General features: G+C 61.8%; 114 protein-coding genes, 1 tRNA gene and 6 pseudogenes (2 of these 121 cut by a window edge). 70 read left to right on the top strand and 51 right to left on the bottom strand.

Going from position 1 to position 110,679, the window contains the following annotated elements; genetic code table 11:
* Positions 1-323, top strand: the 3' portion of a protein-coding gene (locus NKJ58_RS04775; RefSeq protein WP_352852842.1) for a hypothetical protein. 235 nt of this gene lie to the left of the window's left edge; 323 of the gene's 558 nt are visible here — the last part of the coding sequence; its start codon lies beyond the left edge, outside the window; it ends in the stop codon at positions 321-323.
* Between the two features lie 43 nt (positions 324-366).
* Here NKJ58_RS04775 and NKJ58_RS04770 read toward each other — a convergent pair whose 3' ends face one another.
* The gene (locus NKJ58_RS04770) at positions 367-1,281 is read right to left on the bottom strand and encodes a LysR substrate-binding domain-containing protein (RefSeq protein WP_023682380.1); all 915 of its coding nucleotides are present in this window, start codon (positions 1,279-1,281) and stop codon (positions 367-369) included.
* A 209-nt stretch (positions 1,282-1,490) separates the two neighbouring features.
* Here NKJ58_RS04770 and NKJ58_RS04765 point away from each other — a divergent pair, with 209 nt between their 5' ends.
* The gene (locus NKJ58_RS04765) at positions 1,491-2,531 is read left to right on the top strand and encodes a helix-turn-helix domain-containing protein (protein ID WP_352852841.1); all 1,041 of its coding nucleotides are present in this window, start codon (positions 1,491-1,493) and stop codon (positions 2,529-2,531) included.
* Positions 2,532-2,631: 100 nt separating this feature from the next.
* On the opposite strand, the gene NKJ58_RS04760 is transcribed toward NKJ58_RS04765, so the two are convergent.
* Positions 2,632-3,144: an outer membrane protein assembly factor BamE gene (locus NKJ58_RS04760; protein WP_023669368.1), complete on the bottom strand. Its 513-nt coding sequence runs from the start codon at positions 3,142-3,144 to the stop codon at positions 2,632-2,634.
* 115 nt (positions 3,145-3,259) lie between these two features.
* Between NKJ58_RS04760 and NKJ58_RS04755 the strand changes: the two genes are divergently transcribed.
* The 7 genes from NKJ58_RS04755 to NKJ58_RS04725 all read left to right on the top strand — a co-directional run bounded on the left by NKJ58_RS04755 (position 3,260) and on the right by NKJ58_RS04725 (position 8,058).
* Complete coding sequence (locus NKJ58_RS04755) at positions 3,260-3,802, top strand: ubiquinol-cytochrome C chaperone family protein (protein ID WP_023669369.1); 543 nt, start codon at positions 3,260-3,262, stop codon at positions 3,800-3,802.
* 15 nt (positions 3,803-3,817) lie between these two features.
* On the top strand, positions 3,818-4,366 hold the full coding sequence (locus NKJ58_RS04750; RefSeq protein WP_023682378.1) for a YceD family protein: 549 nt from the start codon (positions 3,818-3,820) through the stop codon (positions 4,364-4,366).
* 147 nt (positions 4,367-4,513) lie between these two features.
* Positions 4,514-5,584, top strand: a complete 1,071-nt coding sequence (gene plsX, locus NKJ58_RS04745; RefSeq protein ID WP_023669372.1) for a phosphate acyltransferase PlsX — start codon at positions 4,514-4,516, stop codon at positions 5,582-5,584.
* A 9-nt stretch (positions 5,585-5,593) separates the two neighbouring features.
* The gene (locus tag NKJ58_RS04740) at positions 5,594-6,565 is read left to right on the top strand and encodes a beta-ketoacyl-ACP synthase III (RefSeq protein ID WP_023669373.1); all 972 of its coding nucleotides are present in this window, start codon (positions 5,594-5,596) and stop codon (positions 6,563-6,565) included.
* A gap of 104 nt (positions 6,566-6,669) precedes the next feature.
* On the top strand, positions 6,670-6,993 hold the full coding sequence (locus NKJ58_RS04735) for an integration host factor subunit alpha (RefSeq protein ID WP_006201891.1): 324 nt from the start codon (positions 6,670-6,672) through the stop codon (positions 6,991-6,993).
* Positions 6,994-7,127: 134 nt separating this feature from the next.
* The gene (locus NKJ58_RS04730; RefSeq protein ID WP_023669374.1) at positions 7,128-7,670 is read left to right on the top strand and encodes a MerR family transcriptional regulator; all 543 of its coding nucleotides are present in this window, start codon (positions 7,128-7,130) and stop codon (positions 7,668-7,670) included.
* Between the two features lie 85 nt (positions 7,671-7,755).
* A complete protein-coding gene (locus NKJ58_RS04725; RefSeq protein WP_352519973.1) occupies positions 7,756-8,058 on the top strand; it encodes a hypothetical protein in 303 nt (100 codons plus the stop codon).
* Between the two features lie 74 nt (positions 8,059-8,132).
* Here NKJ58_RS04725 and NKJ58_RS04720 read toward each other — a convergent pair whose 3' ends face one another.
* Positions 8,133-8,402: a hypothetical protein gene (locus tag NKJ58_RS04720; RefSeq protein ID WP_023669376.1), complete on the bottom strand. Its 270-nt coding sequence runs from the start codon at positions 8,400-8,402 to the stop codon at positions 8,133-8,135.
* 412 nt (positions 8,403-8,814) lie between these two features.
* On the opposite strand from NKJ58_RS04720, the gene NKJ58_RS04715 reads away from it, so the two are divergent.
* Positions 8,815-9,018 carry a hypothetical protein gene (locus tag NKJ58_RS04715; RefSeq protein ID WP_023682376.1) on the top strand — a complete coding sequence of 68 codons (204 nt, stop codon included), beginning with the start codon at positions 8,815-8,817 and terminating at the stop codon, positions 9,016-9,018.
* Between the two features lie 190 nt (positions 9,019-9,208).
* Here NKJ58_RS04715 and NKJ58_RS04710 read toward each other — a convergent pair whose 3' ends face one another.
* Together NKJ58_RS04710 and NKJ58_RS04705 are read right to left on the bottom strand one after the other, a co-directional pair.
* Positions 9,209-9,406 carry a hypothetical protein gene (locus NKJ58_RS04710; protein ID WP_352852840.1) on the bottom strand — a complete coding sequence of 66 codons (198 nt, stop codon included), beginning with the start codon at positions 9,404-9,406 and terminating at the stop codon, positions 9,209-9,211.
* A gap of 161 nt (positions 9,407-9,567) precedes the next feature.
* The gene (locus tag NKJ58_RS04705) at positions 9,568-10,182 is read right to left on the bottom strand and encodes a hypothetical protein (protein ID WP_023682374.1); all 615 of its coding nucleotides are present in this window, start codon (positions 10,180-10,182) and stop codon (positions 9,568-9,570) included.
* A gap of 296 nt (positions 10,183-10,478) precedes the next feature.
* Here NKJ58_RS04705 and NKJ58_RS04700 point away from each other — a divergent pair, with 296 nt between their 5' ends.
* Complete coding sequence (locus tag NKJ58_RS04700) at positions 10,479-10,772, top strand: helix-turn-helix domain-containing protein (RefSeq protein ID WP_023682373.1); 294 nt, start codon at positions 10,479-10,481, stop codon at positions 10,770-10,772.
* 77 nt (positions 10,773-10,849) lie between these two features.
* Here the strand turns inward: NKJ58_RS04700 and NKJ58_RS04695 are convergent, their stop codons facing one another.
* Entirely contained in the window at positions 10,850-11,170 is a 321-nt protein-coding gene (locus NKJ58_RS04695) for a cupin domain-containing protein (protein WP_245263058.1), read from the bottom strand.
* 375 nt (positions 11,171-11,545) lie between these two features.
* On the opposite strand from NKJ58_RS04695, the gene NKJ58_RS04690 reads away from it, so the two are divergent.
* The 3 genes from NKJ58_RS04690 (at position 11,546) to NKJ58_RS31475 (ending at position 13,460) form a co-directional block, all read left to right on the top strand.
* A complete protein-coding gene (locus NKJ58_RS04690; protein WP_023682371.1) occupies positions 11,546-12,004 on the top strand; it encodes a YbaK/EbsC family protein in 459 nt (152 codons plus the stop codon).
* A 95-nt stretch (positions 12,005-12,099) separates the two neighbouring features.
* A complete protein-coding gene (locus NKJ58_RS04685) occupies positions 12,100-12,888 on the top strand; it encodes a hypothetical protein (RefSeq protein WP_023682370.1) in 789 nt (262 codons plus the stop codon).
* A 50-nt stretch (positions 12,889-12,938) separates the two neighbouring features.
* Positions 12,939-13,460 (top strand): CatB-related O-acetyltransferase, encoded by a 522-nt coding sequence (locus NKJ58_RS31475; protein WP_245263061.1) that lies wholly within the window; start codon positions 12,939-12,941, stop codon positions 13,458-13,460.
* A 69-nt stretch (positions 13,461-13,529) separates the two neighbouring features.
* Here the strand turns inward: NKJ58_RS31475 and NKJ58_RS04675 are convergent.
* Positions 13,530-13,606: transfer RNA gene (locus NKJ58_RS04675), tRNA-Pro, on the bottom strand.
* Positions 13,607-13,812: 206 nt separating this feature from the next.
* Complete coding sequence (locus NKJ58_RS04670; RefSeq protein WP_352852839.1) at positions 13,813-14,274, bottom strand: hypothetical protein; 462 nt, start codon at positions 14,272-14,274, stop codon at positions 13,813-13,815.
* Positions 14,275-14,442: 168 nt separating this feature from the next.
* Here NKJ58_RS04670 and NKJ58_RS04665 point away from each other — a divergent pair, with 168 nt between their 5' ends.
* The 3 genes from NKJ58_RS04665 to NKJ58_RS04655 all read left to right on the top strand — a co-directional run bounded on the left by NKJ58_RS04665 (position 14,443) and on the right by NKJ58_RS04655 (position 16,704).
* Positions 14,443-15,069, top strand: a complete 627-nt coding sequence (locus NKJ58_RS04665) for a hypothetical protein (protein ID WP_352852838.1) — start codon at positions 14,443-14,445, stop codon at positions 15,067-15,069.
* 482 nt (positions 15,070-15,551) lie between these two features.
* The gene (locus NKJ58_RS04660; protein ID WP_352852837.1) at positions 15,552-16,247 is read left to right on the top strand and encodes an SOS response-associated peptidase; all 696 of its coding nucleotides are present in this window, start codon (positions 15,552-15,554) and stop codon (positions 16,245-16,247) included.
* 193 nt (positions 16,248-16,440) lie between these two features.
* Positions 16,441-16,704 (top strand): hypothetical protein, encoded by a 264-nt coding sequence (locus tag NKJ58_RS04655; protein ID WP_352522114.1) that lies wholly within the window; start codon positions 16,441-16,443, stop codon positions 16,702-16,704.
* An 874-nt stretch (positions 16,705-17,578) separates the two neighbouring features.
* Here NKJ58_RS04655 and NKJ58_RS04650 read toward each other — a convergent pair.
* On the bottom strand, positions 17,579-18,454 hold the full coding sequence (locus NKJ58_RS04650; RefSeq protein ID WP_352852836.1) for an ATP-dependent DNA ligase: 876 nt from the start codon (positions 18,452-18,454) through the stop codon (positions 17,579-17,581).
* A 125-nt stretch (positions 18,455-18,579) separates the two neighbouring features.
* On the opposite strand from NKJ58_RS04650, the gene NKJ58_RS04645 reads away from it, so the two are divergent.
* The 3 genes from NKJ58_RS04645 (at position 18,580) to NKJ58_RS04635 (ending at position 19,417) form a co-directional block, all read left to right on the top strand.
* Complete coding sequence (locus tag NKJ58_RS04645) at positions 18,580-18,765, top strand: DUF3606 domain-containing protein (protein WP_352522112.1); 186 nt, start codon at positions 18,580-18,582, stop codon at positions 18,763-18,765.
* Positions 18,766-18,990: 225 nt separating this feature from the next.
* Positions 18,991-19,146, top strand: coding sequence for a hypothetical protein (locus tag NKJ58_RS04640; RefSeq protein WP_352852835.1), 156 nt, complete (start codon positions 18,991-18,993; stop codon positions 19,144-19,146).
* 43 nt (positions 19,147-19,189) lie between these two features.
* A complete protein-coding gene (locus NKJ58_RS04635) occupies positions 19,190-19,417 on the top strand; it encodes a KTSC domain-containing protein (RefSeq protein ID WP_352522110.1) in 228 nt (75 codons plus the stop codon).
* A 120-nt stretch (positions 19,418-19,537) separates the two neighbouring features.
* Here NKJ58_RS04635 and NKJ58_RS04630 read toward each other — a convergent pair whose 3' ends face one another.
* Positions 19,538-20,296 carry a hypothetical protein gene (locus tag NKJ58_RS04630; RefSeq protein WP_352852834.1) on the bottom strand — a complete coding sequence of 253 codons (759 nt, stop codon included), beginning with the start codon at positions 20,294-20,296 and terminating at the stop codon, positions 19,538-19,540.
* A gap of 925 nt (positions 20,297-21,221) precedes the next feature.
* Here NKJ58_RS04630 and NKJ58_RS04625 point away from each other — a divergent pair.
* A complete protein-coding gene (locus NKJ58_RS04625) occupies positions 21,222-21,440 on the top strand; it encodes a hypothetical protein (protein ID WP_352852833.1) in 219 nt (72 codons plus the stop codon).
* Positions 21,441-21,765: 325 nt separating this feature from the next.
* Here the strand turns inward: NKJ58_RS04625 and NKJ58_RS04620 are convergent, their stop codons facing one another.
* The 4 genes from NKJ58_RS04620 to NKJ58_RS04605 all read right to left on the bottom strand — a co-directional run bounded on the left by NKJ58_RS04620 (position 21,766) and on the right by NKJ58_RS04605 (position 27,385).
* On the bottom strand, positions 21,766-22,722 hold the full coding sequence (locus NKJ58_RS04620) for an ATP-grasp domain-containing protein (RefSeq protein ID WP_352852832.1): 957 nt from the start codon (positions 22,720-22,722) through the stop codon (positions 21,766-21,768).
* 351 nt (positions 22,723-23,073) lie between these two features.
* Complete coding sequence (locus NKJ58_RS04615; protein ID WP_352852831.1) at positions 23,074-24,270, bottom strand: acetate/propionate family kinase; 1,197 nt, start codon at positions 24,268-24,270, stop codon at positions 23,074-23,076.
* A gap of 49 nt (positions 24,271-24,319) precedes the next feature.
* Positions 24,320-26,743 (bottom strand): phosphoketolase family protein, encoded by a 2,424-nt coding sequence (locus NKJ58_RS04610; RefSeq protein WP_352852830.1) that lies wholly within the window; start codon positions 26,741-26,743, stop codon positions 24,320-24,322.
* A 111-nt stretch (positions 26,744-26,854) separates the two neighbouring features.
* Complete coding sequence (locus NKJ58_RS04605) at positions 26,855-27,385, bottom strand: SRPBCC family protein (protein ID WP_352852829.1); 531 nt, start codon at positions 27,383-27,385, stop codon at positions 26,855-26,857.
* Positions 27,386-28,122: 737 nt separating this feature from the next.
* On the opposite strand from NKJ58_RS04605, the gene NKJ58_RS04600 reads away from it, so the two are divergent.
* Positions 28,123-28,572, top strand: coding sequence for a hypothetical protein (locus NKJ58_RS04600; RefSeq protein WP_352852828.1), 450 nt, complete (start codon positions 28,123-28,125; stop codon positions 28,570-28,572).
* 354 nt (positions 28,573-28,926) lie between these two features.
* Here NKJ58_RS04600 and NKJ58_RS04595 read toward each other — a convergent pair whose 3' ends face one another.
* Positions 28,927-29,520 (bottom strand): TetR/AcrR family transcriptional regulator, encoded by a 594-nt coding sequence (locus NKJ58_RS04595; RefSeq protein WP_352852827.1) that lies wholly within the window; start codon positions 29,518-29,520, stop codon positions 28,927-28,929.
* Positions 29,521-29,653: 133 nt separating this feature from the next.
* On the opposite strand from NKJ58_RS04595, the gene NKJ58_RS04590 reads away from it, so the two are divergent.
* On the top strand, positions 29,654-30,634 hold the full coding sequence (locus tag NKJ58_RS04590) for a class I SAM-dependent methyltransferase (protein WP_352852826.1): 981 nt from the start codon (positions 29,654-29,656) through the stop codon (positions 30,632-30,634).
* Between the two features lie 166 nt (positions 30,635-30,800).
* Here NKJ58_RS04590 and NKJ58_RS04585 read toward each other — a convergent pair whose 3' ends face one another.
* The 7 genes and pseudogenes from NKJ58_RS04585 to NKJ58_RS04555 all read right to left on the bottom strand — a co-directional run bounded on the left by NKJ58_RS04585 (position 30,801) and on the right by NKJ58_RS04555 (position 34,621).
* Positions 30,801-31,514: a HoxN/HupN/NixA family nickel/cobalt transporter gene (locus NKJ58_RS04585; RefSeq protein ID WP_352522098.1), complete on the bottom strand. Its 714-nt coding sequence runs from the start codon at positions 31,512-31,514 to the stop codon at positions 30,801-30,803.
* Between the two features lie 84 nt (positions 31,515-31,598).
* A pseudogene (locus NKJ58_RS04580) lies at positions 31,599-32,597 on the bottom strand (cation diffusion facilitator family transporter); the annotation flags it as partial.
* The gene (locus NKJ58_RS04575) at positions 32,594-32,857 is read right to left on the bottom strand and encodes a metal-sensing transcriptional repressor (protein ID WP_352852824.1); all 264 of its coding nucleotides are present in this window, start codon (positions 32,855-32,857) and stop codon (positions 32,594-32,596) included. The gene NKJ58_RS04575 and the pseudogene NKJ58_RS04580, both read right to left, overlap by 4 nt.
* 40 nt (positions 32,858-32,897) lie before the next feature.
* On the bottom strand, positions 32,898-33,374 hold the full coding sequence (locus NKJ58_RS04570) for a hypothetical protein (protein WP_352852823.1): 477 nt from the start codon (positions 33,372-33,374) through the stop codon (positions 32,898-32,900).
* A gap of 16 nt (positions 33,375-33,390) precedes the next feature.
* Positions 33,391-34,086: a Crp/Fnr family transcriptional regulator gene (locus tag NKJ58_RS04565; RefSeq protein ID WP_352852822.1), complete on the bottom strand. Its 696-nt coding sequence runs from the start codon at positions 34,084-34,086 to the stop codon at positions 33,391-33,393.
* Positions 34,087-34,096: 10 nt separating this feature from the next.
* Positions 34,097-34,291: a hypothetical protein gene (locus tag NKJ58_RS04560; RefSeq protein WP_352852821.1), complete on the bottom strand. Its 195-nt coding sequence runs from the start codon at positions 34,289-34,291 to the stop codon at positions 34,097-34,099.
* 75 nt (positions 34,292-34,366) lie between these two features.
* Complete coding sequence (locus NKJ58_RS04555) at positions 34,367-34,621, bottom strand: hypothetical protein (protein ID WP_352852820.1); 255 nt, start codon at positions 34,619-34,621, stop codon at positions 34,367-34,369.
* A gap of 150 nt (positions 34,622-34,771) precedes the next feature.
* On the opposite strand from NKJ58_RS04555, the gene NKJ58_RS04550 reads away from it, so the two are divergent.
* The 11 genes from NKJ58_RS04550 to NKJ58_RS04500 all read left to right on the top strand — a co-directional run bounded on the left by NKJ58_RS04550 (position 34,772) and on the right by NKJ58_RS04500 (position 45,345).
* Complete coding sequence (locus NKJ58_RS04550) at positions 34,772-35,164, top strand: hypothetical protein (protein ID WP_352852819.1); 393 nt, start codon at positions 34,772-34,774, stop codon at positions 35,162-35,164.
* A gap of 167 nt (positions 35,165-35,331) precedes the next feature.
* On the top strand, positions 35,332-35,964 hold the full coding sequence (gene copM, locus NKJ58_RS04545; protein ID WP_352852818.1) for a CopM family metallochaperone: 633 nt from the start codon (positions 35,332-35,334) through the stop codon (positions 35,962-35,964).
* A 12-nt stretch (positions 35,965-35,976) separates the two neighbouring features.
* On the top strand, positions 35,977-36,255 hold the full coding sequence (locus NKJ58_RS04540) for a DUF5676 family membrane protein (RefSeq protein ID WP_352852817.1): 279 nt from the start codon (positions 35,977-35,979) through the stop codon (positions 36,253-36,255).
* A 20-nt stretch (positions 36,256-36,275) separates the two neighbouring features.
* A complete protein-coding gene (locus NKJ58_RS04535; protein ID WP_352852816.1) occupies positions 36,276-36,725 on the top strand; it encodes a hypothetical protein in 450 nt (149 codons plus the stop codon).
* A gap of 20 nt (positions 36,726-36,745) precedes the next feature.
* Complete coding sequence (locus NKJ58_RS04530) at positions 36,746-37,069, top strand: DUF2933 domain-containing protein (protein WP_352852815.1); 324 nt, start codon at positions 36,746-36,748, stop codon at positions 37,067-37,069.
* A 2-nt stretch (positions 37,070-37,071) separates the two neighbouring features.
* On the top strand, positions 37,072-37,740 hold the full coding sequence (locus NKJ58_RS04525) for a methyltransferase family protein (protein ID WP_352852814.1): 669 nt from the start codon (positions 37,072-37,074) through the stop codon (positions 37,738-37,740).
* An 83-nt stretch (positions 37,741-37,823) separates the two neighbouring features.
* Positions 37,824-39,254, top strand: a complete 1,431-nt coding sequence (locus NKJ58_RS04520; protein WP_352852849.1) for a multicopper oxidase family protein — start codon at positions 37,824-37,826, stop codon at positions 39,252-39,254.
* A gap of 52 nt (positions 39,255-39,306) precedes the next feature.
* Entirely contained in the window at positions 39,307-41,742 is a 2,436-nt protein-coding gene (locus NKJ58_RS04515) for a heavy metal translocating P-type ATPase (RefSeq protein ID WP_352852813.1), read from the top strand.
* On the top strand, positions 41,739-42,974 hold the full coding sequence (locus NKJ58_RS04510; RefSeq protein ID WP_352852812.1) for an MFS transporter: 1,236 nt from the start codon (positions 41,739-41,741) through the stop codon (positions 42,972-42,974). The genes NKJ58_RS04515 and NKJ58_RS04510 overlap by 4 nt, the downstream gene beginning before the upstream one ends.
* Positions 42,971-44,482 (top strand): thymidine phosphorylase family protein, encoded by a 1,512-nt coding sequence (locus NKJ58_RS04505; RefSeq protein ID WP_352852811.1) that lies wholly within the window; start codon positions 42,971-42,973, stop codon positions 44,480-44,482. The genes NKJ58_RS04510 and NKJ58_RS04505 overlap by 4 nt, the downstream gene beginning before the upstream one ends.
* Complete coding sequence (locus tag NKJ58_RS04500) at positions 44,479-45,345, top strand: ribose-phosphate diphosphokinase (RefSeq protein ID WP_352852810.1); 867 nt, start codon at positions 44,479-44,481, stop codon at positions 45,343-45,345. The genes NKJ58_RS04505 and NKJ58_RS04500 overlap by 4 nt, the downstream gene beginning before the upstream one ends.
* A gap of 95 nt (positions 45,346-45,440) precedes the next feature.
* On the opposite strand, the pseudogene NKJ58_RS04495 reads toward NKJ58_RS04500, so the two are convergent.
* Together NKJ58_RS04495 and NKJ58_RS04490 are read right to left on the bottom strand one after the other, a co-directional pair.
* Positions 45,441-46,743, bottom strand: a pseudogene (locus tag NKJ58_RS04495) (glucoamylase family protein).
* A 56-nt stretch (positions 46,744-46,799) separates the two neighbouring features.
* Positions 46,800-47,444, bottom strand: a complete 645-nt coding sequence (locus tag NKJ58_RS04490; protein ID WP_352852809.1) for a CBS domain-containing protein — start codon at positions 47,442-47,444, stop codon at positions 46,800-46,802.
* Between the two features lie 279 nt (positions 47,445-47,723).
* On the opposite strand from NKJ58_RS04490, the gene NKJ58_RS04485 reads away from it, so the two are divergent.
* The 7 genes from NKJ58_RS04485 (at position 47,724) to NKJ58_RS04455 (ending at position 55,811) form a co-directional block, all read left to right on the top strand.
* A complete protein-coding gene (locus NKJ58_RS04485) occupies positions 47,724-48,431 on the top strand; it encodes an ABC transporter ATP-binding protein (RefSeq protein WP_352852808.1) in 708 nt (235 codons plus the stop codon).
* A 5-nt stretch (positions 48,432-48,436) separates the two neighbouring features.
* Positions 48,437-50,800, top strand: a complete 2,364-nt coding sequence (locus tag NKJ58_RS04480; protein ID WP_352852807.1) for an ABC transporter permease — start codon at positions 48,437-48,439, stop codon at positions 50,798-50,800.
* Between the two features lie 3 nt (positions 50,801-50,803).
* Positions 50,804-52,021 carry an efflux RND transporter periplasmic adaptor subunit gene (locus NKJ58_RS04475; protein WP_352852806.1) on the top strand — a complete coding sequence of 406 codons (1,218 nt, stop codon included), beginning with the start codon at positions 50,804-50,806 and terminating at the stop codon, positions 52,019-52,021.
* A 298-nt stretch (positions 52,022-52,319) separates the two neighbouring features.
* Positions 52,320-52,622 carry a helix-turn-helix domain-containing protein gene (locus NKJ58_RS04470; RefSeq protein WP_352852805.1) on the top strand — a complete coding sequence of 101 codons (303 nt, stop codon included), beginning with the start codon at positions 52,320-52,322 and terminating at the stop codon, positions 52,620-52,622.
* On the top strand, positions 52,505-53,617 hold the full coding sequence (locus tag NKJ58_RS04465) for a tyrosine-type recombinase/integrase (protein WP_352852804.1): 1,113 nt from the start codon (positions 52,505-52,507) through the stop codon (positions 53,615-53,617). The genes NKJ58_RS04470 and NKJ58_RS04465 overlap by 118 nt, the downstream gene beginning before the upstream one ends.
* Before the next feature lie 193 nt (positions 53,618-53,810).
* Entirely contained in the window at positions 53,811-54,779 is a 969-nt protein-coding gene (locus tag NKJ58_RS04460; protein ID WP_352852803.1) for a glycosyltransferase family 8 protein, read from the top strand.
* 48 nt (positions 54,780-54,827) lie between these two features.
* On the top strand, positions 54,828-55,811 hold the full coding sequence (locus NKJ58_RS04455) for a glycosyltransferase family 8 protein (RefSeq protein WP_023715406.1): 984 nt from the start codon (positions 54,828-54,830) through the stop codon (positions 55,809-55,811).
* A 67-nt stretch (positions 55,812-55,878) separates the two neighbouring features.
* Here NKJ58_RS04455 and NKJ58_RS04450 read toward each other — a convergent pair whose 3' ends face one another.
* From NKJ58_RS04450 to NKJ58_RS04435, 4 genes are all read right to left on the bottom strand, one after another.
* On the bottom strand, positions 55,879-57,120 hold the full coding sequence (locus tag NKJ58_RS04450; RefSeq protein WP_352852802.1) for an O-antigen ligase family protein: 1,242 nt from the start codon (positions 57,118-57,120) through the stop codon (positions 55,879-55,881).
* The gene (locus tag NKJ58_RS04445) at positions 57,117-58,652 is read right to left on the bottom strand and encodes an undecaprenyl-phosphate glucose phosphotransferase (protein WP_023689486.1); all 1,536 of its coding nucleotides are present in this window, start codon (positions 58,650-58,652) and stop codon (positions 57,117-57,119) included. The genes NKJ58_RS04450 and NKJ58_RS04445 overlap by 4 nt, the downstream gene beginning before the upstream one ends.
* A gap of 84 nt (positions 58,653-58,736) precedes the next feature.
* Complete coding sequence (locus NKJ58_RS04440) at positions 58,737-59,867, bottom strand: glycosyltransferase (protein WP_352852801.1); 1,131 nt, start codon at positions 59,865-59,867, stop codon at positions 58,737-58,739.
* 7 nt (positions 59,868-59,874) lie between these two features.
* A complete protein-coding gene (locus NKJ58_RS04435) occupies positions 59,875-60,438 on the bottom strand; it encodes a polysaccharide biosynthesis/export family protein (RefSeq protein WP_352852800.1) in 564 nt (187 codons plus the stop codon).
* A 264-nt stretch (positions 60,439-60,702) separates the two neighbouring features.
* Between NKJ58_RS04435 and NKJ58_RS04430 the strand changes: the two genes are divergently transcribed.
* Complete coding sequence (locus NKJ58_RS04430) at positions 60,703-62,913, top strand: GumC family protein (protein ID WP_023821110.1); 2,211 nt, start codon at positions 60,703-60,705, stop codon at positions 62,911-62,913.
* Positions 62,914-63,011: 98 nt separating this feature from the next.
* Here the strand turns inward: NKJ58_RS04430 and NKJ58_RS04425 are convergent, their stop codons facing one another.
* From NKJ58_RS04425 to NKJ58_RS04400, 6 genes are all read right to left on the bottom strand, one after another.
* On the bottom strand, positions 63,012-63,848 hold the full coding sequence (locus NKJ58_RS04425; protein ID WP_023689483.1) for a GNAT family N-acetyltransferase: 837 nt from the start codon (positions 63,846-63,848) through the stop codon (positions 63,012-63,014).
* A gap of 5 nt (positions 63,849-63,853) precedes the next feature.
* Positions 63,854-64,600 (bottom strand): aspartate/glutamate racemase family protein, encoded by a 747-nt coding sequence (locus NKJ58_RS04420; protein WP_352852799.1) that lies wholly within the window; start codon positions 64,598-64,600, stop codon positions 63,854-63,856.
* 2 nt (positions 64,601-64,602) lie between these two features.
* Entirely contained in the window at positions 64,603-65,421 is an 819-nt protein-coding gene (locus tag NKJ58_RS04415; protein ID WP_352462912.1) for an ABC transporter permease, read from the bottom strand.
* Position 65,422: 1 nt separating this feature from the next.
* The gene (locus NKJ58_RS04410) at positions 65,423-66,334 is read right to left on the bottom strand and encodes an ABC transporter permease (protein ID WP_352852798.1); all 912 of its coding nucleotides are present in this window, start codon (positions 66,332-66,334) and stop codon (positions 65,423-65,425) included.
* Positions 66,335-66,571: 237 nt separating this feature from the next.
* Positions 66,572-67,861, bottom strand: a complete 1,290-nt coding sequence (locus tag NKJ58_RS04405; protein WP_023682324.1) for an ABC transporter substrate-binding protein — start codon at positions 67,859-67,861, stop codon at positions 66,572-66,574.
* A 28-nt stretch (positions 67,862-67,889) separates the two neighbouring features.
* A complete protein-coding gene (locus NKJ58_RS04400; protein WP_352852797.1) occupies positions 67,890-68,990 on the bottom strand; it encodes an ABC transporter ATP-binding protein in 1,101 nt (366 codons plus the stop codon).
* A gap of 263 nt (positions 68,991-69,253) precedes the next feature.
* On the opposite strand from NKJ58_RS04400, the gene NKJ58_RS04395 reads away from it, so the two are divergent.
* Complete coding sequence (locus tag NKJ58_RS04395; RefSeq protein WP_023669398.1) at positions 69,254-69,964, top strand: GntR family transcriptional regulator; 711 nt, start codon at positions 69,254-69,256, stop codon at positions 69,962-69,964.
* Positions 69,965-69,967: 3 nt separating this feature from the next.
* On the opposite strand, the gene NKJ58_RS04390 is transcribed toward NKJ58_RS04395, so the two are convergent.
* Positions 69,968-71,197, bottom strand: coding sequence for a GNAT family N-acetyltransferase (locus NKJ58_RS04390; protein WP_023682322.1), 1,230 nt, complete (start codon positions 71,195-71,197; stop codon positions 69,968-69,970).
* 91 nt (positions 71,198-71,288) lie between these two features.
* Here NKJ58_RS04390 and NKJ58_RS04385 point away from each other — a divergent pair, with 91 nt between their 5' ends.
* Complete coding sequence (locus tag NKJ58_RS04385; protein WP_352852796.1) at positions 71,289-72,347, top strand: polysaccharide deacetylase family protein; 1,059 nt, start codon at positions 71,289-71,291, stop codon at positions 72,345-72,347.
* A gap of 15 nt (positions 72,348-72,362) precedes the next feature.
* Here NKJ58_RS04385 and NKJ58_RS04380 read toward each other — a convergent pair whose 3' ends face one another.
* On the bottom strand, positions 72,363-72,578 hold the full coding sequence (locus NKJ58_RS04380) for a DUF2842 domain-containing protein (protein ID WP_023669401.1): 216 nt from the start codon (positions 72,576-72,578) through the stop codon (positions 72,363-72,365).
* 152 nt (positions 72,579-72,730) lie between these two features.
* Between NKJ58_RS04380 and NKJ58_RS04375 the strand changes: the two genes are divergently transcribed.
* Positions 72,731-73,855 (top strand): COX15/CtaA family protein, encoded by a 1,125-nt coding sequence (locus tag NKJ58_RS04375; RefSeq protein ID WP_023715415.1) that lies wholly within the window; start codon positions 72,731-72,733, stop codon positions 73,853-73,855.
* Between the two features lie 72 nt (positions 73,856-73,927).
* Here NKJ58_RS04375 and NKJ58_RS04370 read toward each other — a convergent pair.
* From NKJ58_RS04370 to speB, 3 genes and pseudogenes are all read right to left on the bottom strand, one after another.
* Positions 73,928-74,755 (bottom strand): annotated as a pseudogene (locus NKJ58_RS04370) (aminoglycoside phosphotransferase family protein); the annotation flags it as partial.
* Positions 74,756-74,819: 64 nt separating this feature from the next.
* Entirely contained in the window at positions 74,820-75,746 is a 927-nt protein-coding gene (gene argC / locus NKJ58_RS04365; RefSeq protein WP_023682318.1) for an N-acetyl-gamma-glutamyl-phosphate reductase, read from the bottom strand.
* A gap of 29 nt (positions 75,747-75,775) precedes the next feature.
* Positions 75,776-76,777, bottom strand: a complete 1,002-nt coding sequence (gene speB, locus NKJ58_RS04360) for an agmatinase (protein WP_023669405.1) — start codon at positions 76,775-76,777, stop codon at positions 75,776-75,778.
* 141 nt (positions 76,778-76,918) lie between these two features.
* Between speB and NKJ58_RS04355 the strand changes: the two are divergent.
* Positions 76,919-77,121: pseudogene (locus NKJ58_RS04355) on the top strand (glycerophosphodiester phosphodiesterase family protein); the annotation flags it as partial.
* 199 nt (positions 77,122-77,320) lie between these two features.
* Here the strand turns inward: NKJ58_RS04355 and NKJ58_RS04350 are convergent.
* Positions 77,321-78,192 (bottom strand): annotated as a pseudogene (locus NKJ58_RS04350) (aldo/keto reductase family oxidoreductase).
* Positions 78,193-78,283: 91 nt separating this feature from the next.
* Here NKJ58_RS04350 and NKJ58_RS04345 point away from each other — a divergent pair.
* Positions 78,284-79,183, top strand: a complete 900-nt coding sequence (locus NKJ58_RS04345) for a LysR family transcriptional regulator (protein WP_023682316.1) — start codon at positions 78,284-78,286, stop codon at positions 79,181-79,183.
* Between the two features lie 265 nt (positions 79,184-79,448).
* Here the strand turns inward: NKJ58_RS04345 and rpsI are convergent, their stop codons facing one another.
* From rpsI to NKJ58_RS04330, 3 genes are all read right to left on the bottom strand, one after another.
* Complete coding sequence (rpsI, locus tag NKJ58_RS04340) at positions 79,449-79,931, bottom strand: 30S ribosomal protein S9 (RefSeq protein WP_023669408.1); 483 nt, start codon at positions 79,929-79,931, stop codon at positions 79,449-79,451.
* A gap of 1 nt (position 79,932) precedes the next feature.
* The gene (gene rplM / locus NKJ58_RS04335; RefSeq protein ID WP_023669409.1) at positions 79,933-80,397 is read right to left on the bottom strand and encodes a 50S ribosomal protein L13; all 465 of its coding nucleotides are present in this window, start codon (positions 80,395-80,397) and stop codon (positions 79,933-79,935) included.
* Positions 80,398-80,612: 215 nt separating this feature from the next.
* Positions 80,613-81,077 carry a PaaI family thioesterase gene (locus NKJ58_RS04330; protein ID WP_023689474.1) on the bottom strand — a complete coding sequence of 155 codons (465 nt, stop codon included), beginning with the start codon at positions 81,075-81,077 and terminating at the stop codon, positions 80,613-80,615.
* Positions 81,078-81,222: 145 nt separating this feature from the next.
* On the opposite strand from NKJ58_RS04330, the gene NKJ58_RS04325 reads away from it, so the two are divergent.
* The 6 genes from NKJ58_RS04325 (at position 81,223) to NKJ58_RS04300 (ending at position 85,750) form a co-directional block, all read left to right on the top strand.
* Positions 81,223-82,044: an enoyl-CoA hydratase gene (locus tag NKJ58_RS04325; RefSeq protein ID WP_023689473.1), complete on the top strand. Its 822-nt coding sequence runs from the start codon at positions 81,223-81,225 to the stop codon at positions 82,042-82,044.
* A gap of 11 nt (positions 82,045-82,055) precedes the next feature.
* On the top strand, positions 82,056-82,478 hold the full coding sequence (locus tag NKJ58_RS04320; protein ID WP_023689472.1) for a VOC family protein: 423 nt from the start codon (positions 82,056-82,058) through the stop codon (positions 82,476-82,478).
* 8 nt (positions 82,479-82,486) lie between these two features.
* Positions 82,487-83,269 carry an AAA family ATPase gene (locus NKJ58_RS04315; protein WP_023689471.1) on the top strand — a complete coding sequence of 261 codons (783 nt, stop codon included), beginning with the start codon at positions 82,487-82,489 and terminating at the stop codon, positions 83,267-83,269.
* On the top strand, positions 83,266-83,787 hold the full coding sequence (locus NKJ58_RS04310; protein WP_023711525.1) for a CoA-binding protein: 522 nt from the start codon (positions 83,266-83,268) through the stop codon (positions 83,785-83,787). Before NKJ58_RS04315 ends, NKJ58_RS04310 begins: the two co-directional genes overlap by 4 nt.
* Before the next feature lie 167 nt (positions 83,788-83,954).
* The gene (locus NKJ58_RS04305) at positions 83,955-85,235 is read left to right on the top strand and encodes an O-acetylhomoserine aminocarboxypropyltransferase (RefSeq protein ID WP_023711524.1); all 1,281 of its coding nucleotides are present in this window, start codon (positions 83,955-83,957) and stop codon (positions 85,233-85,235) included.
* Between the two features lie 188 nt (positions 85,236-85,423).
* Positions 85,424-85,750, top strand: a complete 327-nt coding sequence (locus NKJ58_RS04300) for a cupin domain-containing protein (RefSeq protein ID WP_502902270.1) — start codon at positions 85,424-85,426, stop codon at positions 85,748-85,750.
* Between the two features lie 21 nt (positions 85,751-85,771).
* Here NKJ58_RS04300 and NKJ58_RS04295 read toward each other — a convergent pair whose 3' ends face one another.
* The 3 genes from NKJ58_RS04295 to NKJ58_RS04285 all read right to left on the bottom strand — a co-directional run bounded on the left by NKJ58_RS04295 (position 85,772) and on the right by NKJ58_RS04285 (position 88,452).
* Positions 85,772-86,488, bottom strand: a complete 717-nt coding sequence (locus NKJ58_RS04295) for a transporter substrate-binding domain-containing protein (RefSeq protein WP_352852795.1) — start codon at positions 86,486-86,488, stop codon at positions 85,772-85,774.
* A gap of 18 nt (positions 86,489-86,506) precedes the next feature.
* Positions 86,507-87,754: a cytochrome P450 gene (locus NKJ58_RS04290; RefSeq protein WP_352852794.1), complete on the bottom strand. Its 1,248-nt coding sequence runs from the start codon at positions 87,752-87,754 to the stop codon at positions 86,507-86,509.
* 107 nt (positions 87,755-87,861) lie between these two features.
* Positions 87,862-88,452, bottom strand: a complete 591-nt coding sequence (locus NKJ58_RS04285; RefSeq protein WP_023831022.1) for a hypothetical protein — start codon at positions 88,450-88,452, stop codon at positions 87,862-87,864.
* Positions 88,453-88,761: 309 nt separating this feature from the next.
* Between NKJ58_RS04285 and clpP the strand changes: the two genes are divergently transcribed.
* The 4 genes from clpP (at position 88,762) to NKJ58_RS04265 (ending at position 94,115) form a co-directional block, all read left to right on the top strand.
* Positions 88,762-89,391: an ATP-dependent Clp endopeptidase proteolytic subunit ClpP gene (clpP, locus tag NKJ58_RS04280; RefSeq protein WP_023682306.1), complete on the top strand. Its 630-nt coding sequence runs from the start codon at positions 88,762-88,764 to the stop codon at positions 89,389-89,391.
* Positions 89,392-89,686: 295 nt separating this feature from the next.
* Entirely contained in the window at positions 89,687-90,961 is a 1,275-nt protein-coding gene (clpX, locus tag NKJ58_RS04275; RefSeq protein WP_023682305.1) for an ATP-dependent Clp protease ATP-binding subunit ClpX, read from the top strand.
* A 273-nt stretch (positions 90,962-91,234) separates the two neighbouring features.
* On the top strand, positions 91,235-93,646 hold the full coding sequence (lon, locus tag NKJ58_RS04270; RefSeq protein WP_352518877.1) for an endopeptidase La: 2,412 nt from the start codon (positions 91,235-91,237) through the stop codon (positions 93,644-93,646).
* Between the two features lie 196 nt (positions 93,647-93,842).
* Positions 93,843-94,115 carry an HU family DNA-binding protein gene (locus NKJ58_RS04265; protein WP_023669423.1) on the top strand — a complete coding sequence of 91 codons (273 nt, stop codon included), beginning with the start codon at positions 93,843-93,845 and terminating at the stop codon, positions 94,113-94,115.
* Between the two features lie 90 nt (positions 94,116-94,205).
* On the opposite strand, the gene NKJ58_RS04260 is transcribed toward NKJ58_RS04265, so the two are convergent.
* On the bottom strand, positions 94,206-95,228 hold the full coding sequence (locus NKJ58_RS04260) for an aldo/keto reductase (RefSeq protein ID WP_352518876.1): 1,023 nt from the start codon (positions 95,226-95,228) through the stop codon (positions 94,206-94,208).
* 184 nt (positions 95,229-95,412) lie between these two features.
* On the opposite strand from NKJ58_RS04260, the gene NKJ58_RS04255 reads away from it, so the two are divergent.
* Together NKJ58_RS04255 and NKJ58_RS04250 are read left to right on the top strand one after the other, a co-directional pair.
* The gene (locus NKJ58_RS04255) at positions 95,413-95,979 is read left to right on the top strand and encodes an SIS domain-containing protein (RefSeq protein ID WP_023693299.1); all 567 of its coding nucleotides are present in this window, start codon (positions 95,413-95,415) and stop codon (positions 95,977-95,979) included.
* Between the two features lie 3 nt (positions 95,980-95,982).
* Positions 95,983-96,726, top strand: coding sequence for a creatininase family protein (locus tag NKJ58_RS04250; RefSeq protein ID WP_023689463.1), 744 nt, complete (start codon positions 95,983-95,985; stop codon positions 96,724-96,726).
* A 233-nt stretch (positions 96,727-96,959) separates the two neighbouring features.
* Here NKJ58_RS04250 and NKJ58_RS04245 read toward each other — a convergent pair whose 3' ends face one another.
* The 3 genes from NKJ58_RS04245 to NKJ58_RS04235 all read right to left on the bottom strand — a co-directional run bounded on the left by NKJ58_RS04245 (position 96,960) and on the right by NKJ58_RS04235 (position 100,765).
* Positions 96,960-97,877 carry a carbohydrate ABC transporter permease gene (locus NKJ58_RS04245; RefSeq protein ID WP_023669427.1) on the bottom strand — a complete coding sequence of 306 codons (918 nt, stop codon included), beginning with the start codon at positions 97,875-97,877 and terminating at the stop codon, positions 96,960-96,962.
* Positions 97,878-97,886: 9 nt separating this feature from the next.
* Positions 97,887-99,002, bottom strand: coding sequence for a carbohydrate ABC transporter permease (locus NKJ58_RS04240; RefSeq protein ID WP_023689462.1), 1,116 nt, complete (start codon positions 99,000-99,002; stop codon positions 97,887-97,889).
* A gap of 98 nt (positions 99,003-99,100) precedes the next feature.
* Positions 99,101-100,765: an ABC transporter substrate-binding protein gene (locus NKJ58_RS04235; protein WP_023669429.1), complete on the bottom strand. Its 1,665-nt coding sequence runs from the start codon at positions 100,763-100,765 to the stop codon at positions 99,101-99,103.
* A gap of 272 nt (positions 100,766-101,037) precedes the next feature.
* On the opposite strand from NKJ58_RS04235, the gene NKJ58_RS04230 reads away from it, so the two are divergent.
* The 5 genes from NKJ58_RS04230 (at position 101,038) to NKJ58_RS04210 (ending at position 105,362) form a co-directional block, all read left to right on the top strand.
* A complete protein-coding gene (locus tag NKJ58_RS04230) occupies positions 101,038-102,090 on the top strand; it encodes an ABC transporter ATP-binding protein (protein WP_023730890.1) in 1,053 nt (350 codons plus the stop codon).
* Between the two features lie 42 nt (positions 102,091-102,132).
* Positions 102,133-102,585 carry an RbsD/FucU family protein gene (locus tag NKJ58_RS04225; protein ID WP_023730891.1) on the top strand — a complete coding sequence of 151 codons (453 nt, stop codon included), beginning with the start codon at positions 102,133-102,135 and terminating at the stop codon, positions 102,583-102,585.
* 4 nt (positions 102,586-102,589) lie between these two features.
* Positions 102,590-103,519 carry a ribokinase gene (gene rbsK / locus NKJ58_RS04220; RefSeq protein ID WP_023730892.1) on the top strand — a complete coding sequence of 310 codons (930 nt, stop codon included), beginning with the start codon at positions 102,590-102,592 and terminating at the stop codon, positions 103,517-103,519.
* A 273-nt stretch (positions 103,520-103,792) separates the two neighbouring features.
* Positions 103,793-104,596, top strand: a complete 804-nt coding sequence (locus NKJ58_RS04215; protein WP_050591950.1) for an alpha/beta fold hydrolase — start codon at positions 103,793-103,795, stop codon at positions 104,594-104,596.
* A complete protein-coding gene (locus NKJ58_RS04210) occupies positions 104,565-105,362 on the top strand; it encodes an SGNH/GDSL hydrolase family protein (protein WP_352812479.1) in 798 nt (265 codons plus the stop codon). Before NKJ58_RS04215 ends, NKJ58_RS04210 begins: the two co-directional genes overlap by 32 nt.
* A gap of 61 nt (positions 105,363-105,423) precedes the next feature.
* Here NKJ58_RS04210 and NKJ58_RS04205 read toward each other — a convergent pair.
* Positions 105,424-106,436, bottom strand: a pseudogene (locus NKJ58_RS04205) (NADP-dependent oxidoreductase).
* A 92-nt stretch (positions 106,437-106,528) separates the two neighbouring features.
* Here NKJ58_RS04205 and NKJ58_RS04200 point away from each other — a divergent pair.
* From NKJ58_RS04200 to NKJ58_RS04175, 6 genes are all read left to right on the top strand, one after another.
* Positions 106,529-107,461 (top strand): LysR family transcriptional regulator, encoded by a 933-nt coding sequence (locus NKJ58_RS04200; RefSeq protein ID WP_023819368.1) that lies wholly within the window; start codon positions 106,529-106,531, stop codon positions 107,459-107,461.
* A 194-nt stretch (positions 107,462-107,655) separates the two neighbouring features.
* The gene (locus tag NKJ58_RS04195) at positions 107,656-108,060 is read left to right on the top strand and encodes an MAPEG family protein (RefSeq protein WP_023682292.1); all 405 of its coding nucleotides are present in this window, start codon (positions 107,656-107,658) and stop codon (positions 108,058-108,060) included.
* Positions 108,061-108,202: 142 nt separating this feature from the next.
* Complete coding sequence (locus NKJ58_RS04190; protein WP_023819371.1) at positions 108,203-109,108, top strand: SMP-30/gluconolactonase/LRE family protein; 906 nt, start codon at positions 108,203-108,205, stop codon at positions 109,106-109,108.
* 68 nt (positions 109,109-109,176) lie between these two features.
* Positions 109,177-110,031, top strand: coding sequence for an alpha-hydroxy acid oxidase (locus tag NKJ58_RS04185; protein WP_352852793.1), 855 nt, complete (start codon positions 109,177-109,179; stop codon positions 110,029-110,031).
* Positions 109,931-110,350 (top strand): alpha-hydroxy acid oxidase, encoded by a 420-nt coding sequence (locus NKJ58_RS04180; RefSeq protein ID WP_352852792.1) that lies wholly within the window; start codon positions 109,931-109,933, stop codon positions 110,348-110,350. The genes NKJ58_RS04185 and NKJ58_RS04180 overlap by 101 nt, the downstream gene beginning before the upstream one ends.
* Positions 110,343-110,679, top strand: partial view of an RraA family protein gene (locus NKJ58_RS04175; protein ID WP_023715423.1) — the 5' portion only. It continues 353 nt past the right edge of the window; the window shows 337 of its 690 coding nt (coding positions 1-337); the start codon lies at positions 110,343-110,345; its stop codon lies beyond the right edge, outside the window. Before NKJ58_RS04180 ends, NKJ58_RS04175 begins: the two co-directional genes overlap by 8 nt.

The following is a 110,679-nucleotide window of genomic DNA, read 5'->3' as shown; positions in this document are numbered from 1 at the left end:
CCGGCTCGCATGTGCTGCTCAGCACGCCCAATTCGACCGAAACCATACAGGGCATTGCCGCCCGCATGGGCTGGCATAGCGAGCTGATCGATGCCCGCCTGTTCAAGGTGCTCAAGGTCTGGGTCGAGGACGAAACCCTGGTCGAATTCCTGACGCCCGAGATCGCACCGCTATACCGCGCGACATTCGCCTGGGGCGGCATGGCGACACTCGACGCCAAGCTGCGCGAGCTGGAGAGCCAGATGGCGGCAGCGCTTGCCGCCAAGGCGGCGAACCAGTCGGGCCGCAAGGATGAGCAACTGGCCGATACGATGAGTCCGTGAGCCCCGACGCCTTCCGATGAGAGCTCCTGGACGGCCGCCGAGGTCAACCGGCGCCGGTGTTGTCGCCGGCTTCCGCCTTCAGCCAGTTGATGAACGATCTGGCAGGCTCCCAGGCGGAGATGGACGGGTGGACGACGACGTAGTGGTTCCAGTTCGTCGGTATGTCCGTCGTCAGGAGGCGGACGAGCCTGCCGGTCCGCAAATCGCTCTCGACCAGCGACTTCCTCGCGATAGCGACGCCCAGACCGCTCGCCGCCGCTTCGACCGCCAACAAGGTGCCATTCAGATTCATGCCGTCGCCAACCGTATCCAGCGGCAGATTGTTTCTCTCGAACCAGTGGCGCCAATTGGCGCCGCTCTCGTCATTTTCGGCCGTCGTGTCGAGGATGCGGAACAGTCGCAGCACATCGTGCTGGTCTCTGACCGGGCCGTTGGCGGCGAGATAGTCGGGACTGACGACAGGAAAGATCGCATCTGCCATCAGCCATTCGGTCTCGACGGCCGGATAGTGTCCGCCGCCGAAACGCAATGCGATGTCGACTGTTCGCTGCGAAAGGTCGACGACTGCAAGATCCGCATTGATGTCGATCTCTGTTTCGGGATGCTTTTTGCGAAACCTGTGCAGACGCGGGGCCAGCCAGCGCACGGCATGCGAAGGAATGGCGGTGACCCTCAGCCTCGTGCGCTCGTTGCGCGCGACACTCGCGATCGTGCTCTGGATTTCCAGCAGTGCGCGTCGCACGCCCGCGGACAATCTTTCGCCTTCAAGCGTTAGTTCGACGCGGCGGACATGGCGGGTGAACAGAAGCACGCCGAGATCGGCTTCGAGATCGGCGATGCGGTGGCTGAGCGCGCTTGGGGTAACATTCAGCTCATCGCCGGCGCGCTTGAAGCTGCCCAGCCGGGCAATGACCTCGAAAGCACGAATGGATTCCAGTTGTGGAAGCCGTCTTGTCATTTGCCGTTACCCGATCCCGCCCATGGGTTCCTTAGCATGAATGAACAAAGCTCATCCATAGCTTCGTAAATAGTCTTTTGTCCAAGTGCGCAAATCATTGTAGCCATCCACTGCCCCCCGATTGCCGCCGTCGGATGAGAGGCCGTTCATGGAACGAGCCTCGACTTACGAACGACAGTGAAATGAAGACAATCGCTTGGGAGTACCCCATGACTATTCGACCCCCCGAGTTTGCGCATGCGCGCTTTTCGACCGCCATGTGGCCGCGAGCGGAATGGCGAAACGTCTATTGCGACCTGTTGCGCCGGATGGTGACCGACATGGATTTTAACGTCGCGGAGGAAAAGCTCTCCGTCGACGCGACCATCCTGCGGCTGCCGGGCGTCGGCATTGCCGATTCGAGGACCACCGCCTTCCGCACCATCCGTTCCCGCGCCGTGGCCAAGGGGACCGATGATTACATTTTCTTCATGTGTCTGGAGGGCGCTGCCACCTTCTCGCATCTCGGCCGCGAGGCCAGCATCGAGGCCGGCCAGGCAATCCTTCTGTCCTCCTCTGATCCGCATGTGATCGAGCGGGCGATGTCGCATCATCTCTTCATCACCATCCCCAAGGCAGCGTTCGGGCCCATGGCTGCGAATGCGGATGCCGCCCTGATGACGCCGATGTCATGCGTGGGCGAAAAGTTCTTGCTGCTGACCAGCTATGTCCGTCTGCTGATGCAGGAGCCGAACCTGGCCGCGTCCGAATTGCGCTGGCTTGCCGCCAAGCACATACAGGACCTTGTCGCGGTCGTGGTCGGGGCAACGCAGGACGCCACCGAGATCGCCGCAGGCCGCGGCATACGCGCCGCGCGGCTGCGCGCCATCAAAGCCGATATCGAAAGCAATCTGGCTTCCGGCGATGTCGGGTCCGACGCGCTGGCCGGGCGCCACCGCGTCAGCGCGCGCTATATCAGAAAGCTGTTCGAGGGTGAGGGTACCTCGCTGTCGCAGTTCGTGCTTGGCCGGCGGCTGGCGCTGGTTTGCAGCAAGCTATCCGACCTGCGCCTGGCACACCGCACCATCGGCGCCATCGCCTTCGACGCCGGCTTCGGCGATCTCTCGACCTTCAACCACGCCTTCCGCCGGCATTTCGGCATGACGCCTTCGGAAGCGCGGCAGAGTGCGGCTGTGCACCGCGCCTCGCTGGAGCCCGGCGGCCGAACAGGCCACGCGCGGCAAAGCGCGACGGGTGTTGCGGCCGCATGACCTCAAAACAAAAGCCCGCAGGATCGCTCCCGCGGGCTTTTGGTCGCCTGAGAAGGTGTCGCTTCGGGGGAAGCAAAAATCTGAGGAAGGCGGTCGCTTCTTAGGCGCCGCCGCCAGGAATGGGGGGCGCCAGTTTGCTGGCGCCTTTGATGATCTGGCTGAGGAAGTTCTGGTCCTTGCCGCCGGTCGGCGTGGTGCGCGAGATGAAGTCGAAAATCTTGCCGTCCTTCAGACCGTAATTGGCAATCTGGGTGACGCGCCCGTCCTCGCCAAAATAGACCGCGAGCACTTTCTGGTCGACCAGGCGCGGCTTGTCGAAAGCGACATAGCGCTTGCGCGTCTGCGAAATGTAATAGAACGCCTCATTGTCGAAGGTGGCTTTCGTCGATGGCGTGCCGAGCGCCAGAAGCACCTGTTCGCGGCTGGAGCCCACCGGCACCGAATCGACCGCCTGCTGGTCGATAACATAGCCCTGCGTCAGCGTCTCGCTAGGGTTAAGGTCGCCGAACATCTTGGACGAATTGCAGCCCGACAGCGCGGAAGCCACCAGCACCAGCGAAACCGCGGCGGTGGCCCCAGGCAGAAAAGTCGACTTGAATTTCAGCGCGCGCAACAACAACTCCATTAGCTGGCCGCAACTTGCGCTGGGCGGCAAAACCGGTAAACCAGCTTGCTTGCCGATGCAACAAGGCCCATTCAAACAATCGGTCCCCAGGAGACCACCCTCAATGTTCCAGCGCCTTTTTGGCCGCGAACGCAACGCCAACCGCGCTATCACCGAGGCGCTTTACGCACAAATCGTGGCGGCGGCGCGGCAGACCGTGTTTTATTCCCACTGGAATGTGCCGGATACGCCGCTCGGCCGTTTCGAGATGCTGTCGCTGCATATGTTCCTGTTTCAGCACCGGCTCCGCGGCGAAGAGGGCGTCGCGCATGAGGTCGCGCAGGTGCTGATCGACGAGTTCTTTCTCGATGTCGAGCATTCGCTGCGGGAACTGGGCGTTGGCGATGTCGGCGTGCCCAAGCGCATGAAGAGGCTGGCCAAAATGTTCTACGGCCGTACCGCCGCCTATGACGACGCGCTGGAACGCAGCGACCGCGACGCGCTTGCTGCCGCCCTGGCGCGCAATGTCAGACCCGATGCCGGCGCCTGGCCGCAAGCCTTGCCGCTGGCGTCCTATGTAATCGATGCCGCAAGGCAGCTTGAAGCACAGCCGTCCGAATCGATCGTTTCCGGTGCCGTGGCGTTTCCCGTCGCGAAAGCGGAGTGAGGAGGGGAGACCAAGATGAAACATGTGGACACGCCTAGCCCGGTCTCATTTGCGGCCAATGTCGGCCGCCTGCCGCACAAAGGTTTGCAGGTGGTGATCGACGCCGACGCCGCGCAGCGCGCAATGCTTGCGCGCGAGCACGAGCTGCTTTCGGTCGAAAACTACCGTGCTGAGCTTTTGGTGGCGCCGTGGAAGCGCAATGGCGTCAAGGTCAGCGGCCGCGTCGAGGCTGATATCACCCAGGCCTGCATCGTCACCCTTGAGCCGGTCGCGGCCCATATCGACGAGGAGGTCGAGGCGCTGTTCTTGCCCGAACAATCCAAACTCGGACGGCAAGATTTCGAAGGCGGCGGCGAGATCCTGCTCGACGCCGACGGGCCAGACGGCCCGGAAACATTCTCCGGCGACACGATCGACGTCGGCGCGCTCGCCGAACAGTTCTTCGGGCTGGCGATCGATCCCTATCCGCGCAAGGCAGGCGCCTCTCTCGATGCCGCCGGCCCGGACGAGCCCGTCGAGAATGAATTCCAGCAAAAGCTGCGATCCTTGCTTGGAAAATCCTAAAACACGAAGAGATCGGAGAAAAGCCGGTTGTGCGGCTGCCCAAAACCGCTATTTTCGCCGAACCTTCGCGAGCCCCCGAATTTCGCGAGTTTCGTATTTCTTTCGCGGGCCATGTGCCCTGGCCCAAGCTAGTGAGATAAAGACCGCGTGATCAGGATTTCCATCGATGCCATGGGTGGCGATCACGGGCCAAACGTGGTCATCCCGGCACTCATGACGGTCGCCGTCAGGCGTCCCGACATCCGCTTCGTCATATATGGGCGCGAGGAATTGGTGCGCCCCGAACTCGCCAAATTTCCCAAACTGGCCGAGGTCAGCGAGTTCCACCATTGCGAAGTCGCGGTCAGGATGGACGACAAGCCGAGCCAGGCGCTGCGCCACGGCCGCTGGAAGTCGTCGATGTGGAAGGCTGTCGAAGCAGTCAAGAGTGGCAGCGCGCAGGCCTGCATTTCGGCCGGCAATACCGGCGCGCTGATGGCGATGTCGAAATTCTGCCTGCGCACGATGGCGACCATCGATCGTCCGGCGATCGCGGCGATCTGGCCCACGATGCGCGGCGAGAGCGTGGTGCTGGATGTCGGCGCCACCATCGGCGCCGATGCGCACCAGCTGATCGACTTTGCCATTCTCGGCACCGGCATGGCGCGCTCGGTGTTCGGCATCGACCGGCCGAAAGTCGGCCTGCTCAATGTGGGCGTCGAGGAGATCAAGGGTCAGGAAGAGGTCAAGGAAGCCGGGCGCATGCTGCGCGAGGCCAACATGGCCTCGATGAATTATCATGGCTTCGTCGAGGGTGACGACATCGGCAAGGGCACGGTCGACGTGGTCGTCACCGAAGGATTTGCCGGCAACATCGCGCTCAAGACGGCAGAAGGCACTGTGCGCCAGATCTCAGGCTATCTGCGCGCCGCGATGAACCGCACGCTGATGGCTAGGATCGGCTATGTCTTCGCCAAGGGCGCTTTTGACCGCCTGCGCGAAAAGCTCGATCCGGGCCGCTCCAATGGCGGCGTTTTCCTGGGTCTGAACGGCATCGTGGTAAAGAGCCATGGCGGCGCCGATTCGGACGGTTTCGCGGCGGCCATCGAGCTTGGCTACGACATGGTGCGCAACAATCTGATCGACCGCATCGAGGCCGATCTCGACCTGTTCCATGCGCGCAACCCGCATGCCCAGGCAAACAGGAAATCCGACGCCACCGTCGACGAAAAGGAATAGGAAAGAGCTTTGATCAGATCAGTCGTGCGCGGCACCGGTGCTGCGCTGCCCCGCCGCATCATGAAGAATGCCGATTTCGAAGGCATGGTCGAGACCTCGGACGAGTGGATCGCCCAGCGCACCGGCATCCGCCAGCGTCATATCTCCGCTGATGACGAGACGACGGCGTCGCTGGGCGAGGCGGCGGCGCGCGCAGCGCTCGACAATGCTGGTCTTACGCCTGCCGACATCGACCTGATCGTGCTGGCGACCTCGACGCCCAACAACACCTTTCCGGCGACCGCCGTCGAGATCCAGAACCGGCTCGGCATGCATCACGGCTTTGCCTTCGACCTGCAGGCGGTGTGCTCGGGCTTCGTCTATGCGGTGACCACCGCCGACCTCTACATCAGAGGCGGCCTCGCCAAGCGCGTGCTGGTGATCGGCGCGGAGACCTTTTCCCGCATCCTCGACTGGAGCGACCGCTCGACCTGCGTCTTGTTCGGCGACGGCGCCGGCGCGCTGGTGCTGGAAGCGGATGAGGGCACCGGCGGCATTGCCGACCGTGGCGTGCTGGCGATGAGCCTGCGCTCCGACGGCGCCCACAAGGACAAGCTTTTCGTCGATGGCGGTCCCTCGACCACCGGCACGGTCGGCCATCTCAGGATGGAAGGTCGCGAAGTGTTCAAGCACGCCGTCGGCATGATCACCGACGTCATCGAGGCGACGTTTTCGCAGGCCGGCATAACCGCCGACGACCTCGACTGGTTCGTGCCGCATCAGGCCAATAAACGCATTATTGACGCTTCGGCCAAGAAGCTCGGGATTGCTGAGCAAAAGGTGGTGGTCACCGTCGATTTGCACGGTAACACCTCGGCTGCTTCCGTGCCGCTGGCGCTTTCGGTGGCCGTCGCCGACGGTCGCATCAAGAAGGGTGATCTCGTGCTCCTGGAAGCGATGGGCGGCGGCTTCACCTGGGGCGCGGTTCTCGTTCGCTGGTAAGTGCCGAACGGTCCGGTTTCGGTCCTTGACCTTGCCGGATCAATTACTTAGGCTCTGCCTTTACCTGTATCGATTTATGTTTTTTGAACTGATGGGACGGTCGCATGGGGGGAAAGACACTTACGCGCGCCGACCTTGCCGAAGCTGTTTACCGTAAGGTCGGCTTGTCACGCACTGAATCGGCAGAACTCGTCGAGGCGGTGCTGGACGAAATCTGCGAAGCCATCGTACGCGGCGAGACGGTGAAGCTGTCGTCCTTCGCCACCTTCCACGTCCGTTCCAAGAACGAACGCATCGGCCGCAATCCCAAGACCGGCGAGGAAGTGCCGATCCTGCCGCGCCGGGTGATGACCTTCAAGTCGTCGAACGTGCTGAAAAGCCGTATCCTGCGCTCGCACCAGAACAGCAAGGCCAAGGGCGGCAAATAGGTTCTGCCGCAGGCTTCGGTTGAAAACGCCAGGCCGTTTTGACGCCGGGCTTGAATATTGTTTCATAAACCGCTGAAATGATACCCGATTCGGCAGACTGGGCCGGATCGCCGTCCAGCGTGAGGATTTCGCCCATGGACAAGAGCCCCGACGCTTTCCGCACCATCAGCGAGGTCGCGGAGGATCTCGATCTGCCGCAGCACGTGCTGCGCTTCTGGGAAACCCGTTTCAACCAGATCAAGCCGATGAAGCGCGGCGGCGGCCGCCGCTACTACCGGCCGCAGGATGTCGAACTGATCAAGGGCATCCGCCACATGCTCTACGACCAGGGTTACACGATCAAGGGCGTGCAGAAACTGCTGCGCGAGAACGGCAACCATTTCCTGGTCGCCATCGGCAATGGCGACATGGCTGCCGTCGAAGCGATCTCGCAGCGCAGGCAGGCCGATCAGGTGCCGCTGACGCCAGCCGCCCAGCCGCGCGGCATGGATGACGAGATGCTGGTCGGCCAGCCCAAGGTAAAACCCAGCCGCCGCTTTTTCGGCCTGGGCAAGACCGAGGAGGAAGGTCCGGTCCAGCCCGGCGCATCGAAACTGTCGCGCGACAACCGGGCCTTGCTGCAGGAGGCGCTGTTTGACCTCCTGGAGTGCAAGCGCCTGCTCGACCAGGTGCGCTAACCTTTCCGCTGCCCTCGGGCAAGCAGACCGGAACCGGTTCTGCGGCCATGCGTTTGGCCTTCTCTCAAAAGAAGGAAAAACAATCATGGTATCGCTTTCGACCCTCTCCGATCTCGATCTCGAAAAGCAGGTCGCGACCCTTTCCAAAGAGCTCGCCGCGTTGCGCAAAGTCGTGGCCAAACGCGGCGGTGCTTACTACGAGGACGGGCGCGATGCCGCTTCGGACTATTATGGGCAGCTTGCCGACCTTGTCAGCGATGCGCTGCCGGCGATCAGGAAGCAGGGCAGGGCGATCGAAATGACGGCGCGCGATCGTCCGGCAACAGCCGCTGCTGTTGGGTTGGTCGTGGTCGGCCTTCTCGCCAGCCTGTTGCTCAGCCGGCGCTAAAACAATTCACGAAAACAAAAAGGAAAATGGCGGCCGTCCCGCGGACGACCGCCATTTCCCTGATCTGCGGCCGATTACTTGGCGAGCTTGATCTTGGCCTGCGGCGAAACCTGCGCGGTCTGGCTGCACTTGCCATAGACAGTGCCATTCTTGTCCGTGGCGTCGGTATAGGTGCCTTTGCACTCGATCGAGAGCACCAGGCAATGACCGGAGCCCTTGCAAACCGCGCCGCCGTCGCCCGTGGGATGCGTGCCGTTGGCGAAAGCCGAGGTCGGAACGGAAGCCGAACCGAAGGCCGAGACGATGAGGGCCGCGGCGAGCGTGATGCGCTTGAAGTTGGTCATTTGAGCATTTCCTTCTCTGGATCGAGGATCGCCACCATGGCGTCCTTCTGTGTTGGGATCGCCTTCTCGGCGTCCATGCCGGTTAGTGCGGCCTCCAAAGCAAAGGTTCATGCGTGGTTCGAATTTTCTTCGCGTTTTTTCGCGACGTCGATTTTTAGCCTTCGCCAACGGACGGCGCCTGGCGGGGCGGGCATCGATCATGCATTTCGCGTGAAGGGCGCTGACGTAGCAGCGCGGCATCCCATGCGAAGGTCACACGGTGGCGTGCCCAAATGGCCAGCCAAGACCTAGTCCGCCCCCGGCTCTTGTCAGGTGGCGGCAGCAGTCATTGCCGCCACTTGGCACCGCGCTTTCTGCCACTCCCGGCTGCGACTATAACGCCAGTCCAAAGGTACCGGCGGAGGAGACGGGCGTGGTCGCAAACTACATCGACGAGTTCATCATGTTCTGCGCTGGGCTGTGGATGACTGGCGTTGGTTTTGGGCTGCTCCAAAGTCCTTTTCAGGCCCAGCAAGGTCAGCAGCCATGGTGGCTGCAGGTCGCGAAGCATTTCAAATGGATGGTACCGCTTTTGATTTTGATCGCAATAGTGCTCGCGTTCGCGGCGCCGTCCTAGCGGGTTCCGGCAGCATTGAGAGACCCGTGGTGTCCTGCAGCTGTCAACCTGTGGTTGCTCGCATTCTGACGCATGGGGGCCATCGAATCCTGCCTTCAGCTTTTCCACGTGTCGCCTGGCAAAAACCAACGGGAAGGCGGCCCTGGCGAGGACTCCAGGGCCAGCCTTCCCGTTGGGCAAGTCGGCCGTGTCAGGCCTTCTTGGCCTCCACCTTGTTGTGGTGGTGGTGGTGGTGGTGATGGTGACGGCGGTGATGCTTGTTGTGATGATGATGATGGTGATGCTTCTTGTGCAGCGATGCTGCGTCGGCGCTGCTGGCGCCGATGAGGGGCAGAGAGACAGCCAGGGCAAAAGCCAGCCCGAGAGCCGACAGGAGGGACTTCTTCATGACTTCGTTTCCTTTTCTGCGCGGGCTGAATTTGACCGTCACCGAGCAAGATCGGTCCCGGTGAACCCCGCAGTCATGACTATCGCCTCCGAACTTTTCGACAGTTTTTCCGGACTGTAGAATTTTGTTTCTGGATTGTGTCTGGCGGCTTCGTCGGCAACTTACATCGGCGGAATGACGCCGTTGGTGCCGACAACGACCCGGCCCGCGGTCAGCTTGCCGTCGCTGCCGCGCTCGGCGTTGACGAAGACCACAGCGCCAGGCTTGAGGTCGGCGGGCGTCGCCGGCGCGAAGGTCACCACCGGCGTCGTCTGCGGGATCGCGATCTGCTTTTTCTGGCCATTGTCGTAGGTCAGCGTCACCGTGCGACCTGCAATCTCGGTGACATCGACGACCGTGCCGTTGGTCATCCGGCTGTTGGGCTCGAGATCCCACGGGCGGTCGCCTTCGCCGGCGCCCTTCAGCGCGGCCGGGAAGATCACCACCTCAAGCGCGCCGCTGCCGCCATCGGCCTTCGAAACAGAGGCAATGCCGAGGAAATCGCCTTGCTTGATATCCCCGGCATCCGCCTTGGCGACGCCGGAAATCTTCCACCCTTCAGCCAGCGCGATGGCGTCGGTAGCGCCTTCGCGGGTCTTCACCGTCAGCGTCGCTCCGGCAAAGGCGGTCACCGTGCCGCGAATGCGCACGGCCTCGGCGGCTTGCGCCGCGACCATGCTCGCGCCGGCGAGGCCTGAAATCGTGGCGAGCACGATGGCTGATGTCTTGAATGTCATGGATCTGATCCTCTTGGGAAAAGCTGGCCCGATGCGGCTGCCAGCAACATCAGGCTAACGCGCGAGCGGCGCAAAACCGCTGAACACTTCGGCGTGCGGCCCTTCAAAAGAACTTGATTGGGAGATCGGGGCGGAGATCCTATATGTGCCCTGGCGCCTGCGGTTTTGACGCCGGTTCACGATGCTGTGACGGTCGGTTTGGGCCTTGGCAAATCGCCGTCAAGCGGGCATTGTCCCGGCTCTCAGGCAACACCCTATCATTTGATCCAAAACTCTTTAGCCCCATGGAGTTGCCAATGCCCCAAACTGCAAAACACGAACCCTTCTCCAGGCTGGCGGCCGATGTTGCGGCCGATGTAGCGCTTGAGCACCCCGGCCTCAAAGCCATCCGGGAGACAAAGGGATACAGTATTGAAGAGCTTTCCCTGACCTGCGGTCTGTCGACCAGCGAGATTGCCGACATAGAGAGCGGCAAGGACACCGATCCGACGAAACTTCGCCGGATCGCCGCAGCATTGCAATTGCCGGAAACGGCCCTGATCGATGCCCCGGCGCCCACGGCGCCTGTGGAAAACCGGTCCGTTTCATAAACAACGGCCAAGCGTCGTTCAACAAGCCCGCCATGGTTTGCCCTGGCGGGCTTGTTGCATTCGCCCAACGGCGAATGTCACTTCTTGCTCGGATCGTCCGCCGGGTTGACGTAGGTGATCGCGAACGGCCCCTCGCCATGAACCTGGACGATCGTAGCGCTTGTCGTCCAGGCGTAATGGTTCATTCCCTGCGGGGCTACGCCGAAGCCGCCGGCGGTCAGTTCGATGCCCTTGGTCTCGTCGAGCTTGTCGCCCAGGCCGATATGAAAATTGCCGGAAATCACCGTCACATATTCCGAGGTGGGATGGTTGTGCGCGGCAATCCTGTAGCCGGCCGGCAGCTTCAACCGCAGCACGTAGATGCCATCCTTCGAGGGGTCCCCGGCGATGACAGCCATGTCCGCGCCGGCGGGCAAGACAGCAGGAGCAGGGCCCCATTTGATGGCGTCCGCGTTATCGGCATGTCGTCGGCAAGCAGCGGCGCCGTCCCGATAAGCAGCAGCGCCAGAGCCGAGGCGAGCTTGAGCATGATGATCTCTCCGGTTGGTCGTGGGAGCACAGCATCAGCGCCGGCCCTGATCCATTGCGACCTACCAAGGCAGCAGCCCGAACACATCTCCCGCACGGGGGATGCGCCTTGCGTTGCTGACATGCGGCGCGACCCGCCTGGCCTGGTATCGCTGCAGCCGTCGACGGGCGGGGAGGTTGCCGCCGACCGAGCGGGAAGCTATCCAGTGTGAACGCTAACCGTTTTCGAATGGGACAATGCCGAGATGAGCCTTGAGACCGTGCGCGCCTTCCTGGCTGCCCATGCGCCCGATGTCGAAGTGCTCGTCACCGAAGCGAGTTCCGCGACGGTGGCGCTGGCGGCTGAGGCGCATGGCGTGGAGCCGGCGCAGATCGCCAAGACCATCTGCCTGCGCGTCGGCGGTGAGACCATGCTGATCGTGGGCGGCGGCATGTCGAGGCTCGACAACCGCAAATTCAAGGACCGTTTCGGCGGCAAGCCGCGCATGCTTGACGCCGACGAGGTTGTCGCGATTACCAGCCATCCCGTCGGCGGCGTCTGCCCATTCGGCCTGCCGGCGCCGCTGCCGGTCTATTGCGACGTCTCGCTGCGCGCCTTCGATGAAGTCGTGCCCGCGGCCGGCGCCACCAACGCCGCTGTAAGGCTCAGCCCGCAGCGCATGGCACAGATTGTCGATGCCGAATGGGTCGATGTGTGCCAGTAGTGAATCGTCGGCTGATTTCAGCAGGAGATTTCTGGGAGCAAAACGACTGCGAGCGCAGCTAGTAGAAGATTGAACGACCCTTTATACGTGGCGGAATGAACGACGTTTTTGGTTACATCGCCTATGGTGAGAACGAGCTTTACCATCGCGGCGCGCTACTCAGCGCCCTCAAGCTTTTGCACCATTGCCCGACCTCCAGAATAGTCGTCGCAACGGACAGGACTGACCTCTTTCGCGCTTATCCTGTTGAGACAATGCTCATAACGGCCGAACAGAAAGACCAGTGGTCTTTCGGCGGAAGCTACCATTTCGGTATCAAGGCCGGGGCTATGCGTGAGCTTTTGCAGCGAGCAGATCGGCTCCTTTTCATGGACACCGACATGTACCCGGTGGGTGACCCGTCGAAGGGCTTCCGCTCGATCTCTGCGACCCATTCCTCTATGCGCCTCTGCGAAGGGCCGCATCGCATCTATCAGAACGCGCTGCCGGGCAAGAACATCAGCGTCGGCGGCCAGGTCCTGACCGGCCAGGAACCGATGTGGAACAGCGGCATCGTCGGGATCCACCGGGACAACCTCACAGCCATGGTGGACGCCTTCGCCGCTATCAAGGCCGTTCATGAGGTGACCGACACTTGGGCGCCCGAGCAGTTCTGCCTCGGGGTAGCCCTTTCTCAAAACGGCCGAACCATAAGCCCTCATAGCCTGCCGATCCGACACTACAATACCCGAGGCAAAAAGCAGTTCGCTGAGCCGCGTGTTCATGCGTTCTTTAACGCGTACGGCATGGCGCCAGTCGGCCAGCAGGTTGAAAAGGCCAGTCGATATCGTCTATGGCGGACTCCCGCGGATCTCTTGCTCCAGAAGCTTAAGAGGTCACTGTGACGGGGTGGCTGCGCACGAGGAATCTGTTTCGATCCAAGCTGCCCCCAAGCGTGACCGTTGGACGTCACACCTATGGGGTGAGCCGGAAGAAGGTGCTTGGAGCGTCTGCCGCCACTCCGTTGGCCCTTGGGGCGTTCTGTTCGGTCGCCGGCAACGTGAGCTTTGAATGTTCCGGGGGAAGCCACGTGCCTTGGGCTGCAACCACTTTTCCGATCCACAGCCGCATGATGGACACGACTGATCTCAATGCGCACGGCGGCAAACCCGTCGGCATTACCATCGCCAATGATGTCTGGATCGGCCGCCAAGCGCTGATCATGCCAGGCGTCCACATCGCGGATGGCGCTATTGTTGCGGCCGGCGCCATTGTCACCAGGGATGTGCCGCCATACGCGATCGTCGGCGGGGTCCCGGCCAAGCTTATCCGGTATCGCTTTTCACAGGATGTTATTGCGAAATTGCTGGCGATCCGGTGGTGGGAATGGAGCGACGAGAAGATCAAGCAGGAGGCTGCTTTTCTCACAGGTCCCATCGAACTCTTTGTCGAGCGGCACGCCAGCATGACGGCTTAAGAATGCATCTTGTTTGCGGGAAATCGAAAAGACGGTAGCCACCTTGGGGGAAGCGGCCAACTATTTGTTTGGTCGGAGTGGCCGGATTCGAACCGACGACCCCTTGACCCCCAGTCAAGTGCGCTACCGGGCTGCGCTACACTCCGGACCGCGCAAAGCCCTATAATCTCAAGGGGTGTAGCGCAAGAGCCTTGTCGGAACAAAATCGGGAAAATTAGAACAAATGGTGTCCTGGTGTGGATTTCGAGACCAAAAGTCACACCGAAAATCACACCGGAAGTTCTGGATATGTTCCAGTCTCTCAGTGGCCTTGATAGCTAAAGAGGGTCCTGACGGCTCGGCCTCATGGCCTTCAGTTCCTCGGCAACTTGTGAATCTCGAGCCTAACCGGTCCGCCACGGTCGCAGCTGGTGCAGAAAAGTGCTTTCTCGACCGAACTGAAAAGCGCGCCTTTACCGTATCGCCGGATAAGGCCGGCGGGCTTCACTTCAGCATAGTGAGAGCAGTTCTTGCACCAGGCTCGCAGCGTGTGCCATTCGCGGAGATCACCGAGCGCGATGTCGAGGCCGGCGTGCACGCTGCCGTCTACGATGGTCTGAGGGTCAATCCTGACGTCGCCAGGTGTCACCATCTTCTCCATCACATGCCGGGCATTGTAGTGGATCAGCAGCATTCCCGGCCGGCGCCGGATCGCGACGTGCCAGGCGGTTTGGCTGACAAAGAAATCTGGTGACCGGCATAGCGTCTCGACGAGCTGGGTTTCTTCTCGATCCCAGACTTCTATCCGAAAATTGTCCTCTGCCGTTTTTCCCATAGCTTCACAGGCCAGCGCGGTGACGCCTCGCCATGGTCCCTTTTCGCCTAGATCGAGGATGGAAAATAAGGAACATATTCCTCGCCAGTCAAGATCATCTTGACTCTTGTGTTCTCTTTTTGTTCACTCTCGTCAGGTTAGCCACAGGAGGAAGTCGTGGAGCTTCGCTTGAAAATCGAGGGCGCTACGTCCGAAGAAATCGCGCGCGGGATCGATGCGGCCCACGTTGTTTATGATCGGGAGGGTATTGCCGCCGAAGTCGCGGCAAGCGGCATGTTTGCGCTACAGGTCTGGGGTATCAAAGGATCTTCGCAAGGCGAAGAGCCGAGCAAGAGCCAAAAGGTTGCGGTCGATGTCTGGCTGAAAGCCAAGCGCGCCGCTTACGAGGCCTGTTGCGCCGGATGGCGCGAGCAACCGGCTATCAGTCGCTGGGCGTTATGTCTGGGGCCAACCGAGCCAAAGGTGAAGACCGCGAATCCGGCAACCTGGCCCGAAAGACAGCAGCTTTACCCCAAGCTCATCGAGCGTCTCGAAGCAGCCACCGGTCCAGATCGGCAACTCGACATCGACATTTGCTATGTAATGGGCTGGGTGAATGAGCGGGGACGCCGGAAGGGGCCGCTGAATTGGGATTGCCATATCTCACGGGCAATTTGGCCGAGGTTGCCTCCGTCACCCAGAAGTCTCTCCAGGACTGGACGATCGAGGTTGACCAGGCCCCTTGCGACGCTCGCATCATCGCGCTGGAGCGCGACGAACACGATAACAGGAGCGTGCAGCCTGGCGCTCTTTTGACGGTAGGCTCTACATGGAGAAGCCACCGGCTAACACCGCGATCGCGCTGACGCTGGCGGCGATGCGCCTTCAGGCTACCAGTTTTTTCGAGCCAGCATGGTAAGGCGCAACCGAAGCATTCCGGCGCGATCGACAATCGACGGAAAATGGCCTCACCAAGTCGCGCTGCCGGACGACCTCTGCACTGGCCGGAACCGGACGGCCATTCACGACTTCTGTCAGGAACGCGGAATGACTTTCCAAATTAAGCGTGTGCAAGCGGTTTGGCCAAATGGCAATGAGGAATGCCGGTTGCACTGCTTCGCAGATCCATCCGAAGCAAGGGAGTTCCTAGATGATCTTCAAGGTGAGCCTTCGACGCGAAGCGGGATCGCGAGAAGGGAAAGATACACGGCGTCTGGCGCCGCAGCGACGAGTATAGGAGAATTCTCGACCTTGGCCCGCTCAGCGTGCCTGAACTCCTGCGCAACTGAGACAGAGCCATGTGCGGACGTTACACCAAATATCTGTCGTGGTCGGAAATCCACCGGCTCTACAGACTGACGGCGCCTGCGGAGACAGGCCGCAACGACGAGCCGCGCTACAACATTGCGCCTACACAGGAGGTGCCGTTCGTGACTGCGGGTGAGGATGGCAACCACCGGCTCCGTGAAGGGCGCTGGTGGCTGGTTCCTTTCTGGGCGAAGGAGATGCCCAAGGCGGCGATGTTCAATGCGAGGATTGAGGGCATCGATACAGCGCCAGCCTTCCGCGACGCCTTCAAGTCAAAACGATGCCTGATACCAGCCGATGGTTTCTACGAGTGGACGATCTCGCCGGCTGACGGCAAGAAAGACCCATGGCACATTTACCAGCCAGGCCACACGCCGTTCTCGTTTGCCGGCCTGTGGGCCTACAATTCCAACCTCGGCATAACCAGTTGCACGATCATCACGGAGCCCGCTGGCGACCCTATGAAGCAGTTGCACGATCGGCAGCCGCTCATCCTCGATCCAGCCTACTACGACGCGTGGCTGGACCCGGCGACGCCCAAGGACAGCCTCAAGGACATTCTCAGCCACGACATCGAAGGTCAGCTGCAGTTCAACCGCGTTGGGCGTGAGGTGAACACGAGCGCCGCCGTCAACAAGTTGCCCAATGACCATCCTGGCCTAGTTGGGCCGATCAACCCGCTATGAGCGAAGAACCTGGCCAGCTTGCCGGAGGCATCAAAGCGGAGCCGCGCGCTCGACGGCACGTCGACAATCGTGGGTGTGAGCAGCCCGGCTGCTGTAAGGATGGAGGCTTCGGCTTTGCCTGGCCGCAGCAGCCATCGCACTGGTTCTGCTGGAAACTCGCGGCGATGGCGAGTGGTTCCTTTAGGAGGTTTGAATGTCGGACAACGTCCTGCCCACCCAAGCCAAACCGAAGTTGATTGTGGTCGTGGCATTTGATCGAGGCGACGACGGCGAGCTTTTCACAACCTACGGCCCGACCGATCAGCAAAGTGAAGAGCGTGCAATCCGCACAGCGAAGGCGCTGGCTTCGAACCATGTTGGCGTCATTGCCTGGAGCCGTGACGCAGACCCCGCGCTAGGGGAATATGGCCCGCCAACGACGTTGTTCGTCAGTGGCGACGTTCCCGACATGGAGTAAGCTGTAACGGATATCGATTGCCTCTGGGGGCACCATCGAAAGAATTATTTCTCGCTTAGTCTGCCTTCAAGCTCTTTCAGGAAATGGGCTTCACTGAGGAGCGAGTCCCAATCCATGCCGATGGCGCTTGATCAGCTGGCCTTCTGGAGGCCGGCCTTTCCGCCAGCATATCCAAAACGGCTTGGTCGCTCTCGGGCAGGTTGCCTTCCCGATGATGCATCGCCTCGAGAAGCTTGGCATAACCAAGCTTTCTCTTCGCCCTTGAGAAACCGCATGCAGCGGACGAGACCGGGCTTCAGCCGTTCGCCCCTGTCGCTCCCTTTCGGCGCCGGCCGCCAACCTTAGCCTGCACGCACGCAATGGCCCGCAAACCTCTCCCGGTTTCTCGTGGTCGGGCGTCTATATCGGGGCGGAAGCCGGTTGTGGCTGCCGTGGTTGAAACCAGCCCAAAATATTAGATTCCGCCTATGAACAAAAGGCCCGCTGGCCGAGCCAGTGGGCTTCAGTGGTCGAAGATGGAATTAGGTCTCAGAGGCAGGACCCGACACAATGACGACGACTTGCGACGTGAGATAGGAGAGATTTCCGCGCTTGGTCAGGACAGGCTTTTCATAGATCTTTTTCATAAGGTAGCTCCTCGCTTTCCCATCCCACCGATCGTGCTTGGGAGTGATCAAGTTGTCAAGCTGATGCTAAAATGCCCGCCGCGCATGGCGCGGCCTTCCAAGGGGGAAACGCACTGAAGTTGCAGTCCAACGCCCGAAGTGTTTCGACGCGACAATTTTCCAGAGCGTTCGCGAACCGCGGGTGGCGAGTGAAAAGGCGTGCTCATACAGGCAACATCTACGCACATGTGACGCGCTCCTGGCGTTTTTTAGCCACGGCCATCTGTGCCATCTTCCCAGAAATCCAGCAGCCTTGCGTGCCGCAGCTTGTCTTCGCCTTTGAGGGTCTTGACCCTCCCGACCAGTCCAGGCTTCAGCCACTCGGCCTTGTCCTTCTTATGCCCCTTCGGGACCGGGCCGCCAACCTTGCCCTGGACGCGATCCCATAACACCCGCCGCTTGTCGGCAGTGAACGAGACGAATGCACCACCTTTGTAGTGGCCCTTTTCAGCCATGATCACCTGGGCAGCTTTGCCGCGCTCGCGCTGAGCGCCGATGATCTCCATTTCCTTTTCCTCAAAGCACTTGATCTTCCGCCAGGCGCTCGTTTTGCCGCTGCGATATGGACTGCCCTTGAGCTTCGAAACAATCCCTTCCAGCCCGGCCTTGTCGGCCAGGTGATAAACGGCGTCACCGGTGCCGGGCATCGCCTCGCTGAATTGGATGTGCCCGCCGGCCGGAATCAGTTCGTGCAGCATCTCGCGACGATCTTGGGTCGGCATCCCGCGCAGGTCATGCCCATTCAGGAACAGCAGATCGAATGCAACCAGGTAGATATCTGGTGATGGCCGCAGGCCAATCACTGCCTGCATGGCATGAAAGTCGGACAGGCCGGCACCGTTGATCATGATAGCTTCGCCTTCGAGGATGAAGCTCTCCGCCTCGATCGCCGCCGCCTCTTCGGCGAGATAGCGATATCGAGCCGTCCAGTCGAAGCCGTTCTTTGTGAAGAAGCGGATGCCGTCTTCGTCTTTGATGGCCTGCGTGCGGTAGCCATCGAATTTGATTTCATGGCTCCAATCGTCGCCGGCCGGCGGCACATCGAAGAGCTCGGGCTCCATTGGCCGGATGAATTTTAAACGCATAAACAGACCCACACCCGGCGATTCAATAAGCTTAAGCTAAAATGGTTCCGAAACCGGAAATCGGCTTTTGGTGCAACAAACACGCTAACTATACGTTGCTCAATATTCGCAGGAGGAATCGAGATATGGCCGACGACAAGAGCAAACGGGATTTTCGCGATCGGGACCGTGTTTCAGCCGATGAGGATTATGAGGTCGAGTATTTCGCCAGCAAAACCGGCATCACCCCGCAACAGGTCAAGGAATTGATCGCGAAGCACGGCAACCAACGCGAGACGCTGGAGCGAGAAGCGAAGGCTCTGCGGAAATAATGACCAGGCTATCTGATCTCGGCAGACCACTAATCGGGCACCGACATGAAGGACCGCCCGCGAGCGAACTCGCGCATTTCCTCCCTTGCCCTGTTTGCGGGCAACAGATTGATATGCGCGATTTTCGCCAGGTCGCTTATCATGCCGATCCGGAGCACGAGCCGCTCGAACTGGACGCTTAGGACCAAAAGTGCCGAAATACCACGTTGAGGAAATGGCGATACCGTGACGACTACCCACATCGTCCACGCGACAACGCCGATCAGGGCGGCGCGGGAAGCGACAGAGCGCGACATCACTCTGCGCACCAGCGAGCCCATCTGGATCAGGGTTGCCGACGAAAAGCGCGGCCATATATTCGAATACAGTTTCAGCCTGTAGCTGAGGATCCAACTCGGCTAGCTGAGTTTTTGGATGGCATACAATGCCGTCGACCTCGATACGCAAGTTCGACTATGACCCCAACACCAGGGTTCTCTCGGTTTGGTTTGTAGCGAGCGGGAAGCATTACGAGTTTTTGGACGTGCCTGCTGAGGCCGTTGCTGCGTTCAAAGCTGCCTTTGCCAAGGGCGTCTATTTCAACACTCAAATCCGGAACCGTTATGCATTCCGGCTCGCGCCAGCGAGGGCAGCAGGCTCGTCGGGCGGTTGACACAATTTCTAATCCAAAGCGGCCCGCGCCACCTAAAAAGGAAAGCGCGGACCCAACCAGATGCAGCCGCCGGGCGGACCCGACGGCTTTATCGTCGACTGCTGCCGCCGCATGAGGGCCTCAAGGCGTGGCCGGCGCCAGCTTGGCGGCTACTTGGTCGATCTTCTCGGCAAGCACGCCATTGGCCCAATCTGTCACCTCAGGGTCAACCGGCTTGTTGGCCATTTGGGCAAGAGCTGCATCGAGCGATGGGACGTTGGCAGCGGCGTCAGCGGCGGCGGCCTGAGCATCGGCCGCGGCCTGAGTGGCGTCATCGAATGCTGTCTGTGCTGCATCGAGGTCGGCCTGCGTCGGGACATCTTCGGGCGGGGTATTCGGGTCAGCCGCTTTCGCATTCAGCGCGTCGAGCGCCGCTTTGGCGTCGGCAACCGCCTGATTAGCGGCATCGAGCGCCGATTGAGCGTTCTTGGCTATTGCCGACTGTGTCACAAAAGCCTGCACGCCAGCGAAGTTCTTGCTCTTGGAGTGCATAAAGGCGTTGGCGTTGCGCTGCAGTGAGTTCAACCGGCCGAGCTTGGCATGGATATTCTTTTCCTTGGACACTGAAGCGGTAGCGGCCTTGGCGACCTGGCCCTTGGCGGCCTGGCCCTTGGCTGATGCCGACTTGCCGTGCGAACCGCCGCCTCCGCCATTGCTGCTAGTATTACCCTTTCCTCCGCTATTGCCATTGCCATTGCCATTGCCATTACCATTGCCATGGCCGTTACCATTCCCATGGCCGTTGCCACCAGCACCAGCCAGGGCCGGCGACACCAAGAGCGCGAGCACCGCGAATGCAGCAAAAAGGGTCTTGCGGGATGTCATAATTTCCTCCGACATTGCCACCGCCACTAAACGTATAGCCGGCAACATGAGGAATCGCTAATACAAAGGGTAAACTTAGATATAGCTGTGCTTTCATTACGAGAACGAAGGGGCCGGCCACCCAACGCAAACCGCATAAATCTTTGAAATGCGAAAGCGAGATCAGCGTCCTTTGGGCCGATTCGCTTCGAATCTCGAAGGTCTTAGGCCGAAGTTTTGGGGTCACTCAAAGGGCTTGATGGCACCTAAGGTAGTCGGCACGTTCTCGGGAGAAAAACAAAAAGCCGGCCGACCGAGGCCAGCGGGCTTGCGACGGGATGGCCCGCGCTGCTTCCGAGGCTGCGCGGGCCGACCATGATGAGTGGAGAGGACATCTTGGTCACCGGAACGGACCGCTGAAGAACGAGCCGGGTGTGACCGAACAGCCTCAGAGCGAGGATGTTCCCGACTCAAGCAAAAAAGGCCGCCAGCATGAGCCGGCGGGCAATCGGCCTGGAGTAGCTGGCACGAGCCAGCATTGGTCAACGAGCGGCGGAGGGGTTGGTTGCCCGAGCACACTCCAGGCGCTCGTGCGACGAAGCCCAATCCCAAGGGAGGGAAAGGCCAAAGGGAGGAAAAACGATGTCCGTGCAAAAAGAAGATTATCGAACGAACAGAGCCGACTATGCGATCGCCGCACATGGCCGAAAGACCGCTGATGACGACGACCGCGAAGAACTGGTGGCAAAAAAGAGGTCGCAGTGGCTAAGAGATCGGCGAACCGCCAGATTGACCGCAAATCCGTCCGAAAGCTTGCCAGGACCGAAAGCCAGGCCGCGGGCTAGTTAGCGCATCCCGAACCCTGCGGAGCCGGCCCGCTGGACTCCAAACCAAAACAGTCGCATCCTCTCATCGGGGGGAGGGGTTTGGAAAAATACCGATACGACAATCGGTGTTGGCAATGGCGCAAGCGGACCGGCGCCAAGCTGCGGGCGCACGCCAATTGGCTCGCATTCCGAAGCGCCTGATCTTCGTGGCCGTAGCTGCAATGGCCGCCTTCGTCATGCAGCACAGCGACCGTGCACCCAAGATCCATCTGTCGAGCCAGATCAGCCCTAGCCCAGGGCTGATCGCCGGCGTTGCGTCGGTCATCGACGGCGACACGATCGAAATTCATTGACGACGCATCCGTTTCAATGGGATCGACGCGCGGTCCCAAGCTACAAACGTGCAATTGATCGGCCTCGATGCGGCCAGGAATCTGTCCAGCGCTTCGGCCGATCGCCGGACGCACGGATATTCGGACCCCTTGGCGTCCTCGCAATTTTGCTTGCTCTCGGGCGAGTGACGGTCGTCTGAACGCAGCCTTTCAGGGCTTAAAAATGAGAGTATTGTGTCCTGCCACTCGGTCGTGCACCGTTTGTTCACCCGTGGCCGGGTTCGGCGAGTGGCCGGAACTCTGCTTTCTCGTTAGTGCGATGTCTACCACCGATGATCCCGCATCTTTAGATCACAAGCACCGGGGCAAAACCGCCGCCGGGTGTCCGGAAATTTGTAGTCTGGCCCTGGTAGAGGCGGGCGGCCGCGAGCAACACCTGGCCATCATAAGTGTAAAGCCGCACGTCCATCTTGCGCGGCGTGGGCGCGCCATCAATCTCGATAATGCGCTGTCCGGGTGAGGCAAACGCCTGGGCCACATAGCCGCCACGGGAGATCTCGGCCCAAACCCCCTTCGTGACCTTGTCGCCGCGGTAGACCGCCTTGCTGCCGTGGCCTGAGTGCGGCTTGAAGAACATCTCCTTACGGGATTGCCAGGCGGCATCCGAATTGTCGGGCGTGACCAGCGTGGTCCGCGGCACACCCGCAAGCCGCGAGCGCATCTCCAGAGAAAGGCCGAATGATTCGAGTGCCGCCGGATCGGACAACAGTGTGAGATTGCGCTTGCTTGCAAAGAGCGAATGGTTGTGCGGATTGGGTGTGACCACCACAGCGCCGTCCTGATAAGCAGTTCTGAGCGAAGCATGCTCCGGGCGATCAAGTGTGAAATCGACCAGGCGGTTGTAAACAAGGTCAATCTCCTGTCCGTCGAGCCGAAGCTTGCCGCCATCATATTTCAGCTCGCTCGCGTCGCCGATCACCGCGTCTATGCCGTGCTTCAGCAATAGCTGCCGCGCAAGCACGAATTCAGGATAGAGATACTGCTCCTCAGGCCGATCATCGACGATCGCGATCCTTCGCGGCGAACCGGCTCCGCGCTGACGGCGCCATTCGCTCTCGAACATCGCAACGACGCTGGTTTCGAAGCGATCGTCCCTGGCGCCGATCAACGCACGGTCAACGTCGGAACAGCACGCCTTCTGCGCCTTGGCCAGCAAGGCATTAAGGAAAGCACCGCCCGCGTTGGTGTTGACCTCGATCAGCTTGGGACCGTCATCGTTGAGGTGAAAATCGTAGCCCATCATAGCGCCGACCGGTCCAAAATCCCGTTGCGCGATTTCGGGAGCCCAGGAGAGCACGGCGTCGCGGTAACCTTGCAGCCTGGCTGTCGCCTCGACGGCAACGACAATACCCTGCATCTCATCGAGGGCAGACGCGGCGAGGAAGACCGGAACATTGGAAAACAGATGCGGCCGCGACGCCATGAAGGTTTCGGAGAATCCGAGGTCGCCGGCCTCATGGTTCAGCGCCGCCCAAAGTGCTGTCCGGTCGAGCGTAATGCAGAAGCATTTGTGGTTAAGTCGCGCCGACAGAGATGTGTTGGCTTCCGCTGCGCCGGGGATTTTGAGCATGTCAGCATCTCCTCACCGATGGCATCATAATGCGGTGTCTCGCCCTCGTCGCGACGACAACGCGAGCAATTGGCTGCCGACCGATCTTTCCTCATCCGTGGGAATGACAAGCACGTCGACGCCGGAACCGGCGAGGCTGATCATTTCCTCGCCTTTTACGTTCCGGTCATGGTCGATCTTGACGCCGAGCCAGCCGGCCGCGGCACCGATCCCTTCCCGGATCAAAGGGGCGTTTTCGCCGATACCGGCAGTGAACACCAGCGTATCCAGCCCTCCGAGGGCAGCGGCCAGCGACCCTATCTCGCGCCCAACGCGATAGATGAAAAGACCGACAGCCTCGGCGGCAGCTGAATCCCCAGAGCCGATAAGCGTCTGCATGTCCCCGGATATTCCTGACACCCCTAGCAGGCCTGATTGCTCGTAGAGAAGGACAACCAGTTCGTCGGCCGACAACCTCTTGTCCTCTAGGAGGTGGAGGATGATCCCCGGATCGAGCGCACCGCAACGCGTGCTCATGACAAGGCCGTCGAGCGTTGAAAACCCCATCGTCGTGGCGACGCTTGTTCCAGCGTTCATGGCACACAGGCTCGCACCGCTGCCGAGATGGGCGACGATCGCCCGGCCGCCGGCGCCCGCGCCGTAGCGATCACGCAGCTTCGAAGCGATGTGGCTATACGAAAGTCCGTGAAAGCCATAGGAGACCAGGCCTGCCTCGGTCATCGCGCGAGGAAGGCCGTAAATCTTTGCGATCTCAGGCCTTGCAGAATGAAACGCTGTGTCGAAGCAACCAACCTGAATCGCCTGTGGCAGGAGGTCGGCTGCCAGTGCGACAATTTCGAGATTTATCCTCTGATGGATCGGAGCCAGCGGTTCGAGCAGCCGGAGCGACTCCAGTGTGGGCTGATCGAGCAGCGTCGCTTCAGTCAAGCCGCGCCCACCATGGACGATCCTATGCCCTACCCTGACGATGACGGGGAGAAGATCGCGATCCTTGAGCACCGAGGCAACCGTCGCGAATGCCTCCCCGATATCGATCGGTCCGCCGCTCAAGCTCCGGTCTATTTCAGGCCATCCCGCTGCAGCGTCCACACGCAGCCGCGGATGCTGGCTGAGCGAGGCGACATTGCCTCGCAGCAGTAGCGGCAGTTCGTCGCGTCCCTCAAAGACCGCGAACTTTAGGCTTGAGGAACCGCCGTTCAGGACGAGGATTGCGTCGGTCATGGGGCTGTCCGATCTGGTCGCGGCGATATCCGAAATGGCGGGCGGCGGCTCAACCCGAACGAGCCGCCGCCGCATCTGGATCCTGCCCCCACTTCCAGTCGAGTATTTCCGGCATATCCTGGCCATGGGCGCGAATATAGGCTCGATGTTCAAGCAGCTTGCTGTCCATCATCTGCTTCAGACCAACCCGCACGCCCTTCAATTCCGGAACCCGGTCAAGCACACTTTGGACGAGGTGGAAACGATCGAGGCCGTTCAAAACGGTCATGTCGAAGGGCGTGGTTGTCGTGCCCTCCTCGTTAAAGCCACGCACATGGATGTTGTCGTGATTGGTGCGCCGATAGGTCAGGCGATGAACGGTCCAAGGATAGCCATGATAGGCGAAGATGACGGGTTTGCCGGTGGTGAATAGCGCGTCGAAATCGCGATCCGACAGGCCGTGCGGGTGATGCTCCTTCGGCTGCAGGGTCATCAGGTCAACGATGTTGACCACCCTGATCCTGAGCTCTGGAACATGGCGCCTGAGGATCTGCACAGCCGCCAGCGTTTCGAGCGTCGGAACATCGCCGGCGCAAGCCATGACGACGTCAGGCTCCGCTCCATCGTCCGTCGACGCCCAGTCCCATATGCCGATGCCTGCCCTGCAGTGGACAATTGCCTTGTCCATCGACAGCCACTGCCATGACGGCGGCTTGCCGGCGACGATGATGTTGATGCGGTTCCAGGTTTGCAGCACGTGGTCGGTCACGCACAGCAAGGTGTTGGCATCCGGCGGGAGATAGACGCGAACGATGTCGGCCTTCTTGTTGAGGGCGACGTCGATGAAGCCAGGATCCTGATGGCTGAAGCCGTTGTGTTCCTGATGCCAGACATGGCTCGACAACAGATAATTCAGCGATGCGATCGGCCGCCGCCAAGGGATATCGCGGCAGGCATCAAGCCATTTCGCATGCTGGTTGAACATGGAATCGACGATGTGTATGAAGGCCTCGTAGCAGGAGAACAGGCCGTGCCGCCCGGTAAGCAGGTAGCCTTCAAGCCAGCCCTGGCATGTGTGTTCGGATAGGATTTCCATGACCCGGCCGTCACGGCCGAGATGAACGTCTTCGGGAAGGATCTTTTCCATCCAGGCTCGCTCGGTCACTTCGAACACGTCTTGAAGCCGGTTCGAGGCGGTTTCGTCGGGTCCGACGATGCGAAAGTTCTTCGTGGCCTGGTTCAACTGCATGACGTCTCGCAGGAAGGTCCCCATCACACGGGTAGACTCGGCCTTGACGGCGCCGGGCCGGGTAATGGCTACCGCATGGTCATGCAAGCCGGGCAGTTCGAGAGACCGGCGCAGCAGGCCGCCATTGGCATACGGGTTGGCGCTCATGCGCCGCGTGGCTTGGGGCGCGGTGTCGCGGATCGAAGGGACTAGAGCACCAGCGGCGTCGAACAGCTCCTCGGGCCTATAGCTTTTCAGCCATTCCTCCAGCAGCTTGAGATGCTCCGGGTTTTCCGCCAAGCCCGACAAGGGAACCTGGTGCGAGCGCCAGAAGCCCTCGGTCTTCAGCCCGTCGACCTCCTTCGGTCCCGTCCAGCCCTTGGGGCTTCGAAGCACGATCATCGGCCATTTTGGTCGCAAGGTCGCCGCCGCTGAACCATCGCGCGCAGCATGCTGGATCTCCCGGATGCGGTCGAGCGCATCGTCGAGCACGGCCGCCATTCGTTGATGCATCAGCGCCGGCTCGTGTCCCTCGACGAACAGCGGTTCATAACCGTAGCCGATAAACAGCGCGCGCAATTCATCTTCGGGAATGCGGCCCAGAATCGTCGGATTGGCGATCTTGTAGCCGTTCAAATGCAGGATCGGCAGAACCGCGCCGTCGCTCGCCGGATTGAGGAATTTGTTGGAATGCCATGCCGCAGCCAGTGGTCCGGTTTCGGCCTCGCCATCGCCGACGATGCAGGCGACGACGAGGTCCGGATTGTCGAACGCCGCGCCGTAGGCATGAGAAAGCGCGTAGCCCAGTTCGCCGCCTTCATTGATCGAACCCGGCACGACTGGCGCGGCGTGGCTCGGAATTCCGCCTGGAAACGAGAACTGTCGGAACAGCTTCCGCATACCCTCCTCATCCATCGTTATATCCGGATTTAACTCGGTGTAGGTGCCCTCTAGGAAGGTGTTCGCCACCATTGCCGGGCCGCCGTGGCCGGGACCGCAGACATAGATCACATTTGCGTCCTTGAGCCGGATCGCCCGGTTGAGGTGCGCATAGATGAAACTCAGGCCTGGCGATGTTCCCCAGTGCCCGAGCAGACGCGGCTTGACGTGTTCCAGTCGCAACGGCTCTCGAAGCAGCGGATTGTCGAGCAGGTAGATCTGGCCGATGGTCAGGTAGTTGGCGGCACGCCAGTAGGCATCGATGTCGCGCAACTGGCTTTCAGATAGCCGCCCACTGGGGACTGCTACTCTCGCATGCTCGGTCATGTCAGCTCCGTTGCGTTGTTTGCAAATGCCGCTGGATCGCGACGCGCCTCTGCTTGTCGACTCGTTGTGAATGGACACCAACGCGTTCGCGCGCCATTGGGTCCGTCATTGCTAGGCTGACTTTCTAGATGCTTGAGCGCCCGGGACGGCGCGCGCCCCGACCTTCCCGAAATAAAGGGCTGCGTCTTTCGCCATCCGACCCGTGCACCAACGTGCATACGCATCCGCAAAGATCAGGCCAAGCAACCGGGCCGGCGCCGTGTCCGGCAGGTCGTAGTCGATGAAGACCCGAAGCAGGCAGGATCGCGCCTCGGGGACGATCTCGAAGCCCATGCGATAGCGGCCGATCACCCAGAGGTTTGGGGCCCCGATAGTTTCCCAGACCTTCAATCTGGGCGGCATTCGGCTCGCCACCACTTGCTTCGCCGACAGCGCAATTCCGAGTATTTTTCCACGGAATCTGAACTTGGAGCCAACCGACCGAGCTTCGCCTGCATCGAACTCGTAGTCCATCTTCGAACCGAGCATCATCCATGATGAGGCGCTCATATGCGCCCCGAGATGTCTGTGGTCGTCGAGATAGGCAAACACAGGCTCGGCCGCGGATTCTATGCTGACGGTGGCCTGAGTGGAACGCGACATTGCTGGCATCATCTCGCCTCCGATTCATCCGCAGGTTTCAAGGGAGAAACTGGGAAATCATTCGATCGGTGTCGAATGAGACCCGGTGAACTAAGCGCTCCCCCGGAGCTGCGGCATTGATTTGCGTCAAAGTGGCGACTCGCAGTTGGGCTATATTGAACACACATGAAAATTGCGTCGGCTCAGCTTCGATTGCTGTTCTCCGTGGTCCTCCTTATCGCGGGCGGTGCCCTTGCGGGTCTTGCCGGGCAGGCTTTCGGAGCCAGCGCCACTGCCGACGTTGCGACACCCTCGATCACGTCGGGCAACGCGATACGTGGCGTCGCGTCCCCAGGCCGGGACAATCATCGCGCGCCATGTGATGACTGCCTAAATTGCGTGGACGCGACCGGATCCTGCTGTTGTGCTGCAGGCATTTCCGCCGGCGAATCTGCCGTTCTTCATTGTGTGCCGATTGCCGCCCGGTTCATGGCAGGCAAGGCATTCCTGCCAACGGGCATAGACCCCGAGGCGCTCCTGCGTCCACCCCAGATCATGGCCTGATATCGCGCCGTCGCAGCCCTAGGCACTGTTGAATCCGACAGTGCTTGCCAAGGCCCCATATCGCGACCGATTCCCGAAGTCATAAGCCAGAGCGGCGATTGGGGCCTTGGGCTCCCGTCAGAGTCAGCCGCGGTTCACACCAACGACAAGGAACCAGCCATGAAAACCCAGCTTCGATTGGCGAGGTTTCACTAATGAAACCTGCAGCCAATCCTTGGTCCATGTCGTCCGCAACTCTTGCTCTCACGGGAATCATTATCGCCGGGATCGGACTGTATTTTATCGCACCCAGGCCACCACTGCTTCCCGAGGATGTCCGCTATATGAATCTCTCGGCCGCTGAGCTCGAAGCGATCGGTCCACGTCTCGCGATGTGGCTGATGCAGGTTTTCAGGGTGCTCGGCGGCTACGCACTCGCCACCGGCGTTCTCCTGATTGCGCTGGCATTCACCGCGTTTCGCGCGCGGCATCCGGTCGCGCTGGCTGGCGCCCTGGTCGGAGGAGCGTCGTCCATCGGCTTGATGTCGGTGGTCAACTTCACGATCGGCTCCGACTTCAGGTGGCCACTGTTCGCCTGCGCGCTGGTCTGGGCCGTAAGCCTCATCGCCTACGGGCTCGAAAGCTCCCGCAATGACAATCGATGACAAATAAGGAACTCATCCCATGAACACCAACAACGTGCACCGTATGTCCGCTCCCGCGACTCGCGTTCCCGCCTTTTTTCCCGCACCTGGCCAGGCTATTCGGTTCCGCCGGCGAGCGCCGTGCGCCCTGAAGGTAGATCGTTGGGGCCCGATCCTTGTGTGCTGAACGAAACGACGAAATCCGAGATCTGAACTCGAAAGCCGTCGCCCATGAGCACCCAACCGGCGCACAGGCATACACGGTTTTACCGGCAAGCAAATCGTGGATGTCTGGGACCTTTTGGACGGCTGCGGCGGGGGGGGATCTAGAGCCGGCTCCGGAGTGTCGTTTTTCCATCGTGCTGGGACCCGCTGCTACCGCTGTTCTGCGTCGAAAGCGGCGACGATCGCGGGGATCGTCAAGCGCCGGAATATCGTGTCGACTTCCGCCGGCGACATTCTTGATTTGCGATCCATCCACCAAGCCAGAACCGACATCAGGGCGCCAACCACGAACTGGATCAGCACGCTTCGGGGGATTTGTTCGTCACTGCTGGGGGGTGCGATCACAGCAAGGTCCTTGCTCACCAGATCAGAGAGCAGCGCTCGCATCCGGTTCATGACGATGGCGGACCCTCGCTCTCCGACAAGCACACGATAGATGTCACGGAAACTTTGCGCATGTTCGAAGAGCGTCAGGCTGAAGCCGAGACAGCGCTGGCCAACGTCTCCTTCTTCGGCAAGTGCTGCTTGCTGGCGCGCTGTCAACAGCGCGCGCAGTTCCGCTAGACCGTTTGTGAGCAGATCCTCCTTGCTGTTGTAGTGCGCATAAAAGGTCGAACGACCGACATTCGCACGCTCGACGATGTCCTTGATCGTCACCGCCTCGTAGCCCTTTTCAAGCACCAGCGCGACCAACGCGTGATGCAGCGAATCGCGCGAGCGCTGGATTCGGCGATCTTCCTTCATGCGTGCGCCCCCTCCCTGCCATAGGCCCTGTTTCGTCCGTTGCCGGACATTTCGCGCCTTAAGTTCATGTTCAAATTTTCAGTCATGCTGTCCGATAACTGCTGTCCTGTCCAGAAATAAGCGGAGGCCAGTCATGGCAACAAGAGAAACACCAGGTCCCCATAGCCACAGCCATCTTTGGCTCGTCGGCCTCATCGGCGTGGCAGCAGGGCTGCTGTTGCTGATCTATGTCCCGTCGCTGCCAGCCGTCTCGGGGACAGTCCTGCTCTTTGGCGCCTTTCATCTCGTCGGAGCCCTGGTGTTGCTGGCTTCGCTCTATGTCATGGCCGGAAAAAGGCTCGCCGTGCACTTGCCAGGCCGGATAGGCCGACAGGACACCGAGGGTTTCGATTTCGGCTGGGCGCCGGCCTGGGCGCTCGGGCCGTGGATCGCCGCGCTGATCCTCATCGCACTCACGGTCACTGTTCAGGTCGCGACACCAGCCTATTGGCCGCTCGCCATGGTGCTGACGCTGCTCGCGGCGAACTTCTTCGCCGGCGGTCTCATTGCCCGCACCGTCGGACGTTACGAGCATGCCGCCTTGCCGATGGTCGACCTTCTGTCGGGCGACAGAGATGTGGTTCTCGATGCAGGATGCGGCGCCGGCCGAACCACGATCGCACTCGGCCGTGCACTCCGCAATGGAAGGATCGTCGCGCTCGACCGCTTCGATTCGGGCTATATCGAAGGCGGCGGCCGGCGGTTGCTCGAACAGAATCTGCGCCTTGCCGGGCTGACCGGCCGCGTGGACATTGAACCTGGCGACCTGACTGCATTGCCCTTCCCGGAACGCCATTTCGACGCCGCCGTCAGCGCCCACGCGATCGATCACCTCGGCCCGCAAAAGGAACAGGGGCTGCGAGAGATGTTGCGTGTCCTGAAACCGGGCGGGCGTTTCCTTCTCGTCGTCTGGGTGCCCGGATGGACGATGTTCGCGATCGTCAGCGTGCTCGCACTGCTCTTCTCGGGCAAAGGCGCCTGGCGGCGGATGGCAACGAGCGCGGGCTTCGAGGTATGTGACGAAGGCATGCTCAACGGCAACTGGTTTGTCGTGCTCAAAAAGCCGGTGGCATAAATCGAGCGGGAGCCGGGCCTGTCGCCGAAACCATACGCGACAGGATCCCGTCGGTGCCAGGCCCCCTGAACAACTCCGCGAGGCCTGCTTGACATAGTCGAGAGCGGCGCGGTGGAGACCCGCAACTGCAGTTTGTTCTCGCGGCGGCCCCATAATCACTATGGCCTCAGGCCGAGGTGATCTGCCAGACGGCAACACCGGCAAGCGCAAGGCCAGCGGCGCCTTCGATGATCCGGGAAATGATATCGAACAGGCGTGGTCGATAGTCGAAAAAATGCACCAGACGCTCCCGAAACAGGATCGACAGAACTGCGACACAAGATAGCGTCAGCGCCACCCCGGCCATCATGGTGACGGCGAAAAGAATGCCCGCGATCGGAACGCCTCTGGATATCGCGAAGGTCATGACAAAAAGCGTCAGTGGACACGGGATAAGGCCGGCCATGACGCCAACGGCCTCACCTTCATGCTTGTGATGATGACCATGGCTCAAAGCGCGCCAGAGCATCCAGACGCCGATCAACCCAAGCAGCCCGCGACTGATATCCTCCAGTAGCGGCGCACGGCCGACGCTACCCAACGCAATGGAGACCAACGGCAGCGAAAGAACTGCGATCACAACGGCAATCGCCACATGGGTGAAGGAGAGCGTCAGCGACACCAGAAGGCCGCGCCGGACGCTGTTGGCCGATCCTGCCAGATAGGTGGCCAACACGGCTTTGCTGTGGCCAGGTGTCAAGGCATGCGCCGCACCGAACAGAATGCCCATCGGCAGAAAGGCCATGAAGGCCAGCCAGCCGCCGCCGGCCGAAAGCAGTTTGATCTGATCGCCGAGCGTCAGATAGATCGTGCGCTGAAACTCGACAAGCGTCTGGAACATCAGGCGAGACTAGCAGAAGCCTGCCGCTCGCCGCGACTGTCAGTGCTTGTGACCGTCATGTTCGCCATGAGCATGTTCATGGGGGTGTGGATGCCCGTGCTCTTCATGTTCGGTCGAAAACCGGATGTTGGCAGCCGCGAGCGCCGGCATGTGCTCGAATAACTCGTATTCCAGCGCTGACGTGATCTTGTTGGCCTCAGATAGTAGCAAGGTTTCGACTGCGGCGATGGCAATGTCGACGTGCAGCTTGTGACCGATCCAACGCGCCTTGGCATCGACAATATGCGCCCCCCGCACATGCGCGACGGCGTGCTGGATTTCGTCCATCACGCCGGGTTCGATGCCGTCCAGCATGCGGGTGAGCACTGAGCGCGCCGACTGCCAGACAATGCCGAAGATCGCGATCGTGATGAGCAGCCCGACAATGGGGTCGGCCAAGGGAAATCCGAGCCAGACGCCGAGGGCTCCGGCGACGACGGCAAGGCTGGTGAGCCCATCGGTGCGGGCATGGTAGCCGTCGGCGATAAGTGCCGCGCTGTTGATTTCGCGGCCGACGCGGATGCGGAACACAGCGACCACCTCGTTGCCAAGAAAGCCGACAATGCCTGCCGCCGTCAGCCAGCCAAGATGCGTCACGACTTGCGGGTTTATCAGCCGCTCAATGGCCTGGTAACCGGCAACGATGGCGCTGAACAAGATGATCAGGACGATGATGATCCCGGCCAGATCCTCAACTCGTCCAAGGCCGTAGGTGAACGTTTTGCTGGGCTTGCGTCGTGCCAGCATGAACGCGATCCACAACGGTATGGCGGTCGTGGCATCGCCGACGTTGTGGATCGTATCGGCAAGCAGTGCCACGCTACCCGACAGCACAACCACAGCCATCTGCAATGCCGCTGTGATGGCCAGGATGACGAACGACCATTTGATCGCCCAGATGCCCCGATCGGTCGTCGCAATCGTTGCGTCGATGACGCCGTGGGTATGTCCATGTGGCCCGCTGCCATGGTCGTGACCATGTGCGGCGTGATCATGCGAGCCGAAGCCAAACCAGTCGAGAATGCGCGCTCTGAGACCGATCATAGGTATTTCGCCAGTTGCTTGAGCTCTGCCAGGGAGTTGCCCCCCGTTTCCGCGGTGTCTGTCAGGCAATGTTCAATGTGATCGTGGATCAGTTCGCGCTTTGCGCTGCTGATGGCGCTTTCCACAGCGTGGAGTTGCTGCGCCAGGTCAGCGCAGGGACGATGCGCCTCGAACATGGACAGCACCGCCGTGAGGTGACCTTGCGCGCGCTTCAAGCGCTTGATGATGGCGGGATGTGAATGGTGAATGCCTTTGGACATCCACGCCTCCTATCCTCCCGGGGAGGATAGAGTCAAGCGCTCATGGGTGATGCATGACCGCATCCGCGCCGTGGTCACGGACTTGTGCCTCAGACCAGTCGTGCAGCGCGGCCACGAGAGCCGGATCGCTTGCCTTGAAACGCAGGCGGGCGCCTCCTGGAAGTTGCTCGAAAGCAACGTGCATGCGTCCATCGCCTGCACGCAACTCCGCAAGGCCTGGCATTGCTTGTCCATGGATAGCGGATGGATCGGAGTAGTCGCCTTGTGCGAAGGCGGCGGCCTCCTTGTTCAGATGCGCTCGGATCAGGGTCACTTGCGTCGGATCCCCGTCTCGGGAGACGACATCCTGCGTCCCGCCATCCTTCAGCGGCGTAAATATATGGACGATGCGGGCCAGGTCGAAGGGCATGACTTCGGCACCCAAATGTTGCGCATGTCCCGTCGCATGCCCGGTATCCTGAGCAATGGCGGGCGCGACATTCAGTAATGTCGCAAGGGCTATGAGCTTGGCATCCATCCGGAAGCCTCCCTGATCATGAGTGAAAAGACGGCCGCAACCGAATTCGGCGGCGTTCGCGACTGATCGCGCCGGAGCGCTCCAAGCCGGCAAGTGTGCGGTAGTAAGCTTCATGCGTGAGGCCGAGTTCGGCGGCGATATCGAGCAGTCGCCCCTCGAAAGCGACCTCGCCGTTGGCGCCGGCCCGCAATTGGAGATGTTTGAGCACACGGTCCTCCGCCGAGCGGATGTTGCGCAGTTCGAGCACGTTTCGGGCAGCGTGGAGCTGGGATGTCACGCGCTCGATCCAGGCCATCGCCAGGTATGACGATGCGGCGAAGGCACGCAGGATATCTACCTTGGGACAGCTTGCGACCGTGACCTCCTCCAAGGCCTGTGCGTCGCAGTGGTAGCTGTCGGCAAACAGCGCCGCCTCGGCGAAGAGCTCACCGGCGCGACCGGTATGGATCGCAACGGGGTCCCCCGACGCGAGGTGGCGAACCATGCGCAGCCGTCCGAGCCGGATCAGGAACACGCTTTCGGCGGCCTCTCCTTGCCGGAAAAGGAACTGTCCCGCTGACAGGCTGCGATCCCGTCGAGCGGAAAACAGCGCGGCCATATGGAGGTCCTGCGAGGCGGGCGTCTCGATTTCGCCCGCTGCGGTCACTGGATGTCGGGTTTCTGCTTCTGGTTCTGTCACAAGGCCTCGATACCAGATTTTGGCCCAGATCATATGATCGAGATCATAGACGGCTGCTGATTGCGCCAGAACATCGCGATGATGCTGGTTTCGAAGTGATCGGCAGCGCTCGATCGACTTCGGAGCAGCAGGCCTTCTGTGCTTTGGCCAATAAGGCATTGAGGAAAGCGCCGCCGGCGTTGGTGTTCACTTCGATCAGCTTGGGACCGTCATCGTCGAGATGGAAATCGTAGCCCATCAGCACGCCGACTGGTCTAAAATCCCTCTGTGCGATTTCGGGAGCCCAGGAGAGGACCGCATCCCGGTAAGCTGGCTACATTGCTGTCGCCTCGATGGCGACGACGATTCTCTGCATCTCTTCGAGGGCGGACGTGGCGAGGAAGACCGGGACATTGGAAAACAGATGCGGCCGTGATGCCATGAAGGTTTCGCAGAAACCAGGCTCGCCGGCTTTGTGGTCCAGCGCCGCCCAAAGTTTGGCCCGGTCGAGAGTGATGCAGAAACATTTGCGGTTCAGTCGCCCCGACAGGGACGTGCTCAGATCCACCACGCCGGAAGCCGTAAGCATGAGCGTATCTCCTCATTGGCGACTGCTGTTTGGCCAAAGTCGAACGGCAAAAAAAGGGTATCTAGCCCAGGTCCCATGAGACCTTACCACCGGTTTGTGGACATTGATGTGCGTCAAAGTGTTGGCGGTAAATTGGGTTATGATGAGACAATGAAAGTCGCGTTGGCTCAGCTTCGGGTTTTCCTGTCCGTGATCCTTCTGATCGCGGGCGGTGCCGTCACTGGTGTCGTCGGGCATGCTTCTGCAACGGGTTCTGTTGCCGGCGTCACTGCCGACGTTGCAACGCCCTCGGCGAGCGCCTTGCACAAGGTGATAGGTAACCTCGCGTCCACAGACCAGGACTCCCATCGCGCCTCATGCGATGGCTGCCTGGATTGCATGCACTCGACTGGCTTCGGCTGTTGTGCTGCAGGCATTTCCGCAAGCGAATGCGGCGTCCTTGATGATGCGCCGGTTGCAATCCGCTTCATGGCGGGCAAGGCGCTGCTGGCAACCAGCATCGACCCAGAGGCTCTCCTGCAACCTCCCAAAATCTTCGTCTGATATCGCGCAGTCGCGGCCCTTGGGCCTGTTGAATCCAGCAGTGCCTGTCAAGGCCCCATAACGCGCGACCGATCCGCGAAACCATAACCAGCAGCGGCGATCTGGGCTGCCTTGCGCACCCGTTCAGAGCTCCTCTGTCGGTTATCACCAACCACAAGGAAACAGTCATGAAAACTCACCTTCGATTGATCACGTTTGCAGCATTCACAACTCTTTCGGCCGCGGCTTTTGCCCAGACCGATCCGCACCATCCGGCGGCCGATGCGCCGCAAGCCACGACAGCTGCTCCGGCCACACAGGCGATGCCGGGCGGGTTGCCCGAGCAGTGCACGGCGATGATGTCCACGATGCAGAAGATGATGCCCATGATGGAGAAGATGGCTCCCATGATGCAGCAAATGATGCCGATGATGCAGCAGATGATGCAGGGCGGCATGATGCAGGGTGGGCAAGGCGGCATGCAAGGCGGGATGATGCAGGGTCAGGGCGGCATGGCGCAGGGCGGCGGCATGACGAACATGCCGATGGACACCGCCAACATGTCCGAGGCCTCCAGAAATTATATGGAGGCGATGAAGCGAATGGACGCACCGATGATGCAGGGCCTCCAGGCCGGCGATCCCGATGTCGCTTTCGTCCAGGCAATGATCCCGCACCACCAGGGCGCCATCGATATGGCGCGGGCGGTCCTGCAATTCGGCAAAGATGATCAGGTCAAGGTTTGGGCCAATCAGATCATCACGGCTCAGCAGGCCGAGATCGCCGCCATGCAGGAATGGCTCAAGCAACACGCGAAATGACAGGAGGAAGGCATGGACAAACTCAGCGTCCTGTCCGTCGGCATTGCGCTGAGCGTGACGTCGGCCCTGATGAGCATGCTCTGCGCTTTGGCCGTCGCTATCTGGCCAGAGGCTACACTCGATTTCTTCGGCGCCATCATGCACGGGCTCGACCTCAGCGCGGTCAGGTCTACGGCGCCGATAAGCCCTGTCCGAGTTCTCTACGGCGTTCTCGGGCTTGGCATCGTCGGGCTGCTGGCGGGTGTCGTTTACGCCTCGATCTACAATGTCGTCGCCACGGGGCGGCGGTAAAGCAAGTCGAGGTTCAGCCCATGAAAGCCACAGTCAATCCATGGACGACGTCGTCCGTCACTCTTGCCCTGGCGGGGATGATCATCGCCGGGATCGGACTGTATTTCATCGCCCTCAGGCCACCATTATTGCCCGAGGATGTCCGCTATATGAACCTCTCGGTCGCCGAGCTCGAAGCCATCGGTCCACGGCTTGCGATGTGGCTCACCCAGGTTTTCCGGGTGCTCGGCGGCTATGCACTCGCCACCGGTGTTCTCCTGATTGCGCTGGCGCTCACCGCGTTCCGCGCGCGCCATCCGGTCGCGGTGGCCGGCGCTCTGGTCGGAGGAGCATCGTCCATCGGCTTGATGTCGGTGGTCAACTTCACGATCGGCTCCGACTTCAGGTGGTCCCTGTTCGCCTGCGCGCTGGTCTGGGCCGTAAGCCTCATCGCCTATGGGCTCGAAAGCCCCCGCAATGACAATCGATGACAAACAAAGGAACCCATCCCATGAATACCAACAACGTTCACCGCATGTCCGGTCCACCGACCGGGTCCGAACCAGAACCGGAGGCCGAGGCTGGCGGATTTTGGACTTTGAAGGCCGGCCTGGTCACGATCGCCTTCCTGCTGATCGCGGCGTTTTTCCTGCTCACGGAGCACTGGGCCCATACCCTCGGTGTCCTTCCCTTTCTGCTGCTGCTCGCCTGTCCTCTGCTTCACATGTTCATGCATGGCGGCCACCGCGGGCATGGCGTTCACGGCGGCCATGCCAGACACAAGAAACCTGAGCCGGGCGCGCAAGACGGCACCACCCACCACGAAGGAGCATGACGATGGTCGAGCAATCTCCTGCCTACGGCCTTTGGGGCCTGGTCATAATCAATTCGGCGGTTTTCATCCTGTTCGCATTCAGCTTCTTCAAGCCGCGAACCGGCCGCGACTGGCGCTCCTTCGGTGCCTTCAGCGCCTTCCTGGTGGCACTGTTTGCCGAGATGTATGGCTTTCCCCTGACGATTTACCTGTTCTCGGGGTGGCTGCAGTCACGATACCCTGGCATCGACTGGTTCTCGCACGGTGCCGGTCACCTCTCGGAGATGATGTTCGGCTGGCGTCTCAATCCGCATTTCGGCCCCTTCCACGTTCTCAGCTTCTTCCTGATCGGCGGCGGATTCATGCTGATCTCGACTGCTTGGCGCGTGCTTTACGAAGCGCAGCGTCACAATCGGCTCGCAACGGGTGGGCCATATGCCTCCGTCCGGCACCCGCAATATGTCGGCTTCGTCCTCGTCATGGCGGGCTTCCTCGTGCAATGGCCGACGCTGCTGACGCTGGCGATGTTTCCCATTCTGGTCGCCATGTATGTGCGACTTTCCTTCATTGAGGAGCGAGAAACGAGAAAAGAGTTCGGCGACTCATACGACCGTTATGCCGCTCGTGTGCCCGCCTTTTTCCCGCATTTGGCCAAGCTGTTCGGCTCCGGTCGCGAGCGCCGTGCGCCCTAAGGGCAGAGCCCTTGGGCCTGATCCTGTGTGCTGAACCAAATAACGAAGTTCTGAAATCCGAAGTCGAAAACAAAGGAACGATCATGAAACGCCGGGATATTCTGAAGGGCGCAGTGGCAGGCGCAGCAGCTTTTGCAATCCCATCGGGCTTGCTCGCAGCAGCCTCTGCCGGTCAGTCGGGCGGCCAGTCGCTTGGCATCTCGCGCCGCACGATCGAGGTGAACGGTAAAGCTGCAAGTGTCTTCGGCCTGCAAAGGGCCGACGGCGCGCCTGGCCTGCGCTTGCGGGCGGGCGAAGCCTTCAACGTGCTGCTTCGAAACGAGACTGCCGAGCCGACGATCATACATTGGCACGGACTGACGCCGCCGTGGCCGAGCGACGGCGTCGCCGACGCGCCACTGCCGTTCATCAGCGCCAAGGCCGATCGCAGCTTCCAATTTCCGGTCGGCGGGCCAGGCACTTTCTGGATGCACGCCCATACCTTGCAGGAACAATTGCTGCTCGCGGCTCCGCTCATTGTCGCCGATCCCGCCGATGACGCAAAGGATGAGCAGGAGGTTGTTGTCCTGCTCCACGATTTTTCGTTCTCATCGCCTCAGGAACTGCTGGCTGGGCTGCAGAGTAAGAACACCGGCGGCTCCATGCCGATGGACGGCATGGATATGTCGGGAGCGAAGACCAGCGCCATGGCAGGGATGAAGGATGGCGGCATGGTGATGGATATCAATGACATCGAGTATGACGCCTATCTGGCCAATGACCGGTCCCTGAACGACCCCGAGATCGTGCCGGTCGAACGGGGCGGACGCGTGCGCGTGCGGATCATCAACGGCGCCACCGCGACGGCGTTTACAATCGATTTCGGGGAACTTGACGGCGAACTGATTGCGGTAGACGGTCAGCCTGTCGAACCGGTCAGGGGCCGGCACTTTCCAATGACGATGGGCCAGCGCATCGACGTGCGCGTGCAGTTGCCGGGCGACCTCAGCACCTCCTTTCCGATCCTGGCGCTGCGCGAGGGAAGCAAGGAACGGACCGGAATCGTCCTGCGTCCGGCGGGGGCGGCGGTGGCCAAGCTCGGGCCAGCGGCTGACGTCGACGCTCCGGTTCTGAACCTGACGCTCGAGGCGCAACTTCGAGCAATCGCGCCACTTGCATCACGCCTGGCGAACAAAACGTTCGAAATGGCGCTGACCGGCGACATGGCTGCCTATCGCTGGGGTCTCGAAACCAGCGCGCCCATCCTCGTGGACAAGGGCGATCGGGTCGAGGTCACGCTGCGCAACGACACCATGATGGCTCACCCAATGCACCTTCACGGCCACCATTTCCAGGTGGTCGCGATTGACGGGCAGCGTTTCCGGGGCGCCGTTCGCGACACCGTGCTGGTGCCGCCGATGCGGTCGATCACCATTGCCGTCGATGCCGTCAATCCCGGCAAATGGGCATTTCACTGTCACCATCTCTACCACATGGCGAGCGGCATGATGTCGGCCTTTGCCTACCGAAGCTGAGACACCGCAAGCGGTGCGATTGCTGCCACGAACCGCGGCACGGAGAACGATCATGAAAAAGATCAATCTGGAAGTGCGCGACCTCATCGGCATGATGGATTTCGCCGCGGTCGAAAAACGACTGGCAGCTCTGCCGGGTGTCGCCGGTGTCGCGATGAACGCGGGATCGACAACCGCAACCATCGAATTCGATGAGGGGCGGACGACTCCGGAGACCCTTGCTCGGGAAATCAAGGCCTGCGGTTTCCATTGCCGCGGCGAGGTCGTGCCGCGGCATCTGTGCATGCCTGACAGCATGACGATTCCGCCGGGGCATCCGCGCGCGACCGTCGGGCGCGCCGGGCACGCCGGGCACGATCATGGAGGGCACGCCGCCATGATCGAGCCGGCTCCAGCGGGCGGGACCACGGTTGCAGCCAAGGCGTCGCGCGACGCCATGGCCCATGAGATGGGACACGGCGCCGGCATGGACATGCAGGGCATGGTCAAGGATATGCGCAACCGCTTCCTCGTCAGCCTGATCTTCGCCCTGCCGATTTTCGCCATGGAGCCGATGGGTCTGGGCGAACCTTGGTTGCGCCCGCCCTTAGGACTGAGCGAAGACGTAGCGATGTTCTTCCTAGCCAGCGCCGCGATCCTCTACCCAGTCTGGCCTTTCCTGGTCGCCGCCTGGCGGGCCTTGCGCAACGGCGTCCTCAACATGGCCGTGCTGGTGGTGCTGAGCGTGGGCACCGGCTACCTGTTCAGCGTCGGCGCGAACTTCTTCTTCGAGGGGCAGCAGTTCTACGAGGCGGCGAGCGTGCTGCTCGTGTTCATCCTGCTCGGCCATTGGCTGGAGATGCGCGCACGTGCCGGAGCCTCGGCCGCGATCAGGGCCTTGCTTGACCTCGCCCCGCCCAGGGCCTCAGTCTTCCGCGATGGCAAGGAGGTCGAGGTTGCGACCGCCGACGTAGTGCTCGGCGACATCGTGGTCCTGCGGCCCGGCAACAAGCTTCCCGTCGACGGCGAGGTGGTCGAGGGCACGTCGACGATCGACGAGTCGATGCTGACGGGTGAGTCGATGCCGGTGACGAAGAAGGTCGGCGACAAGGTCATCGGGGCAACCATCAACAAGAGCGGCACGCTGCGCTACCGCTCTACCAAGGTGGGTGCCGACACTGCGCTTGCCCAGATCGTCAAGCTGGTCCAGGAGGCTCAGAACTCGAAGGCCCCGGCGCAGTTGCTCGCCGATCGCGCTTCGCAATGGCTGGTGCTCGCTGCGATCCTCATCGGGCTTGCAACCTTCGCCGTCTGGTTCTGGTGGCTCGGCCAGCCTCTGCTGTTCGCGATGACCTTGACCATAACCGTCTTCGTCATCGCTTGTCCCGATGCGCTCGGCCTCGCCACGCCGATGGCTGTCATGGTCGGCACCGGCCTTGGCGCGTCAAACGGGATCCTGTTCAAGAACGCAGCCGCTCTCGAGGAGGCGACCAAGCTCAACGTGATCGTGTTCGACAAGACCGGCACGCTCACCATGGGTCAGCCCAAGGTCGTCGAAATCGTCCCCGCCGCCGGCGTTTCACCCGACGAGGTTTTGCAAGTTGCAGCTGCCGTGGATCAGGGGTCGGATCACCCGCTGGCCGTCGCAATCGTCGAGCGAGCCGGAGACCTGACTCTTCCCAAGGTTTCGGGATTTCTCAACATCGAGGGCAAGGGCGCCAGCGCCGCCATCGGAGGAAATCCGGTTTTCCTCGGCAACCGACGCCTCATGGACGAGCAGAAAATCGATCTTCTGGCGCTCGGCGAGAAAGCCGAAACGCTCAAGGGCGAAGGCCGCACCGTCATCCATGTGGCACGATCCGGCAAATTGCTCGGGCTGATCGCGATCGCCGATACGCCGCGCCCGACAGCCATCGCAACGATCGCCAAACTGCATGAGCAGGGCGTGCGCGTGGCGATGCTCACGGGCGACAATGCCGGGACCGCCAAACGCATCGCGGACGTGCTCGGCATCGACATCGTCCTGGCCGATGTCTTGCCAGGGCAGAAAGCCGAGAAGATCAAGGAACTGCAGGGACAGGGCCTGAAGGTCGGCATGGTCGGCGATGGCGTCAACGACGCGCCAGCCCTGACGCAAGCCAACGTCGGGTTTGCGATCGGCGCGGGCACCGATGTCGCCATTGAAAGCGCCGACATCGTGCTGATGAAAAGCGATCCCTACGATGTGGTCGGCGCGATGACACTCTCGCGCGCCACGCTACGCAAGATGCACCAGAACCTGTGGTGGGCGGTTGGCTACAATCTCATCGCCTTCCCGATCGCGGCGGGCGTGTTTTACCCATTCCTGCTGAGCCCCGAGCTCGCAGCCCTGGCAATGTCGGGCAGTTCGGCTCTTGTGGCCATCAACGCTCTTCTGCTCAAGCGAACCAGGCTCGAAGGCATTCGACCTTCCGCCGCATCGATGAGCGAAGGTGTCGCTCATCAGCACCCTACGGGCGCCCAGGCATGAGCGTGTCGATGCAGGCTCGCCTGCCGACGTCGCGATGGGCCCTGGGCGCACTTCTCGCCTCGGCCTTTGTCGTTGCGCTGGGCTACGGAATCGTCTTGCCGGTCCTGCCGATGATGGTCGAGCGGCTTGCCGGTTCCACAGACCCGACATTCAATGCGCGGCAGATTGGCTTCTTGACCGCCGCCTATGTCGCCGCGCCGGTGGGCGCCGCTTTCCTCTGGGGTAAGTGGTCGGATTTGATCGGTCGCAGACCTGTCCTTGTCGTTGGTCTGATCGGCTTTGCCGTCACCCTGGCCGCCTCGGCGCTGGCCCCAAGTCTACTCGTTCTTTATGTCGGGCGAATATTGAATGGCGGCTTCGCGGCTGCCGTGGGACCAACGGGACTTGCGTTCATTGCCGACACCGAAGGTGAGGACAATCGCCGCACCAGAGCGTTCGGCTGGATGAGCATGGCATCGATCGCAGGCTTCCTGGTCGGACCCACGCTCGGCGGGCTCGTGGCGGAACTGAAGCTTGACTTGGGCGTGGCGGCTGTCCCGCCACAGACCGTTCCCTTCATTCTTGCGTCCGGCCTCGCTGTAGCGGCAGCGCTTGGCGTGTGCTCTGTGCTGCCTGGAAAGCTGCCCGGCCCCCGTATTGAGGCGAACAAGCCCGGGTCATCAATGTTCGTGTCCGGAGAGATACGGCTGCTCGCTCTTGCCGCCGTGGCAGCGGCAGGGCTTGGTGCATTCGAGGTCGGGCTCACGTTGCGAAACGTTGAACTCGCAATGGGTCCCACTGCGCTCGGCCTCATGTTCGCGACATGCAGCGTTGTGATGTTTGCGGTCCAGGGCCTTGTCTTTTCGCCGCTCGTCAAACCGGCAGCGACGAGGCTGCTTGTGGCTCCTGCCTTCCTGGTGATGGCGATCGGTCTGGCGGTTATGCCGAGACTTGCCGGGCTCACGGAAATGCTGTTTGCGGTTTCCGTTGTTTCGGCTTCGGCCGGTTTGATCAGCCCGTTGCTCGCCTACTGGGTGTCACGCATCAGCGCACGAAGCCAAGGTCTGGAACTCGGCGTCCAGTCGGCAGCGGTCAGCCTCGGGCTGTCAGTGGGCTCCGCGGCCGCCGGCCTGCTATTCGGTTTCCACCGTCTGCAAGGCGCCACCTTCCTTGTTGCTGCCGCGGCGATGGGTCTCGCCGCAGTCGCGAGCCTGAAACTGCCGCAACCACCGCCGCTGGAGCAGCAGGCATGAGTGACGCCCCTAGCCCGTTACGTCTCATCCGAGCGGGTATCGACACCTATCAGCAACCGGTCGTCTACATGCATCGCGATTGTCACGTCTGCCGGTCGGAAGGTTTCACCGCTCTGACCCGGGTTCTGGCTCGCAGCGGCGACCGCGAGGTGGTCGCCACGCTTAATGTGGTTGTCGATGATCACCTCGAACTGGATGTCGCCGCACTGTCGGAGGCCGCTTGGGCGATCCTCCAACCGGGCGCCGATGCAGTCGCCGTATTCAGCCATCCGGAGCCGCCCGTCTCGGCACCGGCATTAAGGGCGAAGGTCTTCGGCCAGCGGCTCGGCGAGTCGGATTTCCTTGCCCTAATGCACGACACCGTCAGCCACCGCCTCTCAGACATGGAACTGACGGCATTCGTCACGGCCTGCGCCGGCGACCGGCTCGACAATGAAGAGACGATTGCACTGACCAAGGCAATGTTGGCGGTCGGAGAGCGCATAGATTGGGGCGGCGACGCGGTGTTGGACAAGCATTGCGTCGGCGGCCTTCCCGGAAACCGCACCACGCCCATTGTCGTTGCGATTGTTGCTGCTGCCGGTCACCGAATCCCAAAGACGTCCTCGCGCGCCATAACCTCTCCTGCCGGCACGGCCGACGCGATGGAGGTTATGGCGCCGGTGACGCTGGATCTCGAAGCCATGCGAAGCGTGGTCGAGCGCGAAGGAGGCTGCATCGTCTGGGGCGGAAATGTCCGTCTCAGCCCAGCCGACGACATTCTGATCCGCATCGAGCGCCCGCTTGACTTCGACAGCGACGGCCAACTGGTCGCTAGTGTGCTTTCCAAGAAGGCCGCGGCCGGCGCTACCCATGTGGTCATCGACATTCCCATCGGACCGACCGCCAAGGTGCGTTCTTTCTCAGCCGCCGCTTTCCTCGAGGCAAGGCTCATTGCCGCGGCGCAGGCTCTTGGACTTAACCTCTCTGTCCTCCGCACCGATGGCCTCCAGCCCGTCGGCTATGGCATCGGTCCGGCTCTTGAGGCGCGGGACGTGCTTAGCGTCTTGCGCAACGACGCGGCAGGGCCCCGCGATCTCCGCAGCCGTGCGCTCGACATTGCTGGCGTCTTGCTCGATTCCGCGCCCGGGGCGGTGCTAGGAAAAGGCCGCGCCGTGGCGTCCACACTGCTCGACAGTGGCGCGGCTCTCCGCAAGTTTATGGCGATCTGCCAGGCACAGGGCGGCTTTACCGAGCCGGGAGTGGCCCCACACATCAGTCCAGTTCTTGCCAGCCGCGATGGCCAGATTCAGGCAGTCGACAATCGTCGGCTTGCAAGGATCGCCAAGCTCGCCGGCGCCCCAGGCAGCCCTCTGGCTGGGACCGATTCCCGAGTTCGGATCGGCGACAGTGTCCAGGCCGGTGAGCCGCTGTTTCACGTCCATGCCCGGTCACCGGGAGAACTGGAATATGCACTTGAATATGCTTCGGCTCATCCGGAGATATTCGAAATCGGGGTCGGAGAATGACCCGCGTGCTGCTTCCTTTCCCGTTGCAACGAACCCTGACAGACGCAATGGCCCCCTTGCTGGGCGCACGAACCGGTCGGCTGGACTGGCGCCACTTTCCGGACGGCGAATCCCTGGTCACGATCGAACAGGATCTGGACGGCGTCGACGTCGCCCTCGTCGCCAGTCTCCGCAACCCTGATGAACTCGCTCTGCCATTGCGGTTCGCGGCCGCGACAGCGCGCGAATTCGGAGCACGCTCCATTGGACTTATTGCGCCTTATCTGGCCTACATGCGCCAGGATAAGCGGTTTAATCCCGGCGAAGCCGTAAGTGCGCCAATGTTCGCACGTTTCCTGGCGGACAGTTTCGATTGGCTGGTGACGGCAGATCCTCACCTGCACAGGATTCCCAGGCTCTCCGAGCTTTTTCGCATCCCAGCCCGTGCGGTGGCCACGGCTCCTCTCATCTCTGAATGGATCAGAGACAACATCCCGAATGCCGTCCTGATAGGACCAGATGGTGAAAGCAGCCAATGGGTATCCGACGTCGCCGACCGCGCCGGCGTGGCCTATCAGATCCTGGCGAAAATCCGACGAGGTGACCGTGGCGTCGACGTGAGTCTCCCTTCGATCGATGCGGCTCGCAGCCGAACCCCGATCATCGTCGATGACATCGCTTCGTCGGGACGGACCATGATCGAAACGCTGAATCGTTTGAGGCAGCTTGGTCTGCCTCCGGCAGTCTGCATCGTCATTCATCCCGTGTTCGCTCAAAACGCCTACGCGCAACTGTTGGGGGCCGGCGCTGAAAGGGTCGTGAGCACGGACTCCATTCCGCATGTCGAACGAGATTTCCCTCGCCGGCTTGCTGGCCGAGGGTAGCGTCGAATTGTTCGGGAACGCTCTTCCAAAGGAGACGCCATAAACGTAACGCTCGCCTATTTCTCAGCCGGATCCACGCGAACCGGTCCAACCGATCAAGCAGTTGGCGACGACTCCTGATCAAACTCTCGCAACCATCCGCCTTCAAAGCCTGCCCGTTGCAAGCCGCTGCGAACATAAGCGCACGAGCGCATCAATCGCCACAAGAGGCCGCTGCTTTCGTTCTCGATCATCAGAACGACGGGGCCCTCGTTGAGGCCGAAATGCCAAGGCGAAATCCACCAGCCGAATGTGTCGTCGGACCTTCCCGGGTGCGTCGGATTGAAGGCCGCCTTGAACCCGTAGGCTTTGGCGGCCTTGAGCTTGGCTTGATGGATGCAAAAGCTGATCGCCGGCCGGACGATTTCCGGAGCAAACGGCAAGGAGGCGGCAATGGCCCATGGGGCCAGCGTGCCGTCGTCGGGACCATAGGGGACACCGCGCGCGGCATAACCCTCGAACTGGCGTTGGATGCCGTTCAACGACAGCGTGGAAGGGCCTGGGCCCTCGCTTGCGGTGATGCCCCAGCAATGTTCGCCATAGCCCAAATCCACGCGGATTGTCGATCGCGAAACGTTGCTGGATGAAAGTGGCGCGTCGGCTGTTCTCGAAGTAGTTGCTGCCTTTGCCGCGCATGAAGGCATCCTGAAACCCTCGGAGATCGATCCATACGTGCGAGAGTTGGTGGATGAATAGCGGTCCCGCAAAGAGGTAGTCGTAGCCGTAACAATGCTCCCATCGAAACGTCGCGGTCCAGGCCGCGTAGCTGCTCTCGGGCAAGGGGTGTGTCGGCGAACCCAGCCCCAGGACATAGAGCAAGAGCGCTCCTTCCCAGCGATACTTCAAGAATCCTTGCTCAGGTGTCCAACCATGGGTGACAGTCTCTCCCCCATCCTGCGCCCAGCGCCAGTCGGCTCGGTGATAGAGCGCCTCTGCCAACGTGCGGATCTCGGCTTCGGCGTCGGTGTCGGCATCGAAATACTGCCCTGCAGCCAGCGCACCCGCCAGCAGGAGCGTGCTGTCGATGGTCGACAGCTCGCATTGCCAGGCTCGCCGGCCAGTTTGCATGTCAAGAAAGTGATAGTAGAAGCCGCGATATTCCGTAGCATCCGGCTCCGGGCCCTGTGGACTGTTCCAGAAGAAGCGCAGCGTTACCAAGGTGCGTTCCGCAGCCGCGGTTCGCGTCATGAATCCGCGTTCGACTCCCACTGGATAGCTCGCCAGCGCAAGGCCGGTGGCGGCGATGCTTGCGGGCCAATTCGCTTCGGTCTTGTCCAGTATGAGACCGTTCGAGGGGTTCGCTTCATGGATGCAGTAGTCGAACGTCTCCCGCTGCAGCGCCACCAGATCGTCTTGCATGGCAGAGGTGCTCACCGGATGATCGGTCTCGGAGGGTGCGACAGCATCGCTGCAATTCACGGATGGGCCAGGTAGAGGTGGTCGAACACACCCTTGACGCCCCTGACGCCCTCGGCAACCACGCGGACGGCATCCCGTTCACTCTGCGATCTGACTGCACCCGAAAAATGCACCAGACCATCGCTCACCGTAAGCGTTAATGCGTCTCCTTTGACCCCTGCGTCGTCCCGCAGTCGGGTAAGAATGCTGCGCCGGATTGCGTCGTCACCTGCCGCCGTCGCGTCGTCGAACTTCGTCGCAACGACAACACGCAAAAGATCGGCGCGGCTAACGACGCCGACCAGACGCTGTCCTCTCATCACCGGAATGCGCTTGATGCCATGCTCCTGCATCAGCGCAACAATTCCCGCTGTCGCGGTTTCCTCGTCCGCCACGATGACATCCGAGGTCATCAGATCCCCCACTTTCCAGCTGTGGCCCTTTACATAGCCGCGCGCCCCACCTGTCGGAAACGCTGCGACACCGAGTTCCGATCTGCGCAGGAAATCACCTTCGCTCACAATTCCAGCCAGACGGCCGTGGTCATCGACGACAGGCATGCCGCTGATGCGCTGATCCAGCATGATCCGCGCTGCGTGTCTTACGCTGTGGTCAGGCGACACGGTAACAACCTTTGCAGTCATTACATCCTTTGCTTTCATCCGCCTCATCCCCTAGCTCAGTTCAAGTGAACAGGCGCCCGAGCACCAATCGGCGGCATCCTAGCGTAGATGCCGCCGACCTCCTTTGAGGCAAATCAATACCGGCTCGGAACCGGCCGATCCGGGCGACTTTGACGCTCACAACCGCAATTTGTTGATGGCAGTGCTGGTATCGGTGACGGCCTCGGATCCCTATTTTGACTTGCATCAATGTCGCGGTCGCCTCGACGGGTGACTGTGGCAAGCGATGCGACAGGTGCCTCAAAATCCCTAACGGCCATGGCTGACACGGTCTTCACTGCAAAAGCGCTGACCAAAACCTACACCTCGGGTGAGACGCAGGTGCTCGCATTGCGTAGCCTTGACCTTGAGATTTCGGCGGGGGAGATGGTCGTTCTGCTTGGCCCATCGGGCAGCGGGAAATCGACCCTGCTCAATATTATGGGCGGGCTCGACCATGCCACGAGCGGCCAATTGTTCTTCAGGGATCAGGAACTGACCAACCTCGACGATCGGGGGCTGACCGCCTATCGACGGCAGCACGTCGGGTTCGTTTTCCAGTTCTACAACCTGATCCCCAGCCTCACGGCCTATGAAAATGTCGCCCTGGTCACGGAGATTTCCGATCATCCGATGCGCCCGGAGGAGGCTTTGGCGCTGGTTGGCCTTGAGCCGAGGATGCATCATTTCCCGGCTCAGCTCTCCGGTGGCGAGCAGCAGCGCGTGGCAATTGCCCGCGCCATCGCCAAGCGTCCCGATGTCTTGCTCTGCGATGAGCCGACCGGCGCGCTGGATTCCAAAACGGGCGTCCGGGTGATCGAGGCATTGCTCAGCATCAATGCGCAGCTCGGCACCACGACACTAATCATTACGCACAACGCCAGCATCCAGAATGTTGCCGACCGCGTGCTGTTTTTTGCCGACGGTCAGATCTCCAAAATTGCCAGGAATGAGGTGCGCCGGACTGCCGCCGAGCTCGTCTGGTGATCCGCATGCGCGCTCTGGATATTAAGCTTTTTCGCGACTTCGCCCGGCTCTGGGCGCAGGCGCTGGCGATTGCACTCGTCATTGCCGGAGGCGTGGCGACGCTCATTCTCGCGGTCGGATCCTACCGTTCCCTCGACGAGACGCGCACCGCATACTACGAACGCCACCGGTTCGCTGACGTCTTTGCCACGGTGAGCCGCGCGCCAAGGACACTTGTCGACCAGATTGCCGAGATTCCCGGCGTTGCTTCGGTCGACGCGCGAATAGCCAAACTCGTGCTGCTCGACATACCGGACTATCTGGAGCCGGCCACGGGCGAGGTCATCTCCCTGCCGCAGAGCGATGACGCTTCGCTCAACCGCCTATACATGCGCGTTGGTCGCATGCCGGAGCCTGGACGCGCCGAAGAGGTCGTGGTGAACGAAGGCTTTGCCTTGTCCCACGGCTTTCAGCCCGGGGCCCGCTTCTCGGCAATATTGAACGGCCGAAAGCGTGAACTGACGATTGTCGGGATCGCGCTGTCTCCCGAGTTTATCTACGCGGTCGGGCCTGGCGACATCATGCCGGACGACCGCCGCTTCGGCCTCATCTGGATGTCGGAAAGAGCGCTCGCCAGCGCCTATGGCCTCGATGACGCGTTTTCGTCCGTTTCATTGAAGCTGCTGCGTGGCGCGTCCGAGAGCGAGGTGATGATGCGCCTCGACGCCATGCTCGAGCGCTATGGCGGACGAGCGGCCTATGGCCGGAAGGACCAGACTTCGCATGCCTGGCTGAACCACGAACTCGACATGCTCAATAACATGAGCCGAACGCTGCCACCGATTTTCCTTCTGGTGTCGGCATTTCTGGTCAATCTGACGCTCAGCCGGCTCGTTGCTCTGGAGCGCGAGCAGATCGGGCTGATGAAGGCGCTGGGATACGGCAACGCCAGCATCGTCGCGCACTACCTCAAGTTTGTCGTCGTCATCGTGATGATCGGCATTGTGATCGGCAGTGCGGCCGGCACGTGGCTGGGCATGCGCATAACCAGTCTGTTCGGCGACTTTTTCCATTTTCCGTTCCTCGTTTTCACCAGGAGTCCGGACCTCTACGTCATCGCAGCCGCGCTCAGCCTCGTCGCTGCAACCATCGGAGCGGTGCGCGCGCTTCGCGAGGTCGTGCGATTGGCGCCTGCCGTCGCAATGCAGGCGCCGGCGCCTCCGCGCTATCGGCGACTGCTGCCGGCGAGCTTCGGCGTCGACAGGTTCATGTCGCAACCGACCACCATGATGTTGCGCAACATCACCCGCCATCCAGTCAGGTCATTATTCACGACGCTTGGAATTGCACTGGCGACAGCCATCCTGATCGTTTCACTTTTCACTGGCGATGCGATGGAGCAGCTCATCGACGTGACGTATTTCCTGGCCGACCGTCAGGACGCCACTGTCAGTTTCGTCGAAAAACGCCCGCGGGACGTCGTTCTGCAGATTGCGCGGCTTCCGGGCGTTCTCGCTGCCGAGCCCTACCGCGAGGTGCCGGTCCGCATCAGGAGCGGAAACGCCGAGCGCCGGATCATGATCAGCGGCAGGCCGCGAGATGCCGATCTCAACCGCATCATAGATGTCGACCTACGTCCAGTCGTTCTGCCGGAAGCGGGCCTGGCGATTTCGAGCATGCTTGCCAGGATCCTCGGAGTGAGGGTCGGCGATTCCGTCGAGGTCGACCTGCTCGAAGGAACACGGCGGACCGTTGTCGTGCCTGTGGCGGCGCTGGTCGAAGATTACTTCGGCATCCGCGGGATGATGGATTCAGAGACGCTCGCGCGCCTGATGCGCGAAGCGCCGTCGCTGAACAGCATCAACGTTAGCCTCGACCAGAACAGCCGGGAGCCGTTCTATGCTGCCATCAAGGGCATGCCTATCGCCAGCGGTCTGGCACTGCAGCGCGTCTCGCTGGCGAATTTCCGCAAGCTGGTCGCCTTACTCATCACGACAATGGCCAGCATTTACACCGCGCTGGCTGCCGTCATCGCGTTTGGTGTCGTCTACAACAGCGCCCGCATCTCGCTTTCCGAACGCGCGCGAGAGCTGGCCAGCTTGCGTGTCCTCGGCTTCACTCGCGGAGAAGTGTTGCGCATCCTCCTCTTAGAACTCACCCTGCTCACCTTGATCGCACAGCCGCCTGGATGGGTCATTGGTTATGGGCTGGCCTGGATCATGCAGAAGAACCTGGCCGGCGAATTGATGCGGGTGCGTCTGATCGTCGAGCAATCCACCTATGTTCTCGCTAGTGCGATCGTAATAGCTGCGGCCGTGCTGTCGGCGTTCGTTGTTCGTCGAAGACTTAACGAGCTGGACCTAGTCACCGTTCTCAAGACGCGGGATTGAACCATGCGCACGATTTGGATGAAGCGAACGTTGGGCATTGCGGCCTTGGTGGCGTTGAGCGCCGGCGCCGTCTGGTTCGCATGGCCGCGGCCGATTGCAGTGGATCTGGCAACACTGACGAGAGGCCCCATGGAAGTCACGATCGACGACGAGGCAAAGACGCGCGTGCGTCACGTCTATACGGTGTCCGGCCCCATCGCTGGCAAGGTCCTGCGCATCTCTCCACCTCTCCACATCGGGGACCAGGTCACAAAGGACGAAACTGTCGTGGCGGTGATGCAACCGACGCTGCCGAGCTTTCATGATGCGCGCACCCATGAGGAGCTGCGGTCGGCGCTGGCTGCGGCCGATGCGGCGGTAAGCCTTGCGGCAGCCGAAATGCGCCGTATCGAAGCCGCGCTTGCATTTTCGCGAACGGAGTTGGGGCGGGCCGAAGCGCTTGCGCGCACCGAGGCGATCTCCCTGAAGGTCCTCGACGGAGCCAGGTTCGACGTCGAGACCGATGAAGCGGCCTTGGCCAGTGCGAAGGCTCAGCTGGAGGTTCGCCGAAATGAGCGCGACAGCGTTGCAGCACGGCTAGGTGAACAGTCGGGGGTCGCCCCGGATCCAGATCCGGCTTGCTGCATACAGTTGCGCGCTCCCGTGACAGGCAGCGTCCTGAAGATCATTCAGGAGAGCGAAGGAGTGGTCCAAGCCGGTGCACCGCTGATCGAAATCGGTGATCCGGTCGATCTCGAAATCGTCGCGGACCTGCTGTCGACCGATGCTGTCCGGATCAAGCAAGGCGCGCCCGTGTGGATCGACAACTGGGGTGGACCGCCGCTCCAGGGCCGCGTCTCCCGCGTCGATCCAGCCGGTTTCACCAAGATTTCCGCACTTGGCATTGAAGAACAACGCGTCCGCACGACCATCGACTTCGCCGACCCTCCCGCGAAATGGTCGCCTCTGGGACATGATTATCGGGTGATCGTGCATGTCACGATCTGGAAAGCCGATGATGTGCTGACCCTGCCGGTGGGCGCCCTGTTCCGACGAGGCGACGACTGGGCGGTGTTCGCGGTCCGGGATGGCCGTGCGCGGGCAACGATCATTAAGGTCGGTCAGCGAAATAGTCGGACGGCACAGGTTCTGGCGGGCCTTGCAGCAGGGGATCGCGTGGTCCTGCACCCGAGTGATAGAATCACGGACGGAGTGACCGTAGCGGAGCGTCTTTCAGAATGAGGTGGAGCCTTGCGACAGGCCTTTCGCCTGGCGCAGCCGAAACCCGCACCTTGGAGGCGATCGTTCAGCCATTTTGTCGTCCGTCACAATGTTACAAAAGTCCTTGTAAGTTATTGATTTAATTGGGCTCGTTCAGAGTTCAATCCTCTCTGGCAACACCGCGGCATCGAACCTGAACTTAAGCAGGAATGCCGCAAAATCGACGAGGCGTTCTCGAGGCCACCAGACCATCGGTGCGCTTTATTGGCCGTAACAATTCGTGAAAGTAGCCGGTCGACTTCTCGCTATAACCTCAAAGATGTTGAGGTTGCTCACCCCCGCCGAAGCTGCTGAATTCCTCGCCATCACTCCGAAGCATCTGCTCGAGCTGACGAACGAAGGCGCTTTGCCCTGGGTGAACATTGGTCTTGAAGGCAAGAGACCCACCCGTCGCTACAAACAAGACGACCTTGCCGAGTTCATTGCAAAGCGGAGCCAAAAAGCATGCCGGTATACCGAAAGCACGGCAAACCAGAATACACGTATGACTTCCAATTTCTCGGTCGTCGATTTTCCGGTCCCACGGGCACGAGCAACAAGCGCCAGGCGGAGCGAATCCTAGAGCACAAGCGGCAGGAAGCGCGGAGCCAGCTCAAGACGGCCGCAAGCTTCACTGCCGAAGGACCAATGACACTCGAGATAGCTGCTTCCCGCTATTGGCTGGAGGTGGGGCAGCACCTGGCCAATGCCGATAACTACTACCGCTTTCTCGGGTGGCTCCTCGATCATTTTGGAAAGCACGTCACGTTGGATCGGATCTCGGACTCCTTGGTGGCTGCGATGGTATCGCAGAGGCGCAGCGACGGCGTCAGCAACGCCACGGTCAATCGCACCGCTACAGTTCCTCTCCGCGGTATCATGACCCGAGCGAAGAAAACCTGGAAGGTCCCGGTCGGTGATATCGACTGGAGCAGGCATATGCTCAAAGAGCCGAAGGAGCGCGTTCGTGAAGCCAGCCTAGACGAAGAGAAGCGCCTGCTGAATGCGATGCGCGGAGACTACGAACCCGCTGTTCGGTTTGCTCTCCTAACCGGTTGCCGTCGCATGGAGATCGTCGACCTCACGTGGTCCCGCATTGATTTCTTCGGCAGGACGATCACCGTCACTGGCAAGGGCGATAAGACCAGGGTCCTCCCGATGACAGACGCGGTGCATGCCCTTTTGTGGGTCCTGAAGGACCACCATCCGGCGTATGTCTTCACCTACATTGCCCGGCGAACAAACAAACGTCTCAAGCTCGTTAAAGGGACCCGCTACCCGATCACGATGGAAGGCTTCAAGACAGCCTGGCGACGCTACAGAGACAAATCAGGCGTAGAGAACTTCCGGTTTCACGACACGCGCCATACTGCGGCGACGAGAACCCTGCGCACCGGAAACATGAAGATCGTGCAAAGGATGCTGGGCCACGAGGACATCACCACCACGGCGAAATACGCCCACGCGATGATCGAGGATATGCGTATTGCCATGGAAGCAGCAAATCACACCGGCAATCACACCGGAACTGAGAAGAAGGCTTCTAAAGCACTGAAAGATAGAAGGAAATCGGCCTGAGCAACCTTGACCCCCAGTCAAGTGCGCTACCGGGCTGCGCTACACTCCGGACCGCGCAAAGCCATATATTTTCAAGGGGTATGGTGCAAGCGCTAAAACGGCGCGCCGGACCTGAAAGTCGCCAGGCATTCGGCCTTGTCGCCGCAACGGCAAGGCGATATGGCTCGCGCAGTATCGATACGAAGGATTGCGCGTGGCAAATTCCTGTTTTTTTCTGGCGGCCGACGCCAATTATTTTCCGTATGCATGCTTGGCGGCGCGCAGAATTCTGGATGTTTCGGGAGAGGCAACACCGGGATTCATCCTGCATGTCGGCGCACGCGATGCCGATATGCGTGTTGCTGAACGCCTGCTGACGAACCGTCTTCGCATAGTGGACGTTTCGGGGCTGTTTGCGGAGGCTGGCCATACTTTCCGGCCAAGCAATGTCGGCACTTTTGTTCGGCTTTTCGCCGACCAACTGCCTCAGTTCGCGGACTATGACCGCATCGCCCATGTCGATTGTGATGTTCTGTTCAATCGGGATATAGGTGACCTGGTGGGCCAGACACTTCATGCCCCATTGTTGGCCGCCCATGACGATTATATGTACTTCCGCCCAGGCTACCGGCACAAATTGTCGATGCAGCCGGGAGCGCCTTACTTCAATGCCGGTATCATCGTCTTCAACATGCCGCTGGTGCGTGAACAGGGACTTTTGCACCGCGCCAGAGATGTCGCCGTTGCCGGGCAGATGAACGATCAGAACGCGCTGAACATCGTCTTCGAGGGCAAGTGGCAGACGATGCATCCGAACTGGAATTTGATGTCCAACGATACGAAGGAATTTCGGTTCGCCCAAGCCTATGCCCGGCATTTCGCCGGCGGCAAGCCGTGGGGGAGCCAGGTCGACGTGGAACTTGAGGCGCTTGCCGTCTGGCGCGGTCTGGCAAGGGATACGCCTTGGCTCCAGCCCTTCCGGCAGCGCATTCCCTTCGAGCGAGGCGTCATGAGGCGATTCGCTCGCAGATTCGACGGCATCATGGGGATGTTGCCTGCCAAGGATCGGTATCGGCGGCGGGCAAGGTATGATGGAAGCAAGGTGCGTAGGATTTATGCCGAGCATGCCCTTGCCGGTGCGATGGCCGTGCAGTTTCCTGAAATACTCGGCGGTTTCGCTTGAGATATTCGCGACTTTGATCCGTAAGGCGCAGGGCAGGAGAATTAGACTGTGTCGCAAAAGCCATGCTTCTTTTTCGCCGCCGATCAAAGGTATTTTCCGTACACCTGCTTGGCGGCGCGCCGTGTGTTGGATTTGTCCGGCGCCGTCGAAGGCTTTATTTTGCACACCGGCGTCATTCCCAGTGACGACCGGTCTGCCGGTGAGCGTTTGCTCGAGGGGAGGATCGGCATCATCGACGTAACGAAGTTCATGGAGGCGACGAACTTCAATCGTGGAACGCATCCCACGCTTGCGACCTACATCAGGCTGTTCGCCGATCAATTGCCTCAATTCGAGCTATACGACCGCATCGCCTATTCCGACGCCGATGTGCTTTTCAACCGATCGATAGCAGATCTCTGCAACACCCCGCTCAACGCTCCGCTGCTGGCCGCACACGACGAGCAGACCTATTTCGACGTAAAGTATCGACAGCATTTGCCGATGCAGCCAGGGGCGCCGAAGTTCAATGCCGGCGTGCTGGTGTTCAACATGCCGCTGGTCAGGCAGGAGGGGCTTCTGGAGCGTACCCGGCAGTTGGCCTCCGAGCAGGTTTACGGGATGGATCAAGGTGCGTTGAACGTGGCTTTCGAGGGCAGGTGGCAGACGATGCACCCGTTCTGGAACGTGATGACCAACTACACCAGCCAGATCCCTTTCAGCCGCTGCTACGCCCGCCACTTCGCCTGGGGCAAGCCCTGGGACCGTCCGCCGATCGGTGTCGAGGTCGACGCCATGGCGATCTATCGCGATCTGGCGAAAGGCACTCCCTGGGCCGGCCGTTTCAGCAGCAGCTGGCCGATCAAGAGAGGCATACTGAAAAACCTCGGCCGCAAGTTCGACGCCATCAGCGGGATTTTGCTCAACGACGAGAAGCGCAAGCGACGGGCGCGGTTCGACGCCGAAAAGGTCAGCGCCATCTTTGCCGATCACGCCGACAAATCGATGCTGGCAGTGCGGTATCCCGAGCGGGTGACCGGTATCGCGAGATAGACAAAATCGTCGGTCGCAATTCGTTCTGAAGGCGAAGTCATCCGAACTCGGCGGCTTTCCCATCGGTTTAGCTTGCCGCCACCGCCCGCAACCCGCGCTGATGCCTGTATTCCAGCGCGATCGCGCCCCAGATTAGGCCGAGCAGCAGGTAGACATGGCGCCAGTGGTCGATGTCGATGAAGGTGCCGAGCCCGATATTGCCGATGAAAGCGACGTAGGCGCAGAGCAGATAGGGCTGCCACGGCCGGTCGCGCAAAAGGATGCGGAAGCCGGCCGCGATCGTCCACAGCGTCAGCGACAGGAACGAGACGAAGCCGAGCCAGCCATAATCCATCAGCGTCTTCAGCCAGATGTCGTGCGTGTCTTCGCCGAAAATGGTGCCGAACACCAGCGGGCCGATGCCGAGCGGATGTTCGAGCGCCATCTCGAAGCCGATCGTGTAGCGGGCAAAGCGGCCAAGGCGCGCCGTGTCGTAGCTCTGTTCGAGCTGGGCGCGGCTGGAAAACATCTCGCCGACGCCGGGCAGCTGCAGGATGACGATCATGGCGACCACCAGCAGGGTGACGGCGGCAATGCTCATGATGATGACGCGCAGCCGGAACTTGCCGCTGTTGCTTTGCAGGAACAGGGCGCCGGTGAGCAGGATGGCCGAGACGGCGAACATGCCCCAGGCGCCGCGCGAGAACGAAAAGAAGATGCCCGCGGTGATGATCAGCAGCGGCACCGCCAGAAGCGGCATGCGCGCGATTGAGCCGGTCAACAGCAGATAGAGCAGATAGATGCCGGGCAGCACCAGGAACGGCCCGAACACGTTCGGATCCTGGAAGGCGCCCTGGGCGCGGTCGTATCTGGTGAAGATTTCAGCGCCCGGGAAAGCGTGGAAATAGCCGGCAATGCCGAGCAGCGAGGTCACCACCGCGGAGACAACATAGGCGATGAAGATCAGCCGGTAGAGGCCGGGCTGCACCGCCGTCACCGACGAGAAGAACACCGCGGTGAACGCGAGAAACAGCGAGACCGCGAGATAGAGCGGTGTGTTGGCGAGATCGGCCATCTGAGTCATTGCAATCATGCCGCCGATGTTCATCGTGATCAGCAGCACCAGCAGCGGCACGGCCGCGCGAGATATGCGCAGGCCAAACAGCCCCCACACCCCGATCAGCCCGACCATGAAAAGATCGTAAGGCGCCGGCTCGTCGATGACGAAGCCTGACAGGAAGACGCCGAAAAACACCGCGCCCGACGATATCAGCGCGATCAGCTTGGCATTGACCGCAGCCTGCGACAAATCATGGGAAATCGCGCTCAATAGGCGTTTTCCGTGTTGAGCAGCCGCAGCGGCGTCATGAGCAGGATGCGCAGATCGAACAGCATCGACCAGTTCTCGATGTAATAGAGGTCATATTCCGTGCGCATGCGGATCTTCTCATTGGTGTCCATCTCGCCGCGCCAGCCATTGATCTGCGCCCAGCCGGTAACGCCGGGCTTGACCTTGTGGCGGGCGAAATAGCCGTCGACCACCTCATTGTAGAGAAGGTTGTGCGACTGCGCGGCAATCGCATGCGGGCGCGGGCCAACCAGTGACAGCGTGCCGAACAGCGAGTTGAAGAACTGCGGCAGCTCGTCGATCGAGCTCTTGCGGATGAAGCGGCCGACGCGGGTGACGCGCGGATCGTTCTTGGTCACCGTCTGCTTGGCGGTCGGGTCGGAGCGGTCGGTATACATGGAGCGGAATTTGTAGACTTCGACGATCTCGTTGTTGAAGCCGTGCCGCTTCTGCTTGAACAGCACCGGCCCCTTGCTGTCGAGCTTGATGGCGATGGCAGTCGCCAGCATCACCGGTGAGAACAGGATGATGCCGATCAGCGAGAAGACGATGTCGAAGGCGCGCTTGGCGACCGAATCCCAGTCGTTGATCGGCCTGTCGAAGATATCGAGCATCGGCACCGAGCCGATGTAGGAATAGGCGCGCGGGCGAAACTGCAAAGCGTTCGAATGCGCCGAGAGCCGGATGTCGACCGGCAGCACCCAGAGCTTCTTCAGCAGCTGCAGCACGCGCGTTTCGGCAGTCAGCGGCAGCGACACGATCAGCATGTCGATGCGCGCGATGCGAGCGAATTCCATCAGCTCCGAAATGGTGCCGAGCTTGGGATAGCCGGCCACGATCGGCGGCGAGCGCTTGTCGCCGCGGTCATCGAAGATGCCGCAGATGCGGATGTCGTTGTCTGGCTGCTTCTCGACCGAGCGGATCAGCATCTCGGCCGCCTTGCCGCCGCCGACGATGACGGCGCGGCGTTCCATGCGGCCGTTGCGCGCCCAGCGCCGGATCAGCTTCGACATCACCAGCCTGAGGCCGAACAGCAGAAGCAGGCCGACGACAAACCAGGTGCCGAACAGCAGACGCGAATAATCCTCCGACATTTTCATGATGAAAGCCGTCAGCGCCATCAGCGCGAAGGTGCCGGCCCAGACCATCAGCACGCGGCCGAGATTGGAGATCGGTCGCATCAAGGCGGAGATCTGGTAGCAATCGCTGACGTCGAGCAGCACCACGGCCACGAATGACGCCGCGGCAATGGTCAGCGGATATTGCCAGGCGAGATAGTTGAAGAAGCCGACAAAGTGGAAGTAGAGCGCGAGCCCCGACAGGAACAGCAAGCCGAATTCGACGATGCGCAATACGCCGCTGACCATGACCGGCGACATCGTATCGCGCCGGTATTGCGAGGCGACCTGGCGGGCAACACTGTTCATGCCGCCGGGCGTGGGGCTCTCGGCAGGACTGTCGAATTTGCGCACCGCATCGGCCGAAAAGCGGCGCGTGGGGTCGGTCTCGTTCATCGGGTTTCCCACAAGCTTCCGCGATGACGATAGCAGAAAGAGAGCTAAAAAAACCTTGAGACAACTTGTGGTTTGGAGGGTCGTCTATCTGTTGAGCGCGGCGAAATAGGCCTTTTCGATTTCGGCGGCCATCACATCGGCGCCGAATCGCGCCCTGAGGCTGGCCGTATCGGGCATGGCGCGCCGGTATGCGTCGAGATCGCGCAGCGCTTCACCCATCTTGTCGCCGAGTTGGCGCGGATCGGGACGGATCAGGGCAGGGGATCCCTCCCCGAAGATTTCGGGAATGCCGCCGACGGCCGTGGCGATCATCGGCCGGCCGGCCGCCAGCGTCTCCAGCACGATATAGGGCATGGCTTCCGCGCGGGAGGGGACGACGACCAGATCGGCCAGCGAAAATGCCTCCCTGGCCGGCATCGGCGGCAAGAAGCGGACCTGTTTTCCGAGGCCCAGCCGTTTCACCTGCGCATGGTAGCGCGGCAGGTCGTCGCCATCGCCGACCATGACCGCGGTCAAGCGGCGCTCAAGCTGGGACCCGGCCAGCACCAGCGCCTCGATGAAAATGTCAGGCCCTTTGAGGTCGCGCATCATGCCGATGTAGAGCAGGTCGGCTGCGTCGGGCTGTGCGACCACCGGTTCGAACTCGGCGGCGCGCAGGCCGTTATAGACCAGCGTGTTCGGGATAGGCGGTTCGCCGACCTTCTTGCGATAGGTGCGCCGCTCATAGTCGGAGACGAACAGCAGGCAGTCGGTGAAGCGCGCCATGAAGCGCTCAAGCGCGAAGAACAGCTTCCCGGTCGTCGTCGTTTCGTCATAGTGGAGGGAGCCGCCATGCGGCGAATAGAGGCGGGCTACGCGAGACCTAGATACCCGCAACAATGAGCCGAACAGACGGGCATAGGCGCCACCTTTGGCGCCGTGCCCGTGCAACACGTCCGGCCGCAATTCCTTGATGATTCGATAGGTACGCCAGGCCGAGGCGAAGTCGCCCGGCCCGACATGGCGCTGCATCGGCGTGCGATGGATGCCGAGCGCCAGGCTGTCCTTCATCTGGTCGAACAGGCGTTCCTCGTATTCGCCGCCGGTGGTCGAATCGCAGACGATGCCGACAACATGTCCGGCGGCGAGCTGGGCCTCCGTCAGGTCGCGCACATGCCGGAAGATCCCGCCGACGGGTGAGCGAAAGCAGTGGACGATCCTGAGCTGGTCCGCCACGTTGATGTCAGAACAGGCGTTCGCGAACGTAGACCGTGTCGCCCGGCAGCAGCGGATCGGAGGTAACCACCCGGCCTGTCATCACCTTGCCGTTGATGTCGCGGGTGATGTCGACGCTTTCCTGGTTGGCGCGCGGCGAGAAACCGCCGGCAATCGCGATGGCCTTCTGCACGGTGAGGCCCGGCACGTAGGAATACTGGCCGGCGGCGCCCACTTCGCCCATGACGAAGATCGGCCGGTAGCGATCGATCTCGACCGACACGTCGGGGTCGCGCAGATAGCCTTGGCGCAGTTTGTCGGCGAGCGCTTTTTCCAGCTGCTGGGCCGTGTGGCCGCGCGCCGGCACCGCGCCGACCAGCGGGAAGGACATGTAGCCGGACTGATCGACACCGTAGGTGTTGGTCAGACCGTCCTGTTCGAACACGGTGACGCGGACACGGTCGCCGGCGCCGAGCCGATAGGGCTGGTCGAGTACCTCGTGGAAGGCCGCCGGCGTCGGCCGGTAGCTGGAGCAGCCGGCGAGCATCGACACGGCCAGCAGAGCGCGAAACAGACCAGCAGCGCTTTTCATGATCGGACACACACCTTCGTCGCTATGGCCGCCAGGACACGGCGGCAAACCTTAAGGATCTGGGTTCGTTATCATCCTGTTAGGGTTAATGGCCGGTAAAGGGACGCGGCCGATTTGGCGGCAATCGACAAAAAGCCGTATAGTTTTGCTGGCTTTGTTTACCGGATGTCAGCAAACCCTAACAGCTGCTTACCGCGATCTTAACGGCTGAGTTACCATAGTTGTTTACGCTACCATCTAGCCTCATGTCCGGAGCAGGAATGCATGTCCGACCAGTCCGCGGCCGCAGATGTCGATGTCGACCTGAGACAGCTCTTCGCCAGCCTGGCGCGGAACTGGCTGCGCATTCTTGTGATCACGCTTCTCGTCACTGGTCTCGCCTTCGCGTTCGCGTGGCTTGCCACGCCGCATTATAAGGCCACGACGCAGCTGAAAATCCAGTTGAGCGAATCGGCCTATACGCGGCCTGCCGGCACCAATGAAGACGACAAACCTGTGCTCGATGCGGAAGGTGTAGCAACCGAGGTTCAGGTCATTTCCTCGTCCGACATTCTCAAGCAGGTGGCTGCCGACCTTAAGCTGGGCGACAAGCCCGAGTTCAACTATGCGCTCGGCATGTCGCCGGTCACCCGGCTCCTGGTCATTGCCGGGCTGAAGAGCGATCCGGAAGAAATTCCGCTCGAAGAGCGCGTGCTGACGAAGATGCGCGACAAGCTCAATGTTTATGGCGTGGAAAAGACCCGCGTCATCGCCGTCGAATTTTCCTCTGAAGATCCCCAGCTTGCCGCTGACATTCCGAACGCCATCGCCAAGGCCTACCTGGCCTATCAGGCGGACGCCAAGACCAAGTCGAACGCCGCCGCGACCGCCTTCCTCGGGCCGGAAATCGACGATCTGCAGAAGCAGGTCAGGGATGCAGAGGCCAAGGTCGCGGCCTTCCGTTCCGCCCAGTCGGACCTGTTGATGGGCGGCAACAATTCGGTGCTGGCGACACAGCAATTGTCCGAGCTATCGACCGAACTGTCGCGTGTGCGCGCCAGCCGCGCTTCGGCCGAGGCGACGGCCGAAAGGGTGCGCCAGGCTTTGCAGAATGGCGGTTCGCTGGACGCTGTACCCGAAGTGCTGTCTTCCGATCTGATCCAGCGGCTGCGTGAGCGTCAGATCGAGCTCAGAACCAACATCGCCGATCTTTCCACCACCTTGCTCGACAACCATCCCCGCCTGCGGGCGATGAGGTCGCAGCTTGCCGATCTCGACGGCCAGATCCGCAACGAAGCGCAAAAAATCATGCGCGGGTTGCTGACGCAGGCGCAGACCGCCCAGGCGCGCGAAAACCAGCTGATATCGGACGTCAACAAGCTGAAAGCGGCGTCGTCGCGGGCCGGCGAGGAGCAAGTCCAGCTGGATGCGCTGCAGCGTGAGGCGAACGTCCGGCGCCAGCAGCTTGAATCCTATATGGCGAGCTTCCGCGAAGTGTCCTCGCGCAAAAACTATCTGCCGGTCGATGCCAGCGTGTTTTCCGAGGCGCGCGTGCCGTCGGAACCCTATTTCCCCAAGCTCGTGCCGATCGTCGGCGCCGCCTTAGTCGGCTCGCTGCTGCTGATGTCGGTCATCACGCTGCTGCAGGAGCTGTTTTCCGGCCGCGCCATGCGTCCGGCCCCAGGGGCGCGCTTCGAGCGTATCGAGCAGGTTGCGATGTCGGCAATGTCGGCGCCGGTCGTCCACCCGGAACCGGCTCCTGAGGTCGTGGAAGTGGACGATCAGCCGACGACCGTGGAGTCTGAACTGGTGCCAGAGCCCGAGCCGGCTCCTTCAGTGCTGGAAGGAGCAGCGGCTGCCGGTTCCGAACCGCAAGCCGAACCTGTCCGCTCCAGCCTTGGCGAGATCGATGTCGAGAAGGCGGCGGAAAAGCTGATCGCCAGCGGTGCTGCGCGCGCCATCTTCGTGTCGCCCGAAGGCGATGAGGCGGCTGCATCGGCAGTGCTGGTAGCGCGCGAAGTCTCCGACGCTGGCCTGCGCGTGCTGCTGCTCGATCTCACGGCGTCAGGTGCCGCCTCGCGGCCGATGCTGGACAGCGGACTTTTCCCCGGCATCACCAATCTGCTGGCTTCGGAAGCGCAGTTCAGCGACGTCATTCACGCTGACCTCTATTCCGACTGCCATGTCGTTCCCGTCGGCACCGCCGATCCGGTTCGCGCCATGCGCGCCGCCGACCGGCTGCCGATCATCATGCAGTCGCTGACCACCGCCTATGATCTGGTCATCGTCGAATGCGGACCGGCCGATGCGCAAGGCATCAGCCGACTGGTCGGCGACAGCACCGAGGTCTTCATGTCCATGCTGCAGGCGGACGATGAGGTGGCGCAGGCCGCCGTCGAGCTGATCGAAAGCGGCTATCCCGACCTCACTCTGGTGACGCCGATCGGCCACGAGACGCCGGGTAACCCCGTGCCGGGACGACGTAGCGCCGCCTGAGACATCAGACAATTCGACTTAGGCGGCGCTACTACGGATCGGCTCGTCCATCGCCCGCCGGCTCCCGAAAAACCAAGCCTGTCAGTCGGCGCCGGGATCTACCCCAACTCCAGGGTCGTCACGCCAAATATTCGGCGCGAGTCGACCTTCGGAGGCGGGCCCTTGTACATGCGCGTGGTGGTGAAGGTCGGCCTGAAACCAGTTGCTGAAAGCGCCGTGGTGAAATCGAAATTTTCGGCAGGAACGTCGATATGCAGGTCGCCACCTTCGCATGCGGCAGCCAGACTGCCCATGAGCTGCATCGCCGTCTCGGTGTCGTCGGCAAACAGCGGGCCGATCTTGTAACCCGAACGGCAGGGACGAGCCACGGCGTAGCCTATGGTGCCGAGTGAACTGATCGCGGCGAACCCGCAATGCGGCGGCTGCGCCCAGCGGTGCAGGAAGGCTCGTCGAGGCGCGGGGAAACAGCGGGCGTCATAGGCGATGATGTCGGGCACGAGTTGCGTGGTTATCATGCGCACCCCTTCGCTTCGGACGGGCGGGGTCGCGATACGGCCGCTGAAGCGGATGGTTTCGTACGCCGAGCTGAATCCCGTGCGGCGATAATTCGCCAGCTGCGCGGCGACCCCGTCGAGGCCGACCGTTCGGCCGGCCAGCCTGGCCATGCCCGCATTCCAGACTGCTTTGCCATGGCCTTTGCCGCGCATGTCTGGTCGGCAGATGTAGAGACCGATGAAACCGAAGTTGCTGCCATAGGCGACAGCCGAGATGGCGGCGGTCATCTCGTTGTCGACAAAAGCGCCGATGAACCCTTCAGGATCGGTTGGCCGGAACGCGGCGGCATCATCAAGGCCAGGGTTCCAGCCTTCAGCCGCCGCCCAGTCGATGAGAACGGTCAGTTCCGGCGGAGACAATGCGCGGACGGTAGGCTTCATAGCGTTCACTCCGCGGCGACCACCCCCGGCGAGAAGGATTTCAGCACGCCGCGATAGGGCTTGGCCAGCGGACTGGCATAGGCGCCGCGCTTCGAGGTCGACAGGCCCAATGCGATCAGCGCCTCGGCCTGTTTGAGGGCGGCGCCGACGCCGTCGATGACGGGCAGGTCGAATTCTTGCTGCAACCGGTGTGCCAGGTCGGCCATGCCGGCGCAGCCGAGCACGATGGCCTCGGCGCGGTCTTCCGCTATGGCGCGGGCGATCTCGGCGCGCAGTTTCTCGACAGCGCCGGAAGCAGCGTCTTCGAGCGAGAGTACGGGAATGTCGGCGGCGCGCACGCGCGCGCGCCCGGCCATGCCGTAGCGGTGCACCAGCCCCTCGACAGGGACACGCGAGCGTTCGGTGGTCGTCACCACTGTGAAGCGCTGGGCAATGTAGGAGGCGACACTGAGTGCGGCCTCGCAGATGCCGATGACCGGAATGGAGGCCATGGCGCGTGCCGCATCCAGGCCGGTATCGTCGAAGCAGGCGATGATGGCGGCCTGAGCCCCGGCACGTTCGCCGGCGGCGATCTCCATCAAAAGGCCGGGCACGGCCAATGCCTCGTCATAATAGCCCTCGATCGAGGCAGGACCCATCGAGGAGGTGACCGCGATCACCTCGGTCCCGGCGCCGGCAACGGCGCGCGCCGCCGCCGCGATCGTCTCGGTCATGCTCGCCGTCGTGTTGGGGTTCACCACCAGTATCTGCACGATCAAACCCTGGCCCGCTTGCGGCCGACATAGAGGATGGCGCCCAGTGTGGCCAGGATCACCAGGAAGGAGAACACGGTGGTCACCGTGCCCAGCGCATAGAGCACCGGCGTCGTGACATTGGTGGTCATGCCGTAGATCTCGAGCGGCAGCGTGTTGAAGGTGCCCGACGTCATCAGCGTGCGGGCGAACTCGTCATAGGACAGCGTGAAGCCGAACAGGCCGACGCCGATCAGGCTCGGCGCGATCATCGGCAGCACGACATGGGCGAAGGTCTGCCAGGAGTTGGCGCCCAGGTCACGCGCGGCTTCCTCATAGGCGGGCGAGAAGCGGTTGAAGACGGCGAACATGATGAGCACGCCGAAGGGCAAGGTCCAGGTCAGGTGCGCGCCGAAGGCCGATGTGTACCAGGCTGGGCGGAAGCCGACCTGCTGGAAGACGACGCCGATGCCGAGCGAAATGATGATCGAGGGTACTACGAGGCTGGCGACCGCCAGGTAGAACAAAGCGGTGGCGCCACGAAATTTTTGCCGGAAAGCGAGCCCTGCCAGCAGCGACACGACGACGGTGACGATCATCACCATAAGGCCGAGCACGAGCGAGCGCTTGAAGCTGCCGCCGAAATCGCCGACCGCCTGGCGCTCGAACAGATTGGCGAACCAGTGCAGCGACACGCCATTGAGCGGGAAGGTGAGGCCGCCGGTCTCGCCTTGGAAAGAAAGGATCAGGATCGCCGACAGCGGGCCGTAGAGGAACAGCACGAACAGAGTGAAGAAGACCGCAAGCACATAGAATTCGAGGGTGCGTTTTTCGTGGCTCACCTCAAAGCTCCTTGCGGATGTCGACGATGCGCAGGATGCCCGCGACCATCAACAGTACCAACACCAGCAACACTACGGCATTGGCGGCGGCTGCGGGATACTGCAGCAGCGACATCTGGTTCTTCATCATCAGTGCGACCGACGCGCTCTGGCCGCCCGACATCACCTGCACAGTGGAGAAATCGGCCATCACCAGCGTGACGACGAAGATGGTGCCGATCGCCATGCCGGGCTTGGCCAGCGGGATGACGACGTTCCACAAGACCTGCCAGCCGGACGCGCCGGCATCGCGCGCGGCCTCGACCAGCGAGCGGTCGATGCGCATCAACGTGTTGAAGATCGGCGTTACCATGAACAGCGTGTAGAGATGCACCATGGCCAGCACCACGGCGAATTCCGAATAGAGCAGCCATTCGATGGGTTTTGGCACCAGCCCCAATTGCACCAGCGTCGAGTTGATCAACCCGTTGCGGCCAAGCACCGGGATCCACGAGATCATGCGGATGATGTTGGAGGTCAGGAACGGCACCGTGCAGACAAGGAACAGCACCATCTGCATGGCGGTGGTGCGGATATGGAAGGCGAGGAAATAGGCGACCCAGAAGCCGATGAACAAGGTCAGAGCCCAGACGATGGCAGCGAATTTGATGGTGTTGAGATAGGTCTTCCAGGTGACCCATGATCCCAGCACGTCGGAATAGTTCGTCGTCAGGAAATCCGGATACATGGCGGCGAAGTCATAATCCCAGAAGGAGACGACGACGATCATGATGATTGGCAAGAGCAGGAACGCACCGAGGATGAGCGCCAGCGGCGCCGATTGGAGGTAAGGCGTGATGGCACTGATGGAGAAGCGCCAGCGTCTGGCGGGCTTGGCTGCTGCGATGGCGGGGCGTTCGAGCGCGACTGTCATTGGGAAAATCCTCCGCGTGATCGCGATGACTTGCGATCCTTCGCGCCCCCCTCTGTCCTGCCGGACATCTCCCCCACGAGGGGGGAGATCGAACTCTCATAACGGCCTTCGCCAAACTCCAACGTTGCTAACGAAGAGCCGGCCATGACGCTGCCAATCTCCCCCCAAGTGGGGGAGATGTCCGGCAGGACAGAGGGGGGCGCGAAGGATCGCAACATCACAGTGAACGCGTCCGCTCTACGCCGCGATGAACTCGTTCCAGCGCTTCACCATGTAGCGGTCCTCGTCCATGACCGAGTTCCAGCAGGCGACCTTGCCCATGCGCTCTTCGAACGAGCCGCCGTCGCGCACAGCGCCGGCCTTTTCCATGACGGTGCCGTCCGGCGCCTTGATCTCGCCCTTGGCCGGCTTGCCTTCGATCCAGTAGCCCCATTCGTCCTCGGACATGAACTTCTTGGCCGAGACCATATTGGCGGAATAGTAGCCCTGGCGGTTGAGATAGCCGCCGACCCAGCCCGACGTATACCAGTTGATGTATTCGTAGGCCGCGTCGAGCTCGGCGCCCTTGAGATGGGCGGCAAGGCCAAGGCCGCCGCCCCATGAGCGATAGCCCTCCTTGAGCGGCTGGAAGCGGCATGCGATGCCTTTGGAGCGCACGGCAGCGACGGCCGGCGACCACATAGACTGGATGACCACTTCGCCCGATGCCATCAGGTTGACGCTCTCGTCAAACGACTTCCAGAAGGCGCGGAACTGGCCGGCCTGCTTGGCCTTGATGAGGAAGTCGATCGTCTTGTCGATCTCTTCCTTGGTCATGTTGCCCTTGTCGGCATATTTGATGCTGCCTGTGGCCTCCATGATCATGGCCGCATCCATGATACCGATGGACGGGATGTTAAGGATCGCGGTCTTGCCCTTGAAGGCCGGATCCATGATGTCGGCCCAGGTGGTGATGTCGCGGCCGACGAGGTCGGGCCGGATGCCTAGCGTATCGGCGTTGTAGATCGTCGGTACCATGGTGAACCACTTGGTCGGCGCCTTGGCGAAGGTCTTTGAGTCCTGCGCTTCGACATAGCCGACCGTGTGCGGCGCGGTGCCCTGGGCAATGATGCTGTCGGGCGTCAGCTTGCCGGTTTTGAACAACGGCACCAGTTCGTCGTAGTATTTCAGCTTGCTGACATCCATCGGCTGCAGCACGCCGCTCGGGAACACCTTCTTGCAGATCCAGTATTCGATGTCGGCGATGTCATAGCTGTCGGGCTGGGTCACGGCGCGCTGGGCGGCCGCGTCCGAATCGGTCGCCGTCATTTCCAGCGTGATGCCGAGGTCGGCCTTGCACTTGTCGGCGATCGCGTTCAGGTTCGACACGCCGGTGCCGAACTGGCGCAGCGTGATGTTGGACTGCGCCCAGATGGTCGGGAAGCCTGTAATGGCGCCCGAGCCTGCGGCGAGGCCGACGGCGGCCGCACCTGTCTTGAGCAACGAACGGCGCGAAATTCCGGTCTTTGTTTCTACTGTTTTTGTCATTCCTATTCCCCTGTTTTGTTTTGCGAACTCATGAATGAAGGCGCCCGAGGACGATGGCGTCCTCGGAATCCCAGGCGAGCGGTACGGCGCCGCCGAGGGCGACGGGTTTGGCGAAGAAGTCGGAATCGTCGATGATGACCGTGAAATCGTCGATGCCGGCACCGGTGACCGACAGCTTCACCGTGGCGCCGCGATACTCGATGTTGGAGACGATGCCGGTGAAGCCGAGGCCGGGCGAGGGCGCTTCGCCGATGCGCACATGGTCGGTGCGGATGGCGATGTCGATCGGCGTGCCAACCTCCTGGCCCGCCTCCCGGCCTTGCCCGCGGGCGGCGAGCGAGGCGCCACCATTGACGTCGAAGACGACCATGCCGTCGCGCTCGCCGGTGACCCGGCCGGAGATCACATTGTGGTCGCCCATGAAGCGCGCGACGAAGGCGGTGGCCGGCCTTTCGAACACATCTCGCGGCGGCGCCGCCTGTTCGATGCGGCCGTCATTCATCACCACGATCAGGTCCGCCAAGGCCATGGCTTCTTCCTGGCTGTGGGTGACGTGGACGAAAGTGATGCCAAGCGAGGTCTGCAATTTCTTCAGCTCGGCGCGCATGCGTATCTTCAGGAACGGGTCGAGTGCCGACAGCGGCTCGTCGAGCAGCAGCGCCTCGGGATCGGTGATCAGAGCGCGGGCGAGTGCAACACGCTGCTGCTGGCCGCCGGAAAGCTGCGCCGGCCGGCGCGTCGCATAGGCCTCCATCTGCATCAGCTTGAGCATGTCGAGCGCCTTGGCACGGCGCTGCTCCTTGTCGACGCCCTTCATCTTCAGGCTGAAGGCGACATTGTCGACAAGGTCGAGATGCGGAAACAGCGCATAGGACTGGAACATCATCGCCGTGCCACGCTTTGCCGGCGGCAGGTCGGTGACGACAATGTTGCCGAGGCGGACATCGCCCGACGAAATGCTTTCGTGGCCGGCGATCATGCGCAGCGTCGAGGTCTTGCCGCAGCCGGAGGGGCCAAGCAGGCAGCAATAGGTGCCTGCCGGTATCTTCAGGCTGATGGCCTCGACAGCAGTCGTCGTTCCGTACACTTTCGAAACGGAGACGATGTCGATCTCGGCGGCTTTGGACATTCAGGCTTCCCCGTTTGGTCGCGTCAACCAATGCATTATGCGTGCCAATCGGCGAGATTCGGCCAAGCGTTTGAATCATCAGCAAAATCGGAATTCGTGCCCACTGCCTAGCCGGTGGGCTATCTTGTGCATTGCACAAATTATGGGCGATTGTGCGCGATCTGCGCAAGAATCGTATGCAATCTTTTTTGGCTTCGTGTCCACTTTGCCTCTCGTGCGCAGGCGACGAGTTGCGCTAGAAGAGGCTGGGAACCATCATCGCCATGAACATTGCCGATCAGATCCATTCCGCCGACAGCGCCAACCAGGATCGCGCCCAGGCGATTCGCGACAATCTGCGGGACGCCATCGTTGACCGTCGGCTGACGCCCGGCACCAAGCTGTCGGAAGGCGAGGTCGGCACGCTGTTCGACGTCTCGCGTACGGTCGCGCGCGCGGCGCTGCAGATGCTGTCCTTCGAGGGGCTGGTGCGTACCGAGCGCAACCGTGGCGCCTTCGTCGCCAACCCTTCGCCCGAGGAAGCGCGCCAGGTGTTCGCATCGCGCCGGCTGATCGAGCCGGGCATAGCCATTGCCGCCTGTGGGCGGGTCACAGCCACCGATATCGCTGCGTTCCGCGCGCAGCTCGACGAGGAAGGCCGCTTCATCGCCGAGCGCGGCCCAACCGCGCGGCGCTCCGAAATCAAGGCGTCGGGCGATTTCCATCTGCTGCTCGCCTCCGTCGCCGGCAATGCCATCCTGCAGCGCTTCATGGAGGAGCTGGTGGCGCGTTCGTCGCTGGTGATCGCCCTTTACGGACGATCCGGCGTGTCGGCCTGCGGGCACAGTGAGCACACGGAAATGGTCGGCGCGCTGGAGAGCGGCGATTGCGGGTTGGTGAGCCGGCTGATGCTGCACCATATCGACCACATCGAGGCGGATCTCGACCTGCGGGTCAGGGCCGGCCCGGCGCTCCGCGAAGCGCTGAATTTCTGAACGCTAGTTTTCGTCGTCCGTGGGAGCGGGCGCTGCCTGTCCGGCGGCCTTGCGGCGCAGCATCTTGGTCAGTTTCCAGACCGTCGGGTTGTTCTTGATGAAGGCTTTCGCCCGTGCGCCCTGCCGCAGCGCCGACGCCAGGGCGCGTCCCTTCAGCGTCAGGGGCGCCAGCACCTCGAAATGCTGGGTCTCGATATCGCACCAGAGCCGCTTGTAGGGCTCGTCGCCGACCGAGAAATCATAGACATCGAAGCCTGTTTGGCAGGCTTCCTCGATGATGTCGAAGAAAAGGAAATCGCCGGGGCTGGTGTGGCCGAGATCGTCCTCGGCGATGGCGCCGAATTCGCAGATCAGGCGTTTGCCCGAGCGGCTCGAGCCGGTGATTGCGCGCAGCTTGCCGGCCACTTCGAGCCCATGCAGCACAAAGGCCGGTTTCTCCTCGGCCAGCGCGCCGGCGAAGAGGGCACGGAAGAAAGCCCGCACCTCCGGCTCGCCGAAGACATTGGCGATGCCCATCTTGGCGAAGCGGAACTCCTTCATCTCGAAGAAAGCGTCGAGCAGCCGGTTCACGTCTTCCGGTGTCTGCGCCTCGATGCGGCGATGAACGCCGACCGCCTCGAACTTGCGTGTCTGCGAACGGTGCTTCTTGCGCTTGCGCTTGCCGCCCACACGCGACAGCAGCACATCGAAACCACCGTCGAGATTGACGGCGAGCGACAGGTTTGGGCTCGGAAAGTTGGAGAACGCCGCCAGCGGATTGGCAACGCCATCGAGGTCGGGGAGCAGCCTTTCCAAGGCAACGAGATCGATGTCGGGGCGCGCCTTGCCGATCGCCGTCACCAGCCTGCGGATCCCCCCGGCATCGGCCTTTGCCAGCCATGCCGGATCGGCGGCGGCGAAATTGCCGTTGGCATGGCGCCCGCCCATGAAGCGGGCGACGCGGAATGGACCAGTTCGCGTGATTTCCAGTGCCAGTGCAAAGACCGGCCTGTCCTCGATTGTCAGCGTGGCGACGACCGCATCGGGATTGGCCTGCGCCGTCCAGGCATGAACCCAGGCCGCGCTTTGCGCCGGCGCAAACAGCGCCGAACGGCAGAATTCGCCGTAAGAGGCGAGCGCGGCAGCATCTGCGATCGACACCGACAGACTGGTCTGGTCGGCAGCCGGCGCACGCGCAGACGCCTTGCTTGCGGCGAGCCGATTGCCGTCAAATGACGCGGTGGCGTCAACCATACCTCAATCCTTAAGGCGTATTCGTCGCGATCAGGAGTTCGCGTCGGCGCGTTCCGTGCTTGGATCGAGCCTAGGCGCAAAAGGTGAATGAATGATCGACGGTGGTGAGGCAGTTCGGAAACTGGCGCTTAATATCGCCCGCTTTACCGGCCTTGCACCGCTGGCCAAGCCGTTCGTCGGCGGCATTGGCGCAATCCTCATGTTGCATCGGGTCACCGCCACGCCGGAGAAGCCGGACGGCGTCAACCGCCACCTCAACATCGCCCCGCGATTCCTCGACGCTCTCGTCGCCGACATGAAGGCGAGGGGCTATGCCTTCGTCACCCTCGACGAGGCGATCGAGCGCATCAAGGCCGGCGGCAAGGACGGCCAGTTCGCCACCATCACCGCCGACGACGCCTATCGCGACAACATGACCGAAGCGCTGCCAGTGCTGGAAAAGCACGACGCGCCGATCACCATCTATGTCGCGCCGGGTCTGATCGACGGCAGCGCCGATTTATGGTGGGACGTGGTCGAGGATATCGTCAACGCGCGGGAGCGTTTGACGCTGGCGACGCCGAAGGGGCCGGTGACCATCGACTGCTCGACCCACGGCAAGAAACTCCACGCCAATGCGCGTCTGCATGCCTATCTGACGCTCGAGGTGCGCGAGGAGGATCAGCGCGCTGTGCTGCGCGATCTGGCGCGCTCGAACGGCATCGACCTCGATGGCTTGCGCCCAAGCACGCTAATGACTTGGGACGATATCCGCGCCGTGGCCGGGCACAGGCTGGTGACGATCGGCGCGCATACGGTCAACCACCGCAATCTGAAGCGGCTCGACGAAGCCGATGCGCGCCATGAAATCGTCGACGTCAGGCGCCAGCTGCAGGCGCAGCTCGGCGAAGACTCCCGTCATCTCGCTTACCCCTATGGTTACGCCAGCGCTGTCGGCTGCCGCGAAGTGGGCTTTGCCCGCGACGCCGGCTACGCCTCGGCGGTGACCACTCGCCACGGCGTGCTGCACGCCGAACATGCCGGCTTCCTGCACGCGCTGCCGCGCATTTCGATCAACGGCCGCTACCAGAGTGTCGCCCATATCCGCACCATGTTGTCGGGCGTGACGACGCCGCTGGCCAATGCCGGCAAAATGGTCGTCACCATCTGACCTGGGTCGGGCGCTTCAGCCTTTCGGCGGCGGCTCCAGGATCAGCCATTTGATGATGCCCATCGCCGGCAGCACCCAGAACAGGCCGCTGAACAGGAAGAACAGGAAGTGCACCAGCGGGCTGGATTGCGACAGCTGCGCGACCGCTATGATCGACGCGACCAGCGCATAGATGATGACCAGCGCCACCAGCAGGAAGGTTCCGATCAGCTTTTTCAGGCGGATGGGCATGAGGCGTTCTCGTTGATCGCCTTCGCTTAGGCCCAACCACGCGCCTGTGCAACCCGGGAGATGCGGCGCGACGGCGTGCCGCGCCGTCCGGTCTTGTCAGCCGGGTTGCGATGGTTCACCAATCCGCCACGTCAACCTGCCGGGACCAACCCATGGCCGCAATATCAGCCGCCGCGCCTTACATTGACCGCGATCGCGACTTGAAGAATCGGGCGCTGGTGCGCGGCTGGCTCTATGTCGTGCTTCTGGTGCTGTTTGCGCTGGTGCTGGTCGGCGGCGCCACCAGGCTCACCAATTCCGGCCTGTCGATCACGCAGTGGAAGCCGATCCACGGTGTGATACCGCCGCTCAATGCCGCGGAGTGGCAGGAGGAATTCCAGCTTTATCAAAAGATTCCGCAATATGCCGAGCTCAACAAGGGCATGAGCCTGGACGCCTTCAAATCGATCTTCTGGTGGGAATGGGCGCACCGCATCCTGGCGCGCAGTGTCGGCCTGGTCTTCGGCCTGCCGTTGCTGGTCTTGTGGGCGACGCGCCGCATCGAGCGCGGCCTTGGGCCAAAGCTGGTCGGTATTCTGCTGCTTGGTGGCCTGCAAGGCGCCATCGGCTGGTGGATGGTGGCCTCCGGCCTGGTCGACCGCGTCTCCGTCAGCCAGTACCGGCTGGCGACGCATTTGACGCTTGCCGCCCTGATCTTCACTGCCACCATGGTGGTCGCGCGCGGGCTGGCGCCGCATTCGGAGCCTGCCGCCGACCGGCCGACACAAAGGCTGGCCGGCTTCATCGTGCTGCTGGTGCTGGTCCAGATCTATCTCGGCGGCCTGGTCGCAGGGCTCGACGCCGGCCTGAGCTACAACACCTGGCCGCTGATGGACGGCAAGGTGATCCCGTCAGATTTGCTTCTGCTCGAGCCGGCCTGGCGCAACTTGTTCGAGAACCCGAAGACGGTGCAGTTCGTCCACCGACTGGGCGCCTACACGGTCTTTGCCGTCGGGCTCTGGCACATGATCGCGACACGCCGGCGTTTACCAGGCACGACACACGCACGCCGCGCGACGCTGCTGTTTCTGCTGGTGCTGGTCCAGGCCTCGATCGGCATCGGCACGCTGCTGATGCAGGTGCCGCTGCACATGGCGCTGACCCATCAGGCCTTCGCGCTTGTCCTGCTGGGATTTGCCGCCGCCCACTGGCGCGGCAACAAGGGCGCCTATCCACTGCCAACGCGGCCGCCCATGAACGCAGGTACATCGTCTACGGTGTCTTGGCCGTCGCAATAATCTATTTCGCGAACGAACTGCCTCGCTACGTCTAACGCGCGAGGCTGCGCCGGTCAGAAGCTGCAGAACGAGCCGCACCTTTCGGATCACTCCCGCAACCGACAGCTCGCGGTTCTCGTCGACCGCATTCTCGTCCTCATGATGCCATGCGGCCGACAGGCAGCCATAGGCGATGGCATGGTCGAGAATGGCAGCCGGCGTCTGGCCGAGTGTCCTGGCGAAGATCTCGGCCATATGCGCGATGCGCTCGGGATCGAGGCAGAGGTCGTCGCGCCCCAGTGGGTTGTAGAACAGATTGGCGGCGTCGAAGCCGGGATCGCCGAGCACGCCCTTCGGGTCGATCGCCAGCCAGCCGCGCGCACCGTGCAAAATGTTGTCGTGATGCAGGTCGCCATGCAGCGGCTTGACCGCATGCGGGGCATCGAGCAGCCGGTCCGCGATTTCGGCGGTCTCGATATAGAGGCTGTGCTCTCCGGCGTCGCGATCGGCTCCGGCCTTTTTGAACAGGCTGGCAAACCGTGTCCGCAGCGGCTGCAGGTCCGGCGGGGCAGGGTGTCTTGTGGGCGAGAACAGTCTCCCCATCAACTCGGCCGCGATTGCGGTCGCGGCGTTGTCGCCTTCTTTGGCCAGAACGTCGGAAAGCAGGGTGTCGCCGGCATATTCGAGCAGCATGCGGTGGCCGTCCCGGCCAAGCAGCCGCACCGCGCCTTCGCCGCGCCGCCATGCGAGATAGTGCTCGCCGCGCAACTCGTCCTCGACATCGTCGAATGGTTTGAGCGCCTTGACGATGGCCGGCGAGCCGTCCTCACGCCGCACCTTCCAGATGCGGCTCGAAAACGTCTCGGCAATGAGCTCGGGCGCGCTGATCTTCCAGCGCTTTGGAAATGCAGGCGCGTCCATTCAGAGCGTGATGCCGAAAAGTGTTAAGCGGTTTTCGGGCGACAGAATGCTCTCTCCAACTGAATTAAAGGCCGAGCATCAGATCCATGTTCTGAACGGCAGCACCCGAGGCGCCCTTTCCGAGATTGTCATAGACCGCAATCAGCAGCGCCTGCGCCCGGTCGTCATTGGCAAAGACATAGACCTTCATGCGGTTGGTGCCGTTATAGACCTCGGGATTGATCTCGGGCAGGCGCTCCACGTGCTCGTAAGGAGCTACCTCGACCACGCCGCCCTTGATGGCGGCAAAATGGTCGGCGATTGCCGCGTGCAGTTCGGCGCCGGCCGGCACATGGTCGAGCCCGCCGAGCTGCAGCGGCACCACTGTGATCATGCCTTGGGCGAAATTGCCGACCGCCGGCTGCATGATCGGATCGTGCGACAGCTTCGCATAGGTGCGCAGCTCCGGCACATGCTTGTGCTGCAGGGTCAGCCCATAGACCTGGAATTCAGAGGCATCCTCGCCCTTGGCGACATAGTCCTCGATCATCGGCCGGCCGCCGCCCGAATAGCCCGAAATGCCATTGACCGTGATCGGGAAATCCGCCGGCAGCAGACCGGCAGCGACCAGCGGCCGCAGCGTCGCGATCGGCCCTTGCGGCCAGCAGCCGGGATTGGCGACGCGTTTCGCATTGGCGATGATCCTGGCCTGATCCTTGTCCAGCTCGGCAAAACCGTATTCCCAGCCCTCGGCGACGCGATGCGCCGTGGAGGCGTCGATCACCTTGGTGGTGTCGTTGGCAATCAGCGACACGCTTTCCTTGGCAGCCGCATCCGGCAGGCACAGGATGGCGACATCGGCGGCATTGAGGAACTCGGCGCGCGCCGCCGTTTCCTTGCGGCGCTCGGCCGGGATCGAGATGATCTCGAGGTCGCCGCGCTCGGCCAGCAGCGCCCGGATCTGCAGGCCGGTGGTGCCGTGTTCGCCATCGATGAAGATTTTCGGTTTCATGTGCCCGTCAATTCCCTGCTAATTCAGGCCTATATGCCCTGGCCATGGTTTGCCGCGCCATGGTTGCCGCTGTTCAGCTCTTCCGCCCGCGCTTTTCGCTCGGCCACCAGGCCGAGATAGTGCATGGCCACCATCGAGCCGGCGATCGCCGTTATATCGGCGTGATCATAGGCCGGCGCAACCTCGACGACGTCGGCGCCGACAATATCGACCTGGCCGAGCTGGCGCAGCGTCGACAGGATTTTCGCCGAGGACGGTCCGCCGGCAACCGGCGTGCCGGTGCCGGGCGCAAAGGCCGGGTCGAGGCAGTCGATGTCGAAGGTGAGATAGGTCTTCCTGCCGCCGGTGCGGTCGACGATCGCATAGGCGATGTCGGAAGCCCGCATCTCCTCGATCTCGTGACCGTAAAGGATTTTGATGCCGAACGTATCGGGGGCATGCGTGCGGATGCCGATCTGGATCGAGCGGTCGGGGTCGATGATGCCTTCATTGACGGCGCGGCCGACGAACGAACCATGGTCGATGCGCTTGCCATCGTCGGGCCAGGTGTCCTGGTGCGCATCGAACTGCACCAGCGCCAGCGGCCCGTGGATGGCGGCATGTGCCTTGAGCAGCGGCCAGGTGACGAAATGATCCCCGCCGAGCGACAACAGGAAGGCACCCGATTTCAGGATCTTCGCCGCCTCGCGCTCGATCGTGCCTGGTGTCTTCTGGTGATTGCCCGAATCGAGCAGGCAATCGCCATAGTCGATGACGGCGAGATGCTCGAACAGGTCGCGCGAGAACGGATATTGCGGGTCGTTGTCGAGGATCGCCGAGGCGCGGCGGATCGCCTGCGGCCCGAAGCGCGCGCCCGGCCGGTTGGTGACGGCGGCATCGAACGGAATGCCCCACACGACGGCGTCCGCGCCCTTTGCATCCTTGGTGTATTTGCGCCGCATGAACGACAGCGCGCCGGCATAGGTCGGCTCGAAGGAAGGCCCCGTCTTGGAGCGGGCGGTGAAGGCGTTGTCGATGGTCTGGTTCGCCATTACGGGTCCTTCTTTGTTCATCGGGCTGCCACAACTACAGAACCGGCACGCAAGATGCCAGTCACAGCTTGGCGAAACGCCATAGCGTTCTAGAGGGGCGACACAGGATTTGTATCGCCAAGGCGCAAGGCCCGGCGACTCCTCTCCGGCGGCCGCGGCGATGAACTGGCGGTGCGGGCCGGCATGCCGGCCGAGACACGGTTTCTGGGCCGAACGCGGCGCCACCATCATCCAGACCGAAGAACCGAAGGCTGCGATTGGCTGGCTGGGGGCCGATGGGTTTCGGGCGCCTTATGTGGATGAGGGAAGCCGGCCGAGCCGCGAATACGGCGAGTATCAATTAGAAATCGTACGTCGGCGCCATCACCCCACCCGGCGCTGCGCGCCGACCTCCCCATCGAGGGGAGGTAGGGCGTTGGCGCTTTAGATCCGACAGTCGTAGCGATTGCGAGGCATGCAAGGCTGCCGCGACCTCCTACCTCCCCTCGATGGGGAGGTCGCGCCGAAGGCGCGGGTGGGGTGACAGCGCCGCCCGCAAAATCTTCACGCCGCTTTCGCCACCCCATTCAATTCCCTCAGCACATCAGCCGACAGCTCCAGTTCCGCCGCCGCCAGGTTCTCTCTCAAATGCCCGACCGACGACGTCCCCGGGATCAGCAGGATGTTCGGCGAGCGGCGCAGCAGCCAGGCGAGCGCAACCTGCAAGGGTGTGGCGCCGAGCCGCGTGGCCACATCCGACAAGGTCGACGACTGCAGCGGGCTGAAGCCGCCGAGCGGGAAGAACGGCGTGTAGGCGATGCCGGCGCGCGCCAGTTCATCGATCAACGCGTCGTCGTCGCGATGCGCCAGATTGTACTGGTTCTGCACGCAGACGATCTCGGCGATCCCACGGCCTTCCTCGACCTGCGCAGGGGTGACGTTGCTCAGGCCGATATGCGCACCAGGCCCTTCCGCTGCAGTTCGGCAAGCGCCGTCAACTGCGTCTCGATCGAGCCCTCGGCGGGACCCATCACCCCGAACATGATGCGCAGATTGACGACATCCAGCACCTCAAGGCCGAGATTCCTGAGATTGTCGTGCACGGCCTGCTCTAGTTCCTTGGCGGAATAGGCAGGCAGCCAGGAGCCGTCGCTGCCGCGCCGCGCCCCGATCTTGGTGACGATGACGAGGTCTTGCTGATAGGGCGCCAGCGCTTCGCGGATCAGCTGGTTGGTGACATGCGGGCCATAATAGTCGCTGGTGTCGATGTGGTTGACCCCGGACGCCACTGCTTCGCGCAGCACAGCAATGGCCGCGTCCCGATCTTTCGGCGGACCGAAAACGTGCGGGCCGGCAAGTTGCATGGCGCCGTAGCCGAGCCGTTCCACGGTGTGGCTGCCGAGGGTGAATGTGCCGGATTTTTGGATGGTGGACATGGTCGGTCTCCTTTGAGGAGGCGAAGATAGACGCTGCTCAACCTCGGGATAATAAGGTACAATCCGTACAGCTTGTGCGGAATGGCGAACAATGATGGACCTTGGCGATCTGAACGCTTTCGTGACGGTGGCGCGTGCCGGCGGTTTTCGCGAAGGGGCTCGCGCCGGCGGCGGCAGCGCGTCGGGCCTGAGCGAAGCGGTGCGCCGCCTGGAGACGCAGCTCGGCGTCAGGCTGTTCAACCGCACGACACGCAGCGTTGTTCCAACCGACGCAGGCCTCAGCCTCTTGGGAAGGCTTGGCCCGGCGCTGTCGGAGGTGGAGGCGGCCCTCGACGTGGTTAATGGCTTTCGGGACAGGCCGGCCGGTTCGCTGCGCCTCAACGTCCCGGTCAGCGCCGCGCGGCTGATATTGCCCGACATCGTTCCGGGCTTCCTCGCCGCCTATCCCGGCATTCGGCTGGAGGTCATCGCCGATGAGAACTTCGTCGACGTGCTGGCGGCCGGCTGCGACGCCGGCATCCGCTATGACGAGCGGCTGGAGCAGGACATGATCGCGGTGCCGATCGGACCGCGCGTCCAGCGCTTCGCCACTGGCGCCAGCCCTGCCTATCTCGATCGCCATGGGCGGCCGCAGCACCCGAGCGATCTGCTTGGCCATGCTTGTCTGCGCGGCCGTTTTGCCAGTGGTTCGATGCTGCCGTGGGAATTCGAGCGCGACGGCGAGGTGGTGCGGGTCGACACGACGGGGCCGTTGATCGTGCGCATCGGCGGGGCGAGCGATCTTGCCGTCCATGCGGCAATTGCCGGCAGCGGCATCGTCGCTCTCTTCGAGGGCTGGCTTCGCCCTCACTTCGAAAGCGGTGACCTGGAGCCCGTGCTCGAACCGTGGTGGCAGAGGTTTTCCGGGCCATTTCTGTACTATCCCGGCCGGCGTCTGGTTCCAGCGCCGCTACGGGCGTTTATCGATTACATCAAGGCCGGCAAGTTCTGAGACTTGAACCGAGGCGGGCGCCATCACCCCACCCGGCGCTTCGCGCCGACCTCCCCATCGAGGGGAGGTAGGGCGTTGCGCTCTTATGCTCGGGTTTTGGTGTCAGCCGAACCCTCGTGATTGTTCAGGGCGGCAAAACTGCCGTGACCCCTACCTCCCCTCGATGGGGAGGTCGCGCCGAAGGCGCGGGCGGGGTAACTGCCGGGACCGCAAAACAAAAAGGCCGCCCGGAAGTGGCCTTTCGATTGCTTGAAGCCCGATACGCTTAGCGCTTCGAGAACTGGAAGCTGCGGCGGGCCTTCGCCTTGCCGTACTTCTTGCGCTCGACGACGCGGCTGTCGCGGGTCAGGAAGCCGCCCTTCTTGAGCACGGCGCGCAGTGCTGGCTCGTAGTAGGTCAGCGCCTTGGAAATGCCGTGACGAACGGCACCGGCTTGGCCGGAGAGGCCGCCGCCGATGACGGTGGCGACGATGTCGTACTGGCCGGCGCGGTTGGAAGCGATGATCGGCTGGTTGAGGATCATCTGCAGGACCGGACGCGCGAAATAGGTCGCGAATTCCTTGTCGTTGACGACGATCTTGCCCGAACCCGGCTTCACCCAGACGCGCGCGATGGCGTTCTTGCGCTTGCCGGTGGCATAGGCGCGGCCCGACTTGTCGAGCTTCTGGACATGCACGGGTGCTGCCGGCTGGGTGTTGGTGTTGCCGGTGGCGGCGCCCAATTCTGCGAGCGAGGAAAGCTCAGCCATCTTATGCAACCTTCTTGTTCTTGGCGTTCAGCGCGCCGACGTCGAGGGTGACGGGCTGCTGGGCGACATGCGGATGTTCCGTGCCTGCATAGACGCGGAGGTTCTTCATCTGGCGACGGCCGAGCGGCCCGCGCGGGATCATGCGTTCGACGGCCTTCTCGACGACACGCTCGGGGAAACGGCCCTCGAGCAGCTGGCGCGCGGTGCGCTCCTTGATGCCGCCGGGGTGACCGGTGTGCCAGTAATAGACCTTGTCGGTGAACTTCTTGCCCGTGAACACCACCTTGTCGGCATTGATGACGATGACGTTATCGCCGTCGTCGACATGCGGGGTGAAGGTGGGCTTGTGCTTGCCGCGAAGATGATTGGCGATGACAGTGGCGAGACGGCCGACGACGAGACCCTCGGCGTCGATCAGCACCCACTTCTTCACCACATCCGCAGGCTTCTGCGAAAAGGTTGCCATGGATTTCTGCTTTCGATTTTGACCTTCCGAAGAAGGCGTTTCTTGTTGCTTGGATTGGCGACAAGGCACTTGCCCTCCGCCAATAACAAAACGGCGGCCTTTGCGGGCCGCTGCTTCGTGACGGCTTATAGGCGAGGGGAGTGGGCACGTCAAGGCGCAGGAAACGCACGTCTGCTCGCAAAGTGTAATAAAAACAAAGGTTTGACCAAAAGGTATTATTTTACCACATCGGCGGCGCGCTTCGGCGGGATCGAATAGGTGCCGGTCGCATGCGCTACTGTGTGTTCCCTCGGTCCGCCGACGATGTCGATATCGAACACCATCAGGCTCTTGCCCAGCTTTAGGATGCGGCAATGGCCGTCGATCGGGCCGGCCTCGGCCTTGCGGACGAAATTGATGTTGAGGTTGACGGTAACCGAAAGCGCATCCGGCCCGGCATGGCTGAGCACGCAGACATAGCCGCCAATGTCGGCCAGCGTGAACAGCGACGGACCCGATACCGTGCCGCCGGGACGCAAATGCCGTTCGTTGGCGTTGAGCCGCACAGTGCAGCCGCCAGGGAAAACGTCGAGCGCCTCATACGACGTGAACTCGTCGTTGAGCTGCGGGTAGACGCTGGCCATCAGCGCATTGACTTCAGCCGCCGTCAGCACCGGCTTGAGATTATCCTGGGCGGGCATGTCGGTCTCTCGTTCTATGCCGGGCCTGTATGAACGCAATGATGCGCTTCTGGCAACACCTTGGCGCAAGCGATGGGTGTTGATGAAACTCGATCCGATATTAGATAGTCTGGCGGCGCCCGGCGGAATCGCGGAGACCCTTGTCATGGCCGAAATCCTTTCGATCAAACCTGTTGCCATTGACGGGCCGGTCATCGCCGGGCTGGACAAGGGCGTGCTGCGCCTGACGCTCGCCAATCCGCCCGCCAATGCCTTGTCGCTTTCCGTCATGGCGGCATTGAGCGCCGAGCTCGACCGTGCCAAGGCCAACAAATCGGTCCGCGTCATCGTCTTGGCGGCCGCCGGGAAAGTCTTCTGCGCCGGTCACGATCTCAAGGAAATGACCGCGCGCCGCGCCGACGCCGACAAGGGCAAGGGGTTTTTCGAGCAGACATTTTCGGCTTGCGCGGCGTTGATGCAGCAGATCGTGCGCCATCCGCTCCCGATCATCGCCGAAGTCGATGGCCTAGCCACCGCTGCGGGGCTGCAACTGGTTTGCAGTTGCGACCTCGCCATTGCCTCGCATGAAGCGACCTTCTGCACGCCGGGCGTCAATATCGGCCTGTTTTGTTCGACGCCGATGGTGGCGCTGTCACGCAACGTGTCTCACAAGCACGCCATGGAAATGCTGCTCACCGGCGAGACCATCGATGCCGCAACCGCCAAGGAATTCGGCCTGGTCAACCGCGTCGTGCCGCGCGAATACCTGAATCAGATCGTCACCAAATACGCGCAAACCATTGCCTCCAAATCATCTCTGGTGGTCAAGACCGGCAAGGAAGCCTTTTACGCGCAGGCCGAGATGGGGTTGGCGGACGCGTATGCCTATACCGGCCGCGTCATGGTCGAGAACATGCTGGCCCGCGACGCCGAGGAAGGCATCGGCGCCTTCATCGGCAAGCGCAAACCGGAATGGACGGACGAATAGGTTTTCGATCCATGGAACCGCGCATCTCCATCATCACCATCGCCACCGACGATCTCGAGCGCGCCGTGCGCTTTTACGAAGGCATGGGCTTGAAGCGCCACGCCGGCATCACCGATGGCGTCGCCTTCTTCCAGATGGGCGGCGCCATTCTCGGCCTGTTCCCGAGGCCAAGCGCCGAGGAGGATTCAGGCATTGCCTTCGCCGCAGCACCGTCGGCGGTCTACCTCGCCTACAACACCCGCTCCGATGCCGAAGTCGACGACGTGCTGGCGGCCGCCGAGAAGGCCGGCGGCAGGATCGTCAAGCCGGCAGGCCGCGCCTTCTGGGGCGGCTGGTATGGATATTTCGCCGATGCCGACGGCCATGTCTGGGAAGTCGCACACAATCCGGCCTTCCCGATCGCGGATGACGGCACCATCTCGCTGCCGGACTGAGCGTCCGCATGGGCTATCGCAAGCAACTGACCCGGCTTAAGGCGCCTTATCTCAAACGCATCCTGATTGACCCCGAGCGCGTGGAAGATTGGGAAAAATATCCATGGAACCTGCCGCTGTTTCGCGGCCGTGAATTCGAGATCGAATTCACCACGCCGATCACCATCATTGTCGGTGAAAACGGCACCGGCAAATCGACACTGCTGGAAGCCATCGGCGCGCTGGCCGGTTACGACGAGGCCGGCGGCGGCAAGGGCTATCGTCCGGTCGATCATTCCATCGCCATCGACAAGAGCGGTGCGGCACTGGCGAATACATTCCGCGGCCACTGGCTGCCAAAAGTCACCGCCGGCTGGTTCTTTCGTGCCGAATCTTTTTACTCGGTCGCGCGCTATCTCGACCAGGCGGCACTCGAAGACCCGTTCGGACCGCCGCCGCCGGACTTTCTATCGTGGTCGCATGGCGAAGGGTTCATTCGCTTTTTCGAGGAGCGCTGCCGCCGGCAAGGCATCTACATCCTCGACGAGCCCGAAAGCGCGCTGTCGCCGTCGCGGCAGATCGAATTGTTGAAGATGCTGCGGCGCATGGACCGGTCAGGCACGGCGCAAGTGATCATGGCGACGCATTCGCCGCTGCTGATGGCTTGTCCCGGCGCGCGGCTCTTCCGAATCAGCCGTTTCGGCCTCGACCCCACAGATTTCACCGATACCGATCATTTTCGCATGATGCGCGACTTCTGCACGGACCCGCAGTCCTTTATGGAGGAAGCACTGAGGGAGACCGACGAGTGAATCACGATAGCTACGACAATGCCTATATCGGCGGCATCCTCAATTCTGTGAAGACCATCGCCATGGTCGGCGCGTCGGCCAACGATGTCAGGCCGAGCTTTTTCGTGCTGAAATATCTGTTGGCCAAGGGCTTTTCGGTGTTTCCGATCAATCCTGGGCAGGCCGGCAAGGAAATCCTCGGCCGCATGACCTATGCCAGCCTTGCCGATCTGCCGGAGCCGGTCGACATGGTCGACATCTTTCGCGCCTCTGCATCGGTGCCCGGCATTGTCGATGAGGTGCTGAAGCTCGACCCCTTGCCGAAGGTGATCTGGATGCAGCTTGGCGTGCGCGACGACGAGGCGGCCGCGCGCGCCGAGGCGGCCGGTATCAAGGTGGTGATGAACCGCTGCCCGAAGATCGAATATGGCAAGCTGTCGGGCGAGATCGGCTGGACCGGCGTCAACTCCGGTGTGCTTTCGTCGAAGAAGCCGCTGATGCGGTCGGGATTCCAGAGTTTCGGTGTGCGCCAGAAGTAAGGCAGTGAATGGTGAATGGTGAATAGAAGGATTTTCCTGGAAGCCGGGTAAAGCCGCATATGAGCGGCTTGCAATCAAGGTGGGACTGGCCGACTTTGCGACCACCATTCATCGCTCACCATTGACCATTTCATCATTCACACGTTTACCGCTCACGGAGGTTTTCGATGACCCGCACGCCCGGTTTCAACACGCTCGCCGTCCATGCCGGCGCCAAGCCCGACCCGGCGACGGGCGCACGCGCCACGCCGATCTACCAGACGACCTCCTTTGTGTTCGACGATGCCGACCATGCCGCCTCGCTGTTCGGGCTGAAGGCCTTCGGCAACATCTACACCCGCATCATGAACCCGACCCAGGCGGTGCTGGAAGAGCGGATCGCGGCGCTCGAAGGCGGCACGGCTGCACTTGCCGTTGCTTCCGGCCATGCCGCACAGGTGATCGTGTTCCACAATCTCATGCGGCCTGGCGACAATTTCGTCGCCGCCACAAGGCTTTACGGTGGTTCGATCAATCAGTTCGGCCATGCCTTCAAGAATTTCGGCTGGGAGGTGCGTTGGGCCGACACCAACGACATCTCCACTTTCGAAAGCCAGATCGATGGCAAGACCAAGGCGATCTTCATCGAGAGCCTGGCCAATCCCGGCGGCACCTTCGTCGACATCGAGAAGATCGGCGACATCGCCCGCAAGCACGGCTTGCCGCTCATCGTCGACAACACGCTGGCCTCGCCCTATCTGGTGCGGCCGATCGAGCATGGCGCCGACATCGTCGTCCATTCGCTGACCAAGTTCATCGGCGGCCACGGCAATTCGATCGGCGGCGCCATCGTCGATGGCGGCACGTTCGACTGGTCGAAATCCGGCAAATATCCGATGCTGTCGGAGCCGCGCCCCGAATATGGCGGGCTTGTCCTGCACGAAACCTTCGGCAATTTCGCTTTCGCCATCGCCGCGCGCGTGCTCGGCCTGCGCGACATCGGCCCGGCAATTTCGCCGTTCAATGCCTTCCTGATCCTGACCGGGCTGGAGACCTTGCCGCTCAGGATGCAGCGCCATTGCGACAATGCGATCACCGTAGCCGGCTGGCTGTCCAACCACCCCAAGGTCGCCTGGGTCAACTATCCCGGCCTGCCCAGCGACAAGAACAACGCGCTGCAGAAGAAATACTCGCCGCAAGGCGCCGGTGCTGTCTTCACCTTCGGCCTGAAGGGCGGCTACGAGGCCGGCATCAAGTTCGTCGAGGCGCTCGAACTGTTCTCGCACCTCGCCAATGTCGGCGACACCAAGTCGCTGGTCATCCATCCGGCATCGACCACGCATCGCCAGCTTTCCGACGAGCAGAAGGTCAAGGCGGGTGCGGGACCGGACACGGTCCGGCTTTCCGTCGGCATCGAGGATGTCAACGACATCGTCGCCGATCTGGAACAGGCTTTGGCCAAGGTTTGATTTTTTGAAGTGAGTAGTGAGTAGTGAGTAGTGGTCGGTATTCTCTAGTTAGCAGTGATTAGTGATTAGCCACCCGTTCGAGGGAGCGCTTTCCGCTCACTACTCACTACTCACTACTCACTACTCACTACTCACTGCACTACTCACTAACCTGTTGGAGGCAAATCCTGTCCGCGCATTACCTGGCCATATTGACCGACAGCGTCGACGCCGAGATTGGCGCCCCGGCGCCGGATCGTCTGATTGCGGGCGATCCGAAGTTCCGCACCTGGAATGTCGAGGAGCGCGACGGCGGGCTCTATGCCGGCATCTGGGAAGCGACGCCGGGCAAATGGCGCATCGAATATGACGAATGGGAGTTCTGCCACATCCTGTCCCGCGTCTCGGTGGTTGCCGAGGATGGCGGCGAGGCGCGCACGGGGCGCGCCGGCGACAGCTTCGTGCTCAGGCCAGGCTTCAGGGGCAGTTGGGAAGTGCTTGAAACGACCCGCAAGGAGTATGTGATCAAGCTCTGACCGCTCGGTCGCGCTTGGACTTCACAAAAGCCGATCGATGTCAGTGTCGGAAAAGCCGTATCCGCTCATCATCTCCCTGTGCCAGGGACTTCCAAGCAAATCACTGAGACATAAATCAACGCGCTGGAGCAGGGTGGCACTGCCTTTGGCGAGAGCGAAAGCGCCGGGCGCTGGCTGTTTTTCGACTGCCGGGACGTCGACGACGTCGAGAGGCGCGTCGGGTCGCCGGCTCAGATAGCCGCGATGCGCGAGCGCTGCACTCGCATAGGCATGCACCACGCCGACCGCGACGGCGTTAGCTGCTTCGGCCTGAGTGGCAAATATCCTTAGCCGTTCGGGCTGAATAGCGTTTTGCAGGGCCGTCCGGTGCTGGATCTGGCCCGATATGACGCCGATCAGCGCCGTCCGATCATTGGCGACGGACCGATAGCCATCGAAGGCGCGGGGATTGTCTTTCGCGACCAGCAATCCATCCGCCAGCATCCAGATCGGCCTTGTGAAGTCGACCAGCTTCCGGCGGTCGTCGGAAAAGAACAGGCCGGTGGTTATGTCCCACCGATCTTCGGCAAACCAAGGCAGCAGCTCGGCAAACTCGGTCTCGATGGGCAAAAGTTCCAGCCCGAGCGTCAGGCAGACCCTCTTGGCCAGTTGGGCATCGCTGCCGCCCAGACGTCCCGATCCGTCGATAAAGCAGAAGGGTGGTTCCTGTAGAAAGGCGAATCTCATTTTCTCGGGCATGCGTCGGCTCCGCCGTCCTCACAAGCTCACAATGAGCTTTTCCAGCCCATGAAAATGATAGGTGTCGCGGAAGCGCGGCTGCTCCGCAAGATGGAGTTGCGGCTGCCGCTCGAACAGGGTTTTCAGCGACACCTGCAATTCCAGCCGCGCCAGCGGCGCACCAATACAGAAATGGATACCGGCGCCGAACGAGACATTCTTCTGGTCTGGTCGGCCGGGCTGGAAGGCGCCGGGTTCGGCAAAGGCAAGCGGATCATGATTGGCCATGCCGAGCAGCAGGCCGACCGTCTCGCCCGGTTGTACGACAACCCCCGATGTCACCTCGACCTCCTGATAGGCGTAGCGGGTGAACATATGCAGCGGCGCGTCGAAGCGCAGGCACTCCTCGACCGTCGCAGCGGTTGCTTCCGGCGAGGTGAAGAAACGGCCGGGGTCGCCGCCTTGCGCCAGCAACGTGCGCACGGCGTTGCCGGTTTGATGGACGGTCGCCTCGTGGCCTGCATTGAGCAACAGGATGGCGGACGAGACCAACTCGTCTTCCGACAGCTTCTGGCCATCCTCCTGCGCCGCGATCAGCAGCGACAGCAGGTCGTCGCCAGGCTTCTTGCGCCGCTCGGTGACATAGCCGCGCAAAAAGTCGGAAAAATCGTGCGCGGCGCGATTGGCCGCTTCCTCGGTCTCGCGCGTCCGGCCATGCATGTACATGGCCACCATCCGGTGCGACCAGTCGAGCAGTTGCGGCCCCATTTCGACCGGCACACCGAGCATTTCGGCAATGATGGTGATCGGCAAAGGTGCGGCGAAGCTGGGCAATAGATCGACCTGGCGCGGTTCGAAACGGTCGATCAGCTCATTGGCCAGCGCCTCCACGCGCGGCCGCAGCCGCTCGACCTGGCGCGAGACGAAGGCGCGGTTGACCAGGGTTCTGAGCCTGGTGTGCACCGGCGGCTCCAGCTCCAGCATCGAATTGCTCTCGATGCCGTCGAAAGCGGCCAAATGCGAGCGATCCTCGCCGATGCCGCGGCTGTCGGGAATGCCGGCCGGGTTCTGGCGACCGAAGCGGCGGTCGCGCAACAGCCGGTTGACGTCGTCGAAGCCGCCAAAGCACCAAAAGCCGAATTCCTCCCAGAAGAAGGCATTCGATGCGCCATGCAGGACGGCATAGGCGTCGTAGGGGTTCTGGAAAAACGCCGGTTCGTGCGGATCGAGCCGCAGGCGGCGCGTGGCTGGATCAAAGGCGAGGTAGGGCGGCATGGATGTGGTCATGCCAGACCATTACCGCGGCTTGCCGGCTTGGTGCCAGACCGGATGTTGGCACCCGACGGCCCTATGGATTGAGCCAACCGAGGCGGACCTCGGCGAAGTACCGAAGTCTAATCCTCGCAATGCCTGGCAATATGCACGCGGCGCCAGCTGGTCGAGCCTTCCTGCACCACCACTCGGCGCGCCATCCTCTGGTATGACGGCGCTATCTGGGTGACGTGCCGCCGCTCGGGCCGCACCAGCACTTCATGGGCGACGCTCTCATATTCGGCCGGCAGCACAAGCCGGCGGGTGCGCTCCGGTTCAACCACCACCGTTTCGGCCACACGCGCGTAGCGGGCCTTGCGCCACACCTTGCACAGCACCTTGCGGCCGTGGATGACGCGCCATTCCCAGGCATAGCCGCCATCGTCGACCTGGACCGTGCGGTAAACGGTGCGGGTTCTCGCCGGTACGATGTCATAGGTGACTCGGGGCGGCGCGATCTGCTCGACGCGCTCCATGGTGCCATAGATCGGCGGATCATAGTCGACCAACTGCCCGCCGGGACTGACCATGACGTCTTCATAGACGGTGTCATAGAGCGCCGGCCTGTGCACCGGCTCATAGCATTCGGCGGCCCGGCCGCCGGCAACCGCATCGGACACCATGCCGAGACCGGCAAGGCCGGAGATGGCGAGGCAAGCAGTTTTCCTGATCATGGCACTCCCCTGTTTGAACCCGAAACGTGAGGTTCAATGTTGAATTGTAGGGGAAGGTTCTCCGGGGGAAAGCGGTTTCGCCGCATTTCGTTAAGCGACGCGGTTAAGGAATTGCTACACCGCAAAAACGCCGCTGGCCGCGTTCGGACTTTCCCTTGCGCGGAAACCTTGATTCGACTTAACCAGATGGCTAGGAGGAGGCGGCCTTGCGCTAGGGTGAGCCGGCATCCTATTTACATTCTAACCGTCAAGAACCGATTCTGCCCGATGTTCCGGCGCCGGAATCCCCATCTCCAAAAAGGGTAGTCCATGAAGAACCCCGTCGAAACCTACATGAACCTCGTTCCGATGGTGGTCGAGCAGACCAATCGCGGCGAGCGGGCCTACGACATTTTCTCGCGCCTGCTGAAAGAGCGCATCATTTTCATCACCGGCCCGGTCGAAGACGGTATGGCGACGCTGGTTTGTGCACAGCTTTTGTTCCTCGAGGCCGAGAACCCGAAGAAAGAGATCAATCTCTACATCAACTCGCCGGGCGGCGTGGTGACCTCGGGCATGGCGATCTACGACACCATGCAGTTCATCAAGCCGGCGGTGTCGACGCTGTGCATCGGCCAGGCGGCGTCGATGGGCTCGCTGCTTCTGACCGCCGGCCACAAGGACATGCGTTTTGCCACGCCGAACGCCCGTATCATGGTTCACCAGCCTTCCGGCGGTTTCCAGGGCCAGGCCTCCGACATCGAGCGGCACGCGCAGGACATCATCAAGCTGAAGCGCCGCCTCAACGAGGTCTACGTCAAACACACCGGTAAGAGCTACGAAGACATTGAAAAGACGCTTGACCGCGACCATTTCATGACAGCCGACGAAGCCAAGGATTTCGGCCTCATCGACAAGGTCATTTCGTCGCGCGAGCCGGTCGAAGGCGCTGCGGCATAAGCGCTGCATGGCAGTTGCGTGGCTGGATAACGCGCTTTTGCTGGGATTTGCGGCATTTCGGCCACAATTGGCTGTTCCCTCGGTGGATGGGATTGCCTACGTTAAGGCTATGTTGATTTTCGACGGCTTAGCTTTGTGCAGGGTTGGCGCGAATCATTGCGACGTTTTCTGATTTGTGTTTCGTACGGAATGCGTTGCGGGAGCCGGGACACTGGCGGCGGCGAATTCCCGCGATAGATAGAATATGCGCCCTTTCAGCCAGACCATCGGCGGGCGGCCATGAAAGGACAGGAAAATGAGCAAAGTCGGCAACAACAGCGGTGATTCGAAGAACACGCTTTATTGCTCGTTTTGCGGCAAAAGCCAGCACGAGGTGCGCAAGCTGATCGCCGGCCCAACGGTGTTCATCTGCGACGAGTGCGTAGAGCTGTGCATGGACATCATCCGCGAGGAGAACAAGACCTCGATGGTGAAGTCGCGCGAGGGCGTGCCGACCCCGCAGGAGATCCTGAAGGTTCTCGACGACTATGTCATCGGCCAGCCCTACGCCAAGCGCGTGCTGTCGGTGGCTGTCCACAACCACTACAAGCGCCTGGCGCATGCCGGCAAGAACAACGACGTCGAATTGGCGAAGTCCAACATCCTGCTGATCGGCCCGACCGGCTGCGGCAAGACGCTGCTTGCCCAGACGCTGGCCCGCATCATCGACGTGCCCTTCACCATGGCCGACGCGACGACGCTGACCGAAGCCGGTTACGTCGGCGAGGACGTCGAAAACATCATCCTGAAGCTGCTGCAGTCGGCCGACTACAATGTCGAGCGCGCCCAGCGCGGCATCGTCTACATCGATGAAATCGACAAGATTTCGCGCAAGTCCGACAACCCATCGATCACCCGCGACGTGTCGGGCGAGGGTGTGCAGCAGGCGCTTCTGAAGATCATGGAAGGCACCGTTGCCTCCGTGCCGCCGCAGGGCGGCCGCAAGCATCCGCAGCAGGAGTTCCTGCAGGTCGACACCGCCAACATCCTGTTCATCTGCGGCGGCGCCTTCGCCGGGCTGGACAAGATCATCTCGGATCGCGGCAGGAAGACTTCCATCGGCTTCGGCGCCATCGTCGCTTCGCCCGAGGATCGCCGCACCGGTGACGTGTTCCGCCTGGTCGAGCCCGAGGATCTCTTGAAGTTCGGCCTCATCCCCGAGTTTGTCGGCCGTCTGCCGGTCCTGGCGACGCTGGAAGACCTCGACGAGCCGGCGCTGATCCAGATCCTGACCGAGCCGAAAAACGCGCTGGTCAAGCAGTATCAGCGGCTGTTCGAGATGGAGAGTGTCGACCTGACCTTCCATGAGAATGCGCTGTCGGCGATCGCCAAGCGCGCCATCGAGCGCAAGACCGGCGCCCGTGGCCTCCGCTCGATCATGGAAGCGATCCTGCTCGACACCATGTTCGAACTGCCCGCCCTGGAAGGCGTGCGCGAAGTGGTGATTTCGGAAGAAGTGGTGACCGGCAGCGCCCGGCCGCTCTACATCTATTCCGAGCAGAAGGAAAAGAAGGGCAACGTCAGCGCCTGATCTGGCATCTGGCCTAACCTTTTTATGGAACGGCGCCCGCGGGGCGCCGTTTTGCTGTGGTGAGGTACCGATCCTTGTGACGGAGTGGATGAACGAACGTGTCGACCCTTGATCTTTGCCCCTCGTGCATCCAACTAACATCGGAAGGCCGTGGTGCCGAATTCTGTGCTGTAAAACTCCCGTCACAAACGGTGGTAGGCGGAACGATCCCCGGTCGTTAATATGAGATTCGCGGTTGGCTCAATTAGCGGCCGCGACATGAAAGGTTGGACAATGGCCAAAATATCCAAGGCTCCCAGCGACGGCGTCTTCGCAGTCCTCCCACTGCGCGACATCGTGGTGTTCCCGCACATGATCGTTCCGCTCTTTGTCGGGCGTGAAAAGTCGATCAAGGCGCTGGAAGAGGTTATGGGTCAGGAAAAGCAGATCCTGCTTGCCACCCAGATGAATGCCGCCGATGACGATCCCGAGCCCGATGCGATCTTCGACATCGGCACGCTCGCCAATGTGCTGCAATTGCTGAAGCTGCCCGACGGCACCGTCAAGGTGCTGGTCGAAGGCGCTTCGCGTGCCAAGATCGTCTCGTTCACCGACCGTCCGGACTTCCACGAAGCTACCGCCACGGCGCTGGTCGAGCCGGAGGAGGAAGAGGTCGAGGTCGAGGCGCTCGCCCGTTCGGTCGTCACCGACTTCGAAAACTACGTCAAGCTGAACAAGAAGATCTCGCCTGAAGTGGTGGGTGCCGCCAGCCAGATCGACGACTATTCCAAGCTCGCCGATACGGTTGCCTCGCACCTCGCCATCAAGATCCCCGAGAAGCAGGAGATGCTGGCCACGCTGTCCGTCAAGGAACGGCTGGAAAAGGCGATGGGCTTCATGGAAGCCGAAATCTCCGTCCTGCAGGTGGAGAAGCGCATCCGCTCGCGCGTCAAGCGCCAGATGGAGAAGACGCAGCGCGAATACTACCTCAACGAGCAGATGAAGGCGATCCAGAAGGAACTCGGCGAAGGCGAGGACGGCCGCGACGAGGCCGCCGAGATCGAGGCGCGCATCAAGAAGACCAAGCTCTCCAAGGAGGCCCGCGAAAAGGCGGAAGCCGAGTTGAAGAAGCTGCGGACGATGTCGCCGATGTCGGCGGAATCGACCGTCGTGCGCAACTACCTCGACTGGATCCTGTCGATCCCGTGGGGCAAGAACTCCAAGGTCAAGCAGGACCTGGCGTTTGCGCAGAACGTGCTCGACACCGATCATTTCGGCCTCGACAAGGTCAAGGACCGCATCGTCGAGTATCTCGCCGTGCAAAGCCGCCAGAAGAAGCTGAAGGGGCCGATCCTGTGCCTCGTCGGCCCTCCCGGCGTCGGCAAGACCTCACTCGGCAAGTCGATCGCCAAGGCGACCGGCCGCGAGTTCATCCGCATGGCGCTTGGCGGCGTGCGTGACGAGGCCGAGATCCGTGGCCACCGCCGCACCTATATCGGCTCGATGCCCGGCAAGGTCATCCAGTCGATGAAGAAGGCCAAGAAGTCCAACCCGCTCTTCCTGCTCGACGAGATCGACAAGATGGGCCAGGACTTCCGCGGCGATCCGTCATCGGCTTTGCTCGAGGTGCTCGATCCCGAGCAGAACTCGACGTTCATGGACCATTACCTCGAGGTCGAATACGACCTGTCGAGCGTGATGTTCGTGACGACGGCGAACACGCTGAACATCCCTGCGCCCCTGATGGACCGCATGGAGATCATCCGTATCGCCGGCTACACCGAGGACGAGAAGATCGAGATCGCCAAGCGTCACCTGATGCCCAAGGTGATCCGCGATCATGCCCTGCAGCCGAAGGAATTCTCCGTCGGCGAGGACGCGGTCCGCGGCATCATCCAGACCTACACCCGTGAAGCGGGCGTCAGAAGCCTGGAGCGCGAGCTGATGAAGCTCGGGCGCAAGGCGGTGACCGAGATCCTGAAGACGAAGAAGAAGACGGTGAGCATCACGGCGGCGAACCTCGCCGATTACCTCGGTGTTCCGCGCTTCCGCTTCGGCCAGGTCGAGGCTGACGATCAGGTCGGTGTCGTCACCGGTCTTGCCTGGACGGAAGTCGGCGGCGAGCTGCTGACGGTCGAAGGCGTCATGATGCCCGGCAAGGGCCGCATGACGGTGACCGGCAATCTGCGCGACGTGATGAAGGAATCGATCTCGGCGGCGGCCTCTTATGTCCGCTCGCGGGCCATCGATTTCGGCATCGAGCCGCCGCTGTTCGACAAGCGTGACATCCACGTCCACTTGCCCGAAGGCGCCACGCCGAAGGACGGTCCGTCTGCAGGTGCTGCCATGGCGACGGCCATCGTATCTGTCATGACTGGTATTCCGGTCCGGGCCGATGTGGCGATGACTGGCGAGATAACGCTTCGCGGCCGCATCTTGCCGATCGGCGGCCTCAAGGAGAAACTGCTCGCCGCACTGCGCGGCGGCATCAAGAAGGTGCTGATCCCGGAAGACAACGCCAAGGATCTGGCGGAGATACCGGACAATGTGAAGAACGGTATGGAGATCATTCCGGTCTCACGTGTCGGCGAGGTTCTGAGGCACGCGCTGGTGCGCATGCCGGAGCCAATCGAGTGGGTCGAGCCAGTCAATCCGCCGGCTTCCACCGATACCGTTGACGATGCTGGAAAGTCGCTTGCACATTAGAAACTACTAAAGTTGCAGTGCACAAAGAGAGAGCCGGGCCTTGAGCCCGGCTTTTTCATGTGAAAAACCCACCATTTCCGGGCTTTTTTCAACTTTTTTCCGGCTTTTTGACTTGGGTTTGCGAGCGCTTCTTTCTAAAGTCCCTCTCCTGCCGGATGAGTCGAAAGTTCCGGTTTTCTCATGGAAGGGAATTTTTATGAACAAGAACGAACTGGTTTCCGCTGTCGCTGAATCCGCGAGCATTTCGAAGGGTGACGCACAGTCGGCGGTTGAGGCGGTGTTCTCCGTCATCACTGGCGAACTGAAGAAGGGCGGCGATGTACGGCTCGTCGGCTTCGGAAATTTCACCGTCTCCAAGCGTGCGGCATCGACTGGCCGCAACCCGCAGACTGGCGCGGAAGTGAAGATTCCGGCGCGTACCGTGCCGAAGTTCTCGGCCGGCAAAGGCCTCAAGGACGCGGTCAACTAAAAATTTTTCAGAGAATGTTGAAAAGCCGGGTTCGCCCGGCTTTTCTTTTGCCTCGATGGCGGCAGGCCGTCAGCCCGCTGAGGCGAGCCTTCAGCCCACCGGCGCATCCACGCGCATCAGGCCTTCCTGCTTGAGGTCCGCCCACAGCGCCGCAGGCAGCTTGGCATCGAGCAGGGCGCGGTTGCTTTCGACTTCACTCGGCCGCTGGCCGCCGGGGATGACCGACACCACGGAAGGGTGCAGCAGCGGAAACTGCAGCGCCGCCTCGATCAGCCTGACGCCATGGCGCTGGCAGACGGCCTCGATGCGCCCGACGCGATCCATGATGTCCCTTGGCGCCTCGGAGTAATTGTAATAGGCGCCTGGCTTCGGCCCGGTCGCCAGGATGCCGGAATTGTAAGGACCGCCGAGAACGATGCCGATGCCGCGTTGCTCACAGAGCGGCAGGAAGGTGGCAAGCGCTTCCTGTTCCAGCAGCGTGTAGCGCCCGGCCAGCAGGAACAGGTCGAAGTCGCCACGCTCCGCCAGCGTCTGGCAAACCTCCCATTCGTTGATGCCGCCGCCGAAGGCCTTGATCACGCCCTGGTCGCGCAGCGCAACCAGTCCGTTGTAGCCCGAGGCCATGAATTCCTCGATGCGCTGGTCTGACGCCTCCTTGCTGCCATGGGTGAAGATGTCGAGGTCATGGACGAAAAGGATGTCGATGCGGTCGACGCCAAGCCGTTCCAGCGACGCCTCGAACGAGCGCATGACGCCGTCGTAGCTGTAGTCGTAGACCTCCTTGCGCGTCGGTGTGTCGAAGAACTTGCCGATGCCGGTTCGTTCCTCCGGCGGGCAGGCGCGCAACAGGCGACCGACCTTGCTCGACAGCACATAATCGTCGCGCTTCCTGCCGCGCAGGAAGGCATTGAGCCGTGTTTCGGCAAGGCCCAGGCCATAGAGCGGCGCGGTGTCGTAGTAACGGCAGCCGGTCGCCCACGCCGCCTCCAGCGTGGCGTTGGCATCCGCGTCGGGGACGGCGCGGTAAAGGTTGCCGAGCGGCGCGCTGCCGAAGCCAAGCTCGGTGAAGTCGAGGCCGCCATTGCCGATGCGGTCGAAATGCCGTGTCTTCATGTCGTGCTGATTTCCTGGATTGATTGTCTGACATGACACTATCACGCCGCTGGCTCAGCAAAAGCCGCCATGGCCGTTGGACAGGCATTTTCGCGGTGATAGCATGAACAAAAACAAGCCTTTTTCCGAAAGCGCGCAACCCGAAATCACCGGCCACAAACCCAGCCGGACAGATGGGACTCTCATGACGAATGCCGGCTCGGATATGTTTTCGACCGCCCTGCAAGAGCTGGGCGCCGTACTGGCGCGCGTCGACGAAGCCGGCATCGACACCGCCTGCGAAACCCTGGCCCGCGCGCAAAAGATCGTCGTCTATGGCTGCGGCCGCGAGGCCTTGCAGCTCAAGGGTTTCGCCATGCGCCTCTATCACCTTGGCCTTGAGGTGTCGGTGGTCGGCGACATGAACACGCCACCGCTTGGCCCAGCCGATGTCTTCCTGGTCAGTTCCGGCCCGGGCGAGACGACGACGGTGCTTACCTTGATGCAAGTCGCCCGCCAGGCCGGCGCCACCGTGCTTTTGCTCACCGCCGAGGCAGGCAGTAGTGCGGTCGCGCTTGCCGACTTCACCTTGCTGATCCCGGCGCAGACCATGGCGCGTGACCAGGGGCCACAAAAGACATCGCTGCTGCCGATGGGCTCGGTCTTCGAAGGGGCGCTGTTCCTGCTGTTCGAGGTGATGGTGCTGAAGCTCAAGGCGCTGACCGGCCAGTCGTCCGAGGCCATGCGCACCCGCCACACCAACATGGAATAGATCATGCGCTACGAACTGATGTTGCCGCACCAGATCCGCAAGGCGATCGCCGAGAACTGGCCGGTCGCTCTCCCGCTCGGCGTGCTCGAATATCACGGCGAGCACATGGCTGTCGGCATGGACACGCTGGCCGTCGTCAAGACGCTGGAGCTCTACGAGAAGGAGGCCGACATCGTCATCCTGCCGGCTTTCTACTACGGTGCGGCGAGCTATGTGGTGGCAGCACCTGAAGGCAACGGCTCGGTGCAGGTCGGCGGCAACCAGCTGGCGCCGTTCGCCGAAGAATTGTTCTACAGCCTGCTGCGCATCGGCTTTCGTAACATCAACGCCATCATCCACCACCAGACCGAGAACTTTGCCGCCGGCATGCCGACCGATCTCGCCTTCAAGGCCGCCGGCCGCCAGGCGATTTTCCGCTTCCTCGAGAAGCAGCGCGGCGAGGGCTGGTGGGGCTCAGACGAGATGGCCGATTATTATGCCGGGCACGCCGCCGGCGAGAATTTCTTCAACTGGGTGCAGGTGCACCCGCTAATGTCGGCTGCCATGAACGGGAAGTATCCGTTCGATCACGCCGGTGTTGGCGAGACATCATTGATGCTGGCACTGTGTCCGGAAGCGGTCGATGCCGGGCGTTTTGGCGAGAATACCGCGTGGTATACGGCCAGTGCGCCGGAGGCCTCGGCGGAGCTAGGGCAGAAGGGCGTCGCGATGATCATGGATCACCTGAGGGCGATATTGGGGCGCTAGCAGACAAAGTCGCTCTGTAGCGATCCTTCACACCCCCTCTGTCCTGCCGGACATCTCCCCCGCAAGGGGGGAGATCAGACGTCATTTCCGCTTTCGCCAATCACCTACGTCGCAAGAAAAGCGATGCAGCCAAAGCTGCCGATCTCCCTCCTTGCGGGGGAGATGGCCGGCAGGCCAGAGGGGGGGTGCTGTCCCGCCGAGGTCAACAGTAGAGGGGCACGCCGCCTCTCGCCCTACTTCACCGCGCCCGCCGTCATGCCCATGATCAGATACCGCTCAAGCGCAATCCCGATGACCGCCAGCGGTGCGATCGCGGCGGTGGCAAGCGCCGCCATCGACCACCAGTTGATGCCTTGCGAGCCGGTCTGGCTCGCCACCATGACCGGGATGGTCTTGGCGTCGGTCGAGGTCAGCAGCGCGGCGAAAAAATACTCGTTCCAGCACAGCACCATCGCCAGGATGAAAGCGGCGACCATGCCCGGCAGCGCAATCGGCATGACGATGCGGAAAAAAGCGCCCCAGATCGAGAGGCCGTCGACCAGCGCTGCCTCCTCGAGCTCGACCGGGATCGAGTTGAACTGGTCGCGCATGATCCAGATGACGATCGGCAGCACCATCAGCGTGTAGAGCAGGATCAGGCCGATGCGTGTGTCGAGCAGACCGACTTCCCGGTAGAGCACCAGGAAGGGCAGGGCCAGCACCACCGGCGGCAGGATCAGCTGCGACAGGAAGAAGAAGGAGATGTCCTCGTTCTTGAACCAGGCGAACTGATAGCGGTAGCGGGTCAGCCCATAGGCGGCGAGGCTGCCGATGACGATGGCGAGGCTCGACGCGCCGACCGAGGTGATGACCGAATTCATGAAGCGCTTGAAAAACTCCTCGCGCACCGTCGAGGTCTGGAAGATCGAATCCGGCGACAGGCCGAGCGAGCGCCAGCCCTTCCAGTCCGGCTGGAAGTCGACGAACGGGATGAGGTGTCCTTGCGTGACGTCGACCGCGGTCTTGAACGAGGTGGTGATGGTCCAGTAGATCGGGAACAGGCAGATGAAGGCCCAGAACGCCAGCGCGCCATAGATGAAGATGCGATTGGCCAGAAAACCCAGCGGTGAGCGGATTTCCGAGGCAGCATAGTCGGTGGTCTGGACGCTCATTGTGCCTCGTCAGTTCACGTTGCGCACGAAGCGATTGGCGAATTTCAACAGCCAGGTCACGAACACGACGATGATGACGAGATAGGCCATCGCCAGCATGGTGCCGTAGCCGACATTCGAGCGGTCGCGGTATTCGCGGTAGATGAAGCTCGACACCGAATCGGTGGCGCCGCCAGGCCCGCCGGAGGTCACGGTGATGATGATGTCGGCGAGCTTCAACTTGAAGATGATGCGCAGGATCACCGCCGTGACCGACACCGGCAGCATCAGCGGGAAGGTGACCTGCCAGAAAGTCTGCCAGGGCGTGGCGCCATCGACGCGCGCCGCTTCCAGCACGTCGCGCGACATCGCCTGCAGGCCGGCAAGCAGCATGATCATCATGAACGGGATGAAGGTCCAGGCGTCGAGCACCATGATCGAGATGCGGGCGGTGATCGGGTTGGAGAAGAAGGCGGGGTTCTCCCAGCCGAGATGGCGCGCCAGCGTCGCCGCCGGCCCGAAACGGTACTCCATCAGCGATTTGCCGATCATCCAGGATACCGCGACCGGCGACAGCATCAGCGGCATCAGGAAGACGACTCGGAAGAATTTGCGCGCCCGGATCTGCGCGTTGAGCAGCAGCGCCAGGCCGAAGGCAATCACATACTCAACCAGCACGGCGAGCACATAAAGCACCATGTTGAACAGCGCGTTGCGGTAGTAGGGATCGGCCAGCATCTGCCAGAAATTGTCGAGCCCGTTGAACTTGCGGCCGGAAAAGGACGACAGGTTCCAGTCGGTCAGCGCGATATAGAAGCCGAACAGCGTCGGGAAGATCACCATGGCGATGGTGAACAGCAGCGCCGGCAGCAGGAACAGCGCGCGCTGGCCGTCCTCGCCGCGCGTCAGCACCTGGCCGATGCCGAGCGCCACGCCCCACAGAACATAGGCGTAGACGATCGGACGCCAGGTCTCGAAGCCGAGCGTGGTGATCTCGTTCTTGTAGAGGATCTCAAACGCGATCACCGCCAGCAGGCCAAGCGTGGCGGCCGCCATCAGGGCAAAACCCGCCCGCTTGCGGGCCGGCGAGATCAGATCGGCTGGGCCGGCGTTGGCCGGCCATGCATTGGTGGTCTGGTCTGCCACGCGTCCCCGTCCGTTTAAAAAATCAAGCCTGCGACCGGCCCGAGCCGGTCAGGTCCGGCGGCTTGCACCGCCGGACCTGTTGTCACGATAGGATCAGCCTACACGCCGAGCGAGGCCTTGTAGAGCTTGATCTGGTTTTCGCGGCCGATCTGGTCGGTCAGCTTCTCCCAGGCCGCGGCAATGGCGTCGGCGCCTTCCTGCGCCTTCATCTTGCCGGCGAATGTGTTGGCCAGAATGTCCTCGGCAGCCGAATAATACTGGAAGATGCCGGGGATGCGCGGCTCGATCGCCGCGTTCGGATGGTTGTAGCTGTCGGCTTCCGACTTCAGATACGAGGTGATGAACGCCTCGTCGTAGCCTGCCGCCACCCATTCGGGAATGTCGAAATGCGAGTTGCGGTAGGGCTGGAAGCCGGACGGATACATCGCCGTCCAGATTGACAGGTCCTTGCCGCCGAGATGAGCGGCGGCCGACCATGCCGCTTTTTTCTTCTTTTCGTCAGTATCGACGCGGGCCATGACGTAGACGCCCCAGCCGAGATAGGCGCAGTTCGGCGCATAGTTCGGGCCGCTGGCGAGTTTGTCCCAAGCGCCGGTCTTGGCATTGTAGACGTCGTCGGACCCCGGCAGGATCGAGAAGCCGGTGACGTCGCCGATGACCGAGCTATCATTGGTCTTGACGTTGGAGCCGACGTCGCCCCACCAGGTGACCATCGAACCGGTGCCGGCCAGGAACTGCTGGAAGGCTGTCGTGTTCGGGTCGGCGTTGATCTGGTCGGCGGGCTCCGACGGCAGCGCGTCGATGACGTCCTGGATGGCGCGCACCCAGGCCGGATTGTTGATGCGCGGCTTCATCGTGTCGGCATCGAACAGCCAGGCCTTGTCGTCGGGATGCTTGGCATAGGCGGTGGCGCGGCTGCCGAGGAAGTAGAAGCCGAAACCGCCCCAGGCCTTGGGCGCATCGAGATAGCCGAAGACGTCCTGATCCTTGAACTTCTTGCCCTTGAGGAATTTTGTGACGGCCTGGACTTCCTGCCAGGTCTTCGGCACACCCCATTCGGTGGCCGCGCCGCCGTCCTTCCACGCCTTGGCGAGGTCGGCATCGGCAAAAACGTCGGTGCGGTAATTGAAGTTGTGCGCATCGCCATCGACGGTGATCCGGTACTGCTTGCCGTCCCAGGTGCCGACCGGCGGCTGCAGATAGGCCACGACATCCTTCATGTCGATCTGCTCTTTGACCCAGTCGGGCATCTCGGACGTCAGGCCCTTGCCGCAGACATCGCCTTCGAAGGGCGCGCCCATCTCGATGATGTCGAAGTCGACGGTGCCGGTGGCGATCGACTGCTGCAGGCGGGCATTGTAGTCGGCCTGCGCCAGGTCGATCCAGCTGATCTTGGCGCCGGTATAGGCCTCCCACGGCTTCAGGAAGCCGCGGAACAGCACATTGTGCAGGTTCTGGTTGTTGAGGCCCATGAAGGTGAGCTCGACGCCGGCGAATTCGCCTTCCTTGACGTTGGCCTTGGTGGCTTCCAGGCAGAGTTCGCCGACCTTCTGGAAATCGGCATCCGTCGGCTGACCCTTGCCGACGCCGGGGATCTGCAGAATTTTGGAGCGTAGCTCGCTGGCGGCTTCAGCCGGGCGGGTGAAAGCGCCGAGCCCAGCGCCCGATGCGGCGGCGATCGCGGCCATCGAGGCCGCGCCTTTGAGTATGTCACGCCGGGTGGCACCCGCGCGGACGAGTTTTTCGTACAGACCGACTCTCATCTATTCCTCCCAGAACAACAGTCGTGAATTAAATGCCAATCCCTCCGACGCCGAAACGTCGGCGGTTCTCCTTTATCATACGGGGACGTGGGACCCCACCCTGCGTCGCCTGGAGCTCCGATTTTCGGATAAAAATCCGACTGCCGGATTGGCAACAGCTAATATTTGCGTAATCGATTACCTTGTCAACACGAATGGCTTTTTATCGATAACATACCGACTTGCCCTTGCCGTTGGCAATGGCTAGCTTCACCGCGAGAAAAGGGGGGACGATGGCTCAAGTCGCGATCAGCAATGTGGCCAAGGCGTTCGGAACCGTCAAGGTCCTGCACGAGGTCAGCGTCGATATCGCCGATGGCCAGTTCGTGGTGTTGGTCGGCCCGTCGGGCTGCGGCAAGTCCACGCTGCTCAGGATGGTGGCCGGGCTGGAGACCGTCTCCGGCGGCACGATCGCCATTGGCGAGCGCATCGTCAACAATCTGCCGCCGGCCAAGCGCGACATCGCCATGGTGTTCCAGAACTACGCGCTCTATCCGCACAAGACGGTGGAGCAGAACATGGCGTTTGCGCTGAAGCTGCGCAAGACCGATCCAGCCGTGGTCGCCGAGCGGGTCAAGCGCGCCGCCGACATTCTCGACCTCAATCCGTACCTGAAACGTTATCCGCGCCAGCTATCCGGCGGCCAGCGCCAGCGCGTCGCCATGGGCCGCGCCATCGTGCGCAATCCGCAAGTCTTCCTGTTCGACGAGCCGCTCTCCAATCTCGACGCCAAGCTGCGCGTGCAAATGCGCACCGAGATCAAGGAACTGCACCAGCGGCTGAAGACCACCACCATCTACGTCACCCACGACCAAATCGAGGCCATGACCATGGCCGACAAGATCGTCGTCATGCGCGATGGCCGTATCGAGCAGGTCGGCGCGCCATTGGAATTGTTCGACCGGCCGGCCAATCTGTTTGTCGCCGGCTTCATCGGCTCGCCGTCGATGAACCTGCTCAAAGGCGTGGTGCGCAAGGGCGACAAGGTCGAGATTGCAGGCACGCTGTTCCCGGTCGCGGCCGGCAGCGCCGCCAAGGAGAGCCAGGCCGTGGTCTATGGCGTGCGGCCCGAGCATCTCGAAATCCATCCCGACGGCGTGCCGGCAAAGATCTCGGTGGTCGAGCCGACCGGTTCCGAAACGCTGGTCTTCGTGCGCTTCGGCGACGGCGAGATGGTGGCGCTGTTTCGCGAGCGCCACGACTTCAAGCCGGGCGACACGCTCAATCTCAAGCCGCGCCTCGACCAGGTCCATCTCTTCGACGCCGAGACCGGCAACCGGCTCTGATTTCCAATCGACTTTGACCAAACCTGTTTGACGAGGACTGCCATGCTCAAAGGGATCAACCCATTGCTCAATGCCGATGTGCTCCAGGCGCTCAGGGCAATGGGACACGGCGACGATCTGATCATCGCCGACACCAATTTCCCCGCCGATTCGGTGGCAAAGCAGACCGTGCTCGGCAAGCTGCTGCACATCGATGCGCCGGCGGCCGATGTGGCCAAGGCGGTGCTGTCGCTCTATCCGCTGGACACTTTCGTCGACGATGCGGCCGCGCGCATGGAGATCGTCGGCAAGCCGGACGAGATCCCGCCGGTGCAAAAAGAGGTGCAGAAGGAGATCGACAAGGCGGAAGGCAAGGCCTGGCCGATGATCTCGGTCGAGCGCTATGCCTTCTACGAGCGCGCCAAGAAAGCCTATTGCGTCATCCAGACCGGCGAGCGCCGCTTCTATGGCTGCTTCGCCTTTCGCAAGGGCGTCGTGCCGCCGGACGCCGAGTAGGGCCATGGCGTCGGGCAAACCTGTCGTCATTCTGGGCGTTTTCGTCGCCGACACCGCCTACCGCGCCGATCGACAGCCGCGCATGGGTGAAACCATTCTTGGTAATTCCTTCAAGCTGGGACCGGGCGGCAAGGGCTCGAACCAGGCGGTGGCGGCAGGCAAGCTCGGCGCGGACGTCACCTTCCTGACCCGGCTTGGCGTCGATGCTTTCGCCGACATGGCCAAGGCGACCTGGGCAGAGGCGGGCGTGAAATCCGCCGTCATCGACACGCCGCAAAGCTATACCGGCGCGGCCTATATCTTCATCGAGGAGACGACCGGCAACAACGCCATCATCGTCAGCCCGGGTGCGGCGATGCTGATCTCGTCTGAAGACATCGAGGCCAATGCCGGCCTGATCCGTGGAGCCGGCGTCTTCGTCACCCAGCTCGAACAGCCGATCGACGCGGCACTGCGCGCACTCGAGATCGCGCGCGGGGCAGGGGTGACCACCATTCTCAATCCGGCGCCCGCGGCCAAGCTGCCGGACCGCATCTACACGCTGTGCGACTATGTGACCCCCAACGAAACCGAGGCCGAAGAGCTGACCGGCATCAAGGTTTCTTCGATCGACGAGGCTCGCCGCGCCGCCGACAGCCTGCTCAAAAAGGGCGTCGGCTCGGTCATCATCACGCTCGGCGAAAAAGGCGCGCTGCTGCACACGGCCGCTCGGTCCGACCATGTTCCCGTGGTCAGTGCCGGTCCGGTGGTCGAAACCACCGGCGCGGGCGATGCCTTCAATGGCGGCCTGGCCGCCGCACTCGCCAAAGGCGTGGAGCCGCTGCAAGCCGTCCGCTTCGCCTGCGCCGTCGCCGGCATTTCGGTGACAAGGCCGGGTACGGCGCCATCCATGCCGACGCTGCAGGAGGTCGAGGCGCTGCTGGCCAAGGGGTGACGTCGTTGCGGGAGAGACCGAATTCAGATCCGACCGGATCTGAATTCCCACATGCAAGACCATGATTTTAGACGATTATGTCACATTTCTCCTGAGGAGAAATGGCGCGAGTGACGGGGCTCGAACCCGCGACCTCCGGCGTGACAGGCCGGCGAAAACGCCTGATTAATCAACGACGGATTCAATTCCTTACGCTCTCGAATTTGCGGGAAAAAGCGCGAAATTGAAACATGCTTATCAGAACTCCTCGTCGTAATCCGCGAGGTATTCACTTTGATCGGTGCCTCCGCTGCTGCCAGCCTAGCGGCTGGACCGGGACAGACTGCTCCCGGCGACTTCTGGATCGGCTGGAGACGGCAGATCGATGCGCTCGCTACCGCCGGATTCCGGGTCATCGTTCCCGACCAGAGGGGCTACAACACCAGTGACAAGCCGAAAGCCATCCGTGAATACACGCTCCCCAAGCTCGTCGGCGATGTCGTTGCCATCGCCGACGCGCTCGGCATCGGAAGGTTTCACCTCGTCGGTCATGACTGGGGCGGTATCGTCGCCTGGGCCGCAGGCGCAAAGCTGCCGCACCGCCTGGAAAGGCTCGTCATCCTGAACGCGCCCCATCCCGAGGTGCTGCTTGCCCATTCCTTGCGATCTCCGACCCAGTTCCTGCGGAGCAGCTATGCGGCCTTCTTCCAGTTCCCCTTGCTGCCGGAGGCTTTTCTGGGGGCGGGGCGCTCGGCTCTGCTGGCACGGGCGCTCATCAAATCCAGCCGAACAGATGCCTTCACGGCGGAGGAAATCGCAGAGTATCGGCAGGCCTGGGAACGGCCGGGGGCGCTGACAGGCATGCTCAACTGGTATCGGGCGCTGCGCTTCCGCCCAAGCCTGAAGGAGCGGATCACGACGCCGACCCTTGTACTGTGGGGGATGCAGGACCAAGCTCTGGAATATGGCCTGGCCGAGCGCAGTCTGGCCCTTTGCAACGATCGGGGCCTGCAGACGTTCGAGAAGGCGACGCATTGGGTACAGCGCGAAGAGGCCAGCGCGGTGAATGCCGCGCTTCTGGCGTTTCTGGACGGCTGAGATGCCGTTCCGTTCTGCAGGTGGCCTGACTCGCCGTGATCTCCTGACCGTGCTCGCTGCCGCGGTCACAACCCACCACCTTACCTCCTCTGCTGATGCAGCATTGGCAGAGGCCTCAACGGAGCATCCGATGCCACACGTCGTCCTTCTCGGGGATTCGATCTTTGACAACGCTGCCTATGTCGCGCGCGGGCCTGACGTAGTGCGGCAGCTGCGGGAGCGCTTGCCGGAGGGGTGGCGTGCAACGCTAAACGCCGTCGACGGCGCCGTCACAAGCGGCGTCGAGCGGCAGCTTGAACGGCTCCCCCAGGATGCTAGCCATCTTGTCGTCAGCGTCGGTGGCAATGATGCTCTTCGTCATGCAGGGATTCTGGAGCAGGGGGCCCGTTCGGTGGCCGAGGTTCTGGACAGGATCAGCGATATCCGGGAGGAATTCGAGCACGACTACTGTACGATGCTCGAGGGGGCGCTGGGCCAAAACCTACCCACCGCTGTCTGCACGATCTACGAGGCGCGCTTTCCCGACCCACAGCGTCGTAGACTTGCCGCAACTGCCCTGACGGTCCTCAACGACGTCATCACCCGGGCGGCGTTCTCGCGCGGTTTGCCGCTCGTCGACCTGCGCTTGGTATCGAATGAGGACGCGGACTTCGCCAATCCTATCGAACCGTCAGTGCAAGGCGGCGCGAAGATCGCGGCAGCCATCGCGGCACTTGTAGTCGAGCACGATTCAGCCGGACGTCGGTCGCTGGTCTTCGTCGGCTAAACGGCGTAATCCCGCCCGATCGTCTGCACTCCCGATGGTCGGTCGGACTGAAAGCAACAATTCAGACGGCCAGCACGATCTTGCCTTGAATACTGCCGTCGGCGGCGCGCTCATGTGCGCGCGATGCCTCGGCCAGCGGGAATGTGCTGTCGATGACGACACGCACAAGGCCGTCGTCGATCAGGCGGGCGGCTTTTGCCAACTGCGCGCCATTGGATCGAACCTGTGTGGATGAGACCGTGATCCCCAGCCTCTCTGTCTCTTCGTGACCAGCGAAGCCCAGTGGGTTGACCAGGAACAGCGCGCCGCCCGGCTTCAGAACATGGAAGAAGCGCTCCATGTCCGCGCCGCCCACCGCGTCGAGGACAAGGTCGACGTCTCGGACGACATCTTCCGCCGCGGTTGTCTTGTAGTCGATGAATTGATCCACGCCGAGATCGCGCATCAGCGCCTCGTTCTTGGCCGATGTCACCGCGATGACGCGCGCGCACCGCCATTTCGCCAACTGGACGGCCAGATGCCCGACACCGCCTCCGGCACCATTGATGAGCACCGTCTTGCCGTCGAGGGGCACCGGCTCATGCGGTAAGGGCTGGAACGGATTCGGCTCGTCGTGGCCAAGTTCGATCAAGAACTGCCATGCCGTCAGAAGCGACATCGGCGCACCAGCCGCATGAATATGGTCGATGCCGGCTGGTTTCAACGCAACATGCGATGCCGGCACACTGACATAATGCGCGTAGGCATTGCTACCCGTCATCAAGTTATCGGGGAAGCGAACCATTGCGTAGACCTCGTCACCGATGCTGAACTCAGCGACGTCAGCGCAACCGCTTCAATGACGCCCGACACGTCCGTGCCGAGAATCAGTGGGAAGGACGCGTTGGGTCGCCATTCTGGCGGCAGTGCGCGATAGCCATCCCGCAGATACCAGTCGGGCGGATTAAGCCCGGCCGCCTGGACTCGGACAAGCACCTCGCCGGGCTTCACACCCGGCCTAGGCGCGTCTTCGTACACCAGCATCTCGGGACCACCGAATGCGTGCAGACGGACTGCCTTCATCTTATCGCTCATTGGTGAAATCTCCGCTCATCCATGTCATTGGAGCGAATCTAGCGGCATGACCGCCGGTTGATAATCGGTGGCGATGGCGGTTAAGTAATGCCATGGTGGAACATATCACTTTGGATCGGCTCACTGGCATCATCGCCTTCGCGCGTGCGGGATCGCTGGGCAGCTACACGGCAGCGGCGCGCGCGCTGTCGATTTCCCCTTCGGCGGTCAGCAAGAGCGTCCAGCGGCTCGAGCGGCATTTAGGAGTGTCGCTGTTTACCCGTACAACGCGCTCGCTCACCTTCACGCCCGAAGGGCGCGACCTGCATGAGCGCGCGCTGCGTCTGCTACGCGAGGCGGAGGAAATAGAGCAGGCGGCAATGACCGCGCGCTCCGAACCATCGGGCACGTTGCGCGTGGCCGCGTCGCTGCCGATCGGACTGCATCTGATCGCTCCGGCTTTACCGGCTTTCCGTCGGCTCCATTCCAACCTGATCGTCGATCTCAGGCTGGGTGACCAGATGGTGGACATGATCGAGGAAGGGATCGATGTCGCCATACGCATCGGTGATCTGGCTGACACCCGGCTACTATCACGCAAGATCGCACCCCATCGGCTTTGCTGCTTCGCCTCGCCAGCCTATCTCGAGGAACGCGGCACACCGACCCATCCCGATCACCTGGAAGGGCACGACACCGTCAACCTTCGATATCAGAGCACAGGCCAGGCCTTTCGCTGGCCCTTCCGGATTGGCGACCGTGAAATCGAGATCGTGCCCAATTCCGGTGTGGTCGCCGATGCCAGCGATGCCGTGCTCATCATGCTGGCAGCCGGCGGTGGGATAGGCATAGGCGCCTCCTTCATGGCGGCTCCCTATGTGAAGCGCGGCGAACTGGTCCCAGTGCTGTCCACGTTCGCGGTCGAGCGAAACAATGTCACCGTGCTCTGGCCGGCAAGCCGACGCGCCAACCCCGCCGTGCGCGCCTTTCTGACCATGCTCGACGCCGCTTTCACTCTGCGAATGGCAGCTTCAAGCATCGACTGATCTGGCGCGGAAGGGTCGCTAAAGGGCGAAAGCGGTCAATCCTGCTGATTGGCTGAACGGCAGCTATTCCGGGCACAACGTCCAAAAGCTGCTATTCCGTTTCGGCCCCACTACAGGCCGCCCCTCCTCGTCGAATAGCATTAGACTAGTTGATCGGCTACAACGACCTAGAGTGCTAGCAACGGGGAGGGCACATGTCGGCGAGTGCTTACGCATTGACTGGCTTCATCTCGTGGGCGCTGGCCCTGCTGATCGTGATGGAAGTTATCCGGAGCTACCTGGTGATCTCTGGGCAAGTCCCGGCAAACGGCTTTACGCCAGATAACGGAGCCCTCTCCCCGTTTATGCGGAGGTTAGCCCGTGCCCACGCCAACTGCATTGAAGGGCTTCCAATCTTCGGAGGTCTGCTCGGAGTCGCGATCATCATTTCAAAGACAGATGTCACGGATCCCTTGGCCTCCACGATGTTAGGCGCACGTATAGTGCAGTCGGTGATCCACCTCGTCTCAACCAGCCAACTCGCGGTCAGTCTCAGGTTCACCGCGTTCGCTGTGCAAATGGTGATTGGTGCGTATTGGTGCTGGTTGCTGTTGATCTGAAGAGTGGCGGAGCCCCGACGCAAAAGTGGGCCACCTAACGCGCACGTCAGTCTAGTTATCTTTCGAGTCGCCGGGTCATGTGACCGCCAGGCTGGATTATGCTCAACAAATCTTGATAGGCTGCCGTTCTGGGGGTCGCACGATGAACGAGGTTGAAAAGCTGGCCGTCGAGGTTGTCGCGACCGGCCTTGGCTGGCCCGAGGGCCCGACGGTGCTGCCCGATGGCCGAATTGTCATCGTCGAAAGCTATCGAAGCCAGCTGACGGCCATAGATCGCGACGGAAGTGCTCGCCAATTAGCGTATGTTGCCGGAGCGCCCAACGCCTGTGTTCTTGGATCGGATGACCTGCTCTATGTCTGCCAAAACGGCGGCACGACCGGACCTTGGCGGGCCGCGGAGATGACGACACCATCCATCCAGCGGGTTGCCGAAGGCGGAAAGCCGGAAATCCTGCTAAGCGAAGTCGCAGGCATTCGGCTCAATGGTCCAAACGATCTTGTATTTGCTGCTGACGGCCGGCTTATCTTTAGCGATCCCGGCACATACAACCCGGGGAACCCGGACCCCAGCTACATCTTTGCCGTCAACCCCGACGGCAGTGCGTACCTTGCTCTCGGTTTCGACAAGCCGACGTTCCCCAATGGTGTGGCGATCGAAGCCGACGGCTCGATCATTTGGGGGGAGTCCTATACGGGTCGCGTCAAGCGGCAGCGTCCGGATGGTTGCGTCGAAGACCTGGGCCGCTTGCCTGGGGCCAATCCGATCCCGGACGGGCTGAAGGTCGGAGCCGATGGCCGCCTTTATGTCACGGATATTGCCGCCAACGGCATTCACGTTCTGAAGCCCAACGGGACAGCGGAGGGTTTCTTCGTCTGCGGCAAGGCAACGACCAACTGCGTCTTCTCGGGCGAGATGCTTTGGGTGACAAATGCCGGCGTGCTGGCGACCGGCAGCGATCCCTCCTTTGAGGGAACACTCTCCTGCGTGCGTGTTCCGGGAGGCGGTGGACCGACGCATCATGGTCGCATCGGCGGAAAGCAACCGTGAGTAGCTCCTCGTCCGCCTCAAACACAGGCGATGACCGCGGTGCCGGCGGTGCGGCATCGTCTGCTTCGATGGCGGCGTTGAAGTGCCTGTACAGCGTGGCCGCGGTCCGCGTCGCCGCGCGGCGGACTTTGCCACGCCCGGTGTTCGACTTCGCCGATGGCGGTGCCGAGGATGAGCGAACGCTGCGCCGGAACGAGCAAGCTTTTAACGAGGTTGCCATTCTGCCGCGACCACTCAACGGTGCAACGACGCGAGACCTTTCCCTTGACCTCTTCGGCGCGAAACTTGCCATCCCGCTGGGCATCGCGCCAACCGGCTTGGCTGGGCTGTTCTGGCCCGACGGCGAGCGCGCAGCCGCCCGAGCCGCAGCGGCCGCAGGGACATTCTACTGCGCCAGCCACGGATCCGTCTGCACGCTGGAGGATATAGCAGCCACCGGAAGTAGCCCACGGTGGATGCAGGTGTTCGTCTATACCGATCGCGGCTTCACCCGAGAAATGGTGGATCGGGCGCGTGCCTCAAGCTACGACGCGCTGGTGCTCACCATCGACAACCAGATGCTTGGCAACCGTGAACGCGACATCCGCAACGGTTTTGCCATCCCGCCGCGCTTCGGTTTGGCCGGAACCCTCGCGGCCGCCACCAAGGCGGCGTGGCTTCTTCGTATGCGCACCCGACTCCCGAAACTGACCTTCGGCAACTACGCGCGCCCCGGGGATACGGCGACGGTCGGTGCATTGGCGGGCCGCATGGCCGCAATGCTCGATCCCGGACTCTCCTGGGGCCGATGTCGACTGGCTGCGCACTGTCTGGTCCGGACCGTTGTTGCTGAAAGGCGTCCTGCATCCCAGCGAAGCCGCCGAGGCTGTAGCGCGGGGAATCGACGGCATCATCGTATCCAATCATGGGGGCCGTCAGCTTGACGGCGCCGCCGCATCGCTGGACGCGTTGACGGCGGTTGTCGCGGCTGTCGCAGGCCGCATACCGGTGCTTATCGATGGCGGCATCAGGCGAGGCTCCGACGTCGTCAAGGCGCTGGCGCTCGGCGCCTCGTGCTGTCTGATCGGGCGGCCGCAGTTGTGGGGGCTCGCGGTCGCCGGCGAGGAGGGGGTACGCCACGTGCTCGAACTCTACCGCAAGGAGATCGACCGCGTCATGGGACTGATGGGCGCGCGGAGCCTGCGCGACCTCGGGCCGGACTGTATTTCGTTCGTTCAGGGAATGGGGCCGCTACATGATTGAAGACCCACCACTGCTCACCATCAAGCGCCGTTTCGAACGGCCCGCAGCAGAAATCATCAGTGCTTTTGCGGGCGTGCCGGTTAGCCAGGTCGTAGACGCGATGGGGGGACGCGGCGCCTTGCATTATGCGATCAAGCCACTGTCGCCAGCTACTGCGACGATGGTCGGCGTCGCCGTGACCTGTCACTGCGGCCCCGCCGACAACCTCGCCCTGTTTGGAGCACTGGATGCCGCAGCAAGTGGCGACGTCATCGTCGCTTCCACCGACAGCTTTGCCGGTACGGCGGTAACTGGCGATCTCGTGCTCGGCATGGCGCGCAACAAGGGCG

The organism is Mesorhizobium sp. M0139 (genome assembly GCF_040322455.1).
In the GTDB taxonomy this organism is placed as follows: Bacteria; Pseudomonadota; Alphaproteobacteria; order Rhizobiales; family Rhizobiaceae; genus Mesorhizobium.
Note: the sequence above shows the minus strand (reverse complement) of the source record. Positions and strands in the feature narration are given on the sequence as shown.

Coding starts and splice junctions, on each gene's coding strand:
- NKJ58_RS04770 (WP_023682380.1), bottom strand. CDS start 1,281: ATGACAAGACGGCTTCCACAACTGGAATCCATTCGTGCTTTCGAGGTC.
- NKJ58_RS04765 (WP_352852841.1), top strand. CDS start 1,491: ATGACTATTCGACCCCCCGAGTTTGCGCATGCGCGCTTTTCGACCGCC.
- NKJ58_RS04755 (WP_023669369.1), top strand. CDS start 3,260: ATGTTCCAGCGCCTTTTTGGCCGCGAACGCAACGCCAACCGCGCTATC.
- NKJ58_RS04750 (WP_023682378.1), top strand. CDS start 3,818: ATGAAACATGTGGACACGCCTAGCCCGGTCTCATTTGCGGCCAATGTC.
- NKJ58_RS04735 (WP_006201891.1), top strand. CDS start 6,670: ATGGGGGGAAAGACACTTACGCGCGCCGACCTTGCCGAAGCTGTTTAC.
- NKJ58_RS04730 (WP_023669374.1), top strand. CDS start 7,128: ATGGACAAGAGCCCCGACGCTTTCCGCACCATCAGCGAGGTCGCGGAG.
- NKJ58_RS04725 (WP_352519973.1), top strand. CDS start 7,756: ATGGTATCGCTTTCGACCCTCTCCGATCTCGATCTCGAAAAGCAGGTC.
- NKJ58_RS04720 (WP_023669376.1), bottom strand. CDS start 8,402: ATGACCAACTTCAAGCGCATCACGCTCGCCGCGGCCCTCATCGTCTCG.
- NKJ58_RS04710 (WP_352852840.1), bottom strand. CDS start 9,406: ATGAAGAAGTCCCTCCTGTCGGCTCTCGGGCTGGCTTTTGCCCTGGCT.
- NKJ58_RS04705 (WP_023682374.1), bottom strand. CDS start 10,182: ATGACATTCAAGACATCAGCCATCGTGCTCGCCACGATTTCAGGCCTC.
- NKJ58_RS04700 (WP_023682373.1), top strand. CDS start 10,479: ATGCCCCAAACTGCAAAACACGAACCCTTCTCCAGGCTGGCGGCCGAT.
- NKJ58_RS04695 (WP_245263058.1), bottom strand. CDS start 11,170: ATGGCTGTCATCGCCGGGGACCCCTCGAAGGATGGCATCTACGTGCTG.
- NKJ58_RS04690 (WP_023682371.1), top strand. CDS start 11,546: ATGAGCCTTGAGACCGTGCGCGCCTTCCTGGCTGCCCATGCGCCCGAT.
- NKJ58_RS04685 (WP_023682370.1), top strand. CDS start 12,100: ATGAACGACGTTTTTGGTTACATCGCCTATGGTGAGAACGAGCTTTAC.
- NKJ58_RS04670 (WP_352852839.1), bottom strand. CDS start 14,274: ATGGGAAAAACGGCAGAGGACAATTTTCGGATAGAAGTCTGGGATCGA.
- NKJ58_RS04660 (WP_352852837.1), top strand. CDS start 15,552: ATGTGCGGACGTTACACCAAATATCTGTCGTGGTCGGAAATCCACCGG.
- NKJ58_RS04655 (WP_352522114.1), top strand. CDS start 16,441: ATGTCGGACAACGTCCTGCCCACCCAAGCCAAACCGAAGTTGATTGTG.
- NKJ58_RS04650 (WP_352852836.1), bottom strand. CDS start 18,454: ATGCGTTTAAAATTCATCCGGCCAATGGAGCCCGAGCTCTTCGATGTG.
- NKJ58_RS04645 (WP_352522112.1), top strand. CDS start 18,580: ATGGCCGACGACAAGAGCAAACGGGATTTTCGCGATCGGGACCGTGTT.
- NKJ58_RS04635 (WP_352522110.1), top strand. CDS start 19,190: ATGCCGTCGACCTCGATACGCAAGTTCGACTATGACCCCAACACCAGG.
- NKJ58_RS04630 (WP_352852834.1), bottom strand. CDS start 20,296: ATGTCGGAGGAAATTATGACATCCCGCAAGACCCTTTTTGCTGCATTC.
- NKJ58_RS04625 (WP_352852833.1), top strand. CDS start 21,222: ATGGCGCAAGCGGACCGGCGCCAAGCTGCGGGCGCACGCCAATTGGCT.
- NKJ58_RS04620 (WP_352852832.1), bottom strand. CDS start 22,722: ATGATGGGCTACGATTTTCACCTCAACGATGACGGTCCCAAGCTGATC.
- NKJ58_RS04615 (WP_352852831.1), bottom strand. CDS start 24,270: ATGACCGACGCAATCCTCGTCCTGAACGGCGGTTCCTCAAGCCTAAAG.
- NKJ58_RS04610 (WP_352852830.1), bottom strand. CDS start 26,743: ATGACCGAGCATGCGAGAGTAGCAGTCCCCAGTGGGCGGCTATCTGAA.
- NKJ58_RS04605 (WP_352852829.1), bottom strand. CDS start 27,385: ATGTCGCGTTCCACTCAGGCCACCGTCAGCATAGAATCCGCGGCCGAG.
- NKJ58_RS04600 (WP_352852828.1), top strand. CDS start 28,123: ATGAAACCTGCAGCCAATCCTTGGTCCATGTCGTCCGCAACTCTTGCT.
- NKJ58_RS04595 (WP_352852827.1), bottom strand. CDS start 29,520: ATGAAGGAAGATCGCCGAATCCAGCGCTCGCGCGATTCGCTGCATCAC.
- NKJ58_RS04590 (WP_352852826.1), top strand. CDS start 29,654: ATGGCAACAAGAGAAACACCAGGTCCCCATAGCCACAGCCATCTTTGG.
- NKJ58_RS04585 (WP_352522098.1), bottom strand. CDS start 31,514: ATGTTCCAGACGCTTGTCGAGTTTCAGCGCACGATCTATCTGACGCTC.
- NKJ58_RS04575 (WP_352852824.1), bottom strand. CDS start 32,857: ATGTCCAAAGGCATTCACCATTCACATCCCGCCATCATCAAGCGCTTG.
- NKJ58_RS04570 (WP_352852823.1), bottom strand. CDS start 33,374: ATGGATGCCAAGCTCATAGCCCTTGCGACATTACTGAATGTCGCGCCC.
- NKJ58_RS04565 (WP_352852822.1), bottom strand. CDS start 34,086: ATGATCTGGGCCAAAATCTGGTATCGAGGCCTTGTGACAGAACCAGAA.
- NKJ58_RS04560 (WP_352852821.1), bottom strand. CDS start 34,291: ATGGGCTACGATTTCCATCTCGACGATGACGGTCCCAAGCTGATCGAA.
- NKJ58_RS04555 (WP_352852820.1), bottom strand. CDS start 34,621: ATGCTTACGGCTTCCGGCGTGGTGGATCTGAGCACGTCCCTGTCGGGG.
- NKJ58_RS04550 (WP_352852819.1), top strand. CDS start 34,772: ATGAAAGTCGCGTTGGCTCAGCTTCGGGTTTTCCTGTCCGTGATCCTT.
- copM (WP_352852818.1), top strand. CDS start 35,332: ATGAAAACTCACCTTCGATTGATCACGTTTGCAGCATTCACAACTCTT.
- NKJ58_RS04540 (WP_352852817.1), top strand. CDS start 35,977: ATGGACAAACTCAGCGTCCTGTCCGTCGGCATTGCGCTGAGCGTGACG.
- NKJ58_RS04535 (WP_352852816.1), top strand. CDS start 36,276: ATGAAAGCCACAGTCAATCCATGGACGACGTCGTCCGTCACTCTTGCC.
- NKJ58_RS04530 (WP_352852815.1), top strand. CDS start 36,746: ATGAATACCAACAACGTTCACCGCATGTCCGGTCCACCGACCGGGTCC.
- NKJ58_RS04525 (WP_352852814.1), top strand. CDS start 37,072: ATGGTCGAGCAATCTCCTGCCTACGGCCTTTGGGGCCTGGTCATAATC.
- NKJ58_RS04520 (WP_352852849.1), top strand. CDS start 37,824: ATGAAACGCCGGGATATTCTGAAGGGCGCAGTGGCAGGCGCAGCAGCT.
- NKJ58_RS04515 (WP_352852813.1), top strand. CDS start 39,307: ATGAAAAAGATCAATCTGGAAGTGCGCGACCTCATCGGCATGATGGAT.
- NKJ58_RS04510 (WP_352852812.1), top strand. CDS start 41,739: ATGAGCGTGTCGATGCAGGCTCGCCTGCCGACGTCGCGATGGGCCCTG.
- NKJ58_RS04505 (WP_352852811.1), top strand. CDS start 42,971: ATGAGTGACGCCCCTAGCCCGTTACGTCTCATCCGAGCGGGTATCGAC.
- NKJ58_RS04500 (WP_352852810.1), top strand. CDS start 44,479: ATGACCCGCGTGCTGCTTCCTTTCCCGTTGCAACGAACCCTGACAGAC.
- NKJ58_RS04490 (WP_352852809.1), bottom strand. CDS start 47,444: ATGAAAGCAAAGGATGTAATGACTGCAAAGGTTGTTACCGTGTCGCCT.
- NKJ58_RS04485 (WP_352852808.1), top strand. CDS start 47,724: ATGGCTGACACGGTCTTCACTGCAAAAGCGCTGACCAAAACCTACACC.
- NKJ58_RS04480 (WP_352852807.1), top strand. CDS start 48,437: ATGCGCGCTCTGGATATTAAGCTTTTTCGCGACTTCGCCCGGCTCTGG.
- NKJ58_RS04475 (WP_352852806.1), top strand. CDS start 50,804: ATGCGCACGATTTGGATGAAGCGAACGTTGGGCATTGCGGCCTTGGTG.
- NKJ58_RS04470 (WP_352852805.1), top strand. CDS start 52,320: ATGTTGAGGTTGCTCACCCCCGCCGAAGCTGCTGAATTCCTCGCCATC.
- NKJ58_RS04465 (WP_352852804.1), top strand. CDS start 52,505: ATGCCGGTATACCGAAAGCACGGCAAACCAGAATACACGTATGACTTC.
- NKJ58_RS04445 (WP_023689486.1), bottom strand. CDS start 58,652: ATGAACGAGACCGACCCCACGCGCCGCTTTTCGGCCGATGCGGTGCGC.
- NKJ58_RS04435 (WP_352852800.1), bottom strand. CDS start 60,438: ATGAAAAGCGCTGCTGGTCTGTTTCGCGCTCTGCTGGCCGTGTCGATG.
- NKJ58_RS04430 (WP_023821110.1), top strand. CDS start 60,703: ATGTCCGACCAGTCCGCGGCCGCAGATGTCGATGTCGACCTGAGACAG.
- NKJ58_RS04425 (WP_023689483.1), bottom strand. CDS start 63,848: ATGAAGCCTACCGTCCGCGCATTGTCTCCGCCGGAACTGACCGTTCTC.
- NKJ58_RS04410 (WP_352852798.1), bottom strand. CDS start 66,334: ATGACAGTCGCGCTCGAACGCCCCGCCATCGCAGCAGCCAAGCCCGCC.
- NKJ58_RS04405 (WP_023682324.1), bottom strand. CDS start 67,861: ATGACAAAAACAGTAGAAACAAAGACCGGAATTTCGCGCCGTTCGTTG.
- NKJ58_RS04400 (WP_352852797.1), bottom strand. CDS start 68,990: ATGTCCAAAGCCGCCGAGATCGACATCGTCTCCGTTTCGAAAGTGTAC.
- NKJ58_RS04395 (WP_023669398.1), top strand. CDS start 69,254: ATGAACATTGCCGATCAGATCCATTCCGCCGACAGCGCCAACCAGGAT.
- NKJ58_RS04390 (WP_023682322.1), bottom strand. CDS start 71,197: ATGGTTGACGCCACCGCGTCATTTGACGGCAATCGGCTCGCCGCAAGC.
- NKJ58_RS04385 (WP_352852796.1), top strand. CDS start 71,289: ATGATCGACGGTGGTGAGGCAGTTCGGAAACTGGCGCTTAATATCGCC.
- NKJ58_RS04380 (WP_023669401.1), bottom strand. CDS start 72,578: ATGCCCATCCGCCTGAAAAAGCTGATCGGAACCTTCCTGCTGGTGGCG.
- NKJ58_RS04375 (WP_023715415.1), top strand. CDS start 72,731: ATGGCCGCAATATCAGCCGCCGCGCCTTACATTGACCGCGATCGCGAC.
- argC (WP_023682318.1), bottom strand. CDS start 75,746: ATGAAACCGAAAATCTTCATCGATGGCGAACACGGCACCACCGGCCTG.
- speB (WP_023669405.1), bottom strand. CDS start 76,777: ATGGCGAACCAGACCATCGACAACGCCTTCACCGCCCGCTCCAAGACG.
- NKJ58_RS04345 (WP_023682316.1), top strand. CDS start 78,284: ATGATGGACCTTGGCGATCTGAACGCTTTCGTGACGGTGGCGCGTGCC.
- rpsI (WP_023669408.1), bottom strand. CDS start 79,931: ATGGCTGAGCTTTCCTCGCTCGCAGAATTGGGCGCCGCCACCGGCAAC.
- rplM (WP_023669409.1), bottom strand. CDS start 80,397: ATGGCAACCTTTTCGCAGAAGCCTGCGGATGTGGTGAAGAAGTGGGTG.
- NKJ58_RS04330 (WP_023689474.1), bottom strand. CDS start 81,077: ATGCCCGCCCAGGATAATCTCAAGCCGGTGCTGACGGCGGCTGAAGTC.
- NKJ58_RS04325 (WP_023689473.1), top strand. CDS start 81,223: ATGGCCGAAATCCTTTCGATCAAACCTGTTGCCATTGACGGGCCGGTC.
- NKJ58_RS04320 (WP_023689472.1), top strand. CDS start 82,056: ATGGAACCGCGCATCTCCATCATCACCATCGCCACCGACGATCTCGAG.
- NKJ58_RS04315 (WP_023689471.1), top strand. CDS start 82,487: ATGGGCTATCGCAAGCAACTGACCCGGCTTAAGGCGCCTTATCTCAAA.
- NKJ58_RS04305 (WP_023711524.1), top strand. CDS start 83,955: ATGACCCGCACGCCCGGTTTCAACACGCTCGCCGTCCATGCCGGCGCC.
- NKJ58_RS04295 (WP_352852795.1), bottom strand. CDS start 86,488: ATGCCCGAGAAAATGAGATTCGCCTTTCTACAGGAACCACCCTTCTGC.
- NKJ58_RS04290 (WP_352852794.1), bottom strand. CDS start 87,754: ATGACCACATCCATGCCGCCCTACCTCGCCTTTGATCCAGCCACGCGC.
- NKJ58_RS04285 (WP_023831022.1), bottom strand. CDS start 88,452: ATGATCAGGAAAACTGCTTGCCTCGCCATCTCCGGCCTTGCCGGTCTC.
- clpP (WP_023682306.1), top strand. CDS start 88,762: ATGAAGAACCCCGTCGAAACCTACATGAACCTCGTTCCGATGGTGGTC.
- clpX (WP_023682305.1), top strand. CDS start 89,687: ATGAGCAAAGTCGGCAACAACAGCGGTGATTCGAAGAACACGCTTTAT.
- lon (WP_352518877.1), top strand. CDS start 91,235: ATGGCCAAAATATCCAAGGCTCCCAGCGACGGCGTCTTCGCAGTCCTC.
- NKJ58_RS04265 (WP_023669423.1), top strand. CDS start 93,843: ATGAACAAGAACGAACTGGTTTCCGCTGTCGCTGAATCCGCGAGCATT.
- NKJ58_RS04260 (WP_352518876.1), bottom strand. CDS start 95,228: ATGAAGACACGGCATTTCGACCGCATCGGCAATGGCGGCCTCGACTTC.
- NKJ58_RS04255 (WP_023693299.1), top strand. CDS start 95,413: ATGACGAATGCCGGCTCGGATATGTTTTCGACCGCCCTGCAAGAGCTG.
- NKJ58_RS04250 (WP_023689463.1), top strand. CDS start 95,983: ATGCGCTACGAACTGATGTTGCCGCACCAGATCCGCAAGGCGATCGCC.
- NKJ58_RS04245 (WP_023669427.1), bottom strand. CDS start 97,877: ATGAGCGTCCAGACCACCGACTATGCTGCCTCGGAAATCCGCTCACCG.
- NKJ58_RS04235 (WP_023669429.1), bottom strand. CDS start 100,765: ATGAGAGTCGGTCTGTACGAAAAACTCGTCCGCGCGGGTGCCACCCGG.
- NKJ58_RS04230 (WP_023730890.1), top strand. CDS start 101,038: ATGGCTCAAGTCGCGATCAGCAATGTGGCCAAGGCGTTCGGAACCGTC.
- NKJ58_RS04225 (WP_023730891.1), top strand. CDS start 102,133: ATGCTCAAAGGGATCAACCCATTGCTCAATGCCGATGTGCTCCAGGCG.
- rbsK (WP_023730892.1), top strand. CDS start 102,590: ATGGCGTCGGGCAAACCTGTCGTCATTCTGGGCGTTTTCGTCGCCGAC.
- NKJ58_RS04210 (WP_352812479.1), top strand. CDS start 104,565: ATGCCGCGCTTCTGGCGTTTCTGGACGGCTGAGATGCCGTTCCGTTCT.
- NKJ58_RS04200 (WP_023819368.1), top strand. CDS start 106,529: ATGGTGGAACATATCACTTTGGATCGGCTCACTGGCATCATCGCCTTC.
- NKJ58_RS04195 (WP_023682292.1), top strand. CDS start 107,656: ATGTCGGCGAGTGCTTACGCATTGACTGGCTTCATCTCGTGGGCGCTG.
- NKJ58_RS04190 (WP_023819371.1), top strand. CDS start 108,203: ATGAACGAGGTTGAAAAGCTGGCCGTCGAGGTTGTCGCGACCGGCCTT.
- NKJ58_RS04185 (WP_352852793.1), top strand. CDS start 109,177: ATGGCGGCGTTGAAGTGCCTGTACAGCGTGGCCGCGGTCCGCGTCGCC.